The sequence below is a fragment of the Streptococcus sp. 5905 genome (assembly GCF_013276505.1).
Taxonomy (GTDB): Bacteria; Bacillota; Bacilli; order Lactobacillales; family Streptococcaceae; genus Streptococcus.
On sequence record NZ_VMLC01000001.1, the window covers coordinates 865,074 to 965,056 of the forward strand.

Below are 99,983 nucleotides of genomic sequence, written 5' to 3' on the forward strand. Positions count from 1 at the left end.
TTTCTTCTTAGCTTTTTTCATTTTGTTGGCCATGCGTTTCATAGACTGTTTCATGGCAAATTCACCGATTTTACCTTTGAGTCCACCACCGAACATCTGGCTCATATCTGGCATTCCAGCTCCTCCAAGAGCTGACAAGTCAGGCATGCCACCCTGTCCCATCATGCCTTCAAGGGCAGACATATCCATGCCTCCCATATTTGGCATATTCTTAGGGAGGTTATTTGGATTGATTCCCATTTGTTTCATCATCTTGTTCATATCTCCAGACATGACACCTTGCATGAGCTGTTTGGCCTGGTTAAAGTCTTTGATGAATTTATTCACCTCGATAAAAGTATTTCCAGATCCAGCAGCGATACGACGACGACGGCTTGGATTTAACAAATCAGGATTTTCACGTTCTTCAGGTGTCATCGAAGATACAATGGCACGTTTGCGCGCAATCTGGCGCTCATCCACCTTCATATTTTGAAGGGCTGGATTGTTGGCCATACCCGGAATCATCTTGAGCAAATCTTCCATTGGCCCCATGTTTTGCACCTGATCCAATTGATCAATGAAATCATTGAAATCAAAGGTGTTTTCACGCATCTTCTCAGCCATTTCAAGGGCTTTTTGTTCATCGTATTCCTGAGAAGCTTTCTCGATCAAGGTCAGCATATCCCCCATACCAAGGATACGGCTTGACATACGGTCTGGGTGGAAGGTTTCGATATCTGTAATCTTTTCACCTGTACCAGTGAACTTGATTGGTTTACCAGTGATGTGACGAACGGATAGAGCCGCACCACCACGTGTATCCCCATCAATCTTGGTAAGGATGACCCCAGTCACTTCCAACTGAGCATTAAATTCACGAGCAACATTAGCTGCTTCCTGACCAATCATAGCATCAACTACGAGCAGAATTTCATTTGGTTGAGCCAAGGCTTTTACGTCACGAAGCTCATTCATCAAGAGCTCATCGATCTGCAAGCGCCCTGCCGTATCAATCAAGACATAGTCGTTGTGATTGACTTGTGCTTGCTCCAAACCTTGACGAACAATCTCAACAGCTGGCACTTCTGTTCCAAGTGCAAAGACAGGAACATCAATTTGTTGTCCAAGTGTTTTCAACTGATCGATGGCTGCTGGACGATAGATATCCGCCGCAATCATCAAAGGACGAGCATTTTCTTCCTTCTTGAGTTTGTTGGCTAGCTTACCAGCAAAGGTTGTTTTACCAGCCCCTTGCAAACCGACCATCATGATAATCGTTGGAATCTTAGGTGACTTGATAATTTCTGCCGTATCAGAACCTAAAACAGCTGTCAGTTCCTCATCAACGATTTTAATAATCTGTTGGGCAGGATTGAGGGTATCAATGACCTCGTGTCCGACTGCACGTTCACGAACCTTCTTGATAAAGTCCTTTACAACAGGCAAAGCAACGTCGGCTTCAAGCAAGGCCAGACGAATCTCTTTAGTCGCTTCTTGGACATCCGCCTCAGAGATTTTTCCTTTTTTACGTAGATTTTTAAAGACGTTCTGTAAACGTTCTGTTAAACTTTCAAATGCCATTTTTTTCTCCTATTTACTCAATTCAGTGGAAATCGTCCGAAATGTTGCAAACACTCAAGTTCCTCGGGTGTGATTTCTTTCATGATTTCATTTGGATATCCCCAACAGCTAAAACCTATTTTCATAGCTTTGGAGATATCATTGGGCGAGATAATCTGTAGTCGAGTAGGAAATGGTTCCTCTGCGGCTAATAGTTTGCAAGGTAATCCTTGATAAATAACTAGACTGCCCATGATTACTCCCGATTGTCAATACTTGTTAAAATTTCTATCTGCTCCTGTAGAAAGTCATCCTTGGGATAACGCTCCAAGATCTGGTCAAAAATCTGACTGCGGACAATGTAGTCTGAGTACATGTGTAATTTCATCTCATAGTCTTCCAAAATCTTTTCTGTCCGCTTGATATTGTCGTAAACAGCTTGACGACTAACACCGAACTCTTCAGCAATCTCTGCAAGACTGTAATCATCTGCATAGTAGAGTTCAATATAATTCATCTGCTTATCTGTCAAAAGCGCAGCATAAAATTCAAAAAGCGCATTCATGCGATTGGTTTTTTCGATTTCCATAACTTTTATTATACCAAAAAATCTATCATATCGCTATACTAGAAAGCCTTCTAAAATAATTCCATCACAAAAAAAGAACCTTGCAAAGCAAGATTCTTTTAGTGTCTGACTTAAATAATTGTTCTTCTGGGAACTAAATCGAATTAAGCTTCGATTTCTGTAACCATACCTGAACCAACAGTACGTCCACCCTCACGGATAGAGAATGTAGTACCTTGTTCTACGGCGATTGGGTGGATCAACTCAACGTCGATAGTCACGTTATCACCAGGCATTACCATTTCAGTACCTGCTGGAAGTTCGATTGAACCTGTAACGTCAGTAGTACGGAAGTAGAATTGTGGACGGTAGTTGTTGAAGAATGGAGTGTGACGTCCACCTTCTTCTTTAGTAAGGATGTAGACTTCACCTTTAAATTTAGTGTGTGGGTTGATTGAACCTGGTTTAGCGATAACTTGTCCACGTTCGATTTCGTCACGTTGAACACCACGAAGAAGGACACCTACGTTATCTCCGGCAAGACCTTCGTCAAGTTGTTTACGGAACATTTCAACACCAGTAACAACTGCTTTTTGAGTTTCTTCTTTGATACCAACGATTTCGATTTCGTCGTTAACACGAACAGTACCACGATCGATACGTCCTGAAGCAACTGTACCACGTCCAGTGATTGAGAATACGTCTTCGACTGGAAGAAGCAATGGTTTGTCTGTGTCACGTTCTGGTTCTGGGATGTACTCATCAACAGTGTTCATCAATTCCATGATGATGTCTTCGTACTTAGAGTCACCTTCAAGAGCTTTAAGAGCTGAACCTTGGATAACTGGAAGATCGTCACCTGGGAAGTCGTATTCTGACAAGAGGTCACGGATTTCCATTTCAACCAATTCAAGCAATTCTTCGTCGTCTACCAAGTCGATTTTGTTCATGAAGACGATAAGGTGTTTAACACCAACCTGACGTGAAAGAAGGATGTGCTCACGAGTTTGTGGCATTGGTCCATCAGTTGAAGCTACTACAAGGATAGCTCCGTCCATTTGAGCGGCACCAGTGATCATGTTTTTAACGTAGTCCGCGTGTCCTGGAGCGTCGATGTGGGCATAGTGACGTTTTTCAGTTTCGTACTCAACGTGCGCAGTGTTGATAGTGATACCGCGTTCGCGTTCTTCTGGAGCAGCATCGATAGACGCATAGTCTTTAGGTTGGTTAACTGCTGAAGGCAAGCGACGTGCCAAAACAGTTGTGATAGCTGCAGTTAGGGTAGTTTTACCGTGGTCAACGTGTCCGATAGTACCAATGTTAACGTGTGGTTTACTACGATCGTATTTTTCTTTTGCCATTTGAGTAAAAGCCTCCAATAAAATATATTTTATAGATAGACAGTAGGCAATACAGTCTAACTTTCCTTACTATTTTATCAAATTTCAGCTAAATTGCAAGTGTTTTACACACATTTTGTGAATTATTCTAAATCTCATAATTTCCCATTCTTTTCCAACAGAATCATTTAAAACTCTTTTGACCAGTCTAACCTCAAGTCTTTTTATCAAAAAAAATCAGGTCTCCCTGATTTTTAGATTGATTCTGATTTTTCTTATTCTTTTTCTTTGGCTTCTTTATGATTTTCATATAATTTCGCTAAGAACTTCGTAATTTCTTTTAGGATAGAATATGTTGGTACTGCTACAATCATTCCGATAACACCATAAATATTGCTAGAAAGTAAGAGAAGAACCAGAATGGTGATTGGATGAACCTTCATAACCCCTCCGACGATACGAGGGTAGAGGATATTCCCATCCACCTGTTGGATAATCAGCATATAAATTACTGCAATGAGAACTCTGTGCGGATCAGTAAAGACATTGGCAATAATCATAGGAATCAGACCGATACTTGGTCCAACATAGGGAATAAGATTTGCCAAACCAGAAAAAATAGCAAAGACTAGAGCATATTTCAACCCTATCGTACTGTATCCAATATAAGCCAAACATCCGATAATAACAGCATCAATCGCAATCCCACTGATATAACGTGCGATAGTGGCGTTCAGATTCTTCAAGAGACTGGAAAAGTTTAATTTATCATGTTTTAGGACTGTTCGTTCCAACATCGGAAGGAATTTATGACCATCAAGCAAGAAATAAATCAAAAAGACTGGTGTCATAATGAGAATCAAAACAGTACTAAACAAGGCTGAAAGAACGCTGCCTAAACTATTGCTCACACTGTTGAGAATATTTTGTAAAATATCAACGTAAGATAAATTCAACTGTTGAATGGTTTTTTGGATATCAATATTTTGGAAAATAGGATTCATCGATAAATCAATAACCAAATCCTGCAGTCTGCTGTAGATATTCTGGCTAGAAATAATCAAGCTTGTCAACTGATTGATCAAAATCGGTAGCAAGTAGACTACCCCTACTACTATTGTACCAATCAAGGCACAAAGAGTGATGAGCACACCTATCAAACGATTGACTTTACATTTCTTTTCTAGAAATGTTACGATGGGATTTGTCAGGTAATAGAAAAATCCTCCGAGCAAAAATGGAATCATAATGGTATTAGCTACCATCACAAAAGGTGTGACAATCGCTCCCATCTCTCTCCAAAGGTAGAAAATAAGAGTTAATAGTAAAATTTCAGCTGTCCAAAAAAATAACTTGTTTCTACGGAACATAGGCGCCTCCTTCTTTCTATTTTACCATAATTCTTCAAAAAGATAAGATGGCTTTGCTATAAAAACGAGAATATTTTTTCGCTTTGTGATAGAATAAAACTACTATGAAGAAAATAATTTTATCCTTACTAACTCTTATCATTTTTGGCACAGCCATTCCTACTGTATCTGCGCAAGATTTTGATGTTGCTGCCAAGCATGCCATTGCTGTTGAAGCAAACACTGGGAAAATTCTCTACGAAAAAGATGCTACTCAAGCTGTAGAAATTGCCTCTATCACCAAGATTCTCACTGTCTACCTAGTCTATGAAGCATTGGAACAAGGGACCATTAGCCTATCTACCCCAGTTGATATCTCTGACTACCCATACCAACTCACAACCAATTCTGAGGCTAGTAATGTTCCTATGGAAGCGCGCAAGTATACAGTGGAACAATTATTGGAAGCAACTCTAGTATCAAGTGCCAATAGTGCAGCCATTGCTCTTGCTGAAAAAATTGCTGGTTCAGAGAAAGACTTCGTTGACAAGATGAGGGCGAAACTTCTTGAATGGGGCATCCAAGATGCTACTATTGTCAATACTACTGGACTTAATAACGAAACACTTGGAAATAATATCTATCCTGGTTCTAAAAAGGATGAGGAAAACAAACTAAGTGCTTACGATGTTGCAATCATCGCTCGAAACCTCATCAGAGATTACCCTCAAGTTTTAGAAATCACCAAGAAATCTTCATCAACATTTGCTGGTATGGAAATTCACTCTACTAACTATATGTTGGAAGGAATGCCAGCATATCGAGGTGGAGTTGATGGGCTCAAAACTGGTACAACAGACAAGGCAGGAGCTTCTTTCGTTGGAACAACTACCGAAAAAGGTATGCGAATCATCACAGTTGTCTTAAACGCTGACCAGCAAAACAGTAATCCTTACGCTCGCTTTACTGCTACTTCTTCTCTTTTGGACTATATAACATCTAATTATGCTCTCAAAACAATTGTCCAGAAGGGAGAAGCCTACAAAGATAGCAAAGTTTCTGTACTTGATGGGAAGGAAGATACCGTAACTGCTGTTGCTAAATCTGATATCACTGTCATACAACGATTGGGAAGTCGAGCATCATCAAGCCTGCAGTTCACTCCAAAAACCAAGGCCGAGACAGCACCACTAGAAGCTGAAACTGTTGTTGGTCATCTAACCTATGATGACCAAGATTTGGTCGGTCAAGGTTATCTCACTTCCGACAAACCATCTTTTGAAATGGTTTCTGAAAAGAAAGTTGAAAAAGCCTTCTTCTTAAAAGTTTGGTGGAATCAATTCATCCGCTTTATCAATGAAAAACTATAAAAAAATCGCGAGTTTTCGCGATTTTTTCTTTATTTCATCTCTTTAAAAGCTGCTTCTGCATCAGCATTGCTAATAGCACCAAATTGGATTTTTCCGATTTTTCCTTGGCTGTCAATTAAGTATTCTGTTGGAATACTACGAATTTGGTACGCTTGGAAGGTAGTTGCTTGGGTATCATATAGAACTGGGATATCCTTGTAGCCTTGTTCTTGGTACCATTTTGGAAACTCTTGAACTGTTTTTTCACCTTGTAGTCCTGGTGCAACGACACTCAAGATTTCAAAGCCTCGATCTTGTTTGGCAGCTAATTCCATCAACTCTGGCATACTCTTTCGACAAGGTCCACACCAAGAAGCCCAGAATTTTAAATAGACTTTTTTTCCTTTGTAGTCCGATAGTTTCACTTCTTTGCCATCCATAGACTGCAAGGTGAAGTCTGGCGCATCCTTACCGACTGCGATTTGCTGTACAGTAGACTGTTTGGGACTTTCCGTCTGTTTGGTTTCTTTTTCACCACAGGCAATCAACAAGAATAGAGACATGAGGCTCAATCCCGCAAAAATAACTTTTTTCATCTTTTTCTCCTTTTATCCAAGAATTCCTGATAAGGCATTTAACTGCCCTAGCATTAATAACAATCCCATCAAAATAATCAAAGCTCCCCCAATTTTCTTTAGTAGGATCATATGGGGTTTTAATTTGCTAAAATAGGGCATGATCCATCCCGAAGCCAAGGCCAGAACAAGGAAAGGAAGGGCCATTCCCAATGTGTACACTAAAGTTAGTAAGGCTCCTTGCCAAGCACCATTCCCTCCTGAAGCTGCAAGAGCCAAGACCGAACTCAAAACTGGTCCGATACAAGGGGTCCAACCAAAACTAAAGGTTATCCCAAGCAAAAAGGCTGACAGATAGTGATTAGACTTTGATTGTTTGAAGGTGACTGTCTTTTGAACTTCCAGTTTATTGAAATGCAAGATTTCCATCTGGTGAAGTCCCAAAAGGATAATGACTGCTCCCATTACATAACGAAACCAGTCAGCATAGAGCATGTGCCCTAGGAATCCAGCACCAAATCCCAAAATAAAGAAAATGAGGGAGATTCCTGCAATAAAGCACAGGGTCCGAATTAAGCCTGACCATGCAACGTCTCTTCCAAAAAAGCGAAAACTTTTCGAATTTCCCTGATCATCTAGCAGAATACCAGCATAGACAGGTAGCAAAGGGAAGATGCAGGGTGAAAAGAAGGACAGGATACCTGCCAAAAAAACGGATACTAGAAATATAATCGACTCCAACGAATTACCTACTTTCACAAAATTCTAATCTTATTTTACTACAAAAGAAAAAATTTGTGACAACTTTGCTACGCTTATTTATTTTGACTAAATTTGACACAAAAAAAGGAGGTAAGCTCCTTTCAGATTGAAGACAAAGTCCTTAGACTACAAATTTCTAAGGGCTTTTCTTTGTGTAAAGTCGTATAATAGAGGTAAGAAAAGTTGTGAGGTATTCCCTATGTTTCACAAAGAAAATCTCGAATATAACCGCAATCAAGTTGGTTTTTACACGCTAGATGAACTCGTTCCGCAAGCCCATTTTCTTCGTCAGGTTGAGCAAGTGGTCGATTTTTCCTTCATCTATGACTTAGTCGCAGATACTTATTCTGAAGATAAAGGTCGTCCTAGTTTAGACCCCGTTATGCTGGTTAAAATCCCTCTCATCCAATGTTTCTACGGTATCCGTTCCATGCTCTTGGTAGCTTTCCACTTGTGCCAGCAAGTCTGCCACTTCTGCTAAATCTCTCGTTTTTAACTCTCTTATGGACTGGGTAAAGGTGTATCTCTCACCCAAAGCCCTAAAATCAATCACTGTTTTTCTATGCATATCCTAAGTATAGCACAAAAAGGCCAACCTAGAACAGCTAAATCCAGCTTTGTTTATTGATTTCCATAACTAAAAATCTTCTCTAAGTTGCTTTTTTCTATTTTTGGCAATTTTCCATCAGATAGCACCCCTTCTTCTTGTAAAAGATGGTCTTGTTTGGAGTACTTTGCACAAGAATTCAACAATAAAAACAGAGAGAGTCTTGGTTTCAATACCCTTACTCTCTCTATCTTTTACTATTCAGAAATTAAAAATTGATTTGAAGTTTTAATGATGCCTACCGTTTCTTTGACATCTAAATCATCCGTGTACAGAAAATGATGTTTTTCTCTATTTTTAGCTAAAAATTCATTTCTTGCTTGGATTGATAAATCGCCTGTTCTCTCAATTTCTTTCCGAGAAGAATCCCTATCTTTCAAGGTTTCTTCTTCTGCCATTAGGACACAATACTTTAACTTAATTTGTTTTTCCTTTAAGAAAGCTACAATTTTCTTTAGTTGATCTTCAAATATGACATACTCTATCACGACAGTAAGGCCACGATCCAAGAAATTATTGGTCAGACTGATAATATTATCCCAGAATAAATCCATATAAAATCCATCATCTTCCCAAGGAGCTACGAGACCACTTTTTATCATTAAGTAAATCATATCCCCCTCTATAACTGCACTTTTGTCAAAAGAATAGGCCAACTCTTTGCTGACAGTGCTCTTTCCAACGCCTGGGGGCCCTGAAACGATATAAACACAATTTTCCAACCTTATACCTCTACATACTTGAAATATCTCTAATTTACGATAACTTTCAGCCCACTTATGACTTTCTTATGAAGTCTTCTGGATACTGTGCACGCGCACCTCCGATGAGTTTTGGACGACTAGCTAAAGCCGTTACATGGGCATGCCCAATCTCTCTCAAAAGAGGGCGAATCGGAACCTGAACATGCTTGACATGCATGCCAATCGCAGTATCTCCGATATCCAATCCAGCATGGGCCTTGATAAATTCAACCTCAACTGGATCCTGCATAAACTTGAAGGCTGCCAACTGACCTGAACCTCCTGCATGAAGTGTAGGAAGGACACTGACGATTTCCAGACCAAACTGTTCTACCACCTGACGTTCAACAACGAGGGCTCGATTGACATGTTCACAACCTTGAACAGCTAGATGAATTCCTTTTTCCTCTAGGATATCTAGGATGGTTTTCACAATGATTTCCCCAATTTCTTGGCTGGATTCCTTGCCAATCTGACCACCTATCACCTCACTAGAAGAAAGGCCCAAAACAAAGATAGCTCCTTGCTTCAAATTGGCCTTTTCTAATACATCTTCTACAATCTGGCTTGTTTCTCTTTGAATGTCTTTTTCCTTCATACTTGATAGCTCTTTTGTCACTATCTATCATATCTTTTTTTACTGATTTTATCAAGGCCAACTAATCATTCTGATTTTAAAAAGCAAAACTCCCAGAATTGACTGGGAGCTAACTTGTTTCTATTTTATTGATGTATATTTCAACCGTCGTTCCTTTTTCGGGTGCAGAATTGATCTTCATCTGGTAATTGTCTCCAAAATGAAGTTTGAGTCGTTGGTCGACATTTTGAAGGCCAACTCCCCCACGTTTGAGCTGACTTTGACTACTATCGTCAGGATTTTGGAAACCAACGCCATCATCCTCAATGCGGATGACTAGTCCTGAATCCTTTTTCTGAACAGAGACTTTAATATGGCCCTGACCTTCCTTTTCCTTGATGCCATGGTAAAGAGCATTCTCTACAAGGGGTTGCAACACCAACTTGGGTAAGACTAGATTATCAAAGGCAGGATTTTCATCAATTTCATATTCCAGCTTATCGCCATAGCGTTGTTTCTGGATAAAGAGATACTGGCGGACATGATTGATTTCGTCAGAAAGACAAATCAAGTCCTTTCCTTGATTGAGCGCCAAGCGAAAATAGGTCGCCAAGGACTTGGTTACCTGAACCACTCGCTGACTGTCCTGAAATTCAGCCATCCAGATGATAGTGTCTAAGGTATTATAGAGGAAATGGGGGTTAATCTGGCTCGACAAGGCTCGAAGTTCATACTGACGGGTCGTTTCTTCCTGTCTGCGAACATCTGCCATCAGCTGATCAACTTGATCCAACATAGCATTGAACTGGCGAGTCACTTCTCTCAGTTCATAAGCTCCAGCTTCCTTGGCACGAAGATTCTGATTACCAGAAGCAATTTCCAGCATGGTATCTCTCAGGTCCTTCAAAGGGGCAATCCAGCGTTTGAGGCTGAACCACACCAAGCAGAGACAGGCAAATAGAGACGTGACACTTGCCCCAAACAAGGTCCACAAGAGCTGACTCCGAACCTGGTCTAACTTCTCCAACGAAGACACGCCTATAACCGTCCAATCTGTTCCTGCAATCTTTTCCTGACTGACGTAGGATTGGTGATCCAGCGTATAGCCCTGCCCCGTCTCAATGTAGGGTTTCATGGCCTCCATTTCACTAGACGAGCTATAAACTGTGTGTTGCGGATGGTAGACAAATTCATGGTTTTCATTGATGATAAAGGCAAATCCTTGCTGACCCAACTGGAGTTGGTTGAGGTAGGTTTCCAGAGTTTCGTAGGAAATATCCAAACGAAGCACGCCCAGATTGGCTCCCTTTGCATCAACAAGTTCTTGAGTGACAGAAATGACCCACTGGCTATCTGATTTACGAGCTGGTGTCAAAACAGGCTTAGCCCCCTGATGAATAGCCTTTTGGTACCAGTCCTCAGCCATCATATCTGAGGAAGTTTTCATCTGCACACTATCATCTGTAGAAATGACCTGACCGGATTTGGTCACCAACACAACAGCTTTCAAATCCTGGTCTGCCCTTAAGATGGTCAAAAACAAATCTCGGATTCCCTCGACCTTGTCTTGACTGGGATTCTCAGCATAGGCTAGGACATCCGCCTGCTGGGTCAAACTAGTCGAGGTTGTTTCTAATTTTTTGATATAAGACTGGATAAAGTGGCTAGCCTGACTGATAGTCGTTTGGCTATTGCCTTCAATGGTAGCCTCAATGGCTGATGAACTAGATTGATAGTAGAAAGTCCCAACCAAAGCTAGGAGAATGAGAAAGACTAGAAAGATGGAAATAACCATTCTGACTAGGAGAGAAGAACGTTTCATCGACCTTCCCCCTTCTTAAACTGACGAGGTGTCACACCTGCAATCTGTTTAAAGCGTTGGGTAAAGTAGTTCATATCTTCAAAACCAACCTTCTCTGCGATCTCATAAATCTTTAAATCCGTTGTCAAGAGCAAGAGCTTGGCTTGTTTGACACGTTCTCTCACCAAATAATCCTGAAAAGGCATGCCCAACTCTTTCTTAATCAAAGAACTCAGATAAGTCGAACTAAAGCCCAAGTCACTGGCCAAGGTCTTTAAACTGAATTGGCTATCAGCTAGATGAGACTGGATTTTCTGGGCCATATTTCCTTCAAACTTGGTAGTCAGTAAATCTTGTAACTGCTCTTCCTTTTCTTCCTGATCTAGTTTTTGCTTGATTTTCCCCAACATTTCCTCAATATCCTGACGAGAAAAGGGTTTGAGCAGGTAGTCATCTACACCTAGTTTGACAGCAGACAAGGCATAATCAAAATCATCGTAACCAGTCAAAAAAACCAAATGCACCTGAGGATAGGTTTCTCGGACCAGACTGGCCAACTGGATGCCATTTAGCTGAGGCATGTTGATATCGGTTAAAATAATATCTGGCACCTGCTTTTGAATCAAGTCCCAAGCCTGTCTTCCATTTTCAGCCTGACCAATGATTTCCATATCGTAGGCTGCTACATTAACCAATTTGGTCAAGCCTTGTCTTACCAGATATTCATCTTCTACGATTAAGATTGTGTAGGTCATGCTCTGCTCCTTTACCACTTACTAGTATCAGTATAGCAAAATTCTCCTCTAACTGCTTAGGAAAGACTTCTTATACTCAATGAAAACAAAAAGCAAACTAGGAAGCTAACCGCAGGTTGTGCAAAGTTCAGCTTTGAGGTTGTAGATAAAACTGACAAAGTCAGCTCAAAAACACTGTTTTGAGGTTGTAGATGAAACTGACGAAGTCAGTAACTATACGTATGGGGACGGTAAGGCGACGCTGAAGTAGTTTGAAGAGTCTTAATCGACATAATCTAGTAAATAAGCATAGCCTTTTTCTTCCATTTGGTCTTTGGGAATAAAGCGGATAGAAAGACTATTGATACAGTAGCGCAAGCCTCCCTTGTCCTTTGGTCCATCCGTAAAGACATGGCCAAGGTGAGAATCTCCAACTCGACTTCTCACTTCCATGCGTGTCATGTTGTAAGACTTATCTTCTTTGTAGGTGGCAACATCTGGACTGATGGGCTGGGTAAAACTAGGCCAGCCACAACCAGACTCGAACTTGTCCTTCGATGAAAAGAGGGGTTCGCCAGTTGCCACATCCACATAGATACCTGATTCAAATTTATCCCAGTAGCGGTTTGAAAAAGCTCGTTCTGTTTGATTTTTCTGGGTGACGGCATACTCCTCAGTTGACAAGGTCTTTTTCAATTCTTCATCACTTGGTTTGGGATATTTGCTGGCATCAATGACGGGATAGGCAGCCTGATTAACATTGATATGACAGTAGCCATTTGGATTTTTCTTAAGATAGTCTTGGTGATAATCCTCTGCCACCACAAAATTCTTCAAGGCCTCCTTTTCAACTGCCAGAGGTTGGTCGTATTTCTTAGCCACCTCATCAAAGACTTGGTTGATTACTTCCAAATCCTTGTCATCTGTGTAATAAACGCCGGTACGATACTGAGTCCCCACATCATTTCCTTGTTTATTTTTGCTGGTTGGATTGATAATGCGGAAGTAATGAAGCAGGATTTCCTTGAGGGAAATTTGATTGGCATCATAGGTGACATGGACGGTTTCCGCATGTCCTGTTTGGTTAATCAATTCGTACTTGGTCGTTTCCCCTCTACCATTTGCATAGCCTGAAACGGCATCTGTCACTCCGGAAACGCGTGAGAAGTATTCCTCCACTCCCCAGAAACATCCCCCAGCTAGATAAATCTCGTGCAAGTCTGCGTCTTTACTGACTTCTGTTTTTTTCACTGTTTTTCCTCCTTGGCTAACTGACGCTTTCTCAATTTGCGACCTATCTGTCTGCCCTGCATTTTGCATCAATAGAAAATAGAAACCGGTTATGGCTAGGAAAAAGATCCCTGCCAAAACAAACAATTTTACTTTGTCATTCATGATCTTTCTCTACCCCATTTCTTTCAATGTTTTTAAAATCATATCCTTATCCATAAACCCTGGTTGAGTCTTTACCAGCTTGCCTTCCTTGTCTATAAAAGCCTGAGTTGGGTAAGAACGGACACCATAACTTTCCAAGAGTTTGCCTGACGGATCAATTAGAACTGGAAGATTTTTATAATCCAAGCCCTTGTACCAGTTCTTAAAGGCCTCTTCTGCTTGTTCACCCTTGTGTCCAGGAGACACTACTGTCAAGACCACATAGTCATCACCAGCTTCTTTAGCGATTTCATCCGTATCTGGAAGACTGGCTAGACAGATGGAACACCAAGAAGCCCAGAATTTGAGATAGACTTTCTTGCCCTTGTAATCAGACAAGCGGTAAGTCTTGCCATCTACTCCCGTCAGTTTAAAATCAGCGACTGCCTGACCTTTAGTTGCAGTTTGCGCACTGACTTGTTCTGTTTTTGTTTGCTCCTTCATAGTAGATTCGTCTGACATATTTTTAGCCGAACAGGCTGCTAAGCAACAGATTGAGCCGACTCCAAGGAGGCATGTTTGCCATTTTTTCATTTCTTCTTCCTCTCTATTCAAATAATCTTGTCAAAATAGACGCATTTCCCAAAAGCACCAAGATTCCCATTACGATAATGAGGAAACCACCCACTTTTTTGAGGGTTCCGAGGTAAGGATGAAGTTTTCGGAAATGTTTCAAAACATAGCTGGAGGCTAAAGCTAAAACCAAAAAAGGTAGCGCCAAACCCAGGGTGTAAATCAACATGAGCCCAGCTCCCTGCCATGCACCTGAGCCACCTGAAGCCGCCAAGGCTAAAACAGAGCCAAGAACCGGCCCCACACAAGGTGTCCAAGCAAAACTAAAGGTCAAGCCCAGCAAAAATGCCTGACTATAGCCACTACCCTTTTGTCCCTGTCTCTTTAATTGTAGCCTTCTTTCCTTGTAAAGTCCCTTAAAATGTAAAACTTCCATCTGGTGCAAGCCCAAGAGAATGATAACCGCCCCCGTCACATACTGAAACCAAGAGGCATACAGCAAGTTACCCAAAAAACCAGCTCCATAACCCAGTAAAATAAAGATAAAGGAAATTCCCACTATGAAAGCCAGAGTTCGCAATAAACTAACAACTGATATTGAAAATTTGCCGCTGGAACCCCGAGCACCCTCTTTGTCATCCAACAAAACTCCTGCATAGACTGGCAACAAGGGTAAAATACAAGGAGAAAAGAAGGAAAGAATTCCAGCAAGAAAAACACTGATAAAAAAGATTACATTGTCCATTGCCTTCCTCCATTCTTTGATTTGATAGGACTATTATAGCCCCAAAATTCCAGAAAAAACAGGGACAATGATAGGGAAAAATAGGAATTTAATCAGTTTATTTAGAAACCTTGTACAAAAAAAGTCCCATAAGATTTATAATGAAAAGCGACTAATAATCTCACCAAACTTATCAAACGAAATGCCTTTGGTTTTCGGAACTTTGAAAACTTCAAAAAACGGATTTTCATCGCTCTCAACATCAAAAAAGAAAGGACGAAATTCGTCCTTTCTCGATCTTAGCTGACTTCAACCCACTACAGTTGACAAAGAGCTGATTTTTTCTGTCTAACTTTTTGGGGGCGGTACAAGCTCCTTTCATTTTAATACGTTCCTTCTTCACCTTGACTTGTCAAGATAACAGGACCGTCTTTTGTAATCACAAACTGGTGTTCATATTGACAAGATAGGCCACCATCAATAGTCTTATGAGCCCAGCCAGTTTTCATATCTGTATCGATTTCCCAGTCACCAGTATTAATCATGGGTTCAATGGTCAGCACCATTCCTTCACGGAGACGGAGTCCACGACCTGCTATACCGTAGTTAGGAACCATTGGCTCTTCGTGCATAGTTGGTCCAACACCATGACCAACCAAATCACGAACGACACCGTAACCGCGACTTTCAGCGTATTCCTGAATGGCCGCACCGATATCGCCAATACGGTTTCCAACGACGGCTTGCTCAATCCCTTTATACATAGCTTCCTTGGTTACAGCCATCAAGTTTTTCACTTCTTCAGACGGTGTACCAACCGCATAAGCCCAACATGAGTCAGCTAAACCACCAGTATAGTTTTGGGTGTATTTTTTCATTTGCTCAACATTGTTGAAGTTGAGTTTTGATACATTGAGGTCGGATTTGGCAATCGGCCCACCTAGAACCATATCAACCTTGAGCAAGTCCCCATCTTTCAAGATGTAATGACGTGGAAAAGCGTGAGCTACTTCGTCGTTAAGAGAGCAACAAGTGGCATAGGGGTAATCCATGACTGCCCCATCTACGCCAATCTGTAGAGGAAGGAAATTCTCCTCTTTACAACGACGACGAACATACTCTTCTACTTCCCACATATCCACGCCTGGCTTAATCAAATCACGTAAGCCGATATGGATACTTGCTAGGAAATCACCGGCCTTGTCCATAGCTTCGATTTCACGTGCTGATTTTAAAGTTATCATTTTTTCTCCTAGATTCTAATTGATTTTGACTGTAACGTTTGCTTTTGATACAATTTGATGACCATGATAAATATCATAATCAATAATGGCTGAGCGTCTCGTGTGGTGAATAATACGTGCCTGAATCCGCAAAGTATCATCTATCTGCACAGCCTGCAAGAAGTAAATTAGCATCTGCTCAATGATTAAATTGCGTCTGCTATTTGCCACCAAATCCTGTGTCATGTGAGTTAAAATTTCAGCAAGAACACCATTTGCCAAAACTCCGTTCTTCTCAAGCATAAAGGGCTCAACTGTAATCACAACTTCGTCGTGATGATAAGACAACTTTTGTCCAATTTGCTCTGAAAAAGTCGGCAAAGCCGAAACTTGAGAGCGGCTCATCTTATCCATGACATCTCGTCTCGTTACAACTCCGAGCAAAGTTTGATTGCTTCTCACTACCGGAACCATCTCAAAGTCTTCTGCTATCATCCGTTGACTGACATTGGCAATATTGGTCGCTAATCCTGTCACGAAAATGCTGCGCGTCATCACCTTATCAATCGTCGTGCTGGGGGATTTGTCTCCTGCATCACGCATGGTAACAACTCCCACAACCACTTGATGCTGATTGATGACTGGGAAACGACTACTTCGATTCTTGCGTACCAAGTCTAGATAATCTTTCACTGTGTCCGTTTCTCTTAAGAAACCATACTCATGACTGGGACGATAGAGCTTTTCAACTGTTAAAATATCTGTCTTAATCTGCACATTTGACAAAGCTCTATTGATCATGGTCGCAACTGTAAAAGTATCATGCTTGCTTCGTAAAACAGGGATACCTTTCTGATTGGCAAGTTCCAGTACATCCTCGTGCACATGAAAGCCACCCGTTACAAGGACCGCGTTTTCATTTTCCAGAGCTAAAAGTTGAATACGAGTACGGTCACCTACGATCAAAAGACCACCATCATTCAGATAGGACAAGATATTCTGCTCGGTCATAGCCCCAATAGAGAATTTGCTAAATTCTCTCTCCAGCCCTTCCTGACCAGCTAAAACTTCAGAGGAGGTGACTTCTGCAATCTCTGCATAGGTCAGTTTTTCAATCGCCACTTTCTGAGATTTGACACGAATGGTTCCACTACGAGGTCGAGTTTCTACAATTCCACGATTTTCAGCTTCTTTAATGGCACGATAAGCCGTTCCATCACTGACACCCAAGTGATTGGAAATACTACGAACGCTGACACGTTTTCCTATTGGTAACTCTTCCAGATAACTTAAGATTTCCTGGTGTTTACTCACTGAATTCTCCTTTAACGTATCGAAATTCAAGGTAGTCTCTCATTTTACGCGTATAGCGGTCACTCCCCTTGAATTGGCGAAAGAGACTAAAACCTGCTTTCAAGGCAACTTTCTGACTAGCTTGATTCTCCAGATGAGTGATGATGGATAATTGTTTTAGGCCAAATTCTTCAAATGAAAGCTGACAAAGTTTGGTAACTACTTCTGTTATAAAGCCTTGAGACCAAGAATCCTTTTTTAAGAAATAACCAATTTCAGCTTCTTTTTTGATTTCATCTATTTTTTCAAACTTGATAGAACCAATCATTTCCTGATTGTCTTGGCTACAGATTGCCCAAACACCTAGAGGAGCCTTCATAAAATAGTTAGCAAGTGCGTACTGACTTTCTTCCAAACTTGCTTGACTGGGAAAAATAAATTGCAAATTTTCAGGATTTGAAGCAATCTCATAAAAAGCTTGACTGTCACTAAAAAAGAAAGGACGCAAATACAAGCGCTCCGTTTCAAAGAAAGAAAACATTGCTAATTTGGTCCAAATATTCATAATCACCTCAACGGTTTAGTCTTCGACGAGTGTAATATCCGCTCCAAGACTACGTAATTTTTCAATAATATCTGAGTAGCCACGAAGGATAAACTCAATATTTGTAATTTCAGTCTGGCCTTGAGCCATCAAACCAGCGATGACAAGTGCAGCACCTGCACGAAGATCTGTCGCTTTCACCTTGGCACCATGTAGAACACGCCCACCAGTGTAGAAAATATGGTCATTTGTAGTCGTAATATCCGCATCCATTTTTGCTAACTCAAAAACATGGTTGACACGTTTTTCGTAAATGGTATCAATAATAGTACCACGACCTTGAGCAGTTAATAAAAGTGGTGTGATTGGTTGTTGTAAATCCGTTGCAAATCCTGGATAGGGGGCAGTTTTAATATTGATGGCCTTCAAATCAGACTGCTCTTCAACGAAGATACTGTCTTCTGAGACCGTCATACGAACGCCCATTTCCTCCAGTTTGGCGATAAAGCCTTCTAAGTGTTCGTAAAGAACATTGTTAATACGGATTCCTTTACCAATCGCTGCAGCAAGTGAAATATAGGTTCCAGCTTCAATGCGGTCTGGAATGACTTGGTGACGCGTTCCATGAAGTTTCTCGACACCATCAATAATGATAATATCAGTCCCTGCACCACGAATGTGGGCCCCCATGTTATTCAAAAGGGTAGCCACATCGATGATTTCTGGTTCACGAGCCGCATTTTCAATAACAGTCCGTCCCTTAGCCTTAACAGCCGCAATCATGGTATTAATAGTTGCGCCAACGCTGACGGTGTCCATGTAAATACTTGCTCCATGAAGACCCTTGCCTTGGGCAGACAAATTCATATTGTCTCCCTCATAGCTCACCTTGGCGCCCATAGCTTCGAAAGCTTTGAGGTGGAGATCAATCGGACGAGGTCCCAAATCACATCCGCCAGGAAGTCCAACCGTAGCTTCACCAAAGCGACCTAAAAGACTTCCGTAGAAATAATAAGATGCACGAAGGCTATTGATCTTGCCATAAGGCATAGGAATATTCTGAACACCTCTAGGATCAATCTCCAAAACATCATCGTAGCGTTTTACTTTCGCTCCCATGATTTCCATAATCTCTACAAGACTAGCAACGTCTGAAATATCTGGGACACAATCCAAAGTGACAACATCATCTGCCAGTATAATAGCAGGAATTAATGCTACAACACTATTCTTAGCACCGCTAATGGTGATCTCACCTTGCAATGGATGTCCACCATTGATGACAATTTTTCTCATGTTATACTCTTTCAAAATTTACTAAAAAGGTCTCTGCATTCTATTATACCATAGTTCTCCTATTTTTCCCATTTCTGTTTAATAAAATTCTCTCTCTTTTTATCTTCTAAAATAGAAAAAAGACCCATCATATAAGCGATGAGGCTTGATATGATAGGCTCTTTTTATTTTAATTAACGTACTGTACGGATACGCATTGTATTTGTACGGACAGCTTCTCCAAGCGGTACACCTGCAACGATAACAATATCATCACCAGATTCAACCAAACCTTGCTCAACTGCAATTCTTTCAGCGAGATCAAACATATCATCAGTGTTTGATGGGCGATCAGTTGTTACTGGAATAACTCCCCAGTTCAACATCAAACCACGCTGAGTCAATTCATCGAAAGTGATTGCCAAGATATCAGCATCTGGACGGTATTTAGAAATTAAACGAGCAGTGTGACCTGTCTTAGTAAGAGTAACCACCAACTTGATATTCATTGAGTTAGTTGCATCCTTAACAGCTGAAGCCATAACCTCAGTCTTAGAATTACGTGCCAAGTTAACTGATGACAAACGACCATATTCTTTCAATAGGGTTTGAGCATTCTTGTCAATTGTTGCCATTGTACGAACAGATTCAAGTGGATATTTACCATTTGCAGACTCACCTGAAAGCATTGTAGCATCGGTTCCATCGATAACAGCGTTAAACACGTCTGATACTTCTGAACGCGTTGCACGTGGTTTTTCAGTCATGGTTTCAAGCATGTTTGTTGCTGTGATAGCGACTTTACCAGCTGCATTTACTTTTGTGATGATCATTTTTTGGTAAACTGGAACCATTTCGAATGGTACTTCGATACCCATGTCACCACGAGCAATCATGATACCGTCAGCAGCTTCGATGATTTCATCCAAGTTGTCGATACCTTGTTGGTTTTCGATTTTCGCAAACAATTGAACATGTCCGTTACCAGTTTCTTCACAGATTGCACGAACTTCATTCACGTCTTTAGCAGTACGTACGAATGAGATCGCGATGAAGTTGATACCTTGCTCAAGACCGAAACGGATATCATCGTTATCACGTTCAGCAAGTGCTGGGAAAGGAATTTTAGTGTTAGGGATGTTTACACCTTTTTGTTTAGCGATAATTCCGTCGTTTTCAACTTCAACTTCAAATTCACGAGTTGCATCGTCTTTTGCAACAACGCGAAGACCAAGTTTACCATCGTCAACCAATACTTGGCGACCAACTTCAACATCATCGTAGATGTCAAGAGCACCAGCAACGTTCAAAGCAATCACATCGCGAGTTGATTTGATTCCTTGTTTAGTTGCAACACGGATTTTTTCACCAGTTTTGTATGAGTATTCTTTTGCGTCACCTTCAAACAATTCAGTACGGATTTCTGGTCCTTTTGTATCAAGAAGGAAACCAACTTTCTTACCTGCAAGTTTTTCAGCAAGTTTAACAGTTGCCATACGCTCACCTTGTTCTTGGTGGTCACCGTGTGAGAAGTTGAAACGGAAAGTGTTCGCTCCTGCTTCAATCAATTTCGCAATATTTTGAGCTGAAGCTTCAACGTCAAGTTTTTCTCCCCAGTATCCGTCATCACCGAATTTTTTACCACCACGGATTTCTACCGCAGGACCCAAAGTTGCAACGATTTTTACACGTTTGTTCATGATTTTGTGACTCCTTTATATAATTCGACCTTCTGGTCATTTTACTAGATTTATGAAAGTTGATTAGGACAAGCTCTTGTTCAAGCTAGACAGTTCAAGATCAGCTTTGTGCGGGTTGTTCACCACGATCTTGCCATCTTCAGTCAAGCTAAACAAAGCTCCCTCTTCTGCTGTTCCAAGAATTGGATTTTCAACCATTTTCTCATTACGAATACCAACAGCGACACCACCGATTCCTTGTTTAAGAAGTTTAACAGCATGTGCTCCCAAGCGTGACGCCAAGACGCGGTCACGCGCAGTTGGTGAACCACCACGTTGGATGTGACCAAGTTCAGTTACACGAAGGTCACTAGTGTCTCCAGCTTCTTTTAGTTTTTGACCAAATTCAGCTGCTGACATAACACCTTCCGCCAAGACGATGATGTTATGTTTCTTACCGTGTTCATAACCAGCTTTGATGCTAGCTACGATTTCTTCCATGTTGAAGCCTTCTTCAGGAATAATGATTTCATCGGCACCAGTAGCAATACCTGCCCAAAGTGCGATATCACCAGCGTTACGTCCCATTACTTCTACAACGAAAGTACGACGGTGACTTGATGATGTATCGCGAATCTTATCAATCGCATCCATTGCAGTAGTAACTGCAGTATCAAATCCAATTGTGAAATCAGTACCTACGATGTCATTATCAATTGTGCCAGGCAGACCGATAGCTGGGAATCCATGCTCAGTCAAGCGCATAGCTCCGTGATAAGAACCGTCACCACCGATTACAACGACACCTTCGATCCCGTGTTTTTTCAACTGCTCAATCCCTTTAAGTTGACCTTCAAGTTGTGCAAACTCAGGGTAACGAGCAGAGTGAAGGAAAGTACCACCACGTGAAATAATGTCTCCAACTGAAGCAGCATCAAGTGGATAGATTTCACCGGCAACCATCCCTGCGTATCCATCATAGATACCAAAGACTTCCATTCCTTCTGAGATTGCTTGACGAACTACTGCACGGATGGCAGCGTTCATACCAGGGGCGTCTCCACCGCTAGTCAAAACAGCAATACGTTTCATTTGGTTTTGCTCCTTTTTCTTTTAACATTCCTATTGATTATACCACATTTCATTTGAAAATTCTTCTATTTTTCGTATTTTTAGCGATAAATCGTTTTCATAGCAATTCCCTCTAATTTTTCCTGTAAAGCAGGGTCTTTTTTTACAAAATGACAGGAGGAAACAATTGTTTTTTCTTCCTCAACATACCTGATAATGACAGGAATAGGGCCTTTATATTGTTCCAAGATATTTGAAATCTCTTTATCGTTGTCGTGATTTTTAACTTGAATCCAGAATCGTTCAGCGACTGCTTCTTTCAAATCTTGTGCAATCATTTGCAGACGACCATCTCGAGATTGAACTTTACCATTGATATAGTAAAATTTCCCTTCGGATAAAATGGAAGCAAATTTTCTATATTGGTCTGAAAATACAGTTACATCCATCCGAGACTTACTATCATGAACCTGTAGAAAGGCCATACTCTCGCCTTTCTTGGTTCGAATCACTTTAATCTTTTGAACTTCAACTAGGAGAGTGGCTTGAGCTCCCTCGGTTAGATTAGTGATTGGCGTCGTCGGATATAGGGCTTGTTTGGCAAGAGTTTGGAGAGGATGGGCACTGATACCTACGCCGATTAATTCCTGCTCCTTGTAAAATTTCTCTGCCTCTGTGAAATCATCAGCCTCAGTCCAACTATAGTTTGCATCCGCAAAGAGTCCTCCTAACTCCTCAACAAAAACAAACAAATTGGGCAGATTCACTAGGATTTTCTGACGATTCTTGTCAAATTCATCAAAAAGCCCCAGTTCAACCAAAGGAGTCAAAAGCGATAATTTCTTGTAATTTTTAGGAAGACGAGTGACGAAATCTTCAATGCTTGTGAAAGGACGATTTTCGATGATCCAGTAAGACAAATCTCTTGGCAGCCCCTTAATGGCTTTCAAGCCAAGATAGATTGTTTTCTGGGTAATTTTATCGTGATAGGGAATACTGTTGATAGCTAAAGGCGCTACATCAAATCCCATCTGCAGAGCATCGACAATATACTCACTGCTTGAATAATTCAACATGACTTGAAAGAAAATAGCAGGATAGTGCGTCTTGAAATAAGCAAGCTGGAATGCCAGTGCTGAGTAGGCATAGGCGTGGGATCTGTTAAATCCATAGCCCGCAAACTTTTCCATCACTGCAAAAACTTGGTTGGCCTTTTCTTCTGTATGCCCAAGTTTCATAGCTCCTGTGATAAAATCTTCCTTCATCAAATGCATCTCTTTAGCATTTTTCTTACCCATGGCTCGTCTGAGAATATCGGCTTTACCAAGACTGAAACCTCCAAAACGCTGAGCAACCTGCATGACTTGCTCTTGATAGAGCATAATTCCGTAGGTTGATGACAGAATGTCCTCCAAGGCAGGATCTAGTACCGTCACCTTTTCTTTGCCATGCTTACGAGCCACAAAATTATCGATATAATCGCTTGCCCCTGGTCTGTTGAGTGAGGTCGTTGCTACCACTTCTTCGAAAACTTGCGGCTGAACTCGTTTCAAGAGTCGAATAGCACCAGGTTGTTCAAATTGGAAAATCCCCTTGGTATTTCCAGCAGCAAAGAGGGCCAGAGTGTCCTTGTCTTCCAAATCAATCTCTTCGATTTTCAGATGAACACCCTCTGACTCAGCCAGTAATTCCTGCATTTTTTGTACAAAAGTCAGGTTACGTAAACCTAGGAAATCCATTTTTAAAAGGCCATTTGCTTCAACTGCATGAGCATCATACTGGGTGATGAGCATATCCTCACCGTATTTGAGTGGAATATAGTCTGTCAGGTCTTGGTCACTCATAACGACCCCTGCAGCATGAATAGAGGTCTGACGAGGATAACCTTCAATCTTTCGAGCAATCTCAAAAGCTTTTTGGTATTCAATCTTGCTATTGATGACCTGCCTAAACTGTAAATTCTTTTCATAGGCTGTCGTTAGCGTATCTCGGAAACTGATTTTTTTCGTAATATTGGTTAATTCGTACTCTGGAACACCATAACGTTTGAAAACATCACGAATTGCCTGTTTTGCTCCAAAGGTCGAATAAGTGACAATCTGTGCCACATGTTGACTACCATACCGATCACGAACATAGCGAATGAACTCCGGCCTATAAAGGTCAGGGATGTCGATATCGATATCGGGCATGGTGTAGCGCTCACGATTTAAAAAGCGCTCGAAAATCAAGTTCTTTTCAACCGGGTCAATTCCTGTAATATCCAGTGAGTAAGCCACCAGACTACCAACAGCAGAACCACGCCCCATTCCCATATAGTAGCCTTGGGAGCGTCCAAAACGGAGCAAATCCCAAACTACAAGAAAATAGTCATCAAAGCCCATATCATGAATCACAGCTAACTCCTCATTCAGTCGCTCATGATAGATAGCTGAGGTTAGCCCCTTGTCACTCAAGCCTTGCTCAGCCCTCTCTCGAAGTTCTTCTACTGCTGGTCTTTCAGGATTAAAGCGAGGGAGTTTTAAACTTGGATCAAGTTGATAATCAACATTCTCTATCAAGCCTTGAAGATTGGCAAGTGCCTGAGGGAAGCGATTTTTAAATCGAGCTTCTAAATCTGAGGCTGGTAGAAAGATTCCCTGTTGTGAATGCACATCCACTTCTCTCAGGCTGACATTGTCCTTGACTGCCGATAAGATTTGTAAAACCTGTATGTCTTCTTTTTCAAAAGAATTGACTTGATACAGTGGAAGAATGGGTCTGGTAAAAACTTCTTGAGGAGTATCTGGACTAACACCGATATAATAATCATGCCCCAAATCCAATTGTTCGATTCCAGCAAAATAAGGAACAATAATGGCAACATCTTCGAGGTGGCTGGTGAAGTCAGACCAGTTTTTTCGTCCTGTCATTTTTAAAGTGGATAACTTCATCAACTCTTGGTAACCTTTAGTGGATAGGGCTAGAAAACGAAGAGAGATATTCTCCTCATTTTTGACCAAAGTCATTTCCAGACCGACTAAAGGTTGAATACTATACTTACGAGTCACTTCTAAAAAGTGATAAGCTCCATAGAGATTATCCACATCCATGATAGCAAGGTGAGAATAGCCGTATTCTTTAGCTGTTTGTACATATTTTTCAATCGAAACCACACTTTCCATAAAACTGTAAACAGTCTTGGTGTTGAGTTGTGCAATCATTTCATCTCCTCCTTGCTTTAGATATACTACTATTATACCATTTTAAAAACTAGAATGAAAAGGTAGAGACCATTCCTTTTAAAGTGACTTCATCACAGGTCAACAATATCTTTTTTACCTTATTTTTGATATACTAAATTTAAAATATTTTCAAAGGAGAGCGCCATGCGTTTTAATCAATTCAGCTACTTGCCCGTTTCTCATTCGCAAGTTTTACGCGAGTTATCTCAGCTTGGTTTGAAGCTGGTACCAGAACAAGCATCAAAAAAACAACTTGAACAATTTGTCCGCTGGAGTTTTTTCACTTATAAAAATACCGACTATCCTTTGTCTGTCTTAGCAGCTGACAAGGAGACTGATCTCCTTACCTTCTTTCAGTCAGATTGTGACCTGACTCCTGAGATTTTTTATACTGTGGCTTTTCAACTTTTAGGGTTTAACTATCTTGTTGACTTTGAAGACGCCGAACAATTCCGTAAAAAAACTGGTTTTCCTATTATTTATGGAGATTTGATTGAAAATCTCTACCATTTGCTCAACACTCGAACCAAAAAGGGAAATACGCTCATCGACCAACTTGTTAGTGACGAACTCATTTCAGAAGACAACCACTACCACTACTTTAACGGTAAGAGCTTGGCAACCTTCTCTACTCATGATGTCATTCATGAAGTCGTGTATGTCGAGAGTCGTGTGGATACTGATAAAGACGGTCTCCCTGACTTAGTCAAGGTCAGCATTATTCGCCCTCGCTATAATGGACAAGTCCCTGCTCTTATGACTGCCAGTCCTTATCACCAAGGCACCAACGACAAAGCCAGCGACAAGGCTCTCTACAAGATGGAAGGAGAGCTTGAGGTCAAACCTGCCCACACCATTGAGCTCGAGGAGCCTAAGCTGAATGTAGTCGAACCTCTTGGTCAAGCAGAAGTCGTCTCAGAAGCTGAAGAGAAGTTAACTCATATCAATAGTTCATACACTCTCAACGACCACTTCCTTCCACGTGGATTTGCCAATCTCTATGTATCGGGTGTTGGAACCAAAGATTCTCAAGGGCTCATGACCAATGGAGACTACCAGCAGATTGAGGCATATAAAAATGTGATTGACTGGCTTAATGGCCGTTGCCGTGCTTTCACGGATCACACACGCAAACGTCAAATCAAGGCTGATTGGTCAAACGGAAAAGTCGCAACAACAGGAATTTCTTATCTAGGCACCATGTCCAATGGTCTTGCCACCACTGGTGTTGATGGCTTGGAAGTGATCATCGCTGAAGCAGGAATTTCCTCTTGGTACAACTACTACCGTGAAAATGGTCTGGTGACTAGCCCTGGTGGTTATCCAGGTGAGGATTTTGACTCACTTGCTGAATTGACCTACTCCCGCAATCTCCTAGCCGGTGACTATATTCGTGGTAATGAAGCTCATCAGGCAGACTTAGAGAAGGTAAAAGAGCAACTGGATCGCAAGACTGGTGACTACAATCAGTTTTGGCATGACCGCAACTATCTGCTCAATGCTCACAAGGTTAAAGCTGAGGTCGTCTTTACTCATGGTTCTCAGGATTGGAACGTCAAACCACTTCACGTATATCAGATGTTTCATGCTCTTCCAGCTCATCTTCACAAGCACCTCTTTTTCCATCATGGTGCCCATGTCTATGTGAACAACTGGCAGTCGATTGACTTCCGCGAGTCCATAAATGCCTTGTTAAGTAAAAAATTGTTAGGACTTGACTCAAGCTATCAACTCCCTACTGTCATCTGGCAAGACAATACTGCACCTCAAACATGGCAGAGTCTTGATGACTTTGGCAAACAGGATAAACTGCATACCTTCTCTCTTGGAACTGAGGAAAAAGTGATTCAAAACCAGTATGATCAAAATGATTTTGAACGTTATGGCAAGACTTACCAGACTTTCAACACAGAACTTTACCAAGGAAAAGCCAATCAAATCACCATTGACCTTCCAGTAACTCAAGATATTCACTTAAATGGTCGAGTAGAGCTGAAACTTCGTGTCAAATCAAGTACAAACAAGGGCTTATTATCTGCTCAACTGCTGGAACTTGGACAAAAGAAATATCTACAGCCTTATCCAGCTGTTTTAAGTGCTAGAACCATTGACAACGGTCGCTACCATATGCTTGAAAATCTCTGCGAACTGCCATTCAATCCAAGTGTTCAACGTGTCATCTCCAAAGGCTACCTTAATTTACAAAATCGAAATGATTTACTAACTGTTGAGAGCATAGAAGCTGAAAAATGGATGGAAATCCAATTTGACCTACAACCTACGATTTACAAGCTGAAAAAAGGTGACACACTTCGCCTTGTTCTCTATACTACCGACTTTGAAATCACTGTCCGTGATAATACAGACTATCACTTAACAGTCGATCTCACACAATCCTCCATCACCATCCCCTCATAAAAGGAGCCAGCCTCATATGAATAAATCTGAACATAGACACCAACTCATCCGTGCGCTTGTAGCCAAAAATAAGATTCATACACAGGCAGAGTTGCAAGCTTTACTAGCTGAAAATGATATTCAAGTCACACAGGCCACTCTCTCACGCGATATCAAAACCATGAATCTATCAAAGGTTCGCGAAGCAGATCATTCTTACTATGTTTTAAATACTGGTTCCATCTCCAAATGGGAAAAACGCTTGGAAAACTATATGGAAGATGGCTTGGTCATGCTACGTCCTGTCCAGCATCAGGTTGTCCTCAAAACCTTGCCAGGCCTTGCCCAATCGTTTGGAGCTGTTCTCGATGCACTTGATTTCAAACAAATCATTGCCACCGTATGTGGTGATGATGTCTGCCTTCTTATCTGTGAAAATGCTGAAGAAGCACAGACTTGCTTTGAAATTCTTAAAAAATTTGCGCCACCATTTTTCTTCAATGACTAAAAAATTCCCCGTGATGAATACAATCACGGGGTTCTCTTTTATCAATGTCGATAGGCTATTTTTCTTCTTTATCAGCCTTCTCATTGCCTTTTTTTTCTCGTGCTAATCTAAGAGCACGTTTGGGATTGAGACGATTAAACAATTCTTCTAGTTTCTTTTCATTCCATACATCTGCTGCAGAGACAAAGTTTCCATCTGCATCTCGGAATGATATCGGTTTATCTCCCATATCAATCTCCTAGTCTACAAATTCAAACTCAAATTTACCGATTCGGACCAGATCTCCATCCTTGGCTCCACGCGCACGAAGGGCTTCATCTACCCCCATACCACGTAACTGACGAGCAAACTTCATGACAGACTCGTCACGGTCAAAGTTAGTCATGTTAAAGAGTTTCATGAGTTTTTCACCAGAAAGCACCCATGTCGCATCGTCATCACGACTAATCTCAAAGGCTTTTTCTTCCTCGTCAAAGCCATAGTAAGCTTCTTCTTCCATATCAGACTCGTCATAGAGCAAGAACTCAGGAGTCTTATCCAACAATTCAGCTGTCGCATCCAAAAGGGGCGCCAAACCTTGCTTAGTCAAACCAGAAATAGGGAAGATGGCTGGTAGTTCTTCAAACTCATCGTAGTTTGCTGCCAACTTTTCCTTGAAAGTTTTAAGATTTTCCTGACTTTCAGGCATATCCATCTTGTTGGCCACGATAATCTGTGGACGTTCCATGAGACGAAGGTTGTAGGATTCTAATTCCTTATTGATAGCAAGGTAGTCCTCATAAGGATCACGTCCTTCGCTAGCTGACATATCGATGACATGGAGGATAACTCGTGTACGTTCGATATGACGAAGAAACTGAGTCCCCAAACCAACACCCTGGCTAGCTCCCTCAATCAAACCTGGCAGGTCCGCTACGGCAAAAGATTCACCTGACTGTGTACGGACCATCCCTAGATTAGGGACAATAGTCGTAAAGTGGTAGGCACCAATCTTTGGTTTGGCTGAAGTAATGACACTAAGCAAAGTTGACTTTCCGACAGATGGGAAACCGACTAAGCCAACATCAGCTAGGATCTTCAATTCCAGTTGCAACTCACGTTCTTGACCTGGCTCCCCATTCTCAGAAATCTCAGGTGCAGGATTTTTGGGAGTCGCAAAACGGATGTTTCCGCGACCACCTCGACCACCATGAGCTACGATAAATTCTTGACCGTGCTCAATCAAGTCTGTAATCACTTTTCCTGTCTCAGCGTCACGTACAGTTGTTCCTTGTGGTACACGAACACGAAGGTCTTCTGCACCACGTCCATGCATTCCTTTGGTCATTCCTTTTTCACCGGATTCGGCCTTAAAATGACGGTTATAGCGGAAATCCATCAAGGTACGCAAGCCTTCGTCCACAACGAAAACAACGTTACCACCACGTCCACCATCGCCACCCCAAGGACCGCCATTCGGGACATACTTTTCACGGCGAAAGGCAACCATACCATCGCCACCATTACCAGCCTTGACCTTGATCTTAGCTGTATCTAAAAACATACTCATATTTTCTTCTCACTTTAAAAAGGACTGGAAAATCCAGTCATTAGTTATTGTTTCTATCTTAGCAACTTGCTTAGAATCTGCTAAAAGCTCCAAGCGCTGTCGCAAAGATACCAGCAAGGGTTACAAACAACATAATTAGCACGACAAAAAGCGTTACTTTTTCAAACATTGTTTTTTTACGTTTTCCATTATCTCCAAAAGCCATTTGGACTCCTTTTTATTTCTCTTTGTTCTATTCTGATTCTCTTTTAATATTCGCTAGAAACAGGTGCAATTACCCATAAAATCAAGTAAGCAAGTACCCCTGCCCCATAACAAAAGGCAAGAACGCCCCAAATCACACGGACAATAGTAGGGTCAATATCAAAATAGTGGGCTACACCTGCGCAAACGCCTCCAATTTTTTGATCTCTACCACTTCTCATAAATTTTTTTGCCATATTTTATTCTCCTATATTTTTACTAATCTCTCCAGTAATCTCGGATGCTAGACAACTGCTTTTTAGAAGCCTTTAATATTCGTTTAGACTCTTTAACCGGAGCTGAAACAGCCTGCTGAGGTAGGTACAAAATAGTTTTTAAGAATCGCTGTGTCATAGGCTCATCTCCACGTAGTTCCTGCTCAAATTTATTTGAAATCATCGCATCGAGATAAAACTCATGAACTCGCTTCCCAAAATTCTCAGCCGAAATCTCATACAACTTATCCGCCAACTTTTGTTCAGACATATCAGGAGTAGCTATCAAGGCTTCGAGGATAGCGCCCGCAAGCTCTCGTTCTCCATAATAAAGTGTTCCAAACATTTTGTCACTGATCAGATTATCCAGATAAGGATTGCCATGAGCGATAACAGGCGTTCCACTGGCTAGACTCTCTAGATAAGTCAAGCCTTGGGTTTCACTAGTGGATGCAGAGATAAAGAAATCAGCCGCTTTATAGTATAAGGCTGTCTCACTTGGAGCAATCATACCAGTAAAAATCACATGATCTTGGATCTGCAATTTCACTGCTTGTTCCTTCAGACTGTCCAGATAAGGGCCGTCACCTGCAACAACAAGTTTCACCTTGTCTTCTTCTTTCAATACCTCAACAAAGGCATCTAGGACTGCTTGGATATTCTTCTCATAGGAGATACGAGAAAGACTCAGCAACATTTTCTCATCTTCTTTAATCCCAAGCTTAGATCGAAGGGCTGCTAAATTCTCTTCTTTAATCTCAGGTCGTTCAAATTTAGCTAACTCGATACCAGTAGGGATAACACGCTTTTCAACCTTGACTTTGTACTTAGATAGAAGGTCCCGCACAATTTCACTAGGACAAATCACTCCATCCACATCGTGAAGGAAGCCTCGTACCAGATATTTTACCATACTTGGCCGAATCAGCATGCCCTTAGCAATGTAATGCACATAGTCTTCATACTGGGTATGGTAGGTATGAATAACTGGAATTTTCAATTCTCTCGCAATCCAAATCCCTAACAAACCAAGTGAAAATTCTGTCTGGGTATGAATGATGTCGAGTTGATACTGCTTGGCAATTTCAAGCGCCTTTGTAAAACCTCGGTAGGCAAATCGTCGATCCTTAAACGCAAAGAAAGGGACACTCGGAATGCGAATAATTTGCCAATCCTCGTATCGATTCACATCTTTATCAGTTGTTGTAAAGATAAAAACTGCATGCCCTTGCTTCTCAAGCTCAGTTTTCAAAGTCCGAATACTAGTCGCGACCCCGGAAACTTGAGGGAAATAGGTATCTGTAAATAAACCAATTCGCATAAATTACCTCACTTTTTGCCCAAAGCAGCCTGTTCTCGATAAAATTTTAACCAGATTTCCAACAAATGCTCCTCAGAGTACTCTTTGGAGATCTCGCGAGCTTTTTCTTTCAAGTCTTTTAAAGCTTCAGGGTCATTCTTGTATTCTAGGATTGCTTCTTTCATCTCAGAAACATCACTTGTAGCACGATAATTCCCATCGAGAATAACCTTATACAGATCCAAGTCCCTCAACATAATCGGAGCCTCGCAACTAGCTGCCTCTAAGATGGTCATGGGGAATAATTCATTGTAACTTGGTAGCAAGAACAAATCTGCTAAAGCATAGAACTCACGCATCCGCTCTGGCGGAACAATACCTGGGAAAATAAGATTTTTGGGTGGATTGTCCATAATCTTCTTATAGCGTTCGTAACCATCTGTCATTCCACCAAACGAAAAACCACCAGCCCAGATAAATGTAATTTCTGGCAATTCCTCCGCAAGGCGGATAAAGTCATCAATTCCTTTACGTTTCTGAACCTGACCTGCACCGACAACAACAAACTGATCTTCGGCTAAATCCATTTCCTGACGAAGTTTAGCTACTTGGTCAGCTGGCAGTGGATGCCATTTTTCCTTATTTACAAAGTTTGGAATATAAGTTACTTTTTCACGCGGAATTCCAGCAGCCACCAAATCCTCGATAAACATGGGATTGACCACCACCAAGTGTTCCATTCGGTTGTAAAATGAAAAAACATAGCGTTTGACAATTCCTTTTAGGAAAAATGGAATTTTCAAACTCCCCTCAAGCGTATCAGGCAAAAAATGAACATAGCCAATTTTTCTCCCCGAGCGTTTCTTTTGGAAAGTAGATAAATAATAGGGGAAATCAATGGTATGAAAGTGGGTTACATCTGCCTCTACAGGAAGATTCTCCGTAACAATTAACTGATCTTGGGCATCACGATGTAGAAGACGTACCAACTCACGGTAGGCTCCTGATACTCCTTGACCAGCCACTTTTTCACTTGAACTTAGCATATTAATACGCATTTTTTCGTTTTCCATACCTTTCATTATACCATTTTATTTCCAGAAAATCAGCAAAAGAAAGAAGAGACCAAAGGAAAAAGGATAAATTTACCTTATTTTCCAATCGTCTCTCTCATTTTTCTTAGTCTTTATTTAATTCCTAGGGCGATACGCGCGTATCGGCTCATTTTTTCAACCGTCCAAGCTGGATACCAGACCAATTTAACTTCGGTATTAGTTACCTCAGGCACATCTGTCATCGCATCATGTATCTGGTCTGTCAAAAGGTCAGCCAGTGGGCAGCCCATAGTTGTCAAGGTCATATCAATTTCAGTGTGACCTGTTTCACCATCAAAACGAATTTCATAAATTAAACCTAGGTTGACAATATCAATCCCCAACTCAGGGTCGATGACTTCTTCCAAAGCATTTAAAATGCGTGTTTTGATCGTTTCAATTTGCTCTTCTGTATAAGCCATGTTATTCCTCACTCTTAGTCTTCAATAAAATCACGAAGGGGTTTGCTGCGACTTGGTTGACGCAATTTTCTCAAAGCCTTGGCCTCGATCTGACGGATACGCTCACGAGTCACGTTAAAGACTTTACCAACATCTTCAAGAGTACGCATTTTCCCATCGTCCAAACCGAAGCGCAAGCGCAAGACGTTTTCTTCACGGTCTGTGAGAGTATCCAAAACTTCATCCAACTGCTCACGCAAAACGATACGAGTTGTGTAGTCTACTGGATTTTCAATCACTTCGTCTTCGATAAAGTCCCCAAGATGGCTATCGTCCTCTTCACCAATCGGTGTTTCAAGTGATACTGGTTCTTGGGCGATTTTCAAGATTTCACGAACCTTGTCAGGTGTCATATCCATACGCTCAGCGATTTGTTCAGGTGTTGGATCTTGCCCTAATTCTTGAAGGAGATTACGCTGTTCTCGGACAAGCTTGTTAATCGTTTCTACCATGTGGACAGGGATACGAATAGTGCGGGCCTGGTCAGCGATGGCACGGGTAATCGCCTGACGAATCCACCAAGTTGCGTAAGTTGAAAACTTAAATCCTTTTGAATAGTCAAACTTGTCAACGGCCTTCATCAAGCCCATGTTTCCTTCTTGGATCAAATCCAGAAACTGCATGCCACGCCCTACGTAGCGCTTAGCGATCGAAACCACCAAACGAAGGTTGGCTTCGGCAAGACGTTGTTTGGCTTCGATATCACCTGCCTCAACTGCAAGGGCCAATTCTTTTTCCTCTTCATTGGTCAAGAGAGGAACAACCCCGATTTCCTTCAAATACATACGGACTGGATCATTAACCTTGGCAGAAGTTGAGCCAATCAAGTCCTCATCACTGAGTTCTGGTTCTTCTTCTGCACTAAGAACACGCGCACTTGGATTTCCTTCGTTGTCTGTGATAGAAATTCCAGCATCTTGAATCCGTTGCAAAAGGTCTTCAATGCCGTCTGCATCTAGGGTAAAAGGAATAACCAGACTTGAATTGATTTCGTCGTCTGTTGCTGTTCCTGTTTTTTTGTGGTTACGGATAAAGTCTGCTACTTGCACATCAAATGTGGTTACTTCTTTTTGTTTTGTTGCCATTATTACTCCATTCTTCTCTTTTGGGAAATCAATCGTTGCAATTCTTCCAAGGCTGTGTCTGTATCTCCTACATGACTAGCTTCTTGCACTTTCTTTTTAATTCGTAAGTTGTCCTTGCTGAGGAGGGCACGGTTTCGAGTCGCTTCGACTTCCGCTAGCTCTTGAGGCGACATCTCAGCTGGCAAATCTAGACCAAGAACATGGTACCAAGCATTTTCAACCTCAGGCGTCTGATGAGAAAGCTCCTCTGAACCGATTTCTCCCTCTACACTTAACAATTCGTAAAGAATCTGAAATTCTGGGGTATCAAAGAAAAAATCTTCTCTTAATCTGTAGTCATTTAAAACAACTGGATTTTCAGCCATCCTATAGAGGAGATGAGCCTCTGCTCTCATGACTGCTGTCAATTGTCGCGTTACAGGTATACTAATCGCTGCTGGAGGTTGCTCCTCTTTGACTCTTTCCTGTCTCTGAACAATCCGACTTTCATTTACAATCTGTTCTACCTGTTGGTAATCAAAAGAAGGTAGGTTATCCGCCAGAATGTGGATATAAGAATTCTGGGCAGTGATAGACTTTTCTTTGGCAATTAAGGGCGCAATCTTTTCAATGAACTCGATTTGCGCTTGCAAGTTATCACTATTATCAGGCTTGAGCTGTTGAATATAGAACTCTATGGGACTAATCCGAGTCTTTGTTAAGAGGTAGGCCAGGTCTTCAGCAGAATTCTTTTGCAAATACTCATCTGGGTCCATGGCATCAGGTACTCGAACAACCTCCACTGAGAAATCTTTTAATTCTTCCAGAGCTTTGGCTGTTGCCGCCTGCCCTGCCTTATCGCCATCATAGCTGAGAACAATTTTTTTGGTAAAGCGTTTGAGGTGGTCAACATGCTCCTTGCTTAAGGCTGTTCCCATGGAAGCTACAGCATTTTCTATACCAGCACGGTAGGCTGCGATAACATCCATGAAGCCTTCCATCAAATAGAGTTCTGTGATTTTACCTGTTCCCTTTTTAGCCTTGTCCAAATGATACAATTCATAACTCTTGTTAAAAATTGCAGTTGAACGACTATTTTTATACTTAGCAGTCTGACTATCCGTTTCTTGCCAGACACGACCAGAAAAGGCAATAACCTGCCCCTTGTCATTGGTCAAAGGAAAGATGATCCGTCCGAAAAAGGTATCATAAAACTGATTGCCATCTGACAGATAAAACAAGCCAGAATCCAATAAATCCTTTTCCTCAAACTTGTCAGATAAACGTTGGTAGAGATAGGTTCTCTCTGCTGGAGCCAGTCCAATCTGGAAATGCTTCAAAACATCGTCTGTCAATCCACGTTTGTAGAGATAAGCTCTTGCTTCTTCTCCCATCTTAGTCGTCATGAGGATTGCGTGGTAAAAACGGGCAGCTTCTTCATGCATGTCATATAAAGCTTGATGAGGGGAAGCCTGTTTAGGACGAGACTGGACAGGCATGGCTAGTTGAATACCGACGCGCTCCCCTAAGAGCTGAACGGCTTCCATAAAGGACACACCTTGGTATTCTTCGATGAACTTAAAAACATCTCCTGAGCGCCCACAACCGAAACAGTGATAAAACTGCTTGTCTTCCACAACGTTGAAAGAGGGGGTCTTTTCACCATGAAAAGGACAGAGCCCTAAATAGTTCCGTCCAGCCTTTTGTAAAGAAATTACATCACCTATGACTTCCACAATGTTGGCATTGTTTTTGATTTCTTCAATGACTTGCTTGTCAACCATACACAATACCTCCATCTTATCATAGTTTCACGTAAACTAGTATAGCTTATTTCTGAAAAAAAGTAAACCATTTCATACGCTTTCCGTAATTCTCTTTGCCTTATTCTTCTATATAGAAAGAGGAGATAAAAAACTCAGAAACACTTTAATGCTTCTAAGTTTCTCTTCTCTATTTTTTGATGATTATTTAACTCATCTATTCAAATAATTGATAGTAGTCTGAGATTTTCATCTTAGCTTTTTCTTCTTTATTGAGGTCTTGGATGATACGGCCTTCCTTCATGACTATCAGACGATTTCCATACTTCAGTGCATCCTCCATATGGTGGGTAATCATCAAGGCTGTTAGATGATCCTTGCTGACAAAGTCATCTGTTAACTCCATCAAAGCAACACTGGTCTTTGGGTCGAGAGCTGCTGTGTGTTCATCCAACAAGAGCAACTCTGGTCGCTTCAAGGTTGCCATCAAGAGACTCAAGGCCTGACGTTGTCCACCTGAAAGAAATTCAATCGGAGTGTCCAAGTGTTTCTCAAGACCATTTCCCACTTTTTCAATGGTTGCTTGAAACTCTTCCCGGTGACTTGATAGCCTTCTAGGAAGGAGTCCTCTCTTCTCACCACGAAACTTGGCAATCAAGAGATTTTCCGCCACCGTCATACGAGGAGCCGTACCCATTTTAGGATCCTGAAAAACACGAGACAGGTACTTAGCCCGCTTTTCAGGTGAAAAATGCGTCACGTCCTCGCCCATGATACGGATACTTCCACTTGTTAAAGGTAGGGTACCTGCAATAGTGTTAAAAAGAGTTGACTTCCCAGCTCCATTTCCACCTAGGATGGTAATGAAATCATGTTCGAAAATTTCAAGAGAAACATCATTCAGAATGATTTTTTCCTCATCAAAGCCATTCGTGATGACTTTGGTAGCATTTTTTAATTCTACAATTGCTGTCATTTGCTAAACTTGACTCCTTTCAGGTATTTGCTTTTGAAGGTTGGAATCATGAGACAAACTGCCAAAATCAAGGCGCTGTACAAACGAAGATAACTTGTGTTAAATCCAAGAGCAATCACTCCCCAGACGAGGAACTGATAGGCGATAGAGCCAACGACGATGGTCATGAGGCGCTCTGCCAGAGTCAAACTCTTAAACAAAACCTCACCAATAATCAAGCTAGCTAGACCAACTACGATAACCCCGATACCTCGTGAAACATCCGCATATCCTTCTTGTTGAGCAATTAAGGCTCCTGCAAGCGCGATAATCCCATTTGAGAGAACCAAGCCCATGAGTTCCATACGTCCCGTATTGATACCAAAGCTACGAGCCATATCAGGATTGTCACCTGTAGCGATGTATGCCTGACCTAGTTTGGTATCTAGGAAAAAGAGCATAAGGCCAATAACAAGAGCTACAAAGATTAATCCAGTCAAGAGTTGGTTAAGGTCTGAATCAAAAGGCAAGACATCCTGAATTTGCTTGGTTCCAAGAAGCCCCAAATTGGCACGCCCCATAATCATGAGCATGATGGAATGGCAAGAAGTCATGACCAGAATCCCTGATAAGAGAGTTGGAATTTTTCCTTTGGTATATAAGAGACCTGTCGCCATACCAGCTAGACAACCTGCTCCTACTGCAGTCAAGGTTGCTAAAAATGGATTGACTCCCTGTGTTATCAAGGTTACAGCTACTGCTCCTCCTAGAGGAAAAGAGCCTTCAGTAGTCATATCAGGGAAATTCAAAATTCGGAAAGTCATAAAGATTCCCAAACCTAAAATCGCCCAGACCATCCCCTGAGAAATAATGGATACTATCATAATCTTTCACTCATTTCTTTCTTTAGTAAAAATGGGAGGAGATGTGTCCAGCTCCTCCTTTTTCCTTATTCAATCACTTGTCCTGCTTCTTTTAGAACAGACTCAGGAATGGTGATACCAAGTTCCTGCGCTAGTTTTTTGTTAATCACTGACTTACCAGTTGAGAAGACATTAACTGGCGTATCAGCTGGTTTTTCACCTTTCAAAACTTTGGCAATCATTTTACCAGTAGCCACTCCAAGATCGTGTTGGTCAACTACTACAGATGCTAATCCACCTGCTTCTACCATAGCAGTGGCACTTGGATAGATTGGCTTTTTAGCTGTTTGGTTACTTGAAACAACTGTTGAGAATGCGGATGCAATGGTGTTGTCAATTGGAACCCAGATTGCATCGACCTTGCTTGTCATGACATTGACTGTTGAAGCAATTTCATTTGTTGATGGAACGGCAAAGGTTTCGACTGTCAAACCTGCTTTTTCAGCATAAGCCTTGAATTCTTCTACCTGTGTTTTTGAGTTATCTTCGCTACTTGAGTAAAGAGCACCGATTGTTTTGACATTTGGTGTCAAAGTTTTAATCAATTCCACTTGCTGTTCAGCTGGGTTGTGGTCTGACACCCCTGTGATGTTGCCACCTGGTTTTTTCAAATCTTTGACCAAGTTAGCACCGATTGGGTCTGTAATTGCAGCCATGATAACAGGTAGGTCTTTTGTAGCACTAGCGAGTCCTTGAGCTGCTGGTGTTGCAATCCCAACAACAACATCGTTTCCATTTGCCACCAATTGTTTACTCATGGTTGCAACCTTACTCTGATCGCCTTCAGAGTTCATAAAGTCGATTTTTACTTGATCGTCTTTATAGCCTTCTTCAGCTAGTCCATCTTGAATTCCTTGGTAAATCAAGTCTAAAGAGGGGTGGCTAACAAACTGAAGGACACCAACCTTAGCAACTTTTTGCTCCACCTTAGCTGCAGGCTTGTTCATAGATGAATAAATCAAGCTAGCCACCACCAATACTGCTAATCCAGCGACAATTCCAATCAAACGTTTATTTTTCATTTTCTTTCTCCTTAATTCTTTTACCTTAACTTTTTAAATCACATCATCAAGCGATGCCATCGTTTAAATTCCAATACCTTTCCTCCTCATAGAAAAAGTCCTCACACAAAAAACTTGTGTGAGGACGTCGATGCGCGGTGCCACCTCAATTATAGGGAATATCCCTATCGCTCTTTCTCGCAATAACGAGTTGCACTGTAAGGTGTGCTCACCGAATTTTTATGATTTCAAATTCTTAAGTACATTCAGCCCAATTTCATCAATTTCATCTATCTGCTTTCACCAACCACAGACTCTCTAAAAAATGAGCATGATTACTTTCTGAATGTTTAAATTATATCATTTTTCAACTACTTGTCAAGGCTATTTTTAGAATTTTTTAAACAATTCAAAAACTTCCCCTTGAAAAAGAGGAAGTTTGTAGAATATCAGCCTGAATTACGTAAACCAGTTGCAATTCCGTTGATAGTTGTATGGATTAGTCTTTCTTCGTCTGCTGACAATTCCCCACGACGTTGACGTTTAATCAACTCCAACTGGATGTAGTTAAGGATATTAAAGTAAGGCATACGATAGTTTAGACTGTCTTTTAGGTAAGAGTTTTCTGCCAAGAGTTCGTCATAACCTTCGATAGCTAGAATAACGTTCTTGGTCAATTGCCATTCATCTAAAATGGTGTAGTAGATAGCCTGCACTTCTTCATCTTCACAAAGCTTGGCATATTCGAAGGCAATGTTCATGTTAGACTTAGACAAGACCATGTCCACATTGGAAAGCAAAGATTGGAAGAAAGGCCAGTTTTGGTACATGTCACGGAGAATCTCAATGTTCTTTGGATCTTGATCAATAAATTCTTTGAAGCTTGAACCTACGCCATACCAGCCAGGGAACATGACACGGCTTTGTGACCATGAGAAGACCCAAGGAATAGCACGCAAACCGCCGATTTCAGTGATGGTCTTACGAGCTGCTGGACGCGAACCGATATTGAAGCTTGAAATAGCCTTGATTGGACTTGATTCAAAGAAATAATCATAGAAATGTTCATTTCCAAAGACCAAATCACGGTAGATATCGTAGCTGCGGTCCACTACTTGATCCATGATAGCTTCGTAACGATTTGACGTATTAGTATCACTCTTCTTCTTGGTAATCATACGGTTAATAGCTGCAGAAACCAGCATTTCAAGATTGTAATAAGCAGCGTCTTTGTTACCGTATTTGTTTCCAATGACTTCTCCCTGCTCAGTCAGACGGATACGGTCCTTGATAGACTTGAGCGGTTGAGATGTGATGGCTTCATAAGTTGGACCACCACCACGACCCACAGTACCACCACGACCGTGGAAGAAAGTGACTTTAACGCCAAATTCGTCTCCAATAGCAGTCAGTTGCTGTTGAGCTTTATATAGAGTCCAACATGATGACAGGTAACCACCGTCCTTGTTGCTATCAGAGTAACCTAGCATGATTTCTTGGTAGTTGTCTTTTGAAGCAATCCATTTTTTAGCCAAAGGAAGAGAGAAATATCTTCTCATGGTTTCTTCCGAATGATCCAAGTCTTCGATCGTTTCAAAGAGGGGAACAATCTGAACACGGGCTTTTTGAGCATCTACCAAGCCGACTTCCTTGAGCATAATTGCTAGTTCTAGCATATCAGACACGCTGGTTGCATGAGAGATGATGGTTTGACGGATGACGTTTTCACCTAATTTATCCTTCAACTTGCGAGCGGCTTTAAAGATAGATAGTTCTTTCTCAAGTAGTTCTGACTTTTCAGCATGAGTTGCTGAGAGGATACGAGGATCTTCTTCCAACTCCTTCAAGAGGAGGGCGCATTTTTCATCTTCAGAAAGATCGCTATAATGGTCGTTGATGCCTGCGGATGCTAACAATTCTGCGACACAAGCTTCGTGGACACTAGAATCTTGGCGCATGTCGATAGAGGCAAGATAGAAACCAAAGATTTCGACAGCTTGCATCAATTCGACAAATTCTCCTGAAATCAGGTATTCACCTTTGTTCTCGAGGAGAGAATCTCGGATGGCCAACAAGTCTTGGTAGAATTCATCTGCAGTAGCATATCTTGGATGAACATCCTTATCTTCGATAAGATAGGTCTTGGTTGCCTGCATCTTAGCTTGGATGTCAAAAAGAGCACGACGATAGAGTTCTTTTTCACGATAAATCGAGTTGTCCTGTGACTTAAGTGCCATCTCACGAACCTTGTCACTAACATTCACAATACTGGTTGAAAGTGAGAATTCACGATAGAGGTTATAAATCTTTTCATCATAGTAGTTCATGATGACTTCGCACTGAGTCAAGGCTGATTTGTTGAGGGTTTCCGCTGTTACGAAAGGATTTCCATCACGGTCTCCTCCGATCCACATCCCCATTGTAATCGGTTTTGGATGTTGGAGCTCAATACCTTGTTCTTTAGCTAATTTTTTATACTCAGCCGTCAAACGTGGAACAGCATTCAGGAAAGAACTTTGGTAGTACTCCATCACGTTGGTGATTTCGTTGGTTACTTTCAATTTCTTCTCACGAATCATGTCGGTTTGCATGATAATTTCAATGTAACGACGAAGATCTGTGTGCCACTTTTCTTTATTAATCAAGCCTAGTTTGACATCACGGTACTTCCGTAAGAGTGTATGGATATGATTGGTTAAATCCAGCATACTCTTGCGTTGTACTTGAGTCGGGTGGGCCGTCAAAACTGGAACCACATTCAGCTGCTCCAAAATTGCAGCCGCGTTTTCTTTTTCAGCCACCATCTTAATGGTTGTTGACAGTTTTCCTAGATAGTCTTGATCCACATTATTTTGGTGATTGATTTCATAGGCTAAGTCCACATCCTCAGAGATATTGATTAAAAGAGGAAGGATGGAGAAATAGCGAGAAATATAAATCATTTCCTCGTTTGAAAGGCTGGTCACCAATTTATTGAGACCTTGATAATTTTCGCTTGTAGACAAGTCCTTCAACTGCATAATTTTATCAAAGGTCTCTGGCGCAAGCATATTTTTTGTGATGTCTTCTAATAGCTCTGTCAAAATCAAGACTTCTTCTTGGACGACGGCTTTATTGCTATAGTTTTCTAATTTTTGAAGTGACATAAACTTTCCTTTCCATTCAATCCTTATAGAGTGACAGAAGTTTGACCTTCATATTCTCTGATAAGTTTGGCACGTTTTTCGCTGGCATCGATATTTAGTACAAAGGCAATGGCTACAGATAAGACTAGGAGACTATTCCCCCCTTGTGAAAGGAAGGGGAAGGTTACCCCTGTAGAAGGGATCAACCCAGAAATCCCACCAATATTGACAAAGACCTGAACCAGAATCATCCCCCCGACACCGATGGCAACCATAGAGTTAAAGGGGTCCTTAGCTCGAATACCAACCAGGATGATTCGCAAAATCAAAAAGAAGAGTAAAGCCAAAATCATACCCGCTCCTACAAATCCAAATTCCTCTATGACGATTGAAAAGACGAAATCCGTATGTGCTTCTGGCAAATAACCACGTTTCTCAATGGAATTTCCTAATCCAAGTCCAAACCAGCCACCATTTACCATTGCATAGTAGGAATTTGCGAGCTGGTGTCCTGCACCCGCCAAGTCAGTAAAGGGATTAAAGAAGGCGCTGAAACGTTTAGCAACGTAACCAAATACCGGAATTTGAGAAAACTTTTCAACCCCGACAAAGCGAATGACAGACAAGACTAAAATAGAACTTCCTGCTAAGAGAGCTAGAATAGTCGAGAACCAACGATAGGCAATTCCGCTGACTGTGTACATAAGCAGCGACACCAAGACCAGAATGGTCGCATTTCCCAAGTCAGGGAAAATTCCCAGACTACCAATCAAAACCAGTAAAACGAAACGCCAGTCGTTAAAAGCTCGAGGTAACCACTGATTCTGAGTCAAGACTTGGAAGTCGTAAACAGCTATCTCATCTTGCTGTTTTGAGAATCGATGGGCTAGGTACCAAATAATGATAATCTTAAGATACTCTGCAGGCTGAATCGTTACAGGTCCTACAGAAATCCAACCGTAGGCACCATTGACTGGTGTTCCAATTAGCCGAGCCAAAGCTAGGAGAATCATCTCTACAAACATAACGATAAAAATCAAGCGTTCATTTCTTAAAAAACCAAGTTTCAGTTTATAAATTAAGGCAATTAAAACCAAACTAACTACCCAAAACATTCCTTGGTTCCGAGCTAACTGAAGAGCACTTTTCCCTTCTTGGATCAAGGTAGCACTCGTCGTTGAGTAAACAACAATTAGACCCAAAATCGATAAAAGGAGGTAAGGAATCAAAATGGAATAGTTCAATAGGTGCCTTTTACTAATTTTCATATGTCACCACTCTAATAGAAACAGAGAAAACTGTTCCTAATTCCGTTTTATTTTCTAGTTTTGATTGCTATTATACCATTTTTTCAGAAAGAAAAAAACTCTTATCCTCCAATCCTTCGAATTTTGCTATTTTGCCGAAACTGATCACAAAAAATACAAACTTCAAGACAAAGTTTGTATTTTCTTTTTTATTCTGCTGATGAGCTACTGCTTGAGTTTGAGTCTGCACCACCAACGTATTGGGCAAAGATATTTTGGAAAACAGGATCTTTCACTTTAATATTTGCAGCTTGGAATTCTTTTCCGATAACGCTCTGAACGAAAGATGAATCGTTTTGTTTCTGAGCAAGGATGACCGTTTTCAATTTTTCTTTGTAGTCATCTAGGTTTGATGATTTTTCTGTTTTCTTGGTTAGCTTAATAATGTAGTATTGGGTACTGTAGGCTTGTGTTCCAGTCGCTGTGATAACATCAGAGACACCATTCACATCCAAGGCAAAGGCCGCCTTCTTGACTTGTTCTGGAAGTTCTGTTGAAGCAGAGTCAAAAGTGATTTCGCCACCATTTTCTTTTGTCTTGTCATCATTTGAGTTGTCTTTTGCCAACTGAGCAAAATCAGCTCCTTCAGCTTTTGCTTTTTCGAGCACTTCTTTGGCCTTGTCTTCATTATCCATACGGATGATCTGAGCTGTTACATCTGGTGTATAAGACTCAAAAGCTTTTTGGTAAGCTTCGTCAGTCAATTCACTCTCTGCGGCTTTTTTAACTGCCAATTCGACCAACTTACTTGTGCGAATTTGAGCTTTACGAGTCTCAGGAGTCATACCCGCACGTTGAAGTACGCTGTTGTAGCTATCGCCGTATTTCTTTTGTTCCTCAGCAACGGCATCATCCACCTCTTTGTCAGTCACTTCTGAACCATATTGTTTTTCAAATACTTTTTGGATGGTCATATTAAGCAAGACTTGTTGCGCAGTTGGATTGTTTTTGACTTGTTCATAAAATTGGTGTTCAGTGACGACATCACCCTTCATGCTGATGAGGTCAGCCCCTTCAGAACTTTTTGAACAAGCAGCCAAAGTCGCTACAGATAATAATGTAATGGCTCCTGCCAATAGTTTTTTCTTCATGTTTACTCCTTTTATGGTAAGTTACCTTCTCTATTTTACTAAATTGTCTTAAATTTTTCTAAAAATCATTCACTCTCAGGAAGCTGCACATCTGCCACATTTTTTCTCAGCATGAGAATCCCATCGCCAAGTGGAACTAGAGTTGCTGTTAGACCTTGATTGTCCAAAGTTGCGTCAAAAAGTCTTTGCAAACCTTTATAAATGGTGCGCTGACCTCGACGGACTTCCATGATGTCCTTGGCAACATCGCCCCCTTGGAAAATATCATCCAAGACGACTACGCCACCAACTTCTAAATGTTTGAGAATCTCTGGTAGAAAGATAATGTACTTGGACTTGGCCGAATCCATAAAGACAAAGTCATAAGTTTCTGTCAGACTAGATAAAACATCGACTGCATCTCCCTCTAAGAGGGTGATTTGCTTGCGACTATCAAACTGAGCAAAGTTTTCCTTGGCAAAGCCGATCATCTCAGGATTACGGTCAATCGTTGTAATCTTGGCATCTGGCGCATGTTCCGCCATCAAGAGGGCTGAAAAGCCAATTGCTGTCCCAATTTCCAAAATCTTCTTGGGCTGTATGGTCTCCATGAGAAATCGAAAATACGCGACCGTTTCATGGGGAATGATGGGAATGTTTTCCTTGCGAGCGAAGGTCTCCAATTCTTTCAAAGAACCTGTCACCTGTTTTTGACGCTGGCGCATGAGTTCTACGATTTCTTCCTTGACGACAGGCCGGCGCATATTGTGATTGGCATTTTTACTATAAGACTCTACCATCTTAAGCTAGTCCCAATTTTTCAACAAGGGCTTCAAACTCGTTCAAGCGACGTTCAAAGACTGCAAAGGCATCGTTAAGATAGTCTTCTTTTTCCATATCAACACCCGCTTTTCTCATAACATTGAGTGGATAGTCTGACTTACCTGCCTTGAGGTAGTCTATATAGCGGTCACGGTCTTTTTGGCTACCATGGACAATCTTCTCAGCCAAGGCTGAAGCAGCTGCAAAACCAGTTGAATATTGATAAACATAGTAGTTATAGTAGAAGTGTGGAATGCGTGCCCACTCGAATTGGATCTGAGGATTGTCTTCCTTGCTGAGTCCATAGTACTCTTGGTTCAGGTCAGCGTAGAGTTTATTGAGGAAATCACTTGTCAAGACTTCTCCATTTTGGTCTGCTTGGTGGATGGCATGTTCAAACTCAGCGAATTGAGTTTGACGGAAGACTGTTCCACGGAAACCGTCTAGGAAGTTATTGAGAATAGCAAAACGAGTCGCGTCATCTTCTACTTCTTCCAACAATTTCTCTGTCAAGATATTTTCGTTAGTCGTTGAGGCAATCTCAGCCAAGAAGATAGAATAATCTCCGTAAACATAAGGTTGGGTTTCACGAGTATAGCTTGAGTGCATACTGTGACCTGTTTCATGGACAAGGGTAAAGAGATTGTCTAGATTGTCCTGCCAGTTTAAAAGCATGAAGGCATTTGTATCATAAGAACCACCAGAATAGGCACCAGAACGCTTGCCTTGGTTTTCATAGACATCAATCCAACGCTCACTGAAGGCACGTTTAACACGGCTCAAGTAGTCATCACCTAAAACCGCCAAAGCTTCTTCTGCCTTTTTCAAGGCTTCTTGGTAGGTAAAGCTATAATCTACTGACGAAAGTGGTGTGTAAACATCGTACATCTTGAGATCTGAAATCCCCAAGATTTTAGAACGAAGTTCTAGGTATCGATGCAAGAGTGGCAAATGCTTACGAACTGCTGCTACTAGATTGTCATAGACACTTTCTGGAACAAAGTTTGCTGCGAGAGCTGCATGGCGAGCGCTCTTATAGTTGCGAACTTTTGCGCGGTAGTTTTGCACCTTGACATTTGTCTGCAAAGTCTTAGCATAAGTGTGTTGGAATTGCTCGTAAGTCGCATAGAGGGCTTCATAGGCACCACGACGCACTTCACGGTTTTTAGACTCCATCAAACGAATGTAAGTACCGTGTGAGAGTTGCACTTCCTTGCCTTCGTCATCAAGCACGTATGGGAAGCTAATATCCGCATTGTCCAAAATAGCAAAGGTTTCACTAGCAGCGCCAAAGATTTCTCCTGCTCCAGCAAGCAATTCTTCCTCACGTTGCGAAAGAACATGGTCTTTCTTTTGCAAGAGCTTGTCAAAAAAGTGCTTGTAAACTTGGAGTTTTGGTTGAGCTTCTAGGAAAGCCTCATACTGCTCTTCGCTAATCTCCATAAACTCAGGTTCATAGAATGAAAAGGCTTGTTCTAACTGACTGTATAGGGTCATTGCCTTAGCATAGTACTCTTGATACTTGGCTTCACGCGTGTCCTGGTCATTTTTCATATGTGCATAGACATAAAGCTTTTCAACTTGGCGTTCCAAATCAAGTGAAAATTCTGTGATCGCAAGCAAACTGTCTGCGCTATCCAAGAGATGCCCCTCATACTGAGATGCTGTTTGTACTTTTTCAGTTAAATCTTTCAAGGCTTCTTCCCAAGCCTGGTCTGTTGGGTAGATTGTTGAAAGATCCCATGTATCTTTTTCATTTATTTCATGTCGTTGTAATACCATAAGATTCCTCCATCCTTTCTATTTTACCACATTTTTTGAGAAATATAAGTGATAAAAAGCTGGTGGATAGAGCTTTTGGCGATTATTTTTCGGATTTTTTTGATAGTAAGCCTGAAAATTTCTATAATAGCTAGTCAAATCCGTTTCAATCTGCAAAAAATCACCTGATTCTATCGGTCTGACTTGGGGATACCAGTCGTCCAGTTGACGGTTTAATAGATTGTCTCCTTGATAATAAGCTTCCTCCTGCTTCTTCATCCAGTAAGGCGTTTGGTAGTACAACTGTTGGCGAATGTAGTTACAGATAGTGGAATCTTGCTCAACTGCAAAACGAGGTAGTTTTTGTTTTTGATAAGGAAATCGTAGAATTTCCAAGAGATTTCCTTGGCCATAGGGAAATTCTTTGACCTGAAAATGAAGCTTGCCACGTAGGTCCTGATGTAGAAGGTATTTGAGCCTCAAAACTTGCTTTTTGAGATCCAGTTCCCAAACATAGAATCCCATATTTTGACTAAAATAGAGTAACCCCCTTTGCAGTTGTGTAAGTCTCTCTTTTAACCAGAGTTTTTCTCCCAGTAGCCAGATAACTTGATAACCACGACTACGGTAGCCTTGACTTCTATCGCCTAAAATCTTTTGGGACAAGGGACTGCACTGAACCTCCAGAGCTAGTTTCTCATTGACGAGAACATCTGCTATCTGCTGGATCTCGGGCAAACTGTATTCTAAGGCGACCTGACTGTCTTTCTTGGCCCAGTGATAAAGGGCCTCTTTGTTACCCAAGTGTTCTGGACTTTCATTTTCAAAAATAGCCACACAATCTCTTAAAGATTCATGGGCAAAATGCGGCCGAATACTCTGTCCTTGGCGTAATCGCAGTCCACCCCCACAGCTTGGACAGGTATAAGCTTGCTTGCTCACATCTTTTTCGAGGGCATTCACCAAATTTCCCTTGGCATCTCTGGCTACAAACATGGTCTACCTCCTTTTCTCATTTATTCGAAAAAGAAGTAAAAAAGGCTGGAATTCCAGCCTTTCATAATATTATTTCTTATCTTTTTTGTCTCTTAGAATATTTTTTTAGCATGGGAATGAGATTGGAAATCTGCTCACTTCTAATGACCAGCACCCCGTATTCCTGACAGCGATTGGCATAAACAGGATTGATTTTCCCCGTACAGACAATTAACTTGAGGCAACTCTCTCCAGCGAAATGATTGGCATAGACTTCTAACTCATTGATGGCTTCAACTGATAAATCTGTCATCTTGCAAGAGATAAAGGTAATCGAGCGTCCCTTTCTCAGAATGACATCAATCTCATTTTGAACATTGTCCGCCTCTGGAAAGATGCCATTCCAATCAATTTCACCGCCTATCATGCACTCATCAAACAGCTGAGATTCCAGCGCCAAGAGATAGAGATACACCTCTAAAATATGCCCCTTGTTGCGACAAAAAACTTGAGCTTCTTGACTTGGAAAGCTGTATGCTACTCGTTTCTTGTCTTCGCTTTCAATACAAAGCATCCCCGCTTCCACAAGTAAAGGGATAAGAGATTCTGGGTAGTGATAATACTTGCCGTTGTTTTCCAGTATCTTTTCGGTTTCAGCATGCAGGTCATTGGTCTTAGCTAGAGAGAAAAATTGGGTCACTTGGTACCAGTGGGTGGGATTGGAAATGGCAGAGCTGGCTAATTTTTTGATGGCTGAAATTTCTTGAACTGAGTGGATAGGGCGTTTTGATTTGAGCATTTTTCCACCACGTAAAGCTATCAGCTGCTGGATGCTCAGGGTTGGAATGTCCAAATCTTCTTTTTCTAACTGACCAGCTACCCACTTGTATTGTTTTCCCCGCTCGACATCCATGGCAACGATGGGGAGGTCCCGATCCAAGCCGTATTGATAGAGGGATAAGGCTAGTAGCGAATCTCCTCCAAAAACATCGAGAAGGACTTGGTCGTAACCTGCTAGGCAATAATCTAACTGATCAGACAGTTGTTCTAAGGATAACTGACGAAAGGTCACTCGTTGGATATGAGGCACCTCATCAAGAATAAACTGACGTAGGGAGACTTTCTCATCATTGCCTATTTTCGTCAAAGAAAGGAAGAGAATCTCGTCACAATCACTGACAAAGGCCTGGTAAACATTTTTTTCCAATACATGCCGATCATACAGTTCCACCAAAAGACTCGTCATTGGATCACCTCCATCATCTACAACATCTTGCGCTGAGAGTGTCAGCAATACAGCCCTACTGCTCAAATTTCCTACTCCTAGTATAGCATAAAATTAAGCTTGTCCCAATCTGCCGCCGCAAACAAAAAGAATAGAAACCTTGCAAAGTGATTTCTATTCGTTGGATTAAGTTTGATTTACTTGACTTTTTTAGCTAACATGGTCGCAAAGCGTAGTTGAATCCGATTGCCATTTTCATCACGACGGTGCAGATGGCCTGGATTTTCATTATACTTGACCAATTCCCAATCCTTGTAGTAGTTTGCCAATTCCCCTTCTTTAAAGGTGAATGGGAAGTTGACTGAGCAAGGATAATCCTCTGTATCCATGGCACAGACGATAAGATTGTAACCACCGACCGTGGTGTGCTCCTGCATATTCTGGATAATAGCTGGAATGCGGTCCGCTTGTAGGAACATCAGAACAACTGTTGAAACGATAAAATCATAGTCTTGGCTAATACTGGCTGAATTGATATCATAAAGTCCGACAGGCATGTCTAGATCCTCTTGCTCTACGATGCTTTGCAAGATTTCAAGGGACAATTCATTTTGATCAACAGCTGTCACATCAAAACCATTCTGTGCGAGAAAGAGAGAGTTACGTCCTTGACCACAACCCAAATCCAAGGCTCTTCCAGGTTTCACCGTCTGCATAGCCTCTAGGACCTCTGAATGGACTGGATTAGTATTGTATTTCTTAGGGAAATAATCCTCAGGTTTACAATAAAATTCCAAATACCACTCTACATCATCTGTCGCAGCCTCTACTCGGTGCCAGGCTTGCGGTTGCGCCATAGGGTTGTCTGCTCCTGCCTCAAAAAGGTGCTCAGCTAGAACCTCACCATCTTCTGTCAACTCAATAAACTTGAGTGCCCCCTTCAAGACAGTAATTTTCCCCCAAGTACCGACCTTGGTATTGTGTTTTTGCTGGACAATTTCAGGCATGGTCTGTTTATTCCATAAGGGCATCCGTTTATAGGCAATTAATTTTTCCATTTTACTTCCTCTTCTTATCGCTGATTAACAGCTTTCATCACGCGCGCGATGTCGCGATTTTGTTCACGTCGCTTGATTGACTCCCGTTTATCATAGTCATGTTTCCCTTTGGCAAGTCCTAAAAGCAGTTTGGCGTAGCCATCTTTAATATAGACTTTGAGGGGAACAAGGGTCATCCCTGTCCCTTTAGTTTCCTGTTCCAATTTTTGAATTTGTTTCTTATGGAGCAGAAGTTTGCGTCGGCGTTCAGGTTCTTGGTTCCAGATATTGCCCTCTTCGTAAGGGGCGATATGGACATTGCTCAGCCAGACTTCCCCATTTTTTACTTGGGCAAAGCCGTCTTTGAGATTGATTCGAGCAGCTCGAACGCTCTTGATTTCAGTTCCGGTCAGGACCATTCCTGCCTCTAGCGTATCTACGATTGTATAGTCGTGGTGCGCTTTTTTATTTTGTGCGACGACCTTTCCCTCGCCCTTTGCCATGCTTGGCTCCTTTCTTTGCTACTTCTTTGTAAAAAGGTTTCTTGCCTTTTTTCTTTTTATCTTTTTGTGAATGCTTATGCTTATCATTTGAACGCCCTGATTTTCTCTTGTCTTCCTTCTTATCTGAACGGCGACTTGAACCACGTCCTCTGTCACTACGATTAGACTGTTTCAAGCCTTTTTTGATGACATCAAACTCGCTTGGAATATAAGAGAAGTCAATCTCGCCCGTCATCTTATCCGCTCTTTCAACTCGAATGCGAATCTGCTGTCCCACACAGAAAGTTATGCCCGATTTCTCCCCACGGAGAGTCAAGTCACGCTCGTTGAAATGATAAAATTCAGGCAAATTGGTAATGTGAATTAAGCCTTCAACTGTATTTGGTAATTCTACAAAGAGACCGAACTTGACGATGCTGGATACAACTGCGTCGTACTCTTCGCCAACGTATTCTTCCATGTACTCAGCCTTTTTCATGGCTTCGACTTCACGCTCTGCCTCGATGGCACGACGCTCACGGTTGGAAGACTGGGTTGCAATCTCTGGAATCACTTGTTCAAAATGCTCTGCTATTTCCTTAGAACGCCCATAATCCCGAATCATACGGTGAACAAGGAGGTCAGGATAACGGCGAATCGGACTGGTAAAGTGAGTGTAATAGTCAGCTGCTAGTCCATAGTGACCGTGATTGTGCTCCGAATAGCGAGCCTGCTGCATGGATCGAAGAAGCATCATGGATAATACATCCGCATAGGGTTCTCCTTCAACAGCACGCATGATGTCTTGAAGCGCCTCCTGGCTAATCTCACTGGCAGTCCCATAAATCCGTAAACCAAAACTTGAAGCGTAATCAATAAACTTCTGAACTTTTTCAGCCTTAGGCTCCTCGTGAATCCGATAGATAAAAGGTAGGTCCAGTTTGCTATAGTGCTCGGCAACCGTTTCGTTGGCTATCAACATGAAGGACTCAATCATCCGCTCAGCAACACCACGCTGACGAAGAACGATATCCACAGGCTTACCTTTTTTATCCACTAGAATCTTAGCCTCACTGGTATCAAAATTGAGAGCTCCACGTTTCTCACGCATGCTTTCTAGAGTTTCATGAAGCTTGGCCATGAGTTCGATACTAGGAACAATTTTCTTAAACTCTTGTCTTTTTTCCTCATCGCCAGCTAGGATGTCATTGACAGCGCTATAGGTCATACGAAAGCTTGTCTTAATAACTGTTTGTGTAATGGTGTAATTAACCACACGACCATGTTTATCAATTTCCATAATTGTAGACTGAGTCAGACGGTCAACTTGAGGATTGAGAGAGCAGATGCCATTTGACAAACGCTCTGGAAGCATTGGCACCACTCGGTCTGTCACGTAGACAGAAGTCGCGCGATTAAGAGCTTCCTTGTCGAGGGCTGAACCCTCGGTCACATAGTAGGAAACATCTGCGATGTGAACTCCGAGTTCTAGATTGCCATTTTTCAAAGTCTTGATGTGTACTGCGTCGTCCAAGTCCTTGGCATCCGCACCATCAATGGTAAAGGTGATTTCATCTCTCAGGTCCAGACGACCTTCCATATCCTTTTGAGATGGAGCATCTGGCACACTTTCTGCCTCCTTGAGAACAGTTTCTGGAAATTCTGAAACAATATCCATGGATTCCAAGACTTCAAGAACGTCAATCCCAGCATCAGTCGAGTGCCCCACCACGTCTAGCACACTAGCGACAAAGAAATCATGTTTCTTACTTGGGTATTTATCGATAAAGACCTTGAGAACCTCTGTACCTTCCAGCTTGATAGCTGGTTTCTTCACATAGATTGGTTGGCTGATTTTCTGATTTTTTGAACGGATGTAGCCCGCATACTTGGGCTTTTCCTGATCCAGAACGATTTGCCCGACAACTGTCGTCAGGCTATGTTCTAGGATATCAATAATTTTGGCTTCTGCTGCTGTTCCCTTGTTGCGGTCAGCGACTTTCTTAATCACGACCTCAACAGTATCACCATCAATAGCATAGTTGACATCATTTTTTCCTACAAAAAGATCGTCCTCTTCCCCTTCTAGACTGACAAAGCCAAAGCCATTTTTATGGGCATGAAAAATCCCTTTGAGTGTAATTTCGTGTTTCTTCTTTTGGTTTAAGGTGAGGCTACCATCATCTTCAAAACGAATCTGGTGCTTTCTTTCCATCAGAGACAGGGTTTTAATCAACTCACGGAAATCCTTGGATCCATCCTTTCCGAGAGCCTGAGCCAGGTCGTTTACCGTCACTCGCCCCTTCTCTTGCAAATATTCTTTAATTTTATCTTTCATGTTTTCTTTCTAGATTTTTATAATTCTTTTTGAGTGATAACTTTATAAGTGTCATTAAAAATAAAAATAGGCTAAGACCTAGTCTCGCCCATTTCTTATCTACTTGATAATACCGTCAATGCTAAGGCAATGGCTAGCCAGAAAAAGACTAAAATACCTGTCAAACGTTGCATCACGGCTTCAAAACCACGCGCCTTACTACGTTCAAACAAATCACCTGAGCTGGCATCAAATACATTGCTGGATTGGTTCTTAGTTGGCTGCATGAAAATAGCAATCACAATCACAACAGATAATACTAATAAAATGGTTAATAATAGGTTGTACATATCAAACTCCTTAAAATCCCTATTATTTTACCATAAATTCTACTTAGATTCAAGATGTAGGGTTACTTTTCTTTCCTTGGGACAATACTTTAAAACCTCAATCTTGTCTGGATGGGTTTTGGAGTTTTTACTGGTTAGGTAATTAATACTGCCACAAGAGGAGCATTTGAGATTGATTTTTACTCGCACTAGATTTCCTTTACTTTTAATAATGATCTAAATTGAACTAAGTTGTATAAACAACTAAGAGCCACACAGGCTGCTGTCGCATAAAAAACAGAGTGGTAGCCGAATTGCCCTGCTACTGCTGAACCAGTCATGGGACCAACAACACCCCCAAGGTAGAAAAAGACTTGGTTAAAGGCAAAAATTCTTGAAATACCTGATTTTGGAGTCATTTTGCTGAGGAGGGCATTGACCCCCGGTATCAGAGCACCCGTTCCCAAACCAAAGAGAAAACGATACAAGCCAAGTTGAAGTGGGCTGGTTGCATGGGCACAAAGAAGGTAAATGATGACTGAATAAATCTGCGCTGCAACTAACAATCTATGATTTCCCACCTTATCGCCAAGTTTTCCTAGAACTCCAGCACTCATCATGCTAGAAAATCCCATACTGGATACGATTAATCCTGATACAAAGAGGAGATTCTCAGTCTGACCTAAGTCCCGCACATAGAGAGCTAGAATGGGGCCAATTGATTGAGCTGAAAATTGAATAACAAAGCTCGTCAAAAATAGATTCACTAAAAGCCTAGGATACTTGAAAGAAGAAAATACTTCTTTCGTTGGGATAGCCTTCTCCTTAGCCACTGGCTGAAAATCTTCCTTGATAAAGAAAATGGTTAGGATTGCAGCTAAAAATAAGAAAGTACCTACCAATAAAAAGACATTACGAATGCCAAAAATTTCAGCAATCAAGCCACCTACAAAGGGGCCGGTTAGGGTCCCAGCTACTACTCCAGTTGATAGAGTCCCCAAAGCATAGCCAGACTTATCCTTGGGGACTTGACTGGCTATTAAAGCTGTCGCATTGGGGACAAAACCAGTAAACACACCATTAAGCAAGCGCAGAAAGAGTAGCCAATAGATATTTGGAACAAAGGCCAAACCTCCCATAGTGATGGTCATAGCAAGGCCAGCTCGAATCATCATGGGCTTTCGACCGTACTTGTCAGCAAGAATACCCCAGATAGGAGAAATCAAAGCTGCTGAAACGGCCGAAACTGAGATGGCTAATCCAGCATAGAAAGCAACTTGGTCACTCTCGATTCCCAACTGCTCTACAAAGATAGGCATGAAAGGTACGACCAAGGAAATACTGGCTCCCGTTAGAAAACTACCGAACCAGGCGACACGAAGATTCTCTTTCCAACTAATCTCTTGCACAGCTACCGCCTCCTTCAAGTAACTTTACTACTTGATCCACAAGCTGATCACGACTGCCATTATTATATAATATATGACTCGCCAATTTTTTCTTTTCTTCTAGAGACCACTGGGCGGCCAGACGGGACTCTGCTACTTCTTTAGAAAGATGATCCCGTTTCATGAAACGTTCTACTTGGATATCACGGTCCACATAAACCAGCCACGTTTCATCAAACCAGTTGACATAGTCCTGTTCAAAAAGCAGGGGAATATCCATGAAAAAAATCGCTTCTGTCTGGGCTAACTGGTCTCTTAAAGAAGCCAGTTCCTCACGAATAATTTCTCCTTGGGTTTGCTTAGACCATTCTTGCTCTTCAGGGTTTGAGAAGATGAGACTAGCCAGGAGAGGGCGATTGAGTTCTCCATTTTCTAAGATAATTTCCTGCCCAAAGTGCTGAACTAAGAGCTGATAAAGACGACCACCAGGTTTCTGTAGTTGGTGGACGACTGCGTCAGCATCCACCACTTGAAAGCCTTGCTCTCTTAGGAAATTTGTCACAGTTGACTTACCAGAAGCAATTCCTCCTGTGATTCCAATGATTTTTCCCATCAGCCCCTCCTTTGACACTGAGGACAAAAATGAGTTCCTCGTCCACCGAGCTGGAATTTCTCAATGATGGTGCCGCAGCGTGAACATGCCTGACCAGTCTTATCATAGACCTGATGAAAATCCTGCATGGTTCCATCTTCCCCAAAGGCATTGGTATAGGTTCTAATGGTGGAACCACCCTTTTCGACTGCCTGCCCCAAAACAGCAATGGTCTGGTCATGTATCGCTGACGCTTCTTCTGCCGTCAAAGTCTGGGAAGGTCTAGCTGGATGAACCTGAGCTCGCCAGAGGACCTCATCCACATAGATATTGCCAAGACCAGCTACCAAGGTTTGGTCTAGTAGGTGGGATTTGATGGGCTTTTTAGATTTGGCTAGGACAGCTTGAAAGACCTGCAAATCAAAGTCCTGCTCTCTTGGCTCAGGTCCTAGTTTCTTAGAAATAAAGTAGGCATCCAAAAGTTCAGGCGCCAATAGTTCCATGGTACCAAACTTGCGCACATCCTCATATACAAGAGTGCCGCCATCCTCAAAATGGAAGAAAACATGGGCGTGTTTACGTTCTGGAACTTGGTCCGGATAGTAAAAATACTTGCCCTCCATCCGCAGATGAGAAATCAATACCTTGTCTGTCAGGTAAAAAAGCAAATATTTTCCACGACGCCCCATGGACTCAATTACTTGACCAGGCACTTCCTTTCGAAACTCGTCCAAATCCGTCTTAATCATCTTAGGATAAGTAATCTCTATATTAGAAATCTTCTTTCCCAAGATCAATTTTTCTAAGCCACGACGAACCGTTTCAACCTCAGGTAATTCAGGCATAAATCCTCCTTCTGTAAAAACAAGAAGCAGGCATGAGCCCACCTCTACTTAGTATTCTTTTTCATTATAGCCAAAGTCAGCCAAATCTAGCTTTTTATCACGCCAATTTTTCTTGACCTTGACCCAAGTTTCTAGGAAAACCTTATCCCCTAGCATGAGTTCGATATCACGACGGGCCATGGTCCCTATTTTCTTGAGCATAGCGCCACCTTTTCCGATGATAATGCCTTTTTGACTATCACGTTCCACCATGATGGTTGCACGGATGTGAACCTTGTCTGTCTCTTCATCACGCTTCATGGAGTCGACTACTACTGCGACTGAGTGAGGAATCTCTTCGCGCGTTAAATGAAGAACCTTCTCACGGATCATTTCTGAAACCAAGAAACGCTCAGGGTGGTCTGTGATTTGATCAGATGGGAAATACTGGAAACCTTCCTCTAGATTTTCACTTAAAATATCGATTAGTCGAGAAACGTTATTTCCCTGAAGGGCTGAGATAGGAACAATTTCCTTAAAGTCCATCTGGTTACGGAAGTCATCAATTTGAGCCAAAAGCTGGTCTGGATGGACCTTGTCAATCTTATTCACCACCAGAATCACAGGAACCTTGGCAGCTTTCAGACGCTCGATAATCATATCGTCGCCCTTACCACGTGGCTCATCAGCTGGCACCATGAATAGAACAGTGTCTACTTCACGAAGGGTGCTGTAGGCAGATTCCACCATGAAATCTCCAAGAGCCGTCTTAGGCTTGTGAATTCCTGGCGTGTCGATAAAGACGATTTGCTCCTTATCCGTGGTGTAAATCCCCATGATTTTATTGCGCGTTGTCTGCGCCTTGTCACTCATAATGGCAATCTTTTGCCCCATGACGTGATTTAAAAATGTTGACTTCCCAACATTGGGACGTCCCAAAATAGCTACAAAGCCTGATTTAAATGTCATAATTTCCTCTTATTGTTTAAAATAATAAATCCCAAATGCGAGGGAGAAAGATAAGTGCACCAATCACTGCAGCAAGAAGGGAAACCACAAGCACGGCACCAGCTGCCATATCCTTGGCTTTCTTTGCCAACATAGAAAAGTGATAGTGACTAGCTAAATCCACCACATTTTCAATAGCAGAGTTAATAATTTCAAACGCTACTACCAAGAAAATGCTCATTAGGAGAAAGAGCCATTCGATCCGTGACACCTGAAAAACAAAACCTGCAAGGATGACTACTAGAGCCGTCACTGCATGTTTTCGCATATTACGTTCTTCCTTGAAAGCAGTCAGAATTCCTGTAAGAGCAAATTCTAAACTGGATATCAGGTCACGATTTTTCCATTTTCGTTTATTGTCTTGTGAGTCCATAGGCTGTCAAAATTTCTTCTTGTAAACCGAACATCTCCGCTTCTTCTTCCGGAGTGTAGTGATCGTAGCCGTTAATGTGTAAAAAGCCGTGTACTGCCAAGAAGCCCATCTCACGCTCAAAGCTGTGGCCGTATTCCTCAGCCTGCTCATGAGCCTTATCGATAGAGATGAACAATTCCCCAATATAGGCATCAAACTCAGACATCATCTCTGCTAATTCAGGATTTTCAAGCAAATCTTCTTCATCAAAGGCAATGTCCAACTCTGGTTTATACTCAAGGCTGATGACATCTGTCGGACGATCCGTATCACGGTACTCGAGGTTGAGTTCATGGCTACGCTCGTTGGTCACAAAAGTGACTGCCATCTCCTTGTCTTCTTTTCCTATTTTTTTGGCTGCAAATTCCAAAATCTCTTGGGTTTGTTGCAAGATTTCTTGTGAAACTTGACCAGTTTCATCTACCATTTCAATATACATGTACTTCTCGATTCTCTTTACTTGGCTTTATTATACCATATTTCCATGATTTTATTCTACCTTTTTGATATAATACTATGGAATACAATCACAAGGAGAGAACGATGTCATTTGACGGATTTTTTTTACACCACATGGTTGAGGAATTGAGAAGCGAGTTAGTCAATGGTCGCATCCAGAAAATCAATCAACCTTTTGAACAAGAGTTGATCTTGCAAATCCGCAGCAATCGCCAAAGCCATCGCCTGCTCCTCTCTGCCCATCCTGTTTTTGGACGCATTCAGCTAACCCAAACGACTTTTGAAAATCCAGCCCAACCTTCTACTTTTATCATGGTTTTGAGAAAGTATTTACAGGGTGCCCTGATTGAGTCGATTGAGCAAGTCGAAAACGACCGTATTGTGGAAATTACAGTTTCCAATAAAAACGAGATTGGGGACCATATTCAGGCTACCTTGATTATCGAAATCATGGGCAAACACAGCAATATTCTCCTCGTGGATAAAAGTAGCCATAAAATCCTCGAAGTCATCAAACACGTTGGCTTTTCACAAAATAGCTACCGCACCTTACTTCCAGGTTCGACCTATATCGCTCCGCCAAGCACCGAATCTCTCAATCCTTTTACTATCAAGGATGAAAAGCTCTTTGAAATTCTGCAAACCCAAGAACTAACAGCAAAAAATCTTCAGAGTCTCTTTCAAGGACTAGGACGCGATACGGCAAATGAATTGGAAAACATTCTTGTCAGTGATAAACTGTATACTTTCCGAAACTTTTTCGGTCAAGAAACCAAGCCATGCTTAACAGAGACTTCCTTCAGTCCAGTTCCTTTTACGAACAGTGTAGGAGACCCTTTTGCCAGCCTTTCTGACTTGTTGGACACCTACTATAAGGACAAGGCTGAACGGGACCGCGTTAAACAGCAAGCCAGTGAACTGATTCGACGTGTTGAAAATGAACTTCAGAAAAATCGACATAAGCTGAAAAAACAAGAAAAAGAGTTACTGGCGACAGACAATGCTGAGGAATTTCGCCAAAAAGGGGAATTGTTGACAACCTTCCTCCACCAAGTGCCTAATGACCAAGATCAGGTTACCTTGGACAACTACTACACCAATCAACCTATCACCATTGCGCTTGATAAGGCCTTGACTCCCAGCCAGAATGCTCAACGCTATTTTAAACGTTACCAGAAACTCAAAGAAGCTGTCAAATACCTGACTGAGCTGATTGAAGAAACCAAGGCAACTATTCTCTATCTGGAAAGTGTGGAGACCGTCCTCAACCAAGCTGGGCTAGAGGAAATCGCTGAAATCCGTGAAGAATTGATCCAAACTGGCTTTATTAGAAGACGCCAACGCGAGAAAATTCAGAAACGCAAAAAACCAGAACAGTATCTGGCGAGCGATGGCAAGACCATCATCTATGTCGGACGAAACAACCTGCAAAATGAGGAATTGACCTTTAAAATGGCCCGCAAGGAGGAACTTTGGTTCCATGCCAAGGACATTCCTGGAAGCCACGTCGTCATCTCAGGAAATCTCAATCCTTCTGACGAAGTCAAGACAGATGCGGCCGAACTAGCTGCCTACTTCTCCAAAGGTCGCCTGTCAAATCTCGTGCAGGTGGATATGATTGAAGTCAAGAAACTCAACAAACCAACTGGTGGAAAACCTGGCTTTGTAACCTACACAGGACAAAAGACCCTCCGCGTTACACCAGACCCAGAAAAAATCGCATCTATGAAAAAATCCTGATTTCAAGTGAAATCAGGATTTTCTTTTATATTTTACTCTGCAATCAAGGTTTCCAAACCAACCTTCATCATATCGGTGAAGGTATTTTGATTTTCTCAGCCAGTTTTTACAAGTCTAAAAGAGCGAGATTGTGGTCAATAAATGAGATAGTTTTCTCTTTCAAGTAACAAGGTTTTGTTGCTATCTTCTAAAATTCTTTTATTGTCTCAATTTCGAAAAGACTTCCCCAATCTTGCCTTCAATGACCAATGTAGCTTGGCTGTCTTGTGGAATACTGATTTTATTGATAACGACCAGATTTGTTCCAGAAAAATAGTTTACTAGGCTAGCTGCAGGATAAACAACCAAGGAAGTCCCACCAATAATCAGCAAGTCAGCTTGCCGAATAGCTTGTGCAGCCTGGCTAAAGACATCCATGTCAAGCGATTCTTCATACAAGGTCACGTCGGGCTTGACCACCTTGCCACAGTCTAGGCAGTGGGGAACAGGTCCCTCGAGGGCCAGAAAACCAGTTAAGTTATAGAAACGTTGACAACCTAGGCAGTAATTGCGGTCCGCACTCCCATGCAATTTAAAGACCTTTTGGGAGCCAGCCATTTCATGAAGACTATCGATATTTTGTGTCACAACAGCCTTTAGCTTACCTGTCTTTTCCAAAGCAGCCAGATAAGTGTGAGCAGCATTAGGTTTGGCTTCTGGATAAATCAGGTATTTCTTATAAAAGTCAAAAAAATCTTCTGGATAGCGCTCAAACATGGTCCGAGAAACAAGTTGCTCTGCCGTAAAATGACGGCCTAACTGATGACTATAAACACCATCTGAACTACGAAAATCTGGGATATTGGACTCGGTTGACACTCCTGCTCCTCCGAAAAAGACTATTCTGTGACTTTTATCAATCAAGTTTTGTAATAGTTCTATTTTATCCATCACATCTCTCCTTAAGCTGGGTGCTAAAAAAGTTGAAAATCAATCGCTCCAAGCAATCTGATTTTCAACTCTTCCTTTATCATTACGTATGTATTTGAGATTAAAGCATTTGAATCAATCTTAGAAATAACCTTATCTCAAAGTAATACGATGTTTACTCTGCAATCAAGGTTTCCAAACCAACCTTCATCATATCGGTGAAGGTATTTTGGCGTTCTTCTGCAGTGGTATCTTCATCTGGATTGACCAAGCTATCAGAAATGGTCATGATAGCGAGTGCATCAACGTGATGTTGGGCAGCAAGATAGTAAAGGGCTGCTGCTTCCATTTCCACAGCCTTAACTCCCCATTTACCAAGCTCGATGTTCTTTTCAAAGTAGTTTGAGTAAAAGACATCTGATGACAAGACGTTCCCAACGTGGGTGGTCATACCGTGTTCTTTTGCAATATGGTAGGCCTTGTCTAGCAAATCAAAGCTAGCGATTTGTGGGAAATCATACTGTGGCCAGTCGTTACGGATGATGTTTGAGTTGGTTGCAGCTGCTTGTGCCAAAACCAATTCACGAACGTGAACATCCTCATTTAACGAACCCGCAGTTCCCACACGGATCAATTTTTTCACACCGTAGTCCACAATCAACTCACGCGCATAAATCGAAATGGACGGCATCCCCATCCCAGTTCCCATGACAGATACACGGTGACCCTTATAAGTACCAGTGTAACCAAACATGTTACGCACTTCGTTAAAACAAACAGCATCTTCAAGGAAATTCTCCGCAATAAACTTAGCACGAAGAGGATCCCCCGGAAGAAGAATTTTATCAGCAATTTCACCCTGCTTAGCAGCAATATGGATAGACATAATTTATGATACAAAGAGCGAGAAGAAAACGACTGAAAATTAGGAATCTGACGAGAAATCCTGATTTCTCAGTCAGATTATCTATTTTCCAAGTTTTCCGCTCGTGTTCAAATTAGAACACACGCTCTACCTTTCTTTTTATATAAAGTTTAAAGAGGGTTAGTATTAAATACCTACTACACCTTTTGATTTCATAGCAGGACGATTCCAAGTTTTCTTCCAAATCTGGAATCCTGCCTTTCTGTAGTTCCTAGTTTACCAATGAATCTAAAAATGCGTACAGTTTTGCATTCATTTCAGAGTAATCGTTTTTACGTAATTCTTCTGGTGTTTGAACAAAAGGTAACTTTTCACTTTGCTCTCTTAATCGCTCCTCACCATCTGCAACAATTAAGAGTTCTACTGCTTCTGAATCAAATTCCAAATGAGCCTGAAATGCATAATGCTTAGGACTGAAGCGAATAATTTGGCGTGGACAACCTTGACTCGTCGCAAGAACAACAGCATCCTCTGTCAGCCCTGGCATATCACCGTGCCAGTGGCCGGTTTCTAAGGTTTCTCCGAACAAGCTGACATGAGGATCTGTTAGACCTTGCATCGTCAATGTCACAGGATAAACGCCTATCTCGCGCTCTGGACTATGTTCATACTTCGCACCATAGGCAACAGACAGGAGCTGCGCACCGAGACAGACACCAACAATATAGATATCCGCAGCAATCGCTTCTTTCATAAAAGCAAGCTCAGCCTTAGGGTCATAGTATGGGAAGTTTGCTTTATCCTCATCAGGAGATTGGGGTCCACCCATGACAATCAGAAAATCAATCCCGTCAATTGTTTCAGGAAGAGGTTCTTTTTCGTAAACCTTTGTTGATGTAATGTGATGCCCTCGTGCCAGAGCCCATTTTAGATAAGCGCCCGGAACTTCAAATGTTTCATGCAGTACAAAATGTACCTTCATTGTTTCTTCTCCCATCTCTTTCGAATCACGTAAGACATTCCTGCTGCTAGTACAAGCGGTATTGTCAAACTCCAATCCTGGCCTGTAAATCCAAGGCTCAGTGCAATGGCCGTCAGAGGAGCTTGTAAGGTCGTTCCTAAAAAGACTGTTGCTCCTAGTAGCATTCCTAGAGCTGGATCCAGATGAATGCCAACTACTGTCAAAAGCAAAGTCACTAAATAGCCAGATCCAATCCCCAAGGCAAATGATGGCGTCAAGGTTCCCCCATAGGCACCATTACGCAAGAGGAGATAAACTAGAAGCCCCTTTACTGCAAGAGTCAATGGAAGATAGGGAATTGGCTGGCTAGACAACAAGGCTTGGGCTAGTACCTGGCCATTTCCCATAAAGATAGGGAAAAAGACTGCCAGGCTCCCCAGCACGAGAAAGGCTAGAGGAAGAGCCCAAAGAATTGTCCCATTCTTCCGTCGCTTGTGGCCCGCCCGTTTAGCTAAAAATCGGAAGCCCAGCGCAAGTGGAGTAACCAATGAAGCAATCAGAATCGCCTGCAAGAAACTGCTAGACGACCAAGAGACCGCAGATAGGTGATAAATAGCATCCTGACCAACAATGGGCTGAGCCACCCAGGTTGCCAGATAAGTACTAGCCAAAACCAGCAAAAAGTTCTGCCAACTATAGGTAAGTCCTAAGGTCTCAAAGACAAACAAACTACTAGCAAAGGGAACCTGATAGACCGAAGCTAGACCTGCTCCTGCCCCACAGGCAACCAACACCTTCCGTTCTTTAAGGGCTAGAGAGAATCCCTTTGACAAGCAACCAGCTAGAAGGGCCCCAACCTCGCGTGGTGCTCCTTCTTTTCCGACCGATGCGCCTGCTCCGACAATCGCAACCTGCATACCTGCATGAAAGAGGTGGGCTAAGAACGCTGGCTCCCTGTCTCCAGCTAATATAATTTGCTGACGAATAGACAAAATCTTATGGCGCCTTTGTAGGACATACCAGAAGCCAGCTGCCAGGGCCCCTGTCACACACAGAACGAGGAATCTACGGAGACCCCCAGCTTCTTGAAATTGCTGGAGCAAATCCGAACTAGTTTGGCCAAAGGCCAGCCATTGCACACTTTCTAGTAAATAATGGCAGGCAATTCCGACCAGACCCGTCCCTATTCCCAATGATAGAGTGGCTAGAAGTAGCCTCAGTCCGTAGGGCAGGCTTTGGAGTCGTGCTTTCATAGGATTAGAGTTCACCAAGAATAGCTTTAATCAAGCCCTTAAAGTCGCCTTTGACACGTTCAGTCACTTCTACAACTTCCTCATGATTGAGTTCTTCTTGGAAACCAGCAGCATGGTTAGTAATACATGAAATTCCTAGAACTTTCAAACCTGAGTGGGCTGCCACAATAACTTCAGGAACCGTAGACATACCAACAGCATCTGCTCCCAGTGTCTTATAGGCACGAATTTCTGCAGGTGTTTCATAAGTTGGACCAGTTACACCGATATAGACACCTTCATCAAGCTTAATCCCGAGTTTCTTAGCCACTTCATGGGCAGTAGCACGGTATTCTGGTGTGTAGGCCTTAGACATATCTGGGAAACGTGGACCAAAATCATCCAAGTTTTCACCCATCAATGGATTTTGGCCTGTCATGTTGATATGGTCTGAGATAGCCATCAAGGTACCAGGACCGTAGCCGATACCTCCTGCAGCATTGGTAACAATGACACCTTCACAGCCGAGAACTTTCATGACACGTACAGGGAAGGTCACAACTTCCAGAGGGTTTCCTTCGTAGAAATGGAAACGACCTTGAAGAGCCAAGACCTTGCGACCAGAAAGTTCTCCATATACCAATTTACCAGCATGACCGACTACTGTTGAACGGCCCCAGTTTGGAATCTCAGCATAGTCTACTACAACTGGATTTTCGATTTCTTCTGCCAATTCTCCAAGTCCTGATCCAAGGATTAGACCGAACTCAGGCGCTAGGATCCCCTTGTCTTTCAGGAAAGCAGCTGTTTCCTTGATTTTGTCTAAAAATGTCATTGTGTGTCTCCTTTATTATTTTTTAGCATTTGACCGATTTTGTCAAAAGTTTTAGCATTGCGAATGGTGATTCGGCGGTAGAAAGGCATCTTGAGTAAGTACTTGTGATAGGCAGTTGCATAGTAAGATTTTTCAGAGAATTTCCCCCAGAAAATCCCAAGTCTTCCAAAATGAACCACTTCATCTTTCAGTTCCAAACTTTCAACTTTCTCAATGACTTGATCCACATCCAAGCCCTCCGTGTAGAAGAGGACGTCTTTTCGCGCCATGTCTTTTGTCCACCAACCTGGTAGATTGTCAAGCTCCGCCTCAAAGTCCTCTAGACCCAGTAAAGAAAAACTCTGAATAAATGGATAATGGACTTCAAAGAAAGCCTCTAACTTTTCAACCAATCGGGCTTTGGGAGCTGTAGAAGTAAAGAAAATATTGCCACTGTTGATGTAGGTTTCAACCTTCTCCAAACACAACTCTGTCAATTCTTGACGAAGATCCGCCATGACAACCTTATTTTTCCCACCGACATTAATGCCCCTAACCAGTAAAGCATATCGCGTCATCTTATACCAATTTATCTAAGAAACTTTCCCCAATCATGGCAGTTTCAACACCAAAGTTATCCGCAACTGTCGCTGAGATATCTGCAAAATGTCCGACAGGAATGACACCATTTCCTTTAAAGGAAGGGCTAAAGGCCAACAATGGAATATATTCACGAGTGTGGTCTGTTCCTGCATAGGTTGGGTCATTTCCATGGTCCGCAGTAATCAAGAGAAGGTCGTTCTCTCTCATGGCTGCGATAATTTCAGGCAAGCGTTCATCGAACTCATGCAAGCAATCACGGTAACCATGAGCATTGCGGCGGTGACCGTAAAGAGCATCAAAGTCTACCAAGTTTGTGAAGGAGAACCCTTTTTCAAACTCAGCAAGTCCCATGGTCTTCAATAGTGTATCAATCCCATGACTGTTTGACTTGTTGTGTCCCATGTCATGATTGATTCCTGCACCGTTAAAGATATCGTTGATTTTACCCACAGCATAAGTGTCGATACCTGCTTCATTGAGTTTATCGAGAACAGTTGGAGCAAATGGTGAAACTGCCAAGTCACGACGATTAGCTGTACGAGTGAAGTTACCTGGTTCACCAACATATGGACGGGCAATGATACGACCTAGAAGAGCAGGGCGCTCAAGGGTAATCGAACGCGCGTATTCACAGATATGGTACAATTCATCCAAAGGAATGATATCTTCGTGGGCAGCAATCTGCAAAACTGGGTCAGCTGAAGTATAGATAATCAACTCCCCAGTTTCCATTTGACGTGGCCCAAAGTCATCGATAACAGCTGTTCCTGAGTATGGTTTGTTAGCTTCACGAATGACCTTACGTCCTGAGAATTCTTCGATCTTTGTCAAGATTTCTTCTGGGAATCCGTTCCAGAAAGTATCGAAAGGTTCTGTAATGTTAAGCCCCATAATTTCCCAGTGTCCAGTCATGGTATCCTTACCAAGAGATACTTCTTCCAATTTTGTTGCATATCCTGTTGGGTTGCTTTCTGCTGGAACGGTCTTCAACGGTGTTTCACGAGGAATATTTCCTAGACCGATTTTAGCCATGTTTGGCACATTCAAACCAACTGTTTTTGAAATGTGTCCCAGTGTGTCAGAAGCTCCATCTGGAACTCCTGCATTGACAAAGTTATTGGCATCTGGTGCAGCACCGATTCCCACGGAATCCAGTACCACCAAGTGAATCCGATTAAATTTTGACATAGTGTGTCTCCTTTTATTTCCCTTTTGTTGAAGTTAAAATCTGAACGCCATTTCGTCCAGCTACGATGACCTTATCCACCATTTGGTTGAATAAACCGTGCTCTACGACACCAACGACATGGTCCAATTCTTGTCCGAAGGCAATTGGATCTTCAATGACATCCAAGGCTAGGTCAATGATAAAGTTCTGCATATCGGTCACAAAACGTTGGCCGTCTTTTTCACGGAAACTTGGTTTGTAGCCAGCTCGCTCAAACCGACGAAAGACCTGTTCTGATCCATACTGAACCACTTCTACTGGCAATTTAAAAGCACCTAGTTTCTCTACTAGTTTGCTTTCATCAACCACCCAAATGTATTCTTTTGAGGGCGTTGCGACAACCTTCTCCATCAGAAGGGCACCACCACCACCTTTGATTCCGTTGAACTGGCTATCTACTTCATCCGCCCCGTCAACCGTCACATCAACAAAGTCTACTTGATCAATCGACTTGAGCGGGATGTTAAGACCTTCAGCCTGCTTACTGGTCACACTGGAAGTTGTTACAGCAGTAATCTGCAAACCTTCTTCCTTAATGCGACGACCGATTTCTTCTACGAAATAGTAGGCAGTTGATCCAGTACCGAGTCCAACAACCATACCATCCTTGACAAACTCAGCAGCCTTGATACCTGCCATCTTTTTCAGATTCTCCACTTAAACACCTCCATTAAAGAGTTACTTTTATTATAACATGTATCCGTTTTTATTTCATGAATACACTTGAAAAACCCGAACATTTTTATTTCGGGTTTTCGTGTCCTATTTAACCATATCAGGATCGTAATCATAGAATCCTGTATCGAGGAAACGGTTTTTAGGGTGTAACTTGCGCACTTCCTCATCTAACAAGAAGGCTTGGTCATGACTAAAGTTGCCCTCTTGGATCAAGCTACGCGCTTGGATAAAGAGTTTAGCAATCTCAACAAAGTTTTGACCTGGTGTGTAGAGTCCTTCTAGCTTCCAATGGGTAAAACCATGCTCCACCAATTCTGTCAATTTGGTCATCAAATCAAGGTCATTGTTGGCAAAGATATGGGTACCATGATTATCTTCAAAGATAGAATAATGGCTTTCTGGATCACTTGGTTCTGCCAAGAAGAGGTCACGCTTACGCGTCTTTTCATCATCGATATGTGTAAAGTTATAGTAGTTTTGCAAGAGCGGACGCTTAGAATGGTGAATGACACTAGCTCCGTAAACCAAGACTTCAGCAGGAATTTCCAAAATCTCAGGCATCTTGAAGAGCTCAGCAGATGGAATTTCACGCGCCAAAACCGCCTCAGATGCGCCAGCCTTTTGACCCCAGAAGTTAATCTGACGACTGCTTGTCACCATAGTTGAAGCATCGTAGATGGTCTTAAAGGAATAGCCATCACGATTTACCACGTAAAAGACACCTGCATCCCCAACAGTAATATAGTCTGTCTTGATTTCTTCCAAGAAATCTAGGAAGGGCTTGATTCGGTCCATCATATCTTGGTGCATGAGGGCATTGACTGCAACGATCAATTCCTTACCCGCATCATGAACGAGATTAGCGATGGTGCGCAACTCTTCATAACTAAAGGTCGTTGGTAGACGAAGGCCAAAATCTTTCTCACCGACATAGATACGGTCTACGCCAACTTCGAGTAACTGTTCAACTTGTTCAATACTTTCAGCAGTTGCTGTAATGATAATCTTTTCCATAAGAAAAATTATACCATATTTCTCAAAAATCAGCTATGAATACTAGGATTTTTATAAAAAGTCAAAGTCATTTTTTAAAGTTTGCAATCAAAAAGTGAACAGTAACCAGCACCGCTCACTCTCTTTTTTATGCATGTGTTTCTTCAACTAGGTGGCCATCATTCATAACATAAATTCGGTCAACCTTATCGAGAAGGCGTGTATCATGTGTAATCATGACAACTCCTCTACCTTGTTCGTGGGCAATGGCAGCCAACATTTCCGTTACTTGGTAGGCACGCTGGGTATCCAGACTGGCTGTTGGCTCATCTGCAAGAACGATGCTCGGATTATTATAAAGTGCTCTAGCAATCGCCGCACGTTGACGTTCACCACCTGATAGAGCTTTGGGATAATGATCTTGTACTTTTTCCAAATTCAACAAGTCAAGTAACTCTTTTCGATCACTCTTCCTATTTTTTCCCTTATCCAGTCTGTCAATCAAATCCAGCTGTTCCTTGACCGTTAGAAAAGGAATTAAGTTTGAAGCCTGAAGAATAAAGCCAAACTCTCTAAAACGGAGGTCTGTTTTCTCCTTCTCCGTCAAACTGCCTGTTTCCTTCCCCTTTACCAAAATCTTTCCACTCGATGCTTCCTGAAGTTGTCCTAGAGTCGTTAGAAAGGTCGTCTTTCCAGAACCTGAAGGCCCAACGATAGCTACGAACTCTCCCGCATTTAGCTGAAAATTCGTCTCATGCAGGGCTACGACTTTCATCTTTCCTTCCCCGTATGTTTTTGTCACTTGATTCATTTCAATCAATGCTGTCATACTATTCTCCTTATCATTCTGCAATCGCAGTAATCGGGTCCACCTTTAGCAAGCGTGGAAGTGAAATGACACCACCTAGAAGGGCCATCAAGGAAATTACCAAGCTTAGGACAGAGTAAGCTATCCAACTTGGGTAGAAAAAGAAGGTAGCTGGTAAAACCAAAATCACTCCTCCGATTGCCAGCAAGGCTAAAGCAATCCCCATACCAGCTAGGAGGAAGATTTGACAGAAAAGGGACCATACAATGGTTTTGATCTGTATACCCTGAGCCCGCATTATTCCATAAAGTCCTAGTTTTTGGATGGTAATGATATAAACAAAAATACCCACAATCAAGCCTGTGATAACAATCATAGCAAGAATCATCCCTGAAAATACATTAACCTGAGGTGTGTAACCAGGAATTTTTGATATCATTTTTGGAATGGAAATCTGTTTCAGACCATCCCCAACCACTTCTATATCATTTTTCAATACCAAGGCAGAGATGGAACGATTGGCTTTCAAGGTTCCTTGTAAGGTCCAATAAGTTGTCAGACTCGTAAAGACAACAGGCTCAGTGAAAAATTTATTTCCTTGAGTCAGGCCTACAATCTTGTAACTTGCCTCGCTTCCATTGAGCTGAATGGCATCGCCTAGCTTAATCCCATAGTTCTCAAAAGACTGATCCACAACAACCTCATCATCTCCTTCAGGATAACGACCTTCCGTCAAACTAGGAGAGATAAAAGAGTCCCAGTTTTGAGCAAAAATGGAAACATTGACCTTTTCACTACCATCGACTAGATTGGTTACAGCAAACATATAGCCCAATGGAGCAGCCTCTTCAGAACTCTTATCCTTGTAGTCCTTTTCAGGAATAAAAGATGCCGTCAAATTATCATTTGCGTAGTCAGATAAAACCACACCCGTCGCTTGCCAATTATCAATAGCTGCTCGGTTGTTTCGCACAAGACCAAGAGCTAGACTGGTCATAAAAAAGACCATAAAAGCGATAAGAAAAATGGTAGTTAGAATCAAACTATATCGAAGTTTGTTTCGTAATATCTCTTTGATAGCAAGATACATGCTTATCTCCTTTTACTTTCCCCAGAGGTAGCAAAAAGCCACCCAGTCCAATAGACAGAATCTCTGTCCTTCCATCCATTCAAAACAACTCCTATCAATACTCTTCAAAAGTATCCAGGTAGCAACTTAACAAATCATCTTAGGAAAAAGCCTCAGCTTGCTATCAATTTATATAAGTTATCCTTTCCTTTCTCAGTATATTTATAATAGAGAAGGTCAGGTCATCTGTTTCAAGTGTAACATCCATGCTATCACTTTCCCCAGTGGGTGTCAAGAAGAGTGACTTAGATAATGATAAGAGACTTTAGTAGTTTTGTAACCATTCTGTAACAATTCTCTGCATAAAAAATGATAAAATAGTTAGGTACTGTTAAGGAGAGAATCATGCCCGCAAGAAAACTAGAAGCTTATGAGTTTGAACAAATTCCCGAATCGAAACAAACTCCGCTTTACCAAGATTACACACCTGAAGCCCCTGTTGGCCCTAACCTAAAAGAGATTTTATTTTTTGTAAATATTGCTTGTTTTTGTATTTTTATGGCACTTTTTAGTTTTATCTTTTTGGCCTTAAAATTGAATACAGCTTTATCATTTATTGCTGCTATGGGGACAAGCTTCGCACTTTTACAACTTCAACGAAAGATTATTAAACAAAAGATTTTAAAATAAAGGTTGGTATTACTACCAACCTATTTTCTAGTTATCAAAAAAGACAGTTTTTAAAACTGCTTTTTTTTTATTTATTCTTACGTTTTGAAGGAGATTGAATAGCGACTTTAACTTCAAAAATCGTTCCTCTAGGTTTGTTATCTTTTACGCTAATCGTTCCTCGTAAGGCATCAACAATCTGCTTGGCCAAAGAAAGTCCCAAGCCAAAGCCACCTTTCTGACGGGTTCTCGCCTTGTCTACACGGTAAAAACGGTCAAAGATTTTCTTCTTGTCAGCAGCTGAGATTCCAATCCCATTATCCGCTACTGTTAGATAGAGATGGCGATCTGTAGCATAAACCACAAACTCAATTTTTCCATCTTCTTCGGTATACTTGATGGCATTATCAAACAAGATGGTCATGAGTTGTTTTAAGAGCAACTGATCGGTCATGAAGGGACGATAAATCCGATTTTCATAGTCAAAAACTCGATCATTTTCAGAAGCAATTAACTCATAGTTGGTAAAGGTGGTTTTAAAGAATTGTGGAGAAACTTCTGCTATTTCTGGCTTAAGTCCATCATCTCGACGTGCTAAATTGAGAAGGTTGGTTGTAAGGAAACGCATATTCCGAACTTCTTCGAGGCTAGAAGCAATACTTTCGCTGGATTCCATGATCGTCGCTTCTGGTTTTCGAAAGAGAGTCTCTAAACGATTTTGTAAAACAGCCAAAGGTGTTCTCAGTTCGTGGCTTGCATTTTCAACAAAGGACTTCTGCTTTTGCATACTTTCCAGCAAGGGTTTGACACTGACACGTGCCAAGTAAACACTGGCAATTAAAGACAGGAGCCAGAAACTGGCCATGACCACTACGATTAAATGCTCATGGTTTTGGCTGATTTGCTCGAGCTGACTGGTATTGATTAAAACCGCCGCATATTTGACGTTGCTTGATACGGAGGAAGAGTTAGTTTCCATCAAGATCATCCGATAGGTTTCTTCCTGACCGTAGCTATTGACAACTTGGATTTGCCGAATATGATTCAACTCTTTCTTGTCCAGTTTGATCTTGTCCAAGCCTAAAAAGCGGTTACCCAGTAAGAGTTGGTTAAAATCCTTGTCAAAGAGCAAGACTTCCGTATTGGAGCTGACATTGGGCTTGATTTCAGCCTTGCTGGCATCCGCTGTTGCTGGTTGAATATCTTTGACTTCTTCAGTTGCCCGATTAAGGGCTAATTGGATGACAGCTTGAGGGCTAGTGCTAAGGGCTTGTAGTTTTTCATCTACAGAAGTGTAGAGACTCGAGTGCATGACCTGCAGGATAATCAAGGTCATAGCAGAGAAGATCAGGGTGAAAACTCCAAAGTTTCGAATGAAATAGCTAAAATCATCTGCGTACCATGTTTTTTTTAGTTTATTGAACATCTTTTAAAATATACCCGACACTACGCAAGGTTTGAAGATTTTCAGCAAAGGCTGTTCCCTTCAATTTCTTACGAACTTTTGAGACATAGACTTCTACAACGGAAATCGTCGTATCGCTATCAAATCCCCATAGACGGTCAAAAATTTGTGTCTTGGGAAGAATAACATTTTGATTTTGAAGGAAGTAAACCAATAACTCAAACTCTTTCCCGAGCAGTTCTACAGGAGTATCTTCCACTTTCACTTCATTCGTTGAAAGGTTAACGACAATATCCCCATAGGTCAAGGTGTTTTCGTTAAACTTGCCTGAACGTTTGAGAAGGGCTTGGATCCGCATTTTGAGTTCTTCTAGGTAGAAAGGTTTGGTGAGGTAGTCATCCGCTCCAAGCTCAAAACCGTGTCCCTTATCATCCAAACTCTCTTTGGCAGTCATGATAAGGACTGGTGTTGTAATTCCTTTTTCGCGCAACTCTTTCAAAACTTGGAAGCCATTTTTTTCAGGCAACATCAGGTCAAGCAAAATCAAGTCATAAACGCCACTTTCTGCTTCGTAGAGACCTTCTTCACCATCAAAGACCTGCATGACATCCGCAAAATCATCTAAAAAGTCAAATACTGAGTTTGACAGGCCTAGGTCATCTTCTATTAATAAGATTTTTATCATCAGAAACTCCTCCTTGTTATGATTATTATACCAAAATTGCCTTAAAAAAAACTCAACTCTCTCTTCTTTTAAGATAGAAAGTTGAGTTTTTGTTTACATTTCGAACGAATTAAGCTTTGCCATATTGAGCTACAACAGCTTCTACTGCTGCTTTCTCACGCTTAATCAAGTCAACACGCGCTGCGATATCCTTGATTCCCATACGAATGTTGCGGCTAAGAGCTAGGTCAGAAAGTTGTGGTTCAAAGAATTCCTTGTATTCTGCCAAGCGTTGCTCAGTCTTAAATACATGGGCAGGTAGGATAACAAAGCTATCAAAGCTCATATCCCCACCAAGAGCTGCCTTGATCCAAGCCCAGTTTTCACGCGCCCAGACCCAAACAGTTTCTTGAGTTGTTTGATGATCTAGGAACTGGTAATACCAAGCAGACAAGTCTTGTGGCTTCACAACAAACTTATCCTTCCATGAGCCAATCAAGGTTTGGATATTGTCAGCATCTGTACTGTATGCTAGAGCAGCTGCCAACTGGCGTTTGAAGACAGCATCTGTGGCATGAGTGTAGAGGTCCAGATAAGTTGCGACCAAGTCTTTGGTCTCATGGTGTTTCATTTCATTGATGAGAACTTGAGCACGGATTGCCGCTGGAAGGCCTGCAAGGTTCTCCTTATGAGCTGCAAAGATTTGGCTAGCGACTTGACTAGCTTCTGCATCATTGGAGCGAATCATCATGGAAATAGTTAACTGACGAACCAATTCATCCTCATCTGATTCACCATCTTTGGCTTTAAAACCAAGACGATCATAGTTGTGACGAGCCAATTTAGCAACGAGTGCATTAAAGGCTTTCTCAGTTTCTGTTCCTTCATCGATAAAGCGCTCAAGGGCAGCAATCACTTGAGATACAGCTGAAACTACCAAGTAAGACTCTTCCTTAGCAAGTTTATCAAGGACTGGGAGCAAGTCAGCATAAGAAATGTGCCCTGCTTCAGCCAACAAACGACGTTCTTGAACAATTTGCAGTTTGCTTGTGTTATCAAGTGTCTCTAGCTCAGCAAGAACAGCCTCTAACAAATCTCCTTGATAGTCTGTAATGTAGTGGGCCGTATTTTCAGTGTTAAGACGAAGAGCTCCTTCATTTTCAGCAAGAAGAGCTGCGTAGCCAGGGATTTCGATACTTTCAGTTTCAAGTGTATCTGGCAAACCTTTCCAGTTGCTGTTCAGTGGCACAACCCAGAGACGGTTCTTATCTTCGTGCTCACCGATGAAGAATTGTTTTTGTGAAATCTTCAAGACATCATTTTCAACTTTGACAGTGAGAACTGGATAACCTGGTTGTTCCAACCAAGAATCCATGAAGGCTGCGACATCACGTCCTGATGCTTGACCAAGAGCATCCCAAAGGTCACGACCAATTGTATTGCTGTATTGATGTTTTTCAAAGTAGGCGTGCAAACCTTTAGCAAAATCCGCATCACCTAGCCAACGACGAAGCATGTGCATGAGGCGACTTCCTTTGGCATAGACGATAGCTCCGTCAAAGAGCGTATTGATTTCATCTGGGTGTTTAACTTCGACGTGGACAGACTGAACGCCATCAGTCGCATCACGTTTAAGTGCTCCCGGCACACCACCTGTTTGGAAGTCTTCAAAGATATTCCAACTTGGCTCGATGGCATCGACACAGACGTATTCCATCATGTTAGCGAAGCTTTCATTGAGCCAGAGGTCATCCCACCATTTCATAGTAACGAGGTTACCAAACCATTGATGGGCAAGCTCGTGGGCGATAACAAGGGCAACTTGTTGTCGACTAGCAAAGGTTGAGTTCTCATCGACAATCAAGTAAACTTCACGGTAGGTTACCAGACCCCAGTTTTCCATAGCACCAGCTGAGAAGTCAGGGAGTGCGATATGGAGAGATTGAGGAATTGGGTACTTAACTCCGTAGTAATCTTCGTAAAATTCGATTGAGCGAACGGCGATGTCTAGTGAGAAATCAAGGTTAGATAGTGGGTGAGCTTTCGTTGAGTAGACACCTACAAGAGTACCGTTTTTAGTTTTAGCGGTCACCCCTTGCAAATCACCTGCTACAAAGGCTAACAAGTAAGAAGACATGCGAGGTGTTGTTTCAAACTTCCAGATGCCTGTTTCCTTACGGTTTTCAACGTCAGTCTCTGGCATGTTTGACAAGGCCACTTCACCTTCTGCTTGGTCAAAACGAAGAGCAAGGTCAAAAGTTGCTTTGGCTTCTGGCTCGTCCACGCATGGGAAGGCTTCTCGCGCAAAGTGGCTCTCGAACTGGGTAGACAAGACTTCCTTCTTGACACCATCAACAGTGTAGTAAGAAGGATAAATCCCTGTCATGTTGTCTGTGATTTTTCCTGAAAAAGCAATGACTAATTCAACTTGACCAGCCTCAGCTAATTCGATATGCAGGGCTTCATTTTCATGATCAACTGTAAATGGACGAGCTTGAACCGCAACTTCTACAGAAGCGATTTCCAAGTCTTTTTGGTGAAGGGAAATACGGTCACTCTGTGCTTGACCAGTGATGGTCACCTTCCCAGAAAACGTCTTGGTCTCACGACTCAAGTCTAAAAATAAATCATAGTGTTCAGGAACAAATTGGGTAATAAAATGTTCAACTGCTTGCATAGTTTTCTCCTATTCTAAGTTTAAGAGTTTTACTCTTCTTCAAACAAACTTATTATATCATGTTTTGATTAAGAAAAAAGGATTGGACGGTAATTTCCAAAACTTTCTTCCTTCTGCAGTCTACAGTGGGTAGACCTTGCGAAATTCTTCCAGAACGACCTTGCTGTCAGGTGTAAAAGTCAAGCCCATTTCCTCCAGCCACTCCGTGAAGAATTCCTCATGAACCTGACGCCAATAGGCTAGGGATTTGTCACCTTCCCCTTCCTTAAAGGCATGGTCAGCAGAAACTTGATTGAAAGGCTGAACAGAAACCTTGGTAATTTCGACAATGCAGACAGCCTGATTTTGACTATCTAAAATGACATCAAAGGTTCCTTCTTGCGGTAGAGATTCGCCTTCTAATGCGTAGAGATCGTAGGCTGAGGCGGTTGCTGTCTTTTCGCCTTTTAAAACCAAATCTGCCAAAAGATCGGCATCTACTCCAAAAGCCCAGGCATCGATCTCATCGCCGATAGAGGGATTGATTTGCTTGTATGCTTTCCACATTTCTTGAGGTGTCATGGGTTACTCCTTTGTAATTTTTTACTTACTTCTTTCACACGTTTGAGGTGGTCTGGATGGTCAATTTCTAAATCAAAAATCTCTGGAATAGAACTATAGTGGATAATGCACTTGATCCCCATCTGATTCATTTTTTGTATGAAAGAAGCATTCAGATAGCCTGCTACAGCAAAGTCAATCTTTTTTATCCTTGCTTTGTCCTGCATCTGTCTTAGCATATCTAACATAATTGGACTTTCCATATTATGCCATTGACTATTTCTCACAGTCGCAAAAACAAAAGAAGTCAAATCATTCATTCCAACTACAATCTTTGAAATACCCGTTTTCATTATTCTATCCAAGTCAAAATATGCTGACGGTAATTCAATCATTGTGCCAATTTTTCCAGTGAAACCATGCTGACGTAATACTGTAATAGCTTGCTTTAACTGCTCAGCATCATTCACAAAAGGAAAAATAACAGACAGATTGGGATTGGTTTGATAAACTTCTGTAACGACATGTGCCTCAGCCTGAAATTCATCCGGACACACCAGTAAACGCCTGGTTCCTCTATAGCCAAACAAGGGATGTCCTTCGTCAAAAAACTCTTTAGTCCCCACTAAACAATTGGCTTCTGTATTCGTTAATTCAGAAAAACGATACCAAACTTCTTCATCTGAGTACAAGGAGCAAATGGTGTCTAGATAATCTTTTACAAATTGCTGACAACTTGGTAACAGTATGTTTTGATTGAGCTCTCTTAGCAAATATTCCCCACGAATCATTCCAATGTGGTGAAATAGTTGAGGATAAACTTTTTCAATAATTTTTTCTCCACTAAGAGCCAGTTGGTTTTGCATGTCCATTCACCTCGTCTTAAGAGATACAATATCAGATATCATTATATGCCGCTTTCATCTAGTTCAAAAGCTTCATAAGGTTCCACTAACTCATATCCTAAAAATTCTGCTACTTTTTTGGAAGCCTCGTTATGAGCATCCCAAAGAGGAAACATATCTCTATTTAAACTCTCTAGAATCATTGCAGCACCAAGCTTTTTAGCAAATCCTTTTCCTTGTTCGTTTGGTCTAGTTGCAACTTCCACTTCAACTGCTCCACGATAAACTAACCCTGAGGAAATCCCAGCAATCAGTTCATTATTTTTAAGAACCACAAAGCCAAATCCACCTTTTAAAGCAAAATCCTGATAAGACTCAAAATCTCCCTTTAAATCTTGTGACCATTCTTCCTCAGAAAAGCAGTTATAAATATGATTATCAATAGGCACAATACTGTAACCTTCCTCTAAATGACTAACTAGATCATTTAGAAATTCAACTTGAAAATTTGCCTTATCTTTAAAAGAATAGCGAGTAAAAGAAATTAGCCCCACTTTCCGATGCAGAAAATCTTGCCATTTGGTATTTTCTGAAATAATAATCTTATAATCTAAACCATATTTTCTAACAAAATCTTCCCAAAATCTGGAATTCAACTCCCCTTCTAGGTATAGAAAATTCCCAACATCATAAAAGCTTGTTGTCCTATCACTGTTTCGGTAGACAGTTCCGATTTGAGATTTAAGACCATAGAGAACCATATTTTTCTTCCATGTTTTAAATAGTTCCATTATCCCCTTACTTCACTTTCCAATTTCTATAGCTTGTCATATCTAATTCTGGAAATCCTAATAATTCAGACTTAACCTTCAAAACTAATGGCGATGCATTTTCTGTAGTAATTTCTTCCAAATTCACCCAAAGTGCATTTGCTGAATCATTACTTCCATCAAGAACCTCCTGAGAAATTGAATTTTGAGAGTGTTCAAAATCGAGTACGATATCATAAAAGGCCATGATATGGTGTACTGCAAAGTCTTGCCCATCTTCTTGAACCAGCACATCATAAATCCTAGGATTAGCGTAATCCTTAAGCTTATATCCTGTCTCTTCCAAAACTTCTCTAATCAGAGTTTTCGTCAGTCCTTCACCAAGTTGTTGACTACCACCGGGTAGATCATAACGATGTTGATAAGGGCCTCTCGTTTTTTCAATGCAGAGTAACTTCCCGTTTTCAAAGCAAACACCATAAACTCCAAAGTGTTTTTTGATTTCCATCCAACTCCTCCTACTTCAAAGACCAGCCACCATCTATTATTAAAATTTGCCCTTGCATGGCGCTAGCTTTTCCACTTGCTAAGAAAAGGCTAAGTTCTGCTATTTCCTCTGGCTCAATCCAGCGCTTGATTGGCGTTTCACTAGCCACCCAGTCAGCCAACCCACCTGGCTCAAAGTCGGCAGCTGTCATAGCTGTCTTAACAGCTCCTGGAGCGATACCAAAGACCTGAATCCCAGCTTCAGCATAGTCTAGAGCCAACTGCTTGGTGAAGCCAGCTAAGGCATGCTTAGAGGAAGTATAAGCGTGTCCACCTCCGCCAGCCAGACTCGAAGCAATCGAACACATATTGATGATAATCCCTTTTTTATTTTCTTGCATTTGTGTCAAATAATGTCGAGTTAGCTCAACAGGAGTTATGTAGTTGATTTCAAAAATCTCTTGAATTTCCTGAGCTGTTTGCTCCAAAAGTGGTTTGTAATCATCTAATACTCCTGCAGTATTACACAAAATATCAACATGAGGACACCAGTCAAAAATAGGCTCCAAGTCCAAGGTCAAATCTCTCTGTAAAAAGTAGAAATCACCCTGTAAGAGTGGATTTTCACCTTGGTCAACTCCATAAACTTGATAACCCTTCTCTAAAAAGAGTCGAGCTTGAGCAAGTCCGATACCTGAACTCACTCCCGTAATCAATACACGTCTAGTCATGCACTTCTACCCAATCCGTTGCCAAAACATCACAAGGTGTCGGGCTCCACATGGAAAAACCTTCCCCTTCTCCAGACACGTTGATTAGGAAATAAGGCGTCACTTCAAGTGCAACTCCATTCTGCTCGATGGTGTCAAAAAGTTGCACATAGTTTTCAGCCCCTCCCCAACCAGTTCGTACATATTTTTTCTTAGCCTTTAACCCAGGCAGGATTTCTTCAAATGTCATGATGCTCTCCTTCAATTCTACATTCTTCATTTAATTATAACAAAAAACCGTTTTTCAACGGCTTTTTGACTGTGTCTTAGTTCAATAAAACAAATAGCTATCCAATTTTTTTATTATTTCAGTTCAATCAATTTATTGTAGATTTTCTCAGTCAGTTCTTTCTGTTGAGTTCCTGTTAAATGGTGCGAAGTGCGAATTAATATGGTTCCATAAACATAGTGTGATCCCGGATTCAAAGCAGTTCCATCAAAAGCACTAATATAAGTATTGCGTTTCTCTGCATCTTCTTTTGTCTTATAAACTTCTATATTTCCACCAGCATCATTACCTTTTTGAACAATATCTGAGCCTTCTACAGATTCATTCACTTGCTTGTCAACAAAATATACAGACGCTGTATACCCTCCTTGTTTATTTAATTTTTTATTAGGGTCATTATCCTCCGTAACAGATTGTACTCCAGTAATTGATTCAATTTCTTTAAGTCTTTCTTCGATAAAAGAACTTGAAGGATTTGTAATTTGTTTTAATTGAAGAATGCTATTTTGATAGTGAGTCAATTTTTCAGATAAATTCTTTTTTATTTCACTATAATCTAATGGTTGACTTAATTCTTCAATTTGCTTTTCAATTTGCTCAGTTTGTTTTTCAATATCTGGTATTTTACGAAGTGAATCTTTGCTATCCTTTATAGTTGATTTCAATTTTTCCAATGTCTTAGAATCAAGAGGTTCTTCATCATTATCAATAACTTTTTCAGCCTCAGCTATCTGATCTTCAACTTCTTTATTTTTTTCATTTAAATCCTTTACTACATCTTCAAACTTAGTTACAGCAGCTTGATGTGGTGCATAGGATAAGAAATAGTATCCCAGACCAGAAATTCCTATGATGAGACACATTGACAATATCATTATTTTTTTCTTCATTTTAATCTCCAAAAAGTATTTAATATCTTCACAATTTTACTATAATACACCAAAACAAGCAACAAAAAACCGTTTTCCAACGGCTTTTTGACTGTATATCTACTAAATTTCTTCCTACCACTGCAATCCGGCTTCTCTAATTTCTTTCTTGGAAGCAAATTTACCATTTGGTCTGTGCCATCTTCCGTTTTTATCTCTAAAGTAGCCACCTGAATTTGTAGATGGCGAGTTTGATTCCTGGCTTTCTTCCTTTTCTTGTGCGGCTTGGCGAGCTTTTTCCTGTTCTTCTTTTGCTTTCTTTTCAGCGGCTTCTTTTTCTTCAGCCTCTTTCTTGGCTTTTTCCTCAGCTTCCTTCTTAGCTTTTTCTTCTTTGTTTTCGACTGTATTTTTAGCCGTACCATCTAAGTAATTGATTTCCGCATTAGCTGAAACATTGTCTAAAACGACATGCGTCACCGAATACTGATCAACCTTTTCCTTACTACCACCCAACTTGATTTCCAAGAGTTTACCATTTTCATCTATTCCCACATACTGCAATTCAATCTGTCTCGGAATCAGTTCATCTTTTTGATAGATTGGGGTCACCTTATAATCAAGATAGTAGTTTGGGTGATTGGCCAACCAAGAGTCCAATCGATTTTCATAATAAAGCATACTTTCTTGATTTGTATTATCTGTACCATAATATGTACCAGCATTGAGCCAGTTAGTCATCGGAACCAAGTTTTTCTTTTCATCGTTCAATCCGCTAAACTGGTAACCAATTAAGTGGCCTCGATTCATCAACCAAGCCTTTTTAGAGCCATCTCCATAATAAAAATTATAGTTGTGCCAACCAACCGGGTTATAACTTATCTTAGGCTCTCTCTTCTCAGTTGGCTCATCGCTGTCCTTAAGTTGAATATGAGCACCCGTTGCGCGTGATTTAGAATCCAATTCCCCAAGTTCTAGTTGCTTCTCATTTTTAAAAGGCAAGAGTCCGGCTTCTTTAAACAACTTCTCATCAAACTTGATTTGCTTCTGTTCAATTTTTTCTTCTGGGACCTTTGATTCCGCCTTATGTCCAGAACAAGCAACTAGTGTTGTGATCGAAAGCAAGGCGATTGAGAAGGATAGTAGCTTTTTCATAAAAGTCTCCTTTGTTTTCATATAGTAATTAGATTAACATCTTCTCTTACATTTTACTATCATTTTGTTAATTGTTCAAGAATAAAGAGACTGTTATTATACTATTATTCCTCCAATGTCCAAAACAAAACGATAACCACTTTTCAGTAGTTACCGTTGAGTTCTTTTGATTAGTCTTTCCCACCAAGTTTGCTATTGATAGTCATCATGATACTGGCAATTTTCTCTCCCCAGTATGGGTCAGAAGCATAGCGTACATTCATACCAGAAGCTTTGTTCCCAAGGTGGTCTCTTCCACGGTCAATATAGTTCTCGCGAATCCACTTGGCCGCACCGAGAATCCCCTTGTCCACATCATCAAATTTCTTGGCTGAGGTATACGGGCTCGAATCATAAGCCGCAATTCCAAAGAAGTTATTCTTATCCTTGGCAATCTGGCTCCGCCCCCAAGCACTCTCAAGTGCACTATGAGCCATTAAGTAAAGAGCATTTACACCATATCGTTCCTCAGCTTCCTTAAAAACAGCTCCCTTACCAGCGAGGCGACTATCCCGAATATTCATCAAAGAATAAATTTTATCCAATTCAGCTGCGCTGTAATTACTTGGTTTAGTTAAATTTCTAAAGAGGAAGGGATTTTCAATGGTGAAACCATCAAAATGAATTCCATCAGTTGAATAATATTTCTTACCAATAGTCATAGCTGAGCTATGTGGCGCAACACGGAGACTTACATAAGGTGATAACTCATGGTAAAAATACTTGCCATCACTTGTATAATGAGGGACAAATTCACTATCTTTATCAATAGCTACTAAATCACTTTTATTCATGAAGCCGGATAAACCAGAAATATTGACTGGTATTTGACTATCTTTTTTAGATTGGGCATCTCCAAGCGAGACGATGGTTCCCTGTGATACATAACTCAATCTTTCACCAGAAGCACTATAAACATAAGCAGTAATTGGTTTCACTTTGTAATATTTTGCCTCTGAGATCCACTTCCCATTATTCTGGAAGGAATACTCTTTACCTTTGATCGTAAAAGTACCCGTTACATATCGACCATCATCTTTTAGATAGTACCAAGCATCGTAATCTTTGTCAAAAATCCATTCATTTTTGGCCATATAGCCACCAGATTTAAGGTAGTATGAGCCAATCCATTCACGGGAAGCGTAGGCCCCACCTGACTTCAAGTAGAACCAGCTATTGTAGGATTTATCAAAAATCCACTCTTTTTCCGCCATAGCGCCACTATCTTTCAGATAGTAGTCACTTTTCCACTGGCTACTTGCCATCACACCATCGCTATTAAAATAGTACCATGTTCCTTTGATTTTTTCCCATTTATTGCGAGAAATCTTGCCCAAAGCTGTTGCATAGTACCACTTGTCAGATATTTTCACCCAATCGTTTTCTGCCATGGCACCACTACCTTGGAAGAGATAGTCATTATAGATGGTGCGACTAAGCATGACACCTTCTTTATCAAAGTAATACCAGACGCCTTCAATCTTTTCCCATTTGTTGCGAGAAATCTTGCCTGAAGCTGTGGCATAGTACCACTTGTCAGATATTTTTACCCAATCATTTTCTGTCATGGCGCCACTGCCTTGAAAGAGGTAGTCATTGTAGATAGTACGGCTAAGCATGACACCATCTTTATCAAAGTAATACCAACTGCCTTCAATCTTTTCCCACTTATTGCGAGAAATCTTGCCTGAAGCTGTGGCATAGTACCACTTGTCAGATATTTTCACCCAATCGTTTTCCGCCATAGCACCATTACCTTTGACAAGGTAATCATCAACTATGCTATTACTGAGCATAATGCCATTTTTATCAAAGTAATACCAAGTGCCACTAATTTTTTTCCAGTTTACGACAGGCTGGTTATTTTCATAAAAACGCCAGTTTCCTTGCTCTTTTTTCCAACCTTCCTTGATAACTTCCTCTTTTTTTTCCTTTTTGGATGAGTCATCTTTAGAAGAATTTTCCTCTTTTACAACTGGTTCTTTCTTGGGCTCCACTTGAGGAATTTCTTTTTTGGGAGTAACTTCTTCTTTTTTCTCGACTACATCTGTGGTCTGAGTTTTTTTCGTAACCTGAGATTCTTCAGCATATACAGATGTCTTTGCAAATCCTGCCATAGAAAGAACGACAGTACTTGCAAGTAGTATCTTCTTCATTTTATTCTCCTCAGTAGAAAACTATCTACACTATTACTATTTTATAAAACCTATTGTAACATAGTTGACTAACGAAAATATTACAAATTGATGAAGATTCTATGTCTTGTTGACGATAAGGAAGACCTAGTTTATCTCAGACTGGCTTTAACTTCTCGACGGAGATTTTCCAAACTGCTAATGCCATATTTGTCCATGACTTTTGGCAGATTTTCGATGATATCAGGACAAGCATAAGGATTGGTAAAGTTAGCTGTTCCAACTCCGATAGCAGAGGCACCAGCCAGATACATTTCTAGCGCAGCTTTAGCCGAATCTACTCCTCCCATTCCAATAATGGGCAGGTCTGTTGTTTGGGCGACTTGGCGGATGAGTTTGAGGGCTACTGGAAAGACTGCTGGGCCTGACATCCCACCCGTTCCATTGGCCAAGATTGGCTTTCTGGTTTTGAGGTCAAAGCGCATACCGACTAGAGTATTGATCATGGTTAACCCACTTGCTCCTGCATCTTCTGCGGCTTTGGCGATGGTGACGATATCCGTTACACTAGGGGTTAACTTGACATAAACTGGCACATGGGAAGCTTCCACAGCCGCTTTTACCACTTCATAAGCTAGATCAGGGTCTTGCCCAATCAAAAGTCCATGATTGCCGTGATCCACATTGGGACAGGATATATTGAGCTCGATAGCTTTTACATTTGCTGCCTTCGAAATTCCTCGAGAAACGGCAGCGTACTCTTGTTTTGAAAAGCCTACAACATTGGCGATGATGGGAAGCGTAGGATATTCTCTTTCCAGCCAAGGCAACTTTTCAGATAAAACAGCTTCTAAACCCGGATTTTGCAAGCCGATTGCATTGAGCATACCAGCAGGTGTCTCTGCTACCCTAGGAGTTGGATTACCAAAACGGGGTTCAAGTGTCGTCGCCTTGATCATAATGGAGCCTAAAAGGTCTAAATCATAGTACTTGGCATACTCCTGACCAAAACCAAAACAGCCTGATGCTGGTATGATGGGATTTTTCAAGTCCAAGCCCGGTAGAGAAACTTGTAAACGATTTGTAGTCATGACTTTCTCCTTATAATACAACTGTTCCTGTACGGAAAACAGGGCCATCTTCACAGACGCGTTGGCTGACCGTCTCACTATCTGGCACTTTTAAGACACAGGCATAGCAGGCCCCCATTCCACAAGCCATACGAGATTCCAAAGATAGATAGGCTCTTGGGTGATCATGAAATCTTTGATTGATATACTTCATCATTCCTGGAGCTCCACATGAGTAGACGGCGTCAAACTGATTTTCTAAGTCATTGATGATGACTGACACATTTCCCTTAATGCCATAAGAACCATCATCGGTCGTTACAAAGACCTGACCATATTGGGCCAATTCCGTTTCGAGAATAACAGCATCCTTGTTAGCAAAACCGAGAACTGTTACTACTTTCACACCACGCGCATGCAATTCCTTGGCTACCTCGAGCAAGGGTGGAACACCAATCCCACCACCAACGAGGAGAACTCGGTTCTGGTCGTCCAAGTCAGACAAGTCAAAACCATTTCCCTGAGGCCCCATCACATCAAGAGTATCACCCTGACTTAATGTTGAAAAAATAGCAGTCCCAGACCCCTCTATCCGATAAATAAGATGACACTGCTTGTTTGCCTTGTCAATAGATGAAATTGAAATAGGACGGCGCAAGAGATGGGCATCATCAGGCACGCGCAGATGGAGAAATTGACCTGCTCGCATGGCTTCAACCATCTCCCCTTCTAGGACTAATTCAAAGATTGCCGGCGCGATTTCCTCCTGAGCAACCACCTTCATGGTTTCCAAACGAATGGTACCCAAACGCTTCTTACATGTGGGATTCATGACTTTTCCTCCTTAAATTTAAGGGGAGCAGATAAAGAAAAGGCCTTGCTAATGCAAGGCCTCAGTTGGGTTAGGCTAGAACTCATGCACACACTTAAAAAGTCTCCACAGAGAGTCCCCTATCCCTTTTATCTGACACCTTGTGAGTCTCTCTGGACTCCCCTTAAAGGTTAAATTTGTATTAGTATACTCTTTAGATGAAAAAAAGTCAAGTAGAAAACGAACATTCTACTTGACTTTACTGGATTATTTTTCACGAATGACTTCGACCTTGTAGCCGTCAGGATCCTTGACAAAGTAATAGTTTGGTGGGGTTCCTGGTAGGCCTTTGGGCTCTGTAACCTCATAGCCTTTGGCACTATGTTCTTGATGAAGAGCCTCAAGGTCAGGTGTGCTGAGGGCGATATGGGCAAAGCCATCTCCTACCACGTAAGGGCCGTGGTCATAGTTATAGGTCAATTCCAACTCGTAGTCATCACCCTCAAGTCCTAGATAGACAATGGTGAAGGCATAATCTGGAAAATCCTTGCGACGCAATTCTTTAAAACCAAAAGCATCTTGATAGAAGGCGATTGATTTTTCAAGGTTTTCTACTCGCAAGCAGGTGTGTAGCATTTTTGAAGCCATAGCTTTCTCCTTTATTTCTAAAAAGACTGGGACAATTCTGTTCCAGTCTTATCAATTATTATTTACCAAGTTTTGCTTTAGCTGCATCTGCAAGAGCTGTGAAAGCTGCTGCATCGTTAACAGCCAAGTCAGCAAGCATTTTACGGTTAACTTCGATTTCAGCCAATTTCAAACCATGCATCAATTGTGAGTAAGAAAGTCCGTTCATACGAGCTGCCGCATTGATACGAGTGATCCACAATTTACGGAAGTCACGTTTTTTCTGACGACGGTCACGGTATGCATAGTAGTAAGAGTTCATTACTTGTTCTTTTGCAGTACGGAACAAGATGTGTTTAGCTCCATAGTAACCTTTTGCTAATTTAAGAATACGTTTACGACGTTTGCGTGATACAACGCCACCTTTAACACGTGCCATGTTTTATTTCCTCCAAATATTTCCTAGAATTGTTTACTTACTGTTAGGCTATTATTTCAAGCGAGTAAGCATTGCTTTGATACGTTTGAAATCTCCTGAATGCACCATAGATGCTTTACGAAGATGACGACGTTGTTTCTTAGTTTTTCCGTGGAAACGGTGAGAAGTGTAAGCACGGAAACGTTTAAGTCCACCAGAACCTGTACGTTTGAAACGTTTAGCTGATGCGCGGTGTGTTTTTTGTTTTGGCATGATTTTTTCTCCTTTATTTAACTTTCTGACAACTATTTTTTGTCAGTTGCTGGCGCCAACTGCATGAACATTTGGCGTCCATCCATCTTAGCTCGTTGTTCGATGATGGCAATATCTTGTGTTGCTTCAGCAAACTCGGCTAAAACTTTTGCACCAATCTCTTTATGGGTGATCATACGCCCTTTAAAGCGAATAGATACCTTAACTTTATTTCCTTTTTCAAGGAATTTACGTGCATTGCGAAGTTTTGTGTCAAAGTCTCCCTTGTCAATAGTTGGACTCAGACGAACTTCTTTCACAGTAACAACACTTTGTTTTTTACGTTGTTCTTTTTGCTTTTTCTGGTACTCAAATTTGAACTTACCGTAGTCCATAATTTTAGCAACAGGCGGTTTTGCTTGGGGTTGAATCAATACTAAGTCAACATTTGCACTATCAGCCAATGCTTGCGCTTCGCTGAGTGGCTTGATGCCTAGCTGTTCTCCCTCAAGACCGATCAAGCGAACTTCACGTACACGAATTTCATCATTGATGAATAAGTCTTGCTTTGCTATGGTTTTCACCTCTTTTTTATTATTAGAGAAAAACAAGAGCGGGCTCGTAATGATACAAGCCCGCACGTTATGATAGCGTTTCTTAGAAACTTTTCATCCGTAGGGCCAGGCAACTTGATGTCACAAGGCGAGAAGCTCTCACTTCTGCTTTTCTCAACTTTTATATGATACCAAGTTTTCTAGCCCTTGTCAAGATAAAAAGTCATTTTTTCAAAAAATTTCTGTTTTCTTCTTGATGTCCGCATCAAAAAGAGAGAACCTAGTTGGTTCCCTCCCTGTGTTAGTTTTTTCCTCACCTTCCATATAGGAACGCTAAGACCTATTAAAAACTTCTTTTTTACGTGAACTTCCCCATCTTTCGATAAATAGAATCCCCACTAACAAAAGAATAATCAGGCAAGAAAGTAAGACAATACCCATGCTACAATTTAAATCTACATTATTAATCTGCTTAGGTAATCTTCCAGATAAAATCTCCACTGAACGCAAGTAAGTAAAGGGAATCAGATGTGCAATACTCTGAAGAGGCTGGATCGTTTGGATACCAAACAATAAGCCAACAATCCCGATGAGGGAAAGAAAGAGGACAGGCATTTTTTGCTTGAAAAAGTAAGCAATCAAGTAGACGACTTCCACAATGACAATAAAAGCCAAGAAAGTTAAGAGCAAACTAGGAAATAACACATCTTGTATTTTTCCAATGGTTACCTCTTGATTCGTTAAGCTATATATCGGGTAGGGATAATCTAACTGTCCAAAACCACTTATCAGACTTCCCACTAGAAAAGAAAAGCTACAGATTCCGATAAACAGCACAGTTACATAACCCACTCCAACTCCAAGAGAGGATATTGCAAATGTCACTTTTGAAAAAGGATATAACTGAGCTGTATCCAGATGATTTTGATATCTTTCTGCAAATAGTTGTGTTAGCATAAAAATAATACCAATCACAAACAAGGTTGGGATGATAGCCTCTAAAATCCAGACAATCTGATCAATCCCGTGGGTTGGAAACTCCAAAGTATGTGCTTTTATGTTTAAGGGATACAGGGCTTGGTAAATCTTTCGTTGGAGGTCAACCGCCATTTTAAAGTCAGAGCCAGAAGTCGATTCCTTCGATACAATTTCATAACTCTTTTCCTCATCTTGCCACTGCAAATAGTAGGCTTCTTTCCAGCGTCCTTCTTTTAACAAAGCCAGAATTTCTTTCTTTTGAGTCAAAAGATTTTTTTGTATGTCTAAATTTCTTTTAACACTCTGGTATTCCTCCGAGCTGGTGTCAGACATTTGGGAAAGCTTCACTTCATTTTCATTGATGATTCTCTCATCTTTTACAAGACGGGTTTCCAACTCGCTCTCCAAGCTGTGTGAGTTTGCAGTCTGACTATTTAAATAAAAGGTAACACCGAGTACAGATGCAAATAAAGCTAAGATAATCCAGTTTAAACGACTTTTGAAAACTTTCTTTAACAAAAATAGACTAATATCTTTCATAACGGAACCTCTTCTATCTGCCCCTGACGAATGGTTACCATGCTATCGCAAATCTCCACTAACTCCTCTTTGTAGTGGGAACTTAAAAGAACCAGCTGTTCTTTTCTATTGATTTGTGCCAATCTATCAAAAAACTTCTGTCGATAATACTCGTCTAAACCATTTGTTACCTCATCCATAAGCCAGCATTTCGCCTGACTGAGGAAATACATGGCAATCACCAAGCGTTGCTTCATCCCTAAGGAATACTTACGAATAGGAAGGCTGATATAGTCAGACATTTCCCAATAGGCGATTTCATCACTCAAGTTCAGGCCTGACTTCCAGATGTTCTTTATGAGACGAAGGTAGTCCATCCCACTTAAGTTTCCATCCAGCCATTCAACACTCTCATAATAAAACAAAGAAGGAGAGGCTGCGATATGTCCACTACTAAGGGGAAGCAGCTTGCTCATAGCTCGGAACAGTGTCGTCTTTCCCGAGCCATTGATAGCAAGAAGGCCATAAATCCTACCTTTTTTAAAGGTGAAATCCGCATCTTGCAAGATAACTTGTCGCGTTTTTAAGGTAACATGAGTAAGATTTAACATATCCAGCCCTCCTTTTTCTCACTCTTTAACGATTGATAGTTTCCTGTCTAGTAGTTAATGACCTCATAGCGAACAGAATGCCAATCGGACCAACTTTTTAGTCATTATAGAGTAATAAGCAGACCATCTTGGAATGTTTACATATTTACGTCCGTGGTAATTCATACTAAACTTCCAAGCGGTATTCCAATCATACCAATAACTTTTAGTAACTGTCACAGCTGCTGCACTGGACTGACAAAAACAATAGATGATAAACTCGCTAATAAAACGACTTTTGCTGATTTTTCATGTTTTCATTGCATTTATATCATTACTATTGGAAACACTTTCATTATATCGTTTTTCTCAGTATTATGCAACAGATATTTTGTTTATTTTACTAATATATAACATTGTTTCTTCCTAACGAACGCTTTCGATTTGCCAACGATTCCATCCTTTAAAGCGGATAGCCCCTTGCTGGTCAGTTCGGTAAATCTTACTCTTGATGGTCTCTAGTCGAGTCAAGGTTTCCTGATGGGGGAGTTTCGCACGATTGTTCTTTCCAACTGAGATGAGAGAAATCTCTGGGTTGAGTTTTTCTAGAAAAGCTGGATTTGATGAGGTTTTAGAACCATGTTGACCGACTTTCAAGACGTCCACCTCTAAATCAGGGTATTGCTTTAAAAGATCCTTCTCTCCCTTCTCTTTCAAATTTCCTGTGAAGAGAAAGTGCTTATCCAAAAGTTTCCCATAAAGAACTAGAGAATCATCACGATCCCCATCTCCAATCTTCCTTGGAGATAGGACTTCTAAGTAACCGCCAAAAATCGGTAAATTCTCCCCTGCTGTCACACTGCGTACCTTGGTTTGAGTCGCTTGTAGTTCTGCCACAAATTCTTTCTGTGTTAAACTTCCTTTTGATACTAAAATCTCCCCGACATGGAAAGCCTTGGTCACCTCTAGCAAATCTCCAACATATTCTTTGTCTGTGTTGGTCAAAATAAGCTGGTCAATCTTGGCTACTCCGCGACTTTTAAGATAGGGAATCAAGGTTCGCTGGGCATTACTGGTCGTCGCCTTTTCTTGCCATTTTTCGATTTTCTTATCAGATTCTGCCTTGCCTCCCACATCTATGAGAATGGTTTTACCTGTTACATCCCGTAGGAAAATACTTTCCCCTTGCCCTACATCCAGCATGGTGATTTCATTTTCAAGTGGATGCTTGATCAGGAAAAAGAGTCCCACAATAAACAAGCTTAATCCCGCTAGTCTTTTGATGTTTTTTCTCATGTCATAGAGCAAGGCTAATGAAACTAAGAGAAGAATCAAAAGCCATGCATTGGGTTGACCAAAGACCAGAGGCCTGCTTGCCAGCTGCGATACCAAGCGAATGATGTCCTCCAACCACACAAAGACAAAGTTAAACTGAGTGACTGGGGAAACAAAAGACAGAATGAATAAGATGGACAAAAGCGGTAAGAATACCACATCAAACAGAAAGGAAAAGACAAAGGTCAAAAGGATAGACCAAGGCTGAAATTCTGCAAAATAGAAGGATAGAATAGGCAATATTCCCAAGGAAATGACCAGACTTTCTCTTGCAACAGCCTTGAGCCCCTCCCCTTCTTTGCTAGTCATGGTCAAGATAAAAGCGTAGGCGCAGGACAAGACCCCTCCAGCTGTCAAGAAAAAGTTAGGCATGATGATAAAGAGGACAAGGACCGTCAAGGCAAAATTATCCAAACCCTTAAGACCATGTTGGGCCAGTAACTTTTGCAAGAGACTGCGAATGACCGAAGCTGAAAATCCTGTCAGACCTGCATAGATAAGGGAAAAAGGATAGGTCAGCCACTTCAACTTTTCTTGGGTCAAGCCCAATCGTAAGAGAAGTTTCTTAAAGGCATCCATAAAGAAGCCCACCTGCATACCCGACAAGGCAAAGAGATGGATAATTCCTAGACTAGAATAAAGTTCATTCATCTCCTCAAAGTCCGTATCCAGATGTCCTAACAGAAGACCTGTCATATAGTTGCGCATAGGGTCTGGAAAGTGCGTCTTGATCCAAACTACAGCCTTTCGACGTAAACTTGATAAATTTTCACCTATATCCCAACTGCTAATTTTTTTCAGTGACTGGACGCTCTTGATAGTCAGTGTCTGGTAGATTCCCTGAGTCTTCAGATAGGCTTGGTAGTCAAATCCACCAAAATTTCTCTGCCCTTCTGGCTCTGAAACTTTCCCCTCTAGCTCTATCTCGTGAAGGTCTGTTAAGTCTTGAAAGTGCTCTTTCTCCTCCTCGGACTGAAGTTTATAATAAACTTGGAAGGTACGGCCGTCAGCCTTCCCCCGAAAGGATAGACTATCCCCATTGACTTTGATGGTATCTGGTAAAATCCTCACCTTTTCAACATAGCCAACCAAGTCTTGACTCACTTGTGTCTGTTGCCAGTTTTGAAACAAAAACCAAAATCCAAAAACTCCACAAATCGCTAGAACTTTGCCAGCAGATTTCCAAGGAAATTGGAAAAAGAGGCAGACGAGCAGAAAAACAAAACCTAGCAGTGCGAGATAGGACGTTCCAAAAATGGCATAGTAAAGCCAGAGCAACAGAAAGTTCAGATAGATTAGGGGAATAGGGAAGTTTTTAGTCCACTGTAACATAGTCTTTTAACTTTTCTATGGTCTTTGCGCCAATCCCAGAAACCTTCTTGAGTTCATCAACCGACTTGAATTTCCCATTTGATTCACGATGGTCGATAATATCCTGAGCTCGTTTGCCGCCCAATCCCTTGACCTGCTTGAGTTCTTCCAGACTGGCTTTATTGAGGTTGACCTTCTTTTCTTTACTTGTCGAAGGAGTCGTTCCAGAGGCAGCCTGCTGACTAGCTGCTTCTTCTCCCTTGGTTGGAACATAGACCAGAGCCTCGTCACTGACTTTCTGAGCAAGATTGAGCGATTTGCTATCTGCCTCCTCTGTCAAGCCACCTGCCTTCTGAACGGCATCATGAACCCGACTCCCTACTGGCAAATCATAAATCCCTGGTGATTTGACAGCACCCTTGACATCCACTGTGATCAGATCTTGTTCAGAAGACTCTTCCTTTTCTTCCTTTTTCACTTCTTTTTCGGTAGATGTCTCCTTTGAAACAGCTACAACTTCAGCCTGCAAATTTGTTTCTTTGACGGGTGTTTGTGAAGTTGGCTTTAGTAGGAAAAATCCGCCGAGGGCCAAACCCAAAACAGCACAAATGACAATGATTTTATACTCTTTGATTTTTTCGATAATTGCTTCCATATTTTCTCCTCTCTTAAGTTATTCGCAAGAGAAAGAAAAAAACAGCTGAAAAATCTTTTCAACTGCTTACTTATTTGCAAAATAATCTTCCTTGGTCAAGGCATAATGAACTCTTGTGATAATTCGACCTGGTTCTTTATTATCCATTCTGGCATAGGGTTCTTCATGTGAAAAACCCATACCTGATTTCTCCATGACTCTTCCAGATGCAGGATTGTCCTTGTCGTGAAGAGCAGTCAACTTGTTCATTCCAATCTTCTCAAAAGCCAGTTCAATCACGGCACGATTGGCTTCTGTCGTCAATCCTTGATTCCAATACTTTTGGTTGATAATGTAACCAATAGCTGCTTTTTTGAGAATGGGGTCAATCTTGTGCAAGTCAATAGTTCCGATAAACTTGCCATTGCTTTTTAGTTCGATTCCCCACCGTCCCAAGGGATTAGCCAAGTAGAACTGAGCGATGTTGTTCTTGGTTTCTTCTAAACTCTGATTGGTTGGAAAAGTGTAGCGTGTATTTTCTCTATCCGAAGCATACTCAAACATAGCTTCCGCATCATTCAAAGTCACAGGTCTAAGCAATAAACGTTCTGTCTCCACTATTGGATACTGGGCAAATTTCACAAATATTGATTCCATACTTTTTCCTCCATTAGAGCTTGATTCTCACTAGAATAGCATAAATGAAATTAGATAACAAGTTTTTCTTGATTTTTGAAGCGGTTTCATATAAAATAAAATCATCGCATTTTTGATTTAAACAAACAATGTGACAACTAAAACAATACCGTCAATTGAAAGGTAGGTTATCTCTATGTTAATCGGAATTCCAAAAGAAATTAAAAATAACGAAAACCGCGTTGCCCTAACTCCTGCTGGCGTCCACAGTTTGATCACCCGTGGTCACCGCGTCCTCATCGAAACAAATGCTGGACTCGGTTCAGGCTTTACTGATGCGGACTATCAAAAGCAAGGTGCTGAGATTGTCGTTACTGCTGCTGAAGCGTGGGCAGCTGAGTTAGTCGTAAAAGTAAAAGAACCTTTAAGTTCTGAATATGGTTACTTGCGCGACGATCTTCTTCTCTTCACCTACTTGCACATGGCCGCTGCGCCAGAATTAGCAGAAGCTATGTTAGCAGCCAAAACAACAGGAATTGCCTACGAAACTGTTCGTGACAATCAAGGACAACTACCGCTCCTCGTTCCTATGAGTGAAGTTGCAGGTCGTATGGCTGTTCAAATCGGAGCTCACTTCCTTACTAAGCAAGCTGGTGGCTCTGGTGTTCTACTTGGTGGTGTACCAGGTGTTCCAAAAGGAAAAGTAACCATCATAGGTGGCGGTGTCGTTGGTACACATGCTGCCCGCATCGCCTTGGGACTCGGTGCTCAAGTGACTATTTTAGATATCAGTGCGAAGCGTCTCTCGGTTCTAGAAGAAGTCTTTGGAAACCAAATCCAAACTCTTATGTCAAATTCTTTCAACATCGAAGCAAGTGTGAGAGATGCTGATGTGGTGATTGGTGCAGTTCTCATCCCTGGGGCCAAAGCACCAAAATTGGTTACAGATGAGATGGTCAAACAAATGCGTCCAGGCTCTGTCATCGTTGACGTTGCTGTTGACCAAGGTGGCGTTATCGAGACAGCTGACCGTGTGACAACGCACGATGAACCTGTCTATGAAAAATACGGTGTTCTCCACTATGCTGTTGCTAATATCCCTGGTGCGGTTGCCCGTACTTCAACCATCGCCCTAACCAATGTCACTCTTCCTTATATCGAAGCTCTGGCTGGCAAAGGATTCGCACAAGCAATTGCTGAAGATGAGGGCTTGCGTCAAGGTGTGACCACTTATCAAGGTTACTTGACCAGTCTTCCAGTTGCCCAAGGGCTAGATAAGGATCACACTTCGATTGATGAACTTGTCTAAAAACATTAACTAATTAACACAGATACGATAAAGAGCAGTTCAAATTGAACTGCTCTTTTTTTGCTATTCTGTTTCTTCGTTCTTTTCTTCAACCTTAACTGGAGCTGGTTCATAGGCTCGAATAATCTGAGCGACAACTGGATGACGAACCACATCCTTTGCTGAAAAATGAACAAAGTCAATTTGGTGAATGTTCTTGAGCTTTTCTTGGGCATCAATTAAACCGGACTTGACGTTACGCGGAAGATCAATCTGGCTGATATCTCCATTGACAATCATCTTAGAATTAAAACCTAAACGCGTCAAGAACATCTTCATCTGCATGATGGTCGTATTTTGCGCCTCATCGAGAATGACAAAGGCATCATCCAAGGTCCGTCCACGCATATAGGCAAGGGGCGCGATTTCTATAATTTCACGCTCCATAAGACGAGTCGTTTGGTCTTTCCCGAGAATCTGATACAAGGCATCATAAACAGGTCGAAGATAAGGATCCACCTTTTCCTTGAGATCACCCGGAAGAAATCCAAGACTCTCACCAGCTTCCACTGCTGGTCGAGTGAGGATAATTCGCTTGACTTGCCCACGTTTAAGGGCAGTCACTGCCAAGGTCACTGCAAGAAAGGTCTTCCCTGTCCCTGCTGGTCCGATTCCAAAGGTCACATCATGCTGTTTGACACTGTCCACATAAAGCTTTTGACCCAAGGTTTTGACACGGATAGGCTTCCCAGTATTATCCTTGATGATTTCTTCTTCGTAAAGGGCGACAAACTTGTCGATTTCGTCGTTTTTGACCATGCTAATAGCCGTCACCACATCTGGCGTGCCAACCGTCATTCCTCGATTCACCAAGACCATCAAAGCCTGAATAACCTGACGGGCTTCCTCACAGGCAGTCTCTTCTCCGATAACCTGAACAATCTCCGTACGGGCATGAATCACAACATCGAGCTCTTCTTCCATCAAACGAAGATGGCGCTCATTGGATCCAAAAAGATGAAACAGGTCATCTGGATGACTCAGTTGAATGTCTATTGAATGTTCCTTCAAATAAAGAACCTCTCTAATCCGTTTATTTCTTTTTATTATAGCAAAGAGAACAATAAAATACTAGCCTCATCTCATTGTCTCTAGTGTTCTAAGTATTCTTGCCAGATGGCGTCAAAGTCTCCTAGGTTAAAAGAGAAACTGGCATGTTCCTCCAAAAAGCGACTCACCTCATCAAAATCATCCGTGTGTTTTGGAAATGCTGACTCTTCAAAAGCGAGGTCTGCCAAGATGGCTTTGGGGCTATTACTTTTAGGATTTCGCTCGGTCATGAGCCAAGTGTAAAATGATTTTCTCAATTCTTTCTCCTATCAAGAGTTTTTTGATGACACTTTTCTGATTCTTGAAAATTACTGGACTTAGCCTCTGATATGTAGTGGTTTATAAAATCTGTTTTCGCATCTGTATAGGCATCACGATTGTGTTCAAATTTTTTCCACAAACTTAGTTTTAATTCCTGATACGCTTGGGCAATATCTGGATGCTGGCAGAGATAATCTCTAAAATAAATCTCGTCATGATCTCCCGTCATTCGCAAATGTAGATGAAAAACTTTCTCGGCAAAGCCCTGCTCTGTATATCCTTTATTTAGCGAAATCCTGTTAGGACTCTCCGACATCACTAGCCAACCATTCTTCACCAATAAATCCCTAACTCTTGCTAAATCCTCTATTCTACCTACTTCAAGCAGAATATCAACGATATTTTTGGCCCAAATATTAGGTATAGCAGTGCTGCCGATATGTTCTATTCTTTTAATAACATTTGCACCCAATATTTTTTTCAGATTTGCTTTTTCCGATTCATACCAGTCTTTCCACTCTGATTTGTGCTCTACTAGAAAAATAGGAAAAAGTTTCCAGAGTTCCTCTAAACTCATTTCTTCAAGTTTCTTTATCATGTCTATAAGACCTAAATCAACTCTGTCCCAAACTGATCTTGCTTGATTTTGCCAGCCTTCATCAAGCCACCGAGTGCTTTCTTGAACTGACCTTTAGAGATACCAAAGGTTGCCTTGATGTCCTCGGGAGACGACTTATCATTTAAGGTCATGAAACCGCCATTGCTTTCCAAGTAGGTCAAAATCATCTGAGCATCATTTTCCAACATTTCAAAAGAACGTGGTTTGAGGGATAGGTTCAAGGTACGGTCCACTTCACGGAAACCGATGACACGTGCATCTAACACTTGCCCCAAACGTGGCTCTGCATAGCGCTCACTTGGGTGAATAAAACCAAGCATGTTATTCTCTGGCAGATAGACAAAGGTCCCTGACAGCTTGAGACGGTAAACAATGGCTGGCCAGTTTTGGTTCTGCATGTTGTTGTAGGCAGGACGAGCCAGACGTTGGAAATCTTCTTGATACGCCAAAAGTCCCCAGATGCGGTCTTTCTTGTCCACCTCAAGACGGATGTAGAGTTTGTCGCCTTTCTTAGGCCAGAGTTCCTTGAGCTCAGGGAGGATGTCGAGTGACACAACAATTTCCTTATCAGGTAGACCAGTATCCACAAAGACGCCCAAGTCCTTACGAACTTCTGTTACGGTTCCCCAACCAAATTGGTCCTGTGTGGCAGTCACTTCTAAGGTTGTCAAGCGGAGTTTCTGCTTCATATCCGTATAGGCAAAACCTTTGACCGTATCCCCTACTGTATGTTGACCTTCTTCCTTAGCAAGAGCATAGGTCTGACCATCCTTTTGCACAAAGTAAAAACGGTCATTTTCATCGATGATGAGTCCAACGATAAAACTTGCAAGATTTGTATTCATATTTCCTTCTTTCGAATAAAACTCAGCCAGCAATGCCAACTGAGTTTTTCTGTTTATTTTTAGACTTCCAAGAGTTCTTTTTCTTTGTTGGCAGTCATGTCGTCGATGTGTTTGACAGCATCGTCTGTTACTTTTTGAATATCTTTTTCAAGAGTCTTCAATTCGTCTTCAGTGATTTCTTTTGCTTTTTCTTGTTTTTTAGCTTCGTCCATAGCGTCGCGGCGGATGTTACGGACAGCCACTTTAGCATTTTCACCAACCTTTTTCACTTCTTTGGCAAGGTCACGACGAGTTTCTTCTGTAAGAGCTGGGATAACCAAGCGGATCACAGAGCCATCATTAGCTGGTGTAATACCAAGATCAGAAGCGTTCAAGGCACGTTCGATGTCTTTCAATGAAGACTTGTCAAATGGTGTTACCAACAAGACACGCGCTTCTGGAATGGTAATTGAAGCGATTTGGTTAAGAGGAGTTTCGACTCCATAGTATTCTACGTGGATACGGTCAAGCAAGCTTGCATTGGCACGACCGGCACGGATACCACCAAATTCACGAGCAAGTGATTGGTGAGACTGGGTCATTCTCTCTTTAGCTTTTTCTACAATTGCGTTAGTCATAATTTTCTTATTCCTTTTCTTCGATATTGTTTGAAACTGTTGTTCCGATATTTTCACCAAATACGACACGTTTGATGTTGCCTGGTTGGTTCATGTTAAAGACAACCAAGTCAATGTCGTTGTCCATAGAGAGGGTTGAAGCTGTTGAGTCCATGATACGAAGACCTTTGTTGATAACATCACGGTGAGTCAATTCTTCAAACTTGACGGCTGTCTTGTCTTTCTTAGGATCGGCATTGTAAACACCATCTACACCATTTTTAGCCATAAGGATGGCATCCGCTTCGATTTCAGCTGCACGGAGGGCTGCTGTTGTATCTGTTGAGAAGTAAGGTGAACCAATTCCGGCACCAAAGATAACGATACGGCCTTTTTCAAGGTGGCGAAGGGCACGTCCACGTACGTAAGGCTCAGCCACTTGTTGCATAGAAATAGCTGTTTGCACACGCGTATCGACTCCAACTTGTTGCAATGAATCTGCCATCACAAGAGCATTCATAACGGTCCCAAGCATTCCAGTGTAATCTGCCTGAACGCGGTCCATTCCTGCTTCTGCAGCAGGTTCTCCACGCCAGAGATTTCCTCCACCAATTACAAGGGCAATTTCGATCCCTAGACTATGAACTTCTTGAATCTCTTTTGCAATTTTTTGAACTGTTTGGATATCAATCCCTACGCCACGTTCACCGGCAAGGGCTTCACCTGATAACTTGATTAAAATACGATTATACTTGGGGTTCGCCATTTTTACTCTCCTTTTTTTATCCTACCTATTTTATCACAATTTCTAAGATTTTTATAGTATCATGAGCAATTCTTTCAAAAAAATTAGACAGTTAAAAATTCCTCTAAGTCAGCAAGAGCACGCTCTGCAATTTTTTCATAACGAGCCTTCTTATCACGGATACGCTCGCCTTCTAACTCCTTGATAATCCCAAAATTGACATTCATAGGCTGGAAGTGTTTGCTGTCCGCATGGGTGATGTAATGAGCCAGACTGCCAATCGCTGTTGTCTCTGGGAAAATAGCTGCGCTTTCTCCCTTGAAGAGACGAGCCGCGTTAATACCTGCAACTAAGCCTGACGCTGCTGACTCAACATAGCCTTCCACACCCGTCATTTGACCAGCAAAGAAGAGGTTTGGCTGTTTCTTAGAACGATAGGTCTGCTCAAGAAGATTTGGTGAATCCATGTAAGAATTACGGTGCATGACCCCATAACGGACAAACTCCGCATTTTCAAGACCAGGAATCATTTGGAAAACACGCTTTTGCTCTCCCCATTTGAGATGGGTCTGAAAACCGACGATATTGTAGAGACTACCAGCCGCGTTGTCCTGACGGAGCTGGACAACCGCATAAGGTGTTTTAAATTCTCCATCACGCGGACCTGTGTAGTCGTCTGGGTACTCCAGACCAACTGGCTTCATAGGACCATAAAGCATGGTTTTAATGCCACGCTTGGCCATGACTTCGATCGGCATACAACCTTCAAAGTACTTTTCTTTTTCAAAAGAATTAAGCGGTGCTTCTTCCGCATGGACCAAGGCTTCATGAAAATCCATAAACTCTTGTTTGGTCATGGGAGCGTTGAGGTAGGCTGCTTCTCCCTTATCATAACGAGATTTGAGATAAACCTTGCTCATATCAATGGTGTTGACATCAATTATAGGTGCTGCCGCATCGTAGAAATAGAAACCATCACCATCATTAAGGGCATGAATCTTTTCGGCTAGGGCATCGCTGGTCAAAGGGCCAGTCGCTACAACTGTAATAACATCTGTCGGTAATTCTGTAATTTCATCACGCACTACTTCGATTAAGGGGTGGTTGGCAACTTTCTCAGTCACCATCTGAGAGAATCCATCTCGGTCCACCGCAAGGGCACCACCAGCAGGAACACGCGTAGCCTCAGCAGATTCCAAGATGACAGAACCCAAGCGACGCATTTCTTCCTTGAGGAGCCCAACAGCATTTGTCAGGGCATCGCCACGAAGAGAATTGGAACAAACTAACTCTGCAAAATTGTCTGTTTTGTGCTGGGGTGTTGACTTGACACCACGCATTTCATAGAGTTTAACTGGAATACCACGCTCTGCGATTTGGTAGGCTGCTTCAGAACCTGCTAAACCTGCTCCGATAACATTGATATAAGATTGAGACACGACACTAATACCTCTTTGGGTGGAACCTCAATCCATATTCAAACAAGCCACTGGATTGGTTGACACCCACAAATCTTTCTAATTTTTCTTTTACTAGTATAACAAAAAAGGTAGGCAGAAAGAACTAAAAAGGCCTATAGATTAAAAATGAGCCCACAAACAAACCCCAGATAGCCTTGAGCCATCCGGGGTTCTTGTTTTCATCGCTAAAATGATATCAGCAATTTCATTTTAGTTGATTTCTGGGACTTAGTCTTCTAAATCCATCTCAGAAGCTGCTGATTTCTTCTTCTTGCCAAGAAGAGAGGCAGTTGCCAAGGCAGCTACTCCTAATCCAAGACCAGCAAATTGGTTACTTGCAGTTCCTGTATTTGGAAGTTTTCTACCGTTTGAGCGTCCTGGTCCAGCAGGTTGTTGTGCAGGAGCTTGTGAGTGGTTCAAAGCGCTTGAGATTGAAGCACTGTCAGACAAGCTAGCTGAGGTACTTACGCTGTCGCTCAAGCTTGTGCTTGTTGAAACTGATTCACTTGTGCTGATTGAAGCTGATTGGCTAGCTGATACAGATGCTGAAGTTGATTGGCTAGCTGAGTCATTGCTTGTGCTTGTTGAACCTAAACCGCTACCTGAGTTGTTGCTTGCACTGATTGAAGCTGATTGGCTTG

The 99,983-nt window shown here is 41.6% G+C and carries 99 protein-coding genes, 2 pseudogenes and 2 other annotated features (1 of these 103 only partly in view); of the genes and pseudogenes, 8 read left to right on the top strand and 93 right to left on the bottom strand.

The annotated features are described in order from the left end of the window. The 5 genes from ffh to HT680_RS04275 form a co-directional block, all read right to left on the bottom strand. Positions 1 to 1,563 carry the 5' portion of a signal recognition particle protein gene (gene ffh, locus HT680_RS04260; protein ID WP_173258470.1) on the bottom strand. 9 nt of this gene lie to the left of the window's left edge, so only the first 1,563 of its 1,572 coding nucleotides appear in the window; the start codon lies at positions 1,561 to 1,563; its stop codon lies beyond the left edge, outside the window. A gap of 17 nt (positions 1,564 to 1,580) precedes the next feature. After that, a complete protein-coding gene (locus HT680_RS09135; RefSeq protein WP_000535217.1) occupies positions 1,581 to 1,796 on the bottom strand; it encodes a hypothetical protein in 216 nt (71 codons plus the stop codon). A 2-nt stretch (positions 1,797 to 1,798) separates the two neighbouring features. After that, positions 1,799 to 2,131, bottom strand: a complete 333-nt coding sequence (locus tag HT680_RS04265; protein ID WP_000402066.1) for a putative DNA-binding protein — start codon at positions 2,129 to 2,131, stop codon at positions 1,799 to 1,801. A gap of 143 nt (positions 2,132 to 2,274) precedes the next feature. Continuing rightward, the gene (gene tuf, locus HT680_RS04270) at positions 2,275 to 3,471 is read right to left on the bottom strand and encodes an elongation factor Tu (protein WP_001040719.1); all 1,197 of its coding nucleotides are present in this window, start codon (positions 3,469 to 3,471) and stop codon (positions 2,275 to 2,277) included. Positions 3,472 to 3,725: 254 nt separating this feature from the next. Beyond that, positions 3,726 to 4,820 carry an AI-2E family transporter gene (locus HT680_RS04275; RefSeq protein ID WP_173258472.1) on the bottom strand — a complete coding sequence of 365 codons (1,095 nt, stop codon included), beginning with the start codon at positions 4,818 to 4,820 and terminating at the stop codon, positions 3,726 to 3,728. Positions 4,821 to 4,924: 104 nt separating this feature from the next. Between HT680_RS04275 and pbp3 the strand changes: the two genes are divergently transcribed. Then, positions 4,925 to 6,169, top strand: a complete 1,245-nt coding sequence (gene pbp3 / locus HT680_RS04280; RefSeq protein WP_173258474.1) for a D-alanyl-D-alanine carboxypeptidase PBP3 — start codon at positions 4,925 to 4,927, stop codon at positions 6,167 to 6,169. A gap of 29 nt (positions 6,170 to 6,198) precedes the next feature. On the opposite strand, the gene sdbB is transcribed toward pbp3, so the two are convergent. Then, on the bottom strand, positions 6,199 to 6,744 hold the full coding sequence (sdbB, locus tag HT680_RS04285; protein WP_173258476.1) for a thiol-disulfide oxidoreductase-associated lipoprotein SdbB: 546 nt from the start codon (positions 6,742 to 6,744) through the stop codon (positions 6,199 to 6,201). 12 nt (positions 6,745 to 6,756) lie between these two features. Then, positions 6,757 to 7,464, bottom strand: coding sequence for a thiol-disulfide oxidoreductase-associated membrane protein CcdA2 (gene ccdA2, locus HT680_RS04290; RefSeq protein ID WP_173258478.1), 708 nt, complete (start codon positions 7,462 to 7,464; stop codon positions 6,757 to 6,759). A 220-nt stretch (positions 7,465 to 7,684) separates the two neighbouring features. On the opposite strand from ccdA2 (HT680_RS04290), the pseudogene HT680_RS04295 reads away from it, so the two are divergent. Next, positions 7,685 to 7,918 (top strand): annotated as a pseudogene (locus HT680_RS04295) (IS5/IS1182 family transposase); the annotation flags it as partial. 371 nt (positions 7,919 to 8,289) lie between these two features. On the opposite strand, the gene HT680_RS04300 reads toward HT680_RS04295, so the two are convergent. From HT680_RS04300 to ccdA2 (HT680_RS04330), 7 genes are all read right to left on the bottom strand, one after another. After that, positions 8,290 to 8,814, bottom strand: a complete 525-nt coding sequence (locus tag HT680_RS04300) for an AAA family ATPase (protein ID WP_173258480.1) — start codon at positions 8,812 to 8,814, stop codon at positions 8,290 to 8,292. Positions 8,815 to 8,869: 55 nt separating this feature from the next. After that, positions 8,870 to 9,433, bottom strand: coding sequence for a TIGR01440 family protein (locus HT680_RS04305; protein WP_173258482.1), 564 nt, complete (start codon positions 9,431 to 9,433; stop codon positions 8,870 to 8,872). 109 nt (positions 9,434 to 9,542) lie between these two features. Further along, positions 9,543 to 11,234 (bottom strand): sensor histidine kinase, encoded by a 1,692-nt coding sequence (locus HT680_RS04310; RefSeq protein WP_173258484.1) that lies wholly within the window; start codon positions 11,232 to 11,234, stop codon positions 9,543 to 9,545. Then, entirely contained in the window at positions 11,231 to 11,968 is a 738-nt protein-coding gene (locus HT680_RS04315) for a response regulator transcription factor (protein WP_173258486.1), read from the bottom strand. Before HT680_RS04315 ends, HT680_RS04310 begins: the two co-directional genes overlap by 4 nt. A 261-nt stretch (positions 11,969 to 12,229) precedes the next feature. Next, entirely contained in the window at positions 12,230 to 13,342 is a 1,113-nt protein-coding gene (gene msrB, locus HT680_RS04320) for a peptide-methionine (R)-S-oxide reductase MsrB (RefSeq protein WP_173258488.1), read from the bottom strand. Between the two features lie 9 nt (positions 13,343 to 13,351). After that, positions 13,352 to 13,915, bottom strand: a complete 564-nt coding sequence (locus tag HT680_RS04325) for a redoxin family protein (RefSeq protein ID WP_173258490.1) — start codon at positions 13,913 to 13,915, stop codon at positions 13,352 to 13,354. A 13-nt stretch (positions 13,916 to 13,928) separates the two neighbouring features. Next, the gene (gene ccdA2, locus HT680_RS04330) at positions 13,929 to 14,639 is read right to left on the bottom strand and encodes a thiol-disulfide oxidoreductase-associated membrane protein CcdA2 (RefSeq protein ID WP_173258492.1); all 711 of its coding nucleotides are present in this window, start codon (positions 14,637 to 14,639) and stop codon (positions 13,929 to 13,931) included. Between the two features lie 144 nt (positions 14,640 to 14,783). On the opposite strand from ccdA2 (HT680_RS04330), the pseudogene HT680_RS04335 reads away from it, so the two are divergent. Beyond that, positions 14,784 to 14,921, top strand: a pseudogene (locus HT680_RS04335) (transposase); the annotation flags it as partial. An 80-nt stretch (positions 14,922 to 15,001) separates the two neighbouring features. On the opposite strand, the gene HT680_RS04340 reads toward HT680_RS04335, so the two are convergent. From HT680_RS04340 to HT680_RS04370, 7 genes are all read right to left on the bottom strand, one after another. Further along, positions 15,002 to 15,862 carry a methionyl aminopeptidase gene (locus tag HT680_RS04340; RefSeq protein ID WP_173258494.1) on the bottom strand — a complete coding sequence of 287 codons (861 nt, stop codon included), beginning with the start codon at positions 15,860 to 15,862 and terminating at the stop codon, positions 15,002 to 15,004. A gap of 15 nt (positions 15,863 to 15,877) precedes the next feature. Continuing rightward, positions 15,878 to 17,155: a CBS-HotDog domain-containing transcription factor SpxR gene (spxR, locus tag HT680_RS04345; RefSeq protein ID WP_173258496.1), complete on the bottom strand. Its 1,278-nt coding sequence runs from the start codon at positions 17,153 to 17,155 to the stop codon at positions 15,878 to 15,880. Further along, entirely contained in the window at positions 17,148 to 17,699 is a 552-nt protein-coding gene (locus HT680_RS04350) for a GNAT family N-acetyltransferase (protein ID WP_173258498.1), read from the bottom strand. The genes spxR and HT680_RS04350 overlap by 8 nt, the downstream gene beginning before the upstream one ends. 15 nt (positions 17,700 to 17,714) lie before the next feature. Beyond that, entirely contained in the window at positions 17,715 to 18,974 is a 1,260-nt protein-coding gene (locus HT680_RS04355) for a UDP-N-acetylglucosamine 1-carboxyvinyltransferase (RefSeq protein WP_173258500.1), read from the bottom strand. 173 nt (positions 18,975 to 19,147) lie between these two features. Next, positions 19,148 to 20,653, bottom strand: coding sequence for a pyruvate kinase (pyk, locus tag HT680_RS04360; protein WP_173258501.1), 1,506 nt, complete (start codon positions 20,651 to 20,653; stop codon positions 19,148 to 19,150). 63 nt (positions 20,654 to 20,716) lie between these two features. Next, on the bottom strand, positions 20,717 to 21,724 hold the full coding sequence (gene pfkA / locus HT680_RS04365; RefSeq protein ID WP_173258503.1) for a 6-phosphofructokinase: 1,008 nt from the start codon (positions 21,722 to 21,724) through the stop codon (positions 20,717 to 20,719). 80 nt (positions 21,725 to 21,804) lie between these two features. Further along, a complete protein-coding gene (locus HT680_RS04370) occupies positions 21,805 to 24,906 on the bottom strand; it encodes a DNA polymerase III subunit alpha (protein ID WP_173258505.1) in 3,102 nt (1,033 codons plus the stop codon). Between the two features lie 165 nt (positions 24,907 to 25,071). Here HT680_RS04370 and HT680_RS04375 point away from each other — a divergent pair, with 165 nt between their 5' ends. Both HT680_RS04375 and HT680_RS04380 read left to right on the top strand, forming a co-directional pair. Next, positions 25,072 to 27,345 carry a Xaa-Pro dipeptidyl-peptidase gene (locus tag HT680_RS04375; RefSeq protein WP_173258507.1) on the top strand — a complete coding sequence of 758 codons (2,274 nt, stop codon included), beginning with the start codon at positions 25,072 to 25,074 and terminating at the stop codon, positions 27,343 to 27,345. A gap of 16 nt (positions 27,346 to 27,361) precedes the next feature. Further along, a complete protein-coding gene (locus tag HT680_RS04380) occupies positions 27,362 to 27,832 on the top strand; it encodes an arginine repressor (RefSeq protein WP_001043005.1) in 471 nt (156 codons plus the stop codon). A 55-nt stretch (positions 27,833 to 27,887) separates the two neighbouring features. Here HT680_RS04380 and HT680_RS04385 read toward each other — a convergent pair whose 3' ends face one another. From HT680_RS04385 to ybeY, 30 genes are all read right to left on the bottom strand, one after another. Further along, positions 27,888 to 28,061 carry a hypothetical protein gene (locus HT680_RS04385; protein WP_000502573.1) on the bottom strand — a complete coding sequence of 58 codons (174 nt, stop codon included), beginning with the start codon at positions 28,059 to 28,061 and terminating at the stop codon, positions 27,888 to 27,890. A 9-nt stretch (positions 28,062 to 28,070) separates the two neighbouring features. Further along, on the bottom strand, positions 28,071 to 29,381 hold the full coding sequence (gene obgE / locus HT680_RS04390) for a GTPase ObgE (RefSeq protein WP_173258509.1): 1,311 nt from the start codon (positions 29,379 to 29,381) through the stop codon (positions 28,071 to 28,073). Positions 29,382 to 29,451: 70 nt separating this feature from the next. Beyond that, positions 29,452 to 29,586 carry a DUF4044 domain-containing protein gene (locus HT680_RS04395; RefSeq protein WP_000863854.1) on the bottom strand — a complete coding sequence of 45 codons (135 nt, stop codon included), beginning with the start codon at positions 29,584 to 29,586 and terminating at the stop codon, positions 29,452 to 29,454. A 43-nt stretch (positions 29,587 to 29,629) separates the two neighbouring features. Beyond that, positions 29,630 to 29,821, bottom strand: coding sequence for a PspC domain-containing protein (locus HT680_RS04400; protein ID WP_001074503.1), 192 nt, complete (start codon positions 29,819 to 29,821; stop codon positions 29,630 to 29,632). Positions 29,822 to 29,843: 22 nt separating this feature from the next. Then, positions 29,844 to 31,160 (bottom strand): glycosyltransferase family 4 protein, encoded by a 1,317-nt coding sequence (locus HT680_RS04405; protein ID WP_173258511.1) that lies wholly within the window; start codon positions 31,158 to 31,160, stop codon positions 29,844 to 29,846. Positions 31,161 to 31,168: 8 nt separating this feature from the next. Next, positions 31,169 to 32,212, bottom strand: coding sequence for a glycosyltransferase family 4 protein (locus tag HT680_RS04410; protein WP_173258513.1), 1,044 nt, complete (start codon positions 32,210 to 32,212; stop codon positions 31,169 to 31,171). 113 nt (positions 32,213 to 32,325) lie between these two features. Beyond that, positions 32,326 to 32,655, bottom strand: coding sequence for a metal-sulfur cluster assembly factor (locus tag HT680_RS04415; RefSeq protein WP_000331930.1), 330 nt, complete (start codon positions 32,653 to 32,655; stop codon positions 32,326 to 32,328). 14 nt (positions 32,656 to 32,669) lie between these two features. After that, complete coding sequence (gene rpoD, locus HT680_RS04420; protein ID WP_000201892.1) at positions 32,670 to 33,779, bottom strand: RNA polymerase sigma factor RpoD; 1,110 nt, start codon at positions 33,777 to 33,779, stop codon at positions 32,670 to 32,672. 2 nt (positions 33,780 to 33,781) lie between these two features. Then, positions 33,782 to 35,542, bottom strand: coding sequence for a DNA primase (gene dnaG, locus HT680_RS04425; RefSeq protein ID WP_240146452.1), 1,761 nt, complete (start codon positions 35,540 to 35,542; stop codon positions 33,782 to 33,784). Between the two features lie 196 nt (positions 35,543 to 35,738). Beyond that, a complete protein-coding gene (locus HT680_RS04430; RefSeq protein ID WP_000125419.1) occupies positions 35,739 to 36,497 on the bottom strand; it encodes an ABC transporter ATP-binding protein in 759 nt (252 codons plus the stop codon). Continuing rightward, on the bottom strand, positions 36,494 to 37,360 hold the full coding sequence (locus HT680_RS04435; protein ID WP_061416716.1) for an ABC transporter permease: 867 nt from the start codon (positions 37,358 to 37,360) through the stop codon (positions 36,494 to 36,496). The genes HT680_RS04430 and HT680_RS04435 overlap by 4 nt, the downstream gene beginning before the upstream one ends. A 65-nt stretch (positions 37,361 to 37,425) precedes the next feature. Next, on the bottom strand, positions 37,426 to 38,421 hold the full coding sequence (gene trpX, locus HT680_RS04440) for a tryptophan ABC transporter substrate-binding protein (protein WP_173258517.1): 996 nt from the start codon (positions 38,419 to 38,421) through the stop codon (positions 37,426 to 37,428). A gap of 117 nt (positions 38,422 to 38,538) precedes the next feature. After that, positions 38,539 to 38,754 (bottom strand) — a binding site (T-box leader). A gap of 95 nt (positions 38,755 to 38,849) precedes the next feature. Next, positions 38,850 to 41,546, bottom strand: a complete 2,697-nt coding sequence (ppc, locus tag HT680_RS04445; RefSeq protein WP_173258519.1) for a phosphoenolpyruvate carboxylase — start codon at positions 41,544 to 41,546, stop codon at positions 38,850 to 38,852. A 23-nt stretch (positions 41,547 to 41,569) separates the two neighbouring features. Further along, positions 41,570 to 42,793: an FtsW/RodA/SpoVE family cell cycle protein gene (locus tag HT680_RS04450; RefSeq protein ID WP_173258521.1), complete on the bottom strand. Its 1,224-nt coding sequence runs from the start codon at positions 42,791 to 42,793 to the stop codon at positions 41,570 to 41,572. Positions 42,794 to 42,981: 188 nt separating this feature from the next. Beyond that, positions 42,982 to 43,923, bottom strand: coding sequence for a peptidylprolyl isomerase PrsA (prsA, locus tag HT680_RS04455; protein WP_038805098.1), 942 nt, complete (start codon positions 43,921 to 43,923; stop codon positions 42,982 to 42,984). A 65-nt stretch (positions 43,924 to 43,988) separates the two neighbouring features. Next, a complete protein-coding gene (locus tag HT680_RS04460) occupies positions 43,989 to 44,702 on the bottom strand; it encodes an O-methyltransferase (protein ID WP_173258523.1) in 714 nt (237 codons plus the stop codon). 1 nt (position 44,703) lies between these two features. Next, on the bottom strand, positions 44,704 to 46,506 hold the full coding sequence (gene pepF / locus HT680_RS04465; RefSeq protein ID WP_173258525.1) for an oligoendopeptidase F: 1,803 nt from the start codon (positions 46,504 to 46,506) through the stop codon (positions 44,704 to 44,706). Positions 46,507 to 46,524: 18 nt separating this feature from the next. Further along, the gene (locus tag HT680_RS04470) at positions 46,525 to 47,481 is read right to left on the bottom strand and encodes a competence protein CoiA family protein (protein WP_173258527.1); all 957 of its coding nucleotides are present in this window, start codon (positions 47,479 to 47,481) and stop codon (positions 46,525 to 46,527) included. 76 nt (positions 47,482 to 47,557) lie between these two features. Then, positions 47,558 to 48,706 carry a hypothetical protein gene (locus tag HT680_RS04475; RefSeq protein WP_173258650.1) on the bottom strand — a complete coding sequence of 383 codons (1,149 nt, stop codon included), beginning with the start codon at positions 48,704 to 48,706 and terminating at the stop codon, positions 47,558 to 47,560. Positions 48,707 to 48,882: 176 nt separating this feature from the next. Then, positions 48,883 to 49,743 carry an SAM-dependent methyltransferase TehB gene (gene tehB, locus HT680_RS04480; RefSeq protein ID WP_173258529.1) on the bottom strand — a complete coding sequence of 287 codons (861 nt, stop codon included), beginning with the start codon at positions 49,741 to 49,743 and terminating at the stop codon, positions 48,883 to 48,885. Positions 49,744 to 49,757: 14 nt separating this feature from the next. Then, positions 49,758 to 50,225 (bottom strand): SsrA-binding protein SmpB, encoded by a 468-nt coding sequence (smpB, locus tag HT680_RS04485; RefSeq protein WP_001051742.1) that lies wholly within the window; start codon positions 50,223 to 50,225, stop codon positions 49,758 to 49,760. Further along, the gene (gene rnr / locus HT680_RS04490; protein WP_173258531.1) at positions 50,188 to 52,542 is read right to left on the bottom strand and encodes a ribonuclease R; all 2,355 of its coding nucleotides are present in this window, start codon (positions 52,540 to 52,542) and stop codon (positions 50,188 to 50,190) included. Before rnr ends, smpB begins: the two co-directional genes overlap by 38 nt. 95 nt (positions 52,543 to 52,637) lie before the next feature. Beyond that, on the bottom strand, positions 52,638 to 52,871 hold the full coding sequence (gene secG, locus HT680_RS04495; RefSeq protein ID WP_000282517.1) for a preprotein translocase subunit SecG: 234 nt from the start codon (positions 52,869 to 52,871) through the stop codon (positions 52,638 to 52,640). A 39-nt stretch (positions 52,872 to 52,910) separates the two neighbouring features. Beyond that, positions 52,911 to 53,060, bottom strand: a complete 150-nt coding sequence (gene rpmG / locus HT680_RS04500) for a 50S ribosomal protein L33 (protein ID WP_001809104.1) — start codon at positions 53,058 to 53,060, stop codon at positions 52,911 to 52,913. After that, positions 53,060 to 54,259, bottom strand: coding sequence for an MFS transporter (locus tag HT680_RS04505; RefSeq protein ID WP_173258533.1), 1,200 nt, complete (start codon positions 54,257 to 54,259; stop codon positions 53,060 to 53,062). The genes rpmG and HT680_RS04505 overlap by 1 nt, the downstream gene beginning before the upstream one ends. Next, a complete protein-coding gene (gene coaE, locus HT680_RS04510; protein WP_173258535.1) occupies positions 54,246 to 54,851 on the bottom strand; it encodes a dephospho-CoA kinase in 606 nt (201 codons plus the stop codon). The genes HT680_RS04505 and coaE overlap by 14 nt, the downstream gene beginning before the upstream one ends. After that, a complete protein-coding gene (mutM, locus tag HT680_RS04515; protein WP_173258537.1) occupies positions 54,851 to 55,675 on the bottom strand; it encodes a DNA-formamidopyrimidine glycosylase in 825 nt (274 codons plus the stop codon). The genes coaE and mutM overlap by 1 nt, the downstream gene beginning before the upstream one ends. 48 nt (positions 55,676 to 55,723) lie before the next feature. Continuing rightward, positions 55,724 to 56,623 carry a GTPase Era gene (gene era / locus HT680_RS04520; protein ID WP_000143275.1) on the bottom strand — a complete coding sequence of 300 codons (900 nt, stop codon included), beginning with the start codon at positions 56,621 to 56,623 and terminating at the stop codon, positions 55,724 to 55,726. 16 nt (positions 56,624 to 56,639) lie between these two features. Further along, positions 56,640 to 57,035, bottom strand: a complete 396-nt coding sequence (locus tag HT680_RS04525; RefSeq protein WP_000378172.1) for a diacylglycerol kinase — start codon at positions 57,033 to 57,035, stop codon at positions 56,640 to 56,642. Continuing rightward, entirely contained in the window at positions 57,016 to 57,513 is a 498-nt protein-coding gene (gene ybeY, locus HT680_RS04530; protein WP_173258539.1) for an rRNA maturation RNase YbeY, read from the bottom strand. The genes HT680_RS04525 and ybeY overlap by 20 nt, the downstream gene beginning before the upstream one ends. Before the next feature lie 104 nt (positions 57,514 to 57,617). Here ybeY and pavA point away from each other — a divergent pair, with 104 nt between their 5' ends. Beyond that, positions 57,618 to 59,273, top strand: a complete 1,656-nt coding sequence (gene pavA, locus HT680_RS04535; protein ID WP_173258540.1) for an Rqc2 family fibronectin-binding protein PavA — start codon at positions 57,618 to 57,620, stop codon at positions 59,271 to 59,273. A 198-nt stretch (positions 59,274 to 59,471) separates the two neighbouring features. Here pavA and HT680_RS04540 read toward each other — a convergent pair whose 3' ends face one another. From HT680_RS04540 to HT680_RS04590, 11 genes are all read right to left on the bottom strand, one after another. Continuing rightward, positions 59,472 to 60,203 (bottom strand): NAD-dependent protein deacylase, encoded by a 732-nt coding sequence (locus tag HT680_RS04540; RefSeq protein ID WP_173258543.1) that lies wholly within the window; start codon positions 60,201 to 60,203, stop codon positions 59,472 to 59,474. Between the two features lie 154 nt (positions 60,204 to 60,357). After that, a complete protein-coding gene (gene deoD, locus HT680_RS04545; protein WP_000022077.1) occupies positions 60,358 to 61,068 on the bottom strand; it encodes a purine-nucleoside phosphorylase in 711 nt (236 codons plus the stop codon). A 250-nt stretch (positions 61,069 to 61,318) separates the two neighbouring features. After that, positions 61,319 to 62,029: a type 1 glutamine amidotransferase gene (locus HT680_RS04550; RefSeq protein ID WP_173258545.1), complete on the bottom strand. Its 711-nt coding sequence runs from the start codon at positions 62,027 to 62,029 to the stop codon at positions 61,319 to 61,321. After that, positions 62,026 to 63,261 (bottom strand): chloride channel protein, encoded by a 1,236-nt coding sequence (locus HT680_RS04555; RefSeq protein ID WP_173258547.1) that lies wholly within the window; start codon positions 63,259 to 63,261, stop codon positions 62,026 to 62,028. Before HT680_RS04555 ends, HT680_RS04550 begins: the two co-directional genes overlap by 4 nt. A 4-nt stretch (positions 63,262 to 63,265) precedes the next feature. Continuing rightward, positions 63,266 to 64,075: a purine-nucleoside phosphorylase gene (locus HT680_RS04560; RefSeq protein ID WP_173258549.1), complete on the bottom strand. Its 810-nt coding sequence runs from the start codon at positions 64,073 to 64,075 to the stop codon at positions 63,266 to 63,268. Further along, positions 64,072 to 64,632, bottom strand: a complete 561-nt coding sequence (locus HT680_RS04565) for a DUF1697 domain-containing protein (RefSeq protein ID WP_173258551.1) — start codon at positions 64,630 to 64,632, stop codon at positions 64,072 to 64,074. Before HT680_RS04565 ends, HT680_RS04560 begins: the two co-directional genes overlap by 4 nt. Position 64,633: 1 nt before the next feature. Next, positions 64,634 to 65,845, bottom strand: a complete 1,212-nt coding sequence (locus HT680_RS04570; protein ID WP_173258553.1) for a phosphopentomutase — start codon at positions 65,843 to 65,845, stop codon at positions 64,634 to 64,636. 13 nt (positions 65,846 to 65,858) lie between these two features. Beyond that, a complete protein-coding gene (rpiA, locus tag HT680_RS04575; RefSeq protein WP_173258555.1) occupies positions 65,859 to 66,542 on the bottom strand; it encodes a ribose-5-phosphate isomerase RpiA in 684 nt (227 codons plus the stop codon). A 105-nt stretch (positions 66,543 to 66,647) separates the two neighbouring features. Further along, positions 66,648 to 67,577 (bottom strand): peptidase U32 family protein, encoded by a 930-nt coding sequence (locus HT680_RS04580; RefSeq protein WP_173258557.1) that lies wholly within the window; start codon positions 67,575 to 67,577, stop codon positions 66,648 to 66,650. Positions 67,578 to 67,704: 127 nt separating this feature from the next. After that, positions 67,705 to 68,385: an ABC transporter ATP-binding protein gene (locus HT680_RS04585; RefSeq protein ID WP_173258559.1), complete on the bottom strand. Its 681-nt coding sequence runs from the start codon at positions 68,383 to 68,385 to the stop codon at positions 67,705 to 67,707. Positions 68,386 to 68,398: 13 nt separating this feature from the next. After that, positions 68,399 to 69,454: an ABC transporter permease gene (locus tag HT680_RS04590; protein ID WP_173258561.1), complete on the bottom strand. Its 1,056-nt coding sequence runs from the start codon at positions 69,452 to 69,454 to the stop codon at positions 68,399 to 68,401. 384 nt (positions 69,455 to 69,838) lie between these two features. Here HT680_RS04590 and HT680_RS04595 point away from each other — a divergent pair, with 384 nt between their 5' ends. Next, positions 69,839 to 70,123 carry a DUF3270 domain-containing protein gene (locus HT680_RS04595; protein WP_173258563.1) on the top strand — a complete coding sequence of 95 codons (285 nt, stop codon included), beginning with the start codon at positions 69,839 to 69,841 and terminating at the stop codon, positions 70,121 to 70,123. 67 nt (positions 70,124 to 70,190) lie between these two features. On the opposite strand, the gene HT680_RS04600 is transcribed toward HT680_RS04595, so the two are convergent. The 23 genes from HT680_RS04600 to HT680_RS04710 form a co-directional block, all read right to left on the bottom strand. Beyond that, positions 70,191 to 71,528 carry a HAMP domain-containing sensor histidine kinase gene (locus HT680_RS04600; protein WP_173258566.1) on the bottom strand — a complete coding sequence of 446 codons (1,338 nt, stop codon included), beginning with the start codon at positions 71,526 to 71,528 and terminating at the stop codon, positions 70,191 to 70,193. Next, a complete protein-coding gene (gene ciaR / locus HT680_RS04605) occupies positions 71,518 to 72,192 on the bottom strand; it encodes a two-component system response regulator CiaR (RefSeq protein ID WP_173258568.1) in 675 nt (224 codons plus the stop codon). Before ciaR ends, HT680_RS04600 begins: the two co-directional genes overlap by 11 nt. 109 nt (positions 72,193 to 72,301) lie before the next feature. Then, the gene (locus HT680_RS04610) at positions 72,302 to 74,848 is read right to left on the bottom strand and encodes a M1 family metallopeptidase (protein ID WP_173258570.1); all 2,547 of its coding nucleotides are present in this window, start codon (positions 74,846 to 74,848) and stop codon (positions 72,302 to 72,304) included. 120 nt (positions 74,849 to 74,968) lie between these two features. Continuing rightward, positions 74,969 to 75,409 carry an ASCH domain-containing protein gene (locus tag HT680_RS04615; RefSeq protein ID WP_173258572.1) on the bottom strand — a complete coding sequence of 147 codons (441 nt, stop codon included), beginning with the start codon at positions 75,407 to 75,409 and terminating at the stop codon, positions 74,969 to 74,971. After that, the gene (locus HT680_RS04620) at positions 75,406 to 76,254 is read right to left on the bottom strand and encodes a putative PEP-binding protein (RefSeq protein ID WP_173258574.1); all 849 of its coding nucleotides are present in this window, start codon (positions 76,252 to 76,254) and stop codon (positions 75,406 to 75,408) included. Before HT680_RS04620 ends, HT680_RS04615 begins: the two co-directional genes overlap by 4 nt. A gap of 41 nt (positions 76,255 to 76,295) precedes the next feature. Next, positions 76,296 to 77,024 (bottom strand): GNAT family N-acetyltransferase, encoded by a 729-nt coding sequence (locus tag HT680_RS04625; protein WP_173258577.1) that lies wholly within the window; start codon positions 77,022 to 77,024, stop codon positions 76,296 to 76,298. A gap of 7 nt (positions 77,025 to 77,031) precedes the next feature. Next, complete coding sequence (locus tag HT680_RS04630) at positions 77,032 to 77,511, bottom strand: NUDIX hydrolase (RefSeq protein WP_173258579.1); 480 nt, start codon at positions 77,509 to 77,511, stop codon at positions 77,032 to 77,034. Positions 77,512 to 77,521: 10 nt separating this feature from the next. After that, on the bottom strand, positions 77,522 to 78,220 hold the full coding sequence (locus HT680_RS04635) for a 3-oxoacyl-ACP reductase (protein ID WP_173258581.1): 699 nt from the start codon (positions 78,218 to 78,220) through the stop codon (positions 77,522 to 77,524). Then, entirely contained in the window at positions 78,213 to 78,449 is a 237-nt protein-coding gene (locus tag HT680_RS04640; protein WP_000141913.1) for a DUF2829 domain-containing protein, read from the bottom strand. The genes HT680_RS04635 and HT680_RS04640 overlap by 8 nt, the downstream gene beginning before the upstream one ends. A 113-nt stretch (positions 78,450 to 78,562) precedes the next feature. Then, positions 78,563 to 79,378 (bottom strand): EbhA, encoded by an 816-nt coding sequence (locus tag HT680_RS04645; RefSeq protein WP_125833832.1) that lies wholly within the window; start codon positions 79,376 to 79,378, stop codon positions 78,563 to 78,565. A gap of 114 nt (positions 79,379 to 79,492) precedes the next feature. After that, a complete protein-coding gene (locus tag HT680_RS04650; RefSeq protein ID WP_173258585.1) occupies positions 79,493 to 80,509 on the bottom strand; it encodes a DNA/RNA non-specific endonuclease in 1,017 nt (338 codons plus the stop codon). A 170-nt stretch (positions 80,510 to 80,679) separates the two neighbouring features. Next, positions 80,680 to 82,704, bottom strand: a complete 2,025-nt coding sequence (locus tag HT680_RS04655) for a glucosaminidase domain-containing protein (RefSeq protein ID WP_173258588.1) — start codon at positions 82,702 to 82,704, stop codon at positions 80,680 to 80,682. A 131-nt stretch (positions 82,705 to 82,835) separates the two neighbouring features. Then, positions 82,836 to 83,822: a dihydroorotate dehydrogenase gene (locus HT680_RS04660; protein WP_080563306.1), complete on the bottom strand. Its 987-nt coding sequence runs from the start codon at positions 83,820 to 83,822 to the stop codon at positions 82,836 to 82,838. Next, positions 83,785 to 84,585 (bottom strand): dihydroorotate dehydrogenase electron transfer subunit, encoded by an 801-nt coding sequence (locus HT680_RS04665; protein WP_001070096.1) that lies wholly within the window; start codon positions 84,583 to 84,585, stop codon positions 83,785 to 83,787. Before HT680_RS04665 ends, HT680_RS04660 begins: the two co-directional genes overlap by 38 nt. Before the next feature lie 246 nt (positions 84,586 to 84,831). Next, positions 84,832 to 85,212 (bottom strand): VOC family protein, encoded by a 381-nt coding sequence (locus HT680_RS04670; protein ID WP_000157143.1) that lies wholly within the window; start codon positions 85,210 to 85,212, stop codon positions 84,832 to 84,834. A 58-nt stretch (positions 85,213 to 85,270) separates the two neighbouring features. After that, positions 85,271 to 85,630, bottom strand: coding sequence for a 50S ribosomal protein L20 (rplT, locus tag HT680_RS04675; protein WP_000124834.1), 360 nt, complete (start codon positions 85,628 to 85,630; stop codon positions 85,271 to 85,273). A gap of 51 nt (positions 85,631 to 85,681) precedes the next feature. After that, the gene (rpmI, locus tag HT680_RS04680; protein WP_001125942.1) at positions 85,682 to 85,882 is read right to left on the bottom strand and encodes a 50S ribosomal protein L35; all 201 of its coding nucleotides are present in this window, start codon (positions 85,880 to 85,882) and stop codon (positions 85,682 to 85,684) included. A 32-nt stretch (positions 85,883 to 85,914) separates the two neighbouring features. Continuing rightward, entirely contained in the window at positions 85,915 to 86,445 is a 531-nt protein-coding gene (infC, locus tag HT680_RS04685; RefSeq protein WP_000848184.1) for a translation initiation factor IF-3, read from the bottom strand. Between the two features lie 15 nt (positions 86,446 to 86,460). Further along, positions 86,461 to 86,592 (bottom strand) — a sequence feature (ribosomal protein L20 leader region). Positions 86,593 to 86,748: 156 nt separating this feature from the next. Further along, positions 86,749 to 87,933, bottom strand: coding sequence for a hypothetical protein (locus tag HT680_RS04690; RefSeq protein WP_173258591.1), 1,185 nt, complete (start codon positions 87,931 to 87,933; stop codon positions 86,749 to 86,751). Beyond that, entirely contained in the window at positions 87,930 to 88,523 is a 594-nt protein-coding gene (locus tag HT680_RS04695; protein ID WP_173258593.1) for an ABC transporter ATP-binding protein, read from the bottom strand. The genes HT680_RS04690 and HT680_RS04695 overlap by 4 nt, the downstream gene beginning before the upstream one ends. A gap of 405 nt (positions 88,524 to 88,928) precedes the next feature. Beyond that, on the bottom strand, positions 88,929 to 91,169 hold the full coding sequence (locus HT680_RS04700; protein WP_173258595.1) for a DNA internalization-related competence protein ComEC/Rec2: 2,241 nt from the start codon (positions 91,167 to 91,169) through the stop codon (positions 88,929 to 88,931). Next, positions 91,153 to 91,803: a helix-hairpin-helix domain-containing protein gene (locus HT680_RS04705; RefSeq protein ID WP_173258597.1), complete on the bottom strand. Its 651-nt coding sequence runs from the start codon at positions 91,801 to 91,803 to the stop codon at positions 91,153 to 91,155. Before HT680_RS04705 ends, HT680_RS04700 begins: the two co-directional genes overlap by 17 nt. A gap of 66 nt (positions 91,804 to 91,869) precedes the next feature. Beyond that, entirely contained in the window at positions 91,870 to 92,439 is a 570-nt protein-coding gene (locus tag HT680_RS04710; protein WP_173258600.1) for a GNAT family N-acetyltransferase, read from the bottom strand. Between the two features lie 175 nt (positions 92,440 to 92,614). Between HT680_RS04710 and ald the strand changes: the two genes are divergently transcribed. Next, on the top strand, positions 92,615 to 93,727 hold the full coding sequence (gene ald, locus HT680_RS04715) for an alanine dehydrogenase (protein WP_173258602.1): 1,113 nt from the start codon (positions 92,615 to 92,617) through the stop codon (positions 93,725 to 93,727). A gap of 63 nt (positions 93,728 to 93,790) precedes the next feature. Here ald and HT680_RS04720 read toward each other — a convergent pair whose 3' ends face one another. The 8 genes from HT680_RS04720 to HT680_RS09235 all read right to left on the bottom strand — a co-directional run. After that, the gene (locus HT680_RS04720) at positions 93,791 to 94,777 is read right to left on the bottom strand and encodes a PhoH family protein (protein WP_173258604.1); all 987 of its coding nucleotides are present in this window, start codon (positions 94,775 to 94,777) and stop codon (positions 93,791 to 93,793) included. An 80-nt stretch (positions 94,778 to 94,857) separates the two neighbouring features. Continuing rightward, on the bottom strand, positions 94,858 to 95,073 hold the full coding sequence (locus HT680_RS04725; RefSeq protein WP_001232084.1) for a YozE family protein: 216 nt from the start codon (positions 95,071 to 95,073) through the stop codon (positions 94,858 to 94,860). Next, positions 95,070 to 95,675, bottom strand: coding sequence for a GrpB family protein (locus HT680_RS04730; RefSeq protein ID WP_173258606.1), 606 nt, complete (start codon positions 95,673 to 95,675; stop codon positions 95,070 to 95,072). The genes HT680_RS04725 and HT680_RS04730 overlap by 4 nt, the downstream gene beginning before the upstream one ends. Positions 95,676 to 95,686: 11 nt before the next feature. Further along, positions 95,687 to 96,541, bottom strand: a complete 855-nt coding sequence (gene cvfB / locus HT680_RS04735) for an RNA-binding virulence regulatory protein CvfB (RefSeq protein ID WP_001095457.1) — start codon at positions 96,539 to 96,541, stop codon at positions 95,687 to 95,689. Positions 96,542 to 96,600: 59 nt separating this feature from the next. Next, positions 96,601 to 97,158 (bottom strand): ribosome recycling factor, encoded by a 558-nt coding sequence (gene frr / locus HT680_RS04740; RefSeq protein WP_173258608.1) that lies wholly within the window; start codon positions 97,156 to 97,158, stop codon positions 96,601 to 96,603. A 7-nt stretch (positions 97,159 to 97,165) separates the two neighbouring features. Continuing rightward, entirely contained in the window at positions 97,166 to 97,903 is a 738-nt protein-coding gene (gene pyrH / locus HT680_RS04745; RefSeq protein WP_096407615.1) for a UMP kinase, read from the bottom strand. 83 nt (positions 97,904 to 97,986) lie between these two features. Beyond that, the gene (gene trmFO / locus HT680_RS04750; protein WP_173258610.1) at positions 97,987 to 99,321 is read right to left on the bottom strand and encodes a methylenetetrahydrofolate--tRNA-(uracil(54)-C(5))-methyltransferase (FADH(2)-oxidizing) TrmFO; all 1,335 of its coding nucleotides are present in this window, start codon (positions 99,319 to 99,321) and stop codon (positions 97,987 to 97,989) included. Between the two features lie 249 nt (positions 99,322 to 99,570). Then, positions 99,571 to 99,983 (bottom strand): LPXTG cell wall anchor domain-containing protein (locus HT680_RS09235; protein WP_173258612.1); only part of this gene is annotated, 413 nt, incomplete at its 5' end.

Coding starts and splice junctions, on each gene's coding strand:
- HT680_RS09135 (WP_000535217.1), bottom strand. CDS start 1,796: ATGGGCAGTCTAGTTATTTATCAAGGATTACCTTGCAAACTATTAGCC.
- HT680_RS04265 (WP_000402066.1), bottom strand. CDS start 2,131: ATGGAAATCGAAAAAACCAATCGCATGAATGCGCTTTTTGAATTTTAT.
- tuf (WP_001040719.1), bottom strand. CDS start 3,471: ATGGCAAAAGAAAAATACGATCGTAGTAAACCACACGTTAACATTGGT.
- HT680_RS04275 (WP_173258472.1), bottom strand. CDS start 4,820: ATGTTCCGTAGAAACAAGTTATTTTTTTGGACAGCTGAAATTTTACTA.
- pbp3 (WP_173258474.1), top strand. CDS start 4,925: ATGAAGAAAATAATTTTATCCTTACTAACTCTTATCATTTTTGGCACA.
- sdbB (WP_173258476.1), bottom strand. CDS start 6,744: ATGAAAAAAGTTATTTTTGCGGGATTGAGCCTCATGTCTCTATTCTTG.
- HT680_RS04305 (WP_173258482.1), bottom strand. CDS start 9,433: ATGAAGGAAAAAGACATTCAAAGAGAAACAAGCCAGATTGTAGAAGAT.
- HT680_RS04310 (WP_173258484.1), bottom strand. CDS start 11,234: ATGAAACGTTCTTCTCTCCTAGTCAGAATGGTTATTTCCATCTTTCTA.
- HT680_RS04315 (WP_173258486.1), bottom strand. CDS start 11,968: ATGACCTACACAATCTTAATCGTAGAAGATGAATATCTGGTAAGACAA.
- msrB (WP_173258488.1), bottom strand. CDS start 13,342: ATGAATGACAAAGTAAAATTGTTTGTTTTGGCAGGGATCTTTTTCCTA.
- HT680_RS04325 (WP_173258490.1), bottom strand. CDS start 13,915: ATGAAAAAATGGCAAACATGCCTCCTTGGAGTCGGCTCAATCTGTTGC.
- ccdA2 (WP_173258492.1), bottom strand. CDS start 14,639: ATGGACAATGTAATCTTTTTTATCAGTGTTTTTCTTGCTGGAATTCTT.
- HT680_RS04340 (WP_173258494.1), bottom strand. CDS start 15,862: ATGATAACTTTAAAATCAGCACGTGAAATCGAAGCTATGGACAAGGCC.
- HT680_RS04350 (WP_173258498.1), bottom strand. CDS start 17,699: ATGAATATTTGGACCAAATTAGCAATGTTTTCTTTCTTTGAAACGGAG.
- HT680_RS04355 (WP_173258500.1), bottom strand. CDS start 18,974: ATGAGAAAAATTGTCATCAATGGTGGACATCCATTGCAAGGTGAGATC.
- pyk (WP_173258501.1), bottom strand. CDS start 20,653: ATGAACAAACGTGTAAAAATCGTTGCAACTTTGGGTCCTGCGGTAGAA.
- pfkA (WP_173258503.1), bottom strand. CDS start 21,724: ATGAAACGTATTGCTGTTTTGACTAGCGGTGGAGACGCCCCTGGTATG.
- HT680_RS04370 (WP_173258505.1), bottom strand. CDS start 24,906: ATGATTGCACAACTCAACACCAAGACTGTTTACAGTTTTATGGAAAGT.
- HT680_RS04375 (WP_173258507.1), top strand. CDS start 25,072: ATGCGTTTTAATCAATTCAGCTACTTGCCCGTTTCTCATTCGCAAGTT.
- HT680_RS04380 (WP_001043005.1), top strand. CDS start 27,362: ATGAATAAATCTGAACATAGACACCAACTCATCCGTGCGCTTGTAGCC.
- HT680_RS04385 (WP_000502573.1), bottom strand. CDS start 28,061: ATGGGAGATAAACCGATATCATTCCGAGATGCAGATGGAAACTTTGTC.
- obgE (WP_173258509.1), bottom strand. CDS start 29,381: ATGAGTATGTTTTTAGATACAGCTAAGATCAAGGTCAAGGCTGGTAAT.
- HT680_RS04395 (WP_000863854.1), bottom strand. CDS start 29,586: ATGGCTTTTGGAGATAATGGAAAACGTAAAAAAACAATGTTTGAAAAA.
- HT680_RS04400 (WP_001074503.1), bottom strand. CDS start 29,821: ATGGCAAAAAAATTTATGAGAAGTGGTAGAGATCAAAAAATTGGAGGC.
- HT680_RS04405 (WP_173258511.1), bottom strand. CDS start 31,160: ATGCGAATTGGTTTATTTACAGATACCTATTTCCCTCAAGTTTCCGGG.
- HT680_RS04410 (WP_173258513.1), bottom strand. CDS start 32,212: ATGGAAAACGAAAAAATGCGTATTAATATGCTAAGTTCAAGTGAAAAA.
- HT680_RS04415 (WP_000331930.1), bottom strand. CDS start 32,655: ATGGCTTATACAGAAGAGCAAATTGAAACGATCAAAACACGCATTTTA.
- rpoD (WP_000201892.1), bottom strand. CDS start 33,779: ATGGCAACAAAACAAAAAGAAGTAACCACATTTGATGTGCAAGTAGCA.
- dnaG (WP_240146452.1), bottom strand. CDS start 35,542: ATGGTTGACAAGCAAGTCATTGAAGAAATCAAAAACAATGCCAACATT.
- HT680_RS04430 (WP_000125419.1), bottom strand. CDS start 36,497: ATGACAGCAATTGTAGAATTAAAAAATGCTACCAAAGTCATCACGAAT.
- HT680_RS04435 (WP_061416716.1), bottom strand. CDS start 37,360: ATGATAGTATCCATTATTTCTCAGGGGATGGTCTGGGCGATTTTAGGT.
- trpX (WP_173258517.1), bottom strand. CDS start 38,421: ATGAAAAATAAACGTTTGATTGGAATTGTCGCTGGATTAGCAGTATTG.
- ppc (WP_173258519.1), bottom strand. CDS start 41,546: ATGTCACTTCAAAAATTAGAAAACTATAGCAATAAAGCCGTCGTCCAA.
- HT680_RS04450 (WP_173258521.1), bottom strand. CDS start 42,793: ATGAAAATTAGTAAAAGGCACCTATTGAACTATTCCATTTTGATTCCT.
- prsA (WP_038805098.1), bottom strand. CDS start 43,923: ATGAAGAAAAAACTATTGGCAGGAGCCATTACATTATTATCTGTAGCG.
- HT680_RS04460 (WP_173258523.1), bottom strand. CDS start 44,702: ATGGTAGAGTCTTATAGTAAAAATGCCAATCACAATATGCGCCGGCCT.
- pepF (WP_173258525.1), bottom strand. CDS start 46,506: ATGGTATTACAACGACATGAAATAAATGAAAAAGATACATGGGATCTT.
- HT680_RS04470 (WP_173258527.1), bottom strand. CDS start 47,481: ATGTTTGTAGCCAGAGATGCCAAGGGAAATTTGGTGAATGCCCTCGAA.
- HT680_RS04475 (WP_173258650.1), bottom strand. CDS start 48,706: ATGACGAGTCTTTTGGTGGAACTGTATGATCGGCATGTATTGGAAAAA.
- tehB (WP_173258529.1), bottom strand. CDS start 49,743: ATGGAAAAATTAATTGCCTATAAACGGATGCCCTTATGGAATAAACAG.
- smpB (WP_001051742.1), bottom strand. CDS start 50,225: ATGGCAAAGGGCGAGGGAAAGGTCGTCGCACAAAATAAAAAAGCGCAC.
- rnr (WP_173258531.1), bottom strand. CDS start 52,542: ATGAAAGATAAAATTAAAGAATATTTGCAAGAGAAGGGGCGAGTGACG.
- secG (WP_000282517.1), bottom strand. CDS start 52,871: ATGTACAACCTATTATTAACCATTTTATTAGTATTATCTGTTGTGATT.
- coaE (WP_173258535.1), bottom strand. CDS start 54,851: ATGGGAAAAATCATTGGAATCACAGGAGGAATTGCTTCTGGTAAGTCA.
- mutM (WP_173258537.1), bottom strand. CDS start 55,675: ATGCCTGAATTACCTGAGGTTGAAACGGTTCGTCGTGGCTTAGAAAAA.
- era (WP_000143275.1), bottom strand. CDS start 56,623: ATGACATTTAAATCAGGCTTTGTAGCTATTTTGGGACGTCCCAATGTT.
- HT680_RS04525 (WP_000378172.1), bottom strand. CDS start 57,035: ATGGACTCACAAGACAATAAACGAAAATGGAAAAATCGTGACCTGATA.
- ybeY (WP_173258539.1), bottom strand. CDS start 57,513: ATGTATATTGAAATGGTAGATGAAACTGGTCAAGTTTCACAAGAAATC.
- pavA (WP_173258540.1), top strand. CDS start 57,618: ATGTCATTTGACGGATTTTTTTTACACCACATGGTTGAGGAATTGAGA.
- HT680_RS04540 (WP_173258543.1), bottom strand. CDS start 60,203: ATGGATAAAATAGAACTATTACAAAACTTGATTGATAAAAGTCACAGA.
- deoD (WP_000022077.1), bottom strand. CDS start 61,068: ATGTCTATCCATATTGCTGCTAAGCAGGGTGAAATTGCTGATAAAATT.
- HT680_RS04550 (WP_173258545.1), bottom strand. CDS start 62,029: ATGAAGGTACATTTTGTACTGCATGAAACATTTGAAGTTCCGGGCGCT.
- HT680_RS04555 (WP_173258547.1), bottom strand. CDS start 63,261: ATGAAAGCACGACTCCAAAGCCTGCCCTACGGACTGAGGCTACTTCTA.
- HT680_RS04560 (WP_173258549.1), bottom strand. CDS start 64,075: ATGACATTTTTAGACAAAATCAAGGAAACAGCTGCTTTCCTGAAAGAC.
- HT680_RS04565 (WP_173258551.1), bottom strand. CDS start 64,632: ATGACGCGATATGCTTTACTGGTTAGGGGCATTAATGTCGGTGGGAAA.
- HT680_RS04570 (WP_173258553.1), bottom strand. CDS start 65,845: ATGTCAAAATTTAATCGGATTCACTTGGTGGTACTGGATTCCGTGGGA.
- HT680_RS04580 (WP_173258557.1), bottom strand. CDS start 67,577: ATGGAAAAGATTATCATTACAGCAACTGCTGAAAGTATTGAACAAGTT.
- HT680_RS04585 (WP_173258559.1), bottom strand. CDS start 68,385: ATGACAGCATTGATTGAAATGAATCAAGTGACAAAAACATACGGGGAA.
- HT680_RS04590 (WP_173258561.1), bottom strand. CDS start 69,454: ATGTATCTTGCTATCAAAGAGATATTACGAAACAAACTTCGATATAGT.
- HT680_RS04595 (WP_173258563.1), top strand. CDS start 69,839: ATGCCCGCAAGAAAACTAGAAGCTTATGAGTTTGAACAAATTCCCGAA.
- HT680_RS04600 (WP_173258566.1), bottom strand. CDS start 71,528: ATGTTCAATAAACTAAAAAAAACATGGTACGCAGATGATTTTAGCTAT.
- ciaR (WP_173258568.1), bottom strand. CDS start 72,192: ATGATAAAAATCTTATTAATAGAAGATGACCTAGGCCTGTCAAACTCA.
- HT680_RS04610 (WP_173258570.1), bottom strand. CDS start 74,848: ATGCAAGCAGTTGAACATTTTATTACCCAATTTGTTCCTGAACACTAT.
- HT680_RS04615 (WP_173258572.1), bottom strand. CDS start 75,409: ATGACACCTCAAGAAATGTGGAAAGCATACAAGCAAATCAATCCCTCT.
- HT680_RS04620 (WP_173258574.1), bottom strand. CDS start 76,254: ATGCAAAACCAACTGGCTCTTAGTGGAGAAAAAATTATTGAAAAAGTT.
- HT680_RS04625 (WP_173258577.1), bottom strand. CDS start 77,024: ATGGAACTATTTAAAACATGGAAGAAAAATATGGTTCTCTATGGTCTT.
- HT680_RS04630 (WP_173258579.1), bottom strand. CDS start 77,511: ATGGAAATCAAAAAACACTTTGGAGTTTATGGTGTTTGCTTTGAAAAC.
- HT680_RS04635 (WP_173258581.1), bottom strand. CDS start 78,220: ATGACTAGACGTGTATTGATTACGGGAGTGAGTTCAGGTATCGGACTT.
- HT680_RS04640 (WP_000141913.1), bottom strand. CDS start 78,449: ATGACATTTGAAGAAATCCTGCCTGGGTTAAAGGCTAAGAAAAAATAT.
- HT680_RS04645 (WP_125833832.1), bottom strand. CDS start 79,378: ATGAAGAAAAAAATAATGATATTGTCAATGTGTCTCATCATAGGAATT.
- HT680_RS04650 (WP_173258585.1), bottom strand. CDS start 80,509: ATGAAAAAGCTACTATCCTTCTCAATCGCCTTGCTTTCGATCACAACA.
- HT680_RS04655 (WP_173258588.1), bottom strand. CDS start 82,704: ATGAAGAAGATACTACTTGCAAGTACTGTCGTTCTTTCTATGGCAGGA.
- HT680_RS04660 (WP_080563306.1), bottom strand. CDS start 83,822: ATGGCCCTGTTTTCCGTACAGGAACAGTTGTATTATAAGGAGAAAGTC.
- HT680_RS04665 (WP_001070096.1), bottom strand. CDS start 84,585: ATGAATCCCACATGTAAGAAGCGTTTGGGTACCATTCGTTTGGAAACC.
- HT680_RS04670 (WP_000157143.1), bottom strand. CDS start 85,212: ATGGCTTCAAAAATGCTACACACCTGCTTGCGAGTAGAAAACCTTGAA.
- rplT (WP_000124834.1), bottom strand. CDS start 85,630: ATGGCACGTGTTAAAGGTGGCGTTGTATCACGCAAACGTCGTAAACGT.
- rpmI (WP_001125942.1), bottom strand. CDS start 85,882: ATGCCAAAACAAAAAACACACCGCGCATCAGCTAAACGTTTCAAACGT.
- HT680_RS04690 (WP_173258591.1), bottom strand. CDS start 87,933: ATGAAAGATATTAGTCTATTTTTGTTAAAGAAAGTTTTCAAAAGTCGT.
- HT680_RS04695 (WP_173258593.1), bottom strand. CDS start 88,523: ATGTTAAATCTTACTCATGTTACCTTAAAAACGCGACAAGTTATCTTG.
- HT680_RS04700 (WP_173258595.1), bottom strand. CDS start 91,169: ATGTTACAGTGGACTAAAAACTTCCCTATTCCCCTAATCTATCTGAAC.
- HT680_RS04705 (WP_173258597.1), bottom strand. CDS start 91,803: ATGGAAGCAATTATCGAAAAAATCAAAGAGTATAAAATCATTGTCATT.
- HT680_RS04710 (WP_173258600.1), bottom strand. CDS start 92,439: ATGGAATCAATATTTGTGAAATTTGCCCAGTATCCAATAGTGGAGACA.
- ald (WP_173258602.1), top strand. CDS start 92,615: ATGTTAATCGGAATTCCAAAAGAAATTAAAAATAACGAAAACCGCGTT.
- HT680_RS04730 (WP_173258606.1), bottom strand. CDS start 95,675: ATGATAAAGAAACTTGAAGAAATGAGTTTAGAGGAACTCTGGAAACTT.
- cvfB (WP_001095457.1), bottom strand. CDS start 96,541: ATGAATACAAATCTTGCAAGTTTTATCGTTGGACTCATCATCGATGAA.
- frr (WP_173258608.1), bottom strand. CDS start 97,158: ATGACTAACGCAATTGTAGAAAAAGCTAAAGAGAGAATGACCCAGTCT.
- pyrH (WP_096407615.1), bottom strand. CDS start 97,903: ATGGCGAACCCCAAGTATAATCGTATTTTAATCAAGTTATCAGGTGAA.